Source organism: Salinivibrio sharmensis (genome assembly GCF_001995985.1).
Lineage (GTDB): Bacteria > Pseudomonadota > Gammaproteobacteria > Enterobacterales > Vibrionaceae > Salinivibrio > Salinivibrio sharmensis.
In genome coordinates, this window is record NZ_MUFC01000001.1 from 115,344 (window position 1) to 230,686 (window position 115,343).

Annotated in this window: 105 protein-coding genes, 1 other RNA gene and 1 riboswitch (2 of these 107 cut by a window edge); of the genes, 40 read left to right on the forward strand and 66 right to left on the reverse strand. The window is 50.0% G+C overall.

Annotated elements, in window-relative coordinates; genetic code table 11:
- From cydD to infA, 5 genes are all read left to right on the forward strand, one after another.
- Positions 1 to 827, forward strand: the 3' end of a protein-coding gene (gene cydD / locus BZG74_RS00560) for a heme ABC transporter permease/ATP-binding protein CydD (RefSeq protein ID WP_077770902.1). Its footprint begins 943 nt before the window's first position; only the last 827 of its 1,770 coding nucleotides appear in the window; its start codon lies off the left edge, out of view; it ends in the stop codon at positions 825 to 827.
- Positions 820 to 2,538: a heme ABC transporter ATP-binding protein/permease CydC gene (cydC, locus tag BZG74_RS00565; RefSeq protein ID WP_077770903.1), complete on the forward strand. Its 1,719-nt coding sequence runs from the start codon at positions 820 to 822 to the stop codon at positions 2,536 to 2,538. Before cydD ends, cydC begins: the two co-directional genes overlap by 8 nt.
- Positions 2,539 to 2,552: 14 nt before the next feature.
- Positions 2,553 to 3,266 (forward strand): leucyl/phenylalanyl-tRNA--protein transferase, encoded by a 714-nt coding sequence (aat, locus tag BZG74_RS00570; RefSeq protein WP_077770904.1) that lies wholly within the window; start codon positions 2,553 to 2,555, stop codon positions 3,264 to 3,266.
- Positions 3,263 to 3,988, forward strand: a complete 726-nt coding sequence (locus BZG74_RS00575) for an arginyltransferase (RefSeq protein WP_077770905.1) — start codon at positions 3,263 to 3,265, stop codon at positions 3,986 to 3,988. Before aat ends, BZG74_RS00575 begins: the two co-directional genes overlap by 4 nt.
- 129 nt (positions 3,989 to 4,117) lie before the next feature.
- The gene (infA, locus tag BZG74_RS00580) at positions 4,118 to 4,336 is read left to right on the forward strand and encodes a translation initiation factor IF-1 (protein WP_021022425.1); all 219 of its coding nucleotides are present in this window, start codon (positions 4,118 to 4,120) and stop codon (positions 4,334 to 4,336) included.
- An 85-nt stretch (positions 4,337 to 4,421) separates the two neighbouring features.
- Here infA and clpA read toward each other — a convergent pair whose 3' ends face one another.
- Together clpA and clpS are read right to left on the reverse strand one after the other, a co-directional pair.
- A complete protein-coding gene (clpA, locus tag BZG74_RS00585) occupies positions 4,422 to 6,677 on the reverse strand; it encodes an ATP-dependent Clp protease ATP-binding subunit ClpA (RefSeq protein ID WP_077770906.1) in 2,256 nt (751 codons plus the stop codon).
- 45 nt (positions 6,678 to 6,722) lie between these two features.
- The gene (gene clpS, locus BZG74_RS00590) at positions 6,723 to 7,043 is read right to left on the reverse strand and encodes an ATP-dependent Clp protease adapter ClpS (protein WP_077770907.1); all 321 of its coding nucleotides are present in this window, start codon (positions 7,041 to 7,043) and stop codon (positions 6,723 to 6,725) included.
- An 806-nt stretch (positions 7,044 to 7,849) separates the two neighbouring features.
- Here clpS and cspD point away from each other — a divergent pair.
- Entirely contained in the window at positions 7,850 to 8,071 is a 222-nt protein-coding gene (gene cspD, locus BZG74_RS00595) for a cold shock domain-containing protein CspD (RefSeq protein WP_046073528.1), read from the forward strand.
- A 75-nt stretch (positions 8,072 to 8,146) separates the two neighbouring features.
- On the opposite strand, the gene BZG74_RS00600 is transcribed toward cspD, so the two are convergent.
- On the reverse strand, positions 8,147 to 8,728 hold the full coding sequence (locus BZG74_RS00600; protein ID WP_077770908.1) for a thymidine kinase: 582 nt from the start codon (positions 8,726 to 8,728) through the stop codon (positions 8,147 to 8,149).
- Between the two features lie 107 nt (positions 8,729 to 8,835).
- On the reverse strand, positions 8,836 to 10,419 hold the full coding sequence (locus tag BZG74_RS00605; protein ID WP_077770909.1) for a Na+/H+ antiporter NhaC family protein: 1,584 nt from the start codon (positions 10,417 to 10,419) through the stop codon (positions 8,836 to 8,838).
- An 88-nt stretch (positions 10,420 to 10,507) separates the two neighbouring features.
- Positions 10,508 to 10,689: riboswitch (Lysine riboswitch) on the reverse strand.
- A gap of 273 nt (positions 10,690 to 10,962) precedes the next feature.
- Here BZG74_RS00605 and BZG74_RS00610 point away from each other — a divergent pair.
- Positions 10,963 to 11,388, forward strand: a complete 426-nt coding sequence (locus tag BZG74_RS00610) for an H-NS family histone-like protein (RefSeq protein WP_077770910.1) — start codon at positions 10,963 to 10,965, stop codon at positions 11,386 to 11,388.
- Between the two features lie 51 nt (positions 11,389 to 11,439).
- Here the strand turns inward: BZG74_RS00610 and BZG74_RS00615 are convergent, their stop codons facing one another.
- On the reverse strand, positions 11,440 to 12,411 hold the full coding sequence (locus tag BZG74_RS00615; RefSeq protein WP_077770911.1) for a lytic murein transglycosylase: 972 nt from the start codon (positions 12,409 to 12,411) through the stop codon (positions 11,440 to 11,442).
- Positions 12,412 to 12,421: 10 nt separating this feature from the next.
- Positions 12,422 to 12,697 carry a YcgL domain-containing protein gene (locus BZG74_RS00620; protein WP_077770912.1) on the reverse strand — a complete coding sequence of 92 codons (276 nt, stop codon included), beginning with the start codon at positions 12,695 to 12,697 and terminating at the stop codon, positions 12,422 to 12,424.
- Positions 12,698 to 12,965: 268 nt separating this feature from the next.
- Here BZG74_RS00620 and minC point away from each other — a divergent pair, with 268 nt between their 5' ends.
- From minC to minE, 3 genes are read left to right on the forward strand one after another with little or no spacing between them, the layout of a single operon-like run.
- Positions 12,966 to 13,628: a septum site-determining protein MinC gene (gene minC, locus BZG74_RS00625; protein ID WP_077770913.1), complete on the forward strand. Its 663-nt coding sequence runs from the start codon at positions 12,966 to 12,968 to the stop codon at positions 13,626 to 13,628.
- A gap of 17 nt (positions 13,629 to 13,645) precedes the next feature.
- On the forward strand, positions 13,646 to 14,458 hold the full coding sequence (gene minD, locus BZG74_RS00630) for a septum site-determining protein MinD (RefSeq protein WP_069361429.1): 813 nt from the start codon (positions 13,646 to 13,648) through the stop codon (positions 14,456 to 14,458).
- A 1-nt stretch (position 14,459) separates the two neighbouring features.
- The gene (gene minE / locus BZG74_RS00635) at positions 14,460 to 14,729 is read left to right on the forward strand and encodes a cell division topological specificity factor MinE (protein WP_046073536.1); all 270 of its coding nucleotides are present in this window, start codon (positions 14,460 to 14,462) and stop codon (positions 14,727 to 14,729) included.
- Between the two features lie 73 nt (positions 14,730 to 14,802).
- Here minE and rnd read toward each other — a convergent pair whose 3' ends face one another.
- The 7 genes from rnd to BZG74_RS00670 form a co-directional block, all read right to left on the reverse strand.
- Positions 14,803 to 15,936, reverse strand: coding sequence for a ribonuclease D (gene rnd, locus BZG74_RS00640; protein WP_077771117.1), 1,134 nt, complete (start codon positions 15,934 to 15,936; stop codon positions 14,803 to 14,805).
- A gap of 85 nt (positions 15,937 to 16,021) precedes the next feature.
- Positions 16,022 to 17,713, reverse strand: a complete 1,692-nt coding sequence (gene fadD / locus BZG74_RS00645) for a long-chain-fatty-acid--CoA ligase FadD (RefSeq protein WP_077770914.1) — start codon at positions 17,711 to 17,713, stop codon at positions 16,022 to 16,024.
- Positions 17,714 to 17,834: 121 nt separating this feature from the next.
- Positions 17,835 to 18,794 carry an alpha/beta fold hydrolase gene (locus BZG74_RS00650; protein WP_235605685.1) on the reverse strand — a complete coding sequence of 320 codons (960 nt, stop codon included), beginning with the start codon at positions 18,792 to 18,794 and terminating at the stop codon, positions 17,835 to 17,837.
- Between the two features lie 18 nt (positions 18,795 to 18,812).
- On the reverse strand, positions 18,813 to 19,361 hold the full coding sequence (locus BZG74_RS00655) for a Slp family lipoprotein (RefSeq protein ID WP_077770915.1): 549 nt from the start codon (positions 19,359 to 19,361) through the stop codon (positions 18,813 to 18,815).
- Between the two features lie 22 nt (positions 19,362 to 19,383).
- Positions 19,384 to 19,686 carry a hypothetical protein gene (locus BZG74_RS00660; protein WP_077770916.1) on the reverse strand — a complete coding sequence of 101 codons (303 nt, stop codon included), beginning with the start codon at positions 19,684 to 19,686 and terminating at the stop codon, positions 19,384 to 19,386.
- Between the two features lie 33 nt (positions 19,687 to 19,719).
- Positions 19,720 to 20,415 carry a tRNA (adenosine(37)-N6)-threonylcarbamoyltransferase complex dimerization subunit type 1 TsaB gene (tsaB, locus tag BZG74_RS00665; protein ID WP_077770917.1) on the reverse strand — a complete coding sequence of 232 codons (696 nt, stop codon included), beginning with the start codon at positions 20,413 to 20,415 and terminating at the stop codon, positions 19,720 to 19,722.
- Positions 20,416 to 22,380, reverse strand: coding sequence for an ATP-dependent DNA helicase (locus BZG74_RS00670; RefSeq protein ID WP_077770918.1), 1,965 nt, complete (start codon positions 22,378 to 22,380; stop codon positions 20,416 to 20,418).
- Positions 22,381 to 22,538: 158 nt separating this feature from the next.
- On the opposite strand from BZG74_RS00670, the gene purU reads away from it, so the two are divergent.
- Positions 22,539 to 23,372, forward strand: coding sequence for a formyltetrahydrofolate deformylase (gene purU, locus BZG74_RS00675; RefSeq protein WP_077770919.1), 834 nt, complete (start codon positions 22,539 to 22,541; stop codon positions 23,370 to 23,372).
- Positions 23,373 to 23,415: 43 nt separating this feature from the next.
- Here purU and BZG74_RS00680 read toward each other — a convergent pair whose 3' ends face one another.
- Positions 23,416 to 23,961 (reverse strand): VOC family protein, encoded by a 546-nt coding sequence (locus BZG74_RS00680; protein WP_158020617.1) that lies wholly within the window; start codon positions 23,959 to 23,961, stop codon positions 23,416 to 23,418.
- Positions 23,962 to 24,272: 311 nt separating this feature from the next.
- On the opposite strand from BZG74_RS00680, the gene argS reads away from it, so the two are divergent.
- Positions 24,273 to 26,003 carry an arginine--tRNA ligase gene (gene argS, locus BZG74_RS00685; protein ID WP_077770921.1) on the forward strand — a complete coding sequence of 577 codons (1,731 nt, stop codon included), beginning with the start codon at positions 24,273 to 24,275 and terminating at the stop codon, positions 26,001 to 26,003.
- A 93-nt stretch (positions 26,004 to 26,096) separates the two neighbouring features.
- Here the strand turns inward: argS and BZG74_RS00690 are convergent, their stop codons facing one another.
- Positions 26,097 to 26,702: a DUF924 family protein gene (locus BZG74_RS00690; protein WP_077770922.1), complete on the reverse strand. Its 606-nt coding sequence runs from the start codon at positions 26,700 to 26,702 to the stop codon at positions 26,097 to 26,099.
- A gap of 166 nt (positions 26,703 to 26,868) precedes the next feature.
- Here BZG74_RS00690 and BZG74_RS00695 point away from each other — a divergent pair, with 166 nt between their 5' ends.
- On the forward strand, positions 26,869 to 27,297 hold the full coding sequence (locus BZG74_RS00695; RefSeq protein ID WP_077770923.1) for an HIT family protein: 429 nt from the start codon (positions 26,869 to 26,871) through the stop codon (positions 27,295 to 27,297).
- A 303-nt stretch (positions 27,298 to 27,600) separates the two neighbouring features.
- On the opposite strand, the gene BZG74_RS00700 is transcribed toward BZG74_RS00695, so the two are convergent.
- The 3 genes from BZG74_RS00700 to znuA form a co-directional block, all read right to left on the reverse strand.
- Positions 27,601 to 30,318: an AraC family transcriptional regulator gene (locus tag BZG74_RS00700; protein WP_077770924.1), complete on the reverse strand. Its 2,718-nt coding sequence runs from the start codon at positions 30,316 to 30,318 to the stop codon at positions 27,601 to 27,603.
- Positions 30,319 to 30,431: 113 nt separating this feature from the next.
- Positions 30,432 to 31,769: a murein DD-endopeptidase MepM gene (gene mepM / locus BZG74_RS00705; protein WP_077770925.1), complete on the reverse strand. Its 1,338-nt coding sequence runs from the start codon at positions 31,767 to 31,769 to the stop codon at positions 30,432 to 30,434.
- Positions 31,753 to 32,649 carry a zinc ABC transporter substrate-binding protein ZnuA gene (znuA, locus tag BZG74_RS00710; protein WP_077770926.1) on the reverse strand — a complete coding sequence of 299 codons (897 nt, stop codon included), beginning with the start codon at positions 32,647 to 32,649 and terminating at the stop codon, positions 31,753 to 31,755. Before znuA ends, mepM begins: the two co-directional genes overlap by 17 nt.
- A gap of 80 nt (positions 32,650 to 32,729) precedes the next feature.
- Here znuA and znuC point away from each other — a divergent pair, with 80 nt between their 5' ends.
- Complete coding sequence (gene znuC, locus BZG74_RS00715) at positions 32,730 to 33,494, forward strand: zinc ABC transporter ATP-binding protein ZnuC (protein WP_077770927.1); 765 nt, start codon at positions 32,730 to 32,732, stop codon at positions 33,492 to 33,494.
- Positions 33,487 to 34,275 (forward strand): zinc ABC transporter permease subunit ZnuB, encoded by a 789-nt coding sequence (gene znuB / locus BZG74_RS00720; RefSeq protein WP_077770928.1) that lies wholly within the window; start codon positions 33,487 to 33,489, stop codon positions 34,273 to 34,275. Before znuC ends, znuB begins: the two co-directional genes overlap by 8 nt.
- Before the next feature lie 81 nt (positions 34,276 to 34,356).
- Here the strand turns inward: znuB and sucD are convergent, their stop codons facing one another.
- From sucD to sdhC, 8 genes are all read right to left on the reverse strand, one after another.
- Positions 34,357 to 35,229, reverse strand: a complete 873-nt coding sequence (gene sucD / locus BZG74_RS00725; RefSeq protein WP_077770929.1) for a succinate--CoA ligase subunit alpha — start codon at positions 35,227 to 35,229, stop codon at positions 34,357 to 34,359.
- A gap of 2 nt (positions 35,230 to 35,231) precedes the next feature.
- The gene (gene sucC, locus BZG74_RS00730; protein ID WP_077770930.1) at positions 35,232 to 36,398 is read right to left on the reverse strand and encodes an ADP-forming succinate--CoA ligase subunit beta; all 1,167 of its coding nucleotides are present in this window, start codon (positions 36,396 to 36,398) and stop codon (positions 35,232 to 35,234) included.
- A gap of 106 nt (positions 36,399 to 36,504) precedes the next feature.
- Positions 36,505 to 37,713: a 2-oxoglutarate dehydrogenase complex dihydrolipoyllysine-residue succinyltransferase gene (gene odhB, locus BZG74_RS00735; protein WP_077770931.1), complete on the reverse strand. Its 1,209-nt coding sequence runs from the start codon at positions 37,711 to 37,713 to the stop codon at positions 36,505 to 36,507.
- Between the two features lie 28 nt (positions 37,714 to 37,741).
- Complete coding sequence (gene sucA, locus BZG74_RS00740) at positions 37,742 to 40,552, reverse strand: 2-oxoglutarate dehydrogenase E1 component (protein ID WP_077770932.1); 2,811 nt, start codon at positions 40,550 to 40,552, stop codon at positions 37,742 to 37,744.
- A 115-nt stretch (positions 40,553 to 40,667) separates the two neighbouring features.
- Positions 40,668 to 41,378, reverse strand: coding sequence for a succinate dehydrogenase iron-sulfur subunit (locus BZG74_RS00745; protein ID WP_046073555.1), 711 nt, complete (start codon positions 41,376 to 41,378; stop codon positions 40,668 to 40,670).
- 14 nt (positions 41,379 to 41,392) lie between these two features.
- Complete coding sequence (gene sdhA, locus BZG74_RS00750; RefSeq protein WP_069361411.1) at positions 41,393 to 43,159, reverse strand: succinate dehydrogenase flavoprotein subunit; 1,767 nt, start codon at positions 43,157 to 43,159, stop codon at positions 41,393 to 41,395.
- On the reverse strand, positions 43,160 to 43,510 hold the full coding sequence (gene sdhD / locus BZG74_RS00755) for a succinate dehydrogenase, hydrophobic membrane anchor protein (RefSeq protein WP_077770933.1): 351 nt from the start codon (positions 43,508 to 43,510) through the stop codon (positions 43,160 to 43,162).
- The gene (sdhC, locus tag BZG74_RS00760) at positions 43,504 to 43,896 is read right to left on the reverse strand and encodes a succinate dehydrogenase cytochrome b556 subunit (protein ID WP_069361409.1); all 393 of its coding nucleotides are present in this window, start codon (positions 43,894 to 43,896) and stop codon (positions 43,504 to 43,506) included. Before sdhC ends, sdhD begins: the two co-directional genes overlap by 7 nt.
- A gap of 399 nt (positions 43,897 to 44,295) precedes the next feature.
- On the opposite strand from sdhC, the gene BZG74_RS00765 reads away from it, so the two are divergent.
- On the forward strand, positions 44,296 to 45,585 hold the full coding sequence (locus BZG74_RS00765) for a citrate synthase (protein ID WP_077770934.1): 1,290 nt from the start codon (positions 44,296 to 44,298) through the stop codon (positions 45,583 to 45,585).
- A gap of 113 nt (positions 45,586 to 45,698) precedes the next feature.
- Here BZG74_RS00765 and BZG74_RS00770 read toward each other — a convergent pair whose 3' ends face one another.
- Both BZG74_RS00770 and BZG74_RS00775 read right to left on the reverse strand, forming a co-directional pair.
- Positions 45,699 to 46,457, reverse strand: coding sequence for a Nif3-like dinuclear metal center hexameric protein (locus tag BZG74_RS00770; RefSeq protein WP_077770935.1), 759 nt, complete (start codon positions 46,455 to 46,457; stop codon positions 45,699 to 45,701).
- Between the two features lie 141 nt (positions 46,458 to 46,598).
- On the reverse strand, positions 46,599 to 46,796 hold the full coding sequence (locus BZG74_RS00775; protein ID WP_077770936.1) for a DUF2517 family protein: 198 nt from the start codon (positions 46,794 to 46,796) through the stop codon (positions 46,599 to 46,601).
- A 147-nt stretch (positions 46,797 to 46,943) separates the two neighbouring features.
- Between BZG74_RS00775 and BZG74_RS00780 the strand changes: the two genes are divergently transcribed.
- Positions 46,944 to 47,750: a DUF1853 family protein gene (locus BZG74_RS00780; RefSeq protein ID WP_077770937.1), complete on the forward strand. Its 807-nt coding sequence runs from the start codon at positions 46,944 to 46,946 to the stop codon at positions 47,748 to 47,750.
- Positions 47,751 to 47,806: 56 nt separating this feature from the next.
- On the opposite strand, the gene pgm is transcribed toward BZG74_RS00780, so the two are convergent.
- Both pgm and seqA read right to left on the reverse strand, forming a co-directional pair.
- Entirely contained in the window at positions 47,807 to 49,453 is a 1,647-nt protein-coding gene (gene pgm, locus BZG74_RS00785; RefSeq protein WP_077770938.1) for a phosphoglucomutase (alpha-D-glucose-1,6-bisphosphate-dependent), read from the reverse strand.
- Between the two features lie 28 nt (positions 49,454 to 49,481).
- Positions 49,482 to 50,027 (reverse strand): replication initiation negative regulator SeqA, encoded by a 546-nt coding sequence (gene seqA, locus BZG74_RS00790; RefSeq protein ID WP_077770939.1) that lies wholly within the window; start codon positions 50,025 to 50,027, stop codon positions 49,482 to 49,484.
- Between the two features lie 99 nt (positions 50,028 to 50,126).
- On the opposite strand from seqA, the gene BZG74_RS00795 reads away from it, so the two are divergent.
- From BZG74_RS00795 to fldA, 3 genes are all read left to right on the forward strand, one after another.
- The gene (locus BZG74_RS00795; protein ID WP_077770940.1) at positions 50,127 to 50,900 is read left to right on the forward strand and encodes an alpha/beta fold hydrolase; all 774 of its coding nucleotides are present in this window, start codon (positions 50,127 to 50,129) and stop codon (positions 50,898 to 50,900) included.
- A 60-nt stretch (positions 50,901 to 50,960) separates the two neighbouring features.
- Positions 50,961 to 51,182 (forward strand): DUF2788 domain-containing protein, encoded by a 222-nt coding sequence (locus BZG74_RS00800; protein ID WP_021022467.1) that lies wholly within the window; start codon positions 50,961 to 50,963, stop codon positions 51,180 to 51,182.
- Positions 51,183 to 51,293: 111 nt separating this feature from the next.
- Entirely contained in the window at positions 51,294 to 51,821 is a 528-nt protein-coding gene (fldA, locus tag BZG74_RS00805; protein WP_046073566.1) for a flavodoxin FldA, read from the forward strand.
- Between the two features lie 71 nt (positions 51,822 to 51,892).
- On the opposite strand, the gene BZG74_RS00810 is transcribed toward fldA, so the two are convergent.
- Entirely contained in the window at positions 51,893 to 52,393 is a 501-nt protein-coding gene (locus BZG74_RS00810; RefSeq protein ID WP_046073567.1) for a DUF4442 domain-containing protein, read from the reverse strand.
- 184 nt (positions 52,394 to 52,577) lie between these two features.
- Here BZG74_RS00810 and fcrX point away from each other — a divergent pair, with 184 nt between their 5' ends.
- Positions 52,578 to 53,024: a ferric iron uptake transcriptional regulator FcrX gene (gene fcrX, locus BZG74_RS00815; RefSeq protein ID WP_046073568.1), complete on the forward strand. Its 447-nt coding sequence runs from the start codon at positions 52,578 to 52,580 to the stop codon at positions 53,022 to 53,024.
- A 53-nt stretch (positions 53,025 to 53,077) separates the two neighbouring features.
- Here the strand turns inward: fcrX and glnS are convergent, their stop codons facing one another.
- Together glnS and nagE are read right to left on the reverse strand one after the other, a co-directional pair.
- Entirely contained in the window at positions 53,078 to 54,745 is a 1,668-nt protein-coding gene (gene glnS, locus BZG74_RS00820) for a glutamine--tRNA ligase (RefSeq protein WP_077770941.1), read from the reverse strand.
- Between the two features lie 226 nt (positions 54,746 to 54,971).
- Positions 54,972 to 56,480, reverse strand: a complete 1,509-nt coding sequence (nagE, locus tag BZG74_RS00825) for an N-acetylglucosamine-specific PTS transporter subunit IIBC (RefSeq protein WP_077771119.1) — start codon at positions 56,478 to 56,480, stop codon at positions 54,972 to 54,974.
- Positions 56,481 to 56,803: 323 nt separating this feature from the next.
- Between nagE and nagB the strand changes: the two genes are divergently transcribed.
- From nagB to asnB, 5 genes are all read left to right on the forward strand, one after another.
- Positions 56,804 to 57,604 carry a glucosamine-6-phosphate deaminase gene (gene nagB, locus BZG74_RS00830; protein WP_077770942.1) on the forward strand — a complete coding sequence of 267 codons (801 nt, stop codon included), beginning with the start codon at positions 56,804 to 56,806 and terminating at the stop codon, positions 57,602 to 57,604.
- An 11-nt stretch (positions 57,605 to 57,615) separates the two neighbouring features.
- Complete coding sequence (gene nagA / locus BZG74_RS00835) at positions 57,616 to 58,752, forward strand: N-acetylglucosamine-6-phosphate deacetylase (protein ID WP_077770943.1); 1,137 nt, start codon at positions 57,616 to 57,618, stop codon at positions 58,750 to 58,752.
- Between the two features lie 7 nt (positions 58,753 to 58,759).
- Entirely contained in the window at positions 58,760 to 59,974 is a 1,215-nt protein-coding gene (gene nagC / locus BZG74_RS00840; protein ID WP_077770944.1) for a DNA-binding transcriptional regulator NagC, read from the forward strand.
- Positions 59,975 to 60,256: 282 nt separating this feature from the next.
- Positions 60,257 to 61,837 carry a cation:proton antiporter family protein gene (locus tag BZG74_RS00845; RefSeq protein ID WP_077770945.1) on the forward strand — a complete coding sequence of 527 codons (1,581 nt, stop codon included), beginning with the start codon at positions 60,257 to 60,259 and terminating at the stop codon, positions 61,835 to 61,837.
- Positions 61,838 to 62,104: 267 nt separating this feature from the next.
- Positions 62,105 to 63,772, forward strand: a complete 1,668-nt coding sequence (asnB, locus tag BZG74_RS00850) for an asparagine synthase B (RefSeq protein ID WP_077770946.1) — start codon at positions 62,105 to 62,107, stop codon at positions 63,770 to 63,772.
- Between the two features lie 74 nt (positions 63,773 to 63,846).
- Here asnB and BZG74_RS00855 read toward each other — a convergent pair whose 3' ends face one another.
- The 9 genes from BZG74_RS00855 to BZG74_RS00895 form a co-directional block, all read right to left on the reverse strand.
- A complete protein-coding gene (locus tag BZG74_RS00855) occupies positions 63,847 to 65,148 on the reverse strand; it encodes an inosine/guanosine kinase (protein ID WP_077770947.1) in 1,302 nt (433 codons plus the stop codon).
- A gap of 89 nt (positions 65,149 to 65,237) precedes the next feature.
- Complete coding sequence (gene hemH / locus BZG74_RS00860) at positions 65,238 to 66,212, reverse strand: ferrochelatase (protein WP_077770948.1); 975 nt, start codon at positions 66,210 to 66,212, stop codon at positions 65,238 to 65,240.
- A gap of 210 nt (positions 66,213 to 66,422) precedes the next feature.
- Positions 66,423 to 67,067 (reverse strand): adenylate kinase, encoded by a 645-nt coding sequence (gene adk / locus BZG74_RS00865; RefSeq protein WP_077668774.1) that lies wholly within the window; start codon positions 67,065 to 67,067, stop codon positions 66,423 to 66,425.
- Between the two features lie 157 nt (positions 67,068 to 67,224).
- A complete protein-coding gene (gene htpG, locus BZG74_RS00870) occupies positions 67,225 to 69,120 on the reverse strand; it encodes a molecular chaperone HtpG (RefSeq protein WP_077770949.1) in 1,896 nt (631 codons plus the stop codon).
- 272 nt (positions 69,121 to 69,392) lie between these two features.
- The gene (gene recR / locus BZG74_RS00875; RefSeq protein WP_077770950.1) at positions 69,393 to 70,001 is read right to left on the reverse strand and encodes a recombination mediator RecR; all 609 of its coding nucleotides are present in this window, start codon (positions 69,999 to 70,001) and stop codon (positions 69,393 to 69,395) included.
- A gap of 3 nt (positions 70,002 to 70,004) precedes the next feature.
- Positions 70,005 to 70,334 (reverse strand): YbaB/EbfC family nucleoid-associated protein, encoded by a 330-nt coding sequence (locus BZG74_RS00880; RefSeq protein ID WP_046073581.1) that lies wholly within the window; start codon positions 70,332 to 70,334, stop codon positions 70,005 to 70,007.
- Positions 70,335 to 70,358: 24 nt separating this feature from the next.
- A complete protein-coding gene (gene dnaX, locus BZG74_RS00885; protein ID WP_077770951.1) occupies positions 70,359 to 72,626 on the reverse strand; it encodes a DNA polymerase III subunit gamma/tau in 2,268 nt (755 codons plus the stop codon).
- A 57-nt stretch (positions 72,627 to 72,683) separates the two neighbouring features.
- On the reverse strand, positions 72,684 to 73,229 hold the full coding sequence (gene apt / locus BZG74_RS00890; RefSeq protein ID WP_077770952.1) for an adenine phosphoribosyltransferase: 546 nt from the start codon (positions 73,227 to 73,229) through the stop codon (positions 72,684 to 72,686).
- A 37-nt stretch (positions 73,230 to 73,266) separates the two neighbouring features.
- The gene (locus BZG74_RS00895; RefSeq protein WP_077770953.1) at positions 73,267 to 73,674 is read right to left on the reverse strand and encodes a YbaN family protein; all 408 of its coding nucleotides are present in this window, start codon (positions 73,672 to 73,674) and stop codon (positions 73,267 to 73,269) included.
- Between the two features lie 423 nt (positions 73,675 to 74,097).
- Between BZG74_RS00895 and BZG74_RS00900 the strand changes: the two genes are divergently transcribed.
- Entirely contained in the window at positions 74,098 to 74,484 is a 387-nt protein-coding gene (locus BZG74_RS00900) for a hypothetical protein (RefSeq protein ID WP_077770954.1), read from the forward strand.
- Between the two features lie 134 nt (positions 74,485 to 74,618).
- On the opposite strand, the gene BZG74_RS00905 is transcribed toward BZG74_RS00900, so the two are convergent.
- A complete protein-coding gene (locus BZG74_RS00905) occupies positions 74,619 to 75,266 on the reverse strand; it encodes a YccT family protein (RefSeq protein WP_077770955.1) in 648 nt (215 codons plus the stop codon).
- An 88-nt stretch (positions 75,267 to 75,354) separates the two neighbouring features.
- Positions 75,355 to 76,359, reverse strand: a complete 1,005-nt coding sequence (locus BZG74_RS00910) for a porin (RefSeq protein ID WP_077770956.1) — start codon at positions 76,357 to 76,359, stop codon at positions 75,355 to 75,357.
- 536 nt (positions 76,360 to 76,895) lie between these two features.
- Between BZG74_RS00910 and dinG the strand changes: the two genes are divergently transcribed.
- The 6 genes from dinG (at position 76,896) to BZG74_RS00940 (ending at position 83,465) form a co-directional block, all read left to right on the forward strand.
- On the forward strand, positions 76,896 to 78,968 hold the full coding sequence (gene dinG / locus BZG74_RS00915) for an ATP-dependent DNA helicase DinG (protein WP_077771120.1): 2,073 nt from the start codon (positions 76,896 to 76,898) through the stop codon (positions 78,966 to 78,968).
- Between the two features lie 14 nt (positions 78,969 to 78,982).
- Positions 78,983 to 79,756, forward strand: a complete 774-nt coding sequence (locus BZG74_RS00920; RefSeq protein ID WP_392397579.1) for a sulfite exporter TauE/SafE family protein — start codon at positions 78,983 to 78,985, stop codon at positions 79,754 to 79,756.
- A gap of 24 nt (positions 79,757 to 79,780) precedes the next feature.
- Positions 79,781 to 80,332, forward strand: a complete 552-nt coding sequence (locus tag BZG74_RS00925) for a primosomal replication protein (RefSeq protein ID WP_235605686.1) — start codon at positions 79,781 to 79,783, stop codon at positions 80,330 to 80,332.
- A 14-nt stretch (positions 80,333 to 80,346) separates the two neighbouring features.
- Positions 80,347 to 81,273, forward strand: coding sequence for a histone deacetylase family protein (locus BZG74_RS00930; protein ID WP_077770957.1), 927 nt, complete (start codon positions 80,347 to 80,349; stop codon positions 81,271 to 81,273).
- Positions 81,270 to 81,452: a DUF2496 domain-containing protein gene (locus tag BZG74_RS00935; protein WP_077770958.1), complete on the forward strand. Its 183-nt coding sequence runs from the start codon at positions 81,270 to 81,272 to the stop codon at positions 81,450 to 81,452. Before BZG74_RS00930 ends, BZG74_RS00935 begins: the two co-directional genes overlap by 4 nt.
- 582 nt (positions 81,453 to 82,034) lie before the next feature.
- On the forward strand, positions 82,035 to 83,465 hold the full coding sequence (locus BZG74_RS00940) for an alanine/glycine:cation symporter family protein (protein WP_077578512.1): 1,431 nt from the start codon (positions 82,035 to 82,037) through the stop codon (positions 83,463 to 83,465).
- A gap of 109 nt (positions 83,466 to 83,574) precedes the next feature.
- Here BZG74_RS00940 and BZG74_RS00945 read toward each other — a convergent pair whose 3' ends face one another.
- The 5 genes from BZG74_RS00945 to BZG74_RS00965 all read right to left on the reverse strand — a co-directional run bounded on the left by BZG74_RS00945 (position 83,575) and on the right by BZG74_RS00965 (position 90,357).
- Complete coding sequence (locus tag BZG74_RS00945; RefSeq protein ID WP_131825616.1) at positions 83,575 to 83,814, reverse strand: hypothetical protein; 240 nt, start codon at positions 83,812 to 83,814, stop codon at positions 83,575 to 83,577.
- Between the two features lie 103 nt (positions 83,815 to 83,917).
- Positions 83,918 to 84,649 carry a 3'-5' exonuclease gene (locus BZG74_RS00950; RefSeq protein ID WP_077770960.1) on the reverse strand — a complete coding sequence of 244 codons (732 nt, stop codon included), beginning with the start codon at positions 84,647 to 84,649 and terminating at the stop codon, positions 83,918 to 83,920.
- A gap of 9 nt (positions 84,650 to 84,658) precedes the next feature.
- A complete protein-coding gene (locus BZG74_RS00955; RefSeq protein ID WP_077770961.1) occupies positions 84,659 to 86,536 on the reverse strand; it encodes a DUF294 nucleotidyltransferase-like domain-containing protein in 1,878 nt (625 codons plus the stop codon).
- Between the two features lie 161 nt (positions 86,537 to 86,697).
- Positions 86,698 to 88,314 (reverse strand): BCCT family transporter, encoded by a 1,617-nt coding sequence (locus tag BZG74_RS00960; protein WP_201247345.1) that lies wholly within the window; start codon positions 88,312 to 88,314, stop codon positions 86,698 to 86,700.
- A 426-nt stretch (positions 88,315 to 88,740) separates the two neighbouring features.
- On the reverse strand, positions 88,741 to 90,357 hold the full coding sequence (locus BZG74_RS00965; protein WP_198531468.1) for a BCCT family transporter: 1,617 nt from the start codon (positions 90,355 to 90,357) through the stop codon (positions 88,741 to 88,743).
- A gap of 546 nt (positions 90,358 to 90,903) precedes the next feature.
- On the opposite strand from BZG74_RS00965, the gene BZG74_RS00970 reads away from it, so the two are divergent.
- Both BZG74_RS00970 and yjjG read left to right on the forward strand, forming a co-directional pair.
- A complete protein-coding gene (locus BZG74_RS00970) occupies positions 90,904 to 92,127 on the forward strand; it encodes a NupC/NupG family nucleoside CNT transporter (RefSeq protein ID WP_077770963.1) in 1,224 nt (407 codons plus the stop codon).
- A gap of 132 nt (positions 92,128 to 92,259) precedes the next feature.
- The gene (gene yjjG / locus BZG74_RS00975; protein WP_077770964.1) at positions 92,260 to 92,937 is read left to right on the forward strand and encodes a pyrimidine 5'-nucleotidase; all 678 of its coding nucleotides are present in this window, start codon (positions 92,260 to 92,262) and stop codon (positions 92,935 to 92,937) included.
- 85 nt (positions 92,938 to 93,022) lie between these two features.
- Here the strand turns inward: yjjG and BZG74_RS00980 are convergent, their stop codons facing one another.
- On the reverse strand, positions 93,023 to 93,328 hold the full coding sequence (locus tag BZG74_RS00980) for a hypothetical protein (protein WP_077605900.1): 306 nt from the start codon (positions 93,326 to 93,328) through the stop codon (positions 93,023 to 93,025).
- 413 nt (positions 93,329 to 93,741) lie between these two features.
- Here BZG74_RS00980 and BZG74_RS00985 point away from each other — a divergent pair, with 413 nt between their 5' ends.
- Positions 93,742 to 94,236, forward strand: a complete 495-nt coding sequence (locus BZG74_RS00985; RefSeq protein WP_077770965.1) for a fasciclin domain-containing protein — start codon at positions 93,742 to 93,744, stop codon at positions 94,234 to 94,236.
- Positions 94,237 to 94,388: 152 nt separating this feature from the next.
- Here BZG74_RS00985 and choV read toward each other — a convergent pair whose 3' ends face one another.
- From choV to BZG74_RS01030, 9 genes are all read right to left on the reverse strand, one after another.
- Positions 94,389 to 95,591: a choline ABC transporter ATP-binding protein gene (gene choV, locus BZG74_RS00990; protein WP_077770966.1), complete on the reverse strand. Its 1,203-nt coding sequence runs from the start codon at positions 95,589 to 95,591 to the stop codon at positions 94,389 to 94,391.
- A 10-nt stretch (positions 95,592 to 95,601) separates the two neighbouring features.
- On the reverse strand, positions 95,602 to 96,444 hold the full coding sequence (choW, locus tag BZG74_RS00995) for a choline ABC transporter permease subunit (protein ID WP_046073603.1): 843 nt from the start codon (positions 96,442 to 96,444) through the stop codon (positions 95,602 to 95,604).
- A 54-nt stretch (positions 96,445 to 96,498) separates the two neighbouring features.
- The gene (locus tag BZG74_RS01000; protein ID WP_046073604.1) at positions 96,499 to 97,458 is read right to left on the reverse strand and encodes a choline ABC transporter substrate-binding protein; all 960 of its coding nucleotides are present in this window, start codon (positions 97,456 to 97,458) and stop codon (positions 96,499 to 96,501) included.
- A 19-nt stretch (positions 97,459 to 97,477) separates the two neighbouring features.
- Positions 97,478 to 99,202 (reverse strand): choline dehydrogenase, encoded by a 1,725-nt coding sequence (gene betA, locus BZG74_RS01005; protein WP_077770967.1) that lies wholly within the window; start codon positions 99,200 to 99,202, stop codon positions 97,478 to 97,480.
- Between the two features lie 20 nt (positions 99,203 to 99,222).
- Positions 99,223 to 100,683 carry a betaine-aldehyde dehydrogenase gene (gene betB / locus BZG74_RS01010; RefSeq protein WP_077770968.1) on the reverse strand — a complete coding sequence of 487 codons (1,461 nt, stop codon included), beginning with the start codon at positions 100,681 to 100,683 and terminating at the stop codon, positions 99,223 to 99,225.
- Between the two features lie 54 nt (positions 100,684 to 100,737).
- Positions 100,738 to 101,340 (reverse strand): transcriptional regulator BetI, encoded by a 603-nt coding sequence (betI, locus tag BZG74_RS01015; protein ID WP_077770969.1) that lies wholly within the window; start codon positions 101,338 to 101,340, stop codon positions 100,738 to 100,740.
- Positions 101,341 to 101,989: 649 nt separating this feature from the next.
- Positions 101,990 to 102,988 (reverse strand): cytochrome d ubiquinol oxidase subunit II, encoded by a 999-nt coding sequence (gene cydB / locus BZG74_RS01020; RefSeq protein ID WP_077770970.1) that lies wholly within the window; start codon positions 102,986 to 102,988, stop codon positions 101,990 to 101,992.
- Entirely contained in the window at positions 102,985 to 104,328 is a 1,344-nt protein-coding gene (locus tag BZG74_RS01025) for a cytochrome ubiquinol oxidase subunit I (RefSeq protein ID WP_077770971.1), read from the reverse strand. The genes cydB and BZG74_RS01025 overlap by 4 nt, the downstream gene beginning before the upstream one ends.
- Before the next feature lie 18 nt (positions 104,329 to 104,346).
- Positions 104,347 to 104,910, reverse strand: a complete 564-nt coding sequence (locus BZG74_RS01030) for a GbsR/MarR family transcriptional regulator (RefSeq protein WP_077770972.1) — start codon at positions 104,908 to 104,910, stop codon at positions 104,347 to 104,349.
- A 421-nt stretch (positions 104,911 to 105,331) separates the two neighbouring features.
- Here BZG74_RS01030 and BZG74_RS15920 point away from each other — a divergent pair, with 421 nt between their 5' ends.
- The 3 genes from BZG74_RS15920 to BZG74_RS01045 all read left to right on the forward strand — a co-directional run bounded on the left by BZG74_RS15920 (position 105,332) and on the right by BZG74_RS01045 (position 108,701).
- On the forward strand, positions 105,332 to 106,627 hold the full coding sequence (locus BZG74_RS15920) for a methyl-accepting chemotaxis protein (RefSeq protein ID WP_077770973.1): 1,296 nt from the start codon (positions 105,332 to 105,334) through the stop codon (positions 106,625 to 106,627).
- A gap of 50 nt (positions 106,628 to 106,677) precedes the next feature.
- Positions 106,678 to 108,057, forward strand: coding sequence for an HD-GYP domain-containing protein (locus tag BZG74_RS01040; RefSeq protein ID WP_077770974.1), 1,380 nt, complete (start codon positions 106,678 to 106,680; stop codon positions 108,055 to 108,057).
- 167 nt (positions 108,058 to 108,224) lie between these two features.
- The gene (locus BZG74_RS01045; RefSeq protein ID WP_046073613.1) at positions 108,225 to 108,701 is read left to right on the forward strand and encodes a Dps family protein; all 477 of its coding nucleotides are present in this window, start codon (positions 108,225 to 108,227) and stop codon (positions 108,699 to 108,701) included.
- 56 nt (positions 108,702 to 108,757) lie between these two features.
- Here BZG74_RS01045 and BZG74_RS01050 read toward each other — a convergent pair whose 3' ends face one another.
- The 6 genes from BZG74_RS01050 to BZG74_RS01075 all read right to left on the reverse strand — a co-directional run bounded on the left by BZG74_RS01050 (position 108,758) and on the right by BZG74_RS01075 (position 113,261).
- Positions 108,758 to 109,621 carry a DUF2861 family protein gene (locus BZG74_RS01050; RefSeq protein WP_077770975.1) on the reverse strand — a complete coding sequence of 288 codons (864 nt, stop codon included), beginning with the start codon at positions 109,619 to 109,621 and terminating at the stop codon, positions 108,758 to 108,760.
- The gene (locus BZG74_RS01055; protein WP_077770976.1) at positions 109,618 to 110,262 is read right to left on the reverse strand and encodes a response regulator transcription factor; all 645 of its coding nucleotides are present in this window, start codon (positions 110,260 to 110,262) and stop codon (positions 109,618 to 109,620) included. Before BZG74_RS01055 ends, BZG74_RS01050 begins: the two co-directional genes overlap by 4 nt.
- Complete coding sequence (locus tag BZG74_RS01060) at positions 110,259 to 111,653, reverse strand: ATP-binding protein (protein ID WP_158020618.1); 1,395 nt, start codon at positions 111,651 to 111,653, stop codon at positions 110,259 to 110,261. Before BZG74_RS01060 ends, BZG74_RS01055 begins: the two co-directional genes overlap by 4 nt.
- 196 nt (positions 111,654 to 111,849) lie before the next feature.
- An RNA gene (gene ffs, locus BZG74_RS01065) (signal recognition particle sRNA small type) lies at positions 111,850 to 111,946 on the reverse strand.
- A gap of 124 nt (positions 111,947 to 112,070) precedes the next feature.
- Entirely contained in the window at positions 112,071 to 112,802 is a 732-nt protein-coding gene (locus BZG74_RS01070) for a VP0952 family biofilm-associated protein (RefSeq protein WP_077770978.1), read from the reverse strand.
- Between the two features lie 39 nt (positions 112,803 to 112,841).
- Positions 112,842 to 113,261, reverse strand: a complete 420-nt coding sequence (locus BZG74_RS01075; RefSeq protein ID WP_158020619.1) for a YbaY family lipoprotein — start codon at positions 113,259 to 113,261, stop codon at positions 112,842 to 112,844.
- Positions 113,262 to 113,360: 99 nt separating this feature from the next.
- Between BZG74_RS01075 and tesB the strand changes: the two genes are divergently transcribed.
- The gene (gene tesB, locus BZG74_RS01080; RefSeq protein WP_077771123.1) at positions 113,361 to 114,224 is read left to right on the forward strand and encodes an acyl-CoA thioesterase II; all 864 of its coding nucleotides are present in this window, start codon (positions 113,361 to 113,363) and stop codon (positions 114,222 to 114,224) included.
- An 89-nt stretch (positions 114,225 to 114,313) separates the two neighbouring features.
- Here tesB and BZG74_RS01085 read toward each other — a convergent pair whose 3' ends face one another.
- On the reverse strand, positions 114,314 to 115,343 hold the 3' portion of the coding sequence (locus tag BZG74_RS01085; RefSeq protein ID WP_077770980.1) for an ABC transporter transmembrane domain-containing protein. 731 nt of this gene lie beyond the right edge of the window; 1,030 of the gene's 1,761 nt are visible here — the last part of the coding sequence; the start codon falls outside the window, past its right edge; it ends in the stop codon at positions 114,314 to 114,316.

Here is a 115,343-nt window from a genome sequence, read left to right on the forward strand (position 1 = left end):
CCCAAGCGATTGGGGCTGCCGAATCCATCGTCGAGTTTCTCGATGCGCAACCCGATACCGGCACACAAGGCCAAGAGACACCCGATCTCGAGGCTGTGACCATCACCGCGCGCGATCTCGAAGTGCTCAGCCCTGATGGCCATGTCTTGGCAGGGCCGCTCAACTTTGACGTCAAAGCCGGTGAGCATATTGCACTTGTCGGCGTCAGCGGTGCAGGGAAATCAAGCTTGCTTAATGCGCTACTCGGCTTTTTACCCTACCGTGGCCGTCTTAGCATCAATGGCTGTGAACGCAGTGAACTTGATTTGACGCATTGGCGTCAGTCGATAAGCTGGGTTGGACAAAACCCACAACTTTTCCATGGCAGTATTCGCGACAATATTGCCCTCGCCAACCCAGAAGCGAGCCCTGAGACAATCAATCAGGTGATGACCCAAGCGTACGTAGATGAGTTTGTGATGCGACTGACCGACGGTTTAGCGCACTTTGTCGGCGACCGAAATGGTGGTTTATCGGTGGGCCAAGCGCAACGTATCGCTGTCGCACGGGCGTTGCTACAAAATGGCGCACTGTGGGTGCTGGATGAGCCAACCGCAAGTTTGGATGCACACAGTGAACAACGCGTGCTGGACACCTTGCATGCCGCCACCCAAGGTAGAACCTGTATTCAGGTTTCCCATCGTTTAGATACGCTGGCAACCAGTGACCAAGTTTGGGTCATGATGAACGGCAAGTTAGTACAACAAGGCCCTTATCACACACTGGCAGAAACCGGCCCGCTGGCAGAAATGCTGGCTTCCGCCGATAGGAGAAATCTCGATGCGTGAACTACTGCCTTATCTTCGCCTCTATAAACGTCACTGGTTTGGATTAAGTCTGGGGATGGTGTTGGCGTTTGCCACCTTGTTTGCCGCTATTGGACTGTTAACGCTCTCCGGCTGGTTTATTGCTGCTGCGGCTGTCGCTGGCCTAGCGAGCATCGCCACCTTTAATTACATGCTGCCCGCCGCCGGTGTGCGTGGCTTTTCTATTGGGCGTACATTCGGGCGTTGGGCTGAACGTGTGGTCAGCCACAATGCCACCTTCAAGCTGTTGGCGGATTTGCGGGTATCCTTTTTTCGCAAGCTCGCCCCTTTAGTGCCAGACCAAAGTCTGAACATGCGTGATGGCGATTTACTCAATCGCATGGTTGCCGACGTCGATGCCATGGACCATGTTTATCTTCGACTCATTAGCCCTATGGTTGTCGGCATCCTAGGCATTGTGGCTGTGAGTCTGTTTTTAGGTTGGTTTGATCCAATACTTGGCATGGCGCTTGGGCTGACACTACTGGTGTTATTGGTTGGACTTCCTATCATTTTTTATCGTTTGGGTAATGATCAAGGCCGTGCTCAATTGGAGCAAAACGCAGCCACGCGCATTGCACTGCTCGATTGGTTGCAAGGGCACGCCGAGCTGGCTTTATTTGGCGCACGTGACCGTTATCGCGCCCGTATCGATGACAGCGAGCAAGCGATGCTTCACGCACAAGCCAATATGGCGCGTATCACCGGGCTGGCCAATGCCGTGCTCGTTGCAGCAACAGGTTTAACACTGGTCGGTATGATATGGCTTGCGGCGGACGGGGTTGGTAGTCGTCTACCCGGCCCAATGATCGCCATGGTGGCTTTCACTACCATGGCAAGTTTTGAGTTGATGATGCCGATCACTGCCGCGTTCCAATACCTGGGCAAAACGCTTACCGCCGCGAAACGGCTCAATGCGATCACCGAGCGCACACCGAGTGTCCCTTTCCCCTCACAAGGACATTCTGGCCCCGCCATCGGCACCATTAGCTTTGATAACGTCAGTTACCAATACCCTGGCGCAGCACAAGACGCAGTTTCAAATATCTCGCTCCACGTGACACCGGGACAAACACTGGCACTGTTGGGTAGGACGGGGTGTGGCAAATCAACCTTATTGAACTTGGTCACCCGAGCGTGGGATCCCACCCAAGGTCAAATTACCCTTGATGATGTGCCGCTAACACAATGGCAAGAGCCAGCGCTGCGTGACGCAATGTCCGTGGTAACGCAAAAAGTCGATCTGTTTAATGGCACATTGCGCGATAACCTTGCACTCGCCAATCCTCATGCGTCAGACGATGTTTTAGCATCAACCCTAGAACGTGTTGGCTTGGGTGGGCTGCTAGAGGGTCAAGGGCTAGATGCTTGGTTGGGCGATGGCGGACGACAGCTTTCCGGTGGCGAGCGCCGCCGCTTGGGGATTGCTCGCGGGTTACTGCATCCCGCCCCTATCATGCTACTCGATGAACCCACCGAAGGGCTTGATGTGCAAACCGAGGCGGAGATCCTATCCTTACTACACACACATTGTCAGGATAAAACCGTGGTGATCATCACCCATCGCTTAGTCGGATTAGCACACATGGACAAAATATGCCTAATGGATGCAGGCCAAATTATTGAGCAAGGTACACACTCGTCGTTGCTCGCTCAGAATGGCCGCTATGCGCAACTCATGAACCGCTTGTAACGAGAGCGTGTAATATGACCCTCTTTTTACCGCCTTTAGCGCAAGATGATTTTCGCTTCCCGCCCGTTGACGAGGCACTCTCTCACCCCGATGGCTTGCTTGCCATTGGGGGAGACCTATCGCCCGCGAGACTGATGTCCGCTTATCGCAGTGGCATTTTCCCTTGGTTTGGCGAAGATGACCCTTTGCTATGGTGGTCGCCAAGTGAAAGGGCCGTGATCCAACCCTCTGATTTCCATGCCAGTCGCAGTTTGCGTAAAGCCGCCAAAAAGTCCGCGTATACCATCACGCTCAACCACGCATTCAAAACAGTGATTGCTACCTGTGCAGCCATTCGTGGACCTGAACAGACTTGGATTACCGATGAGATGCAAGCCGCTTACTGCCAGCTTCATACTCAAGGCGATGCGCACAGTGTCGAAGTCTGGCAAAACGATCTCCTTGTCGGTGGACTCTATGGCGTTGCCGTTGGTCAGGTGTTCTGTGGCGAATCAATGTTTTCCAAAGCCACCAATGCCTCTAAATTTGCACTTTGGCAATTCAGTCAATATTTTGCGCAGCTGGGTGGCCGTTATATTGATTGCCAAATGATGACACCACATTTAGCCTCTTTGGGCGCCAAACCCTGGACACGTGATGCGTTTATCACCGCGCTGCAAGCTCATCGCGACCGGCCCATTATCCAGGGCTGCCAACCGCAGCAGATCGCAGATTGGAGACCACAATGAGTGTGGGGATCCAGGTTGGCGTTACACCGACCGCACCTTGCCAATATTTACCCCGTCAGCAAGAGCAGCTGGCGGTGGTAATGTCTGCCGATTATCATACCCCCGAGCGGTATGGCGCGCTCCTGGCGGCAGGTTTCCGTCGTAGTGGCAACCTCATTTATCGACCACATTGCTCACAGTGCCAGGCTTGCCAAGCGCTTCGAGTAGATGTGAACCAATATCAACCCTCAAAAAGCCAAAAACGTCATCGCAGTCAGCTCCAGCGCCTCGACATCAAGGTGAGTGAACAGCTCGATGAAAACTGGTTTAGCCTCTATCAAAAATACATCGCCGCCCGTCATGCTGATGGCAATATGTACCCGGCTAAGCGTCAAGACTTTCTCGATTTTGTCAGCAGTGACTGGCTGTCACCTCGCTTTATTCACTTGTATCAGCGCGATCACGACCAGCCGACCTTGGTAGCTATCGCCGTAACCGATGTTGTCAACGATGGCTTGAGCGCACTCTACACATTTTTCGACCCCGACCACCGCTTCTCGCTTGGACGCGTCAGTATTCAAGCACAGCTTCAGCTAGCGGACTCACTCGGATTACCTTGGCTCTATTTGGGCTATCAAATCGATGCCTGCTCAGCAATGCGCTACAAAGCGGACTATTATCCACATCAACGCTTTATCAACCAGCAGTGGCGGGCGTTTTCCTGGCCGGTTATTCCACAATAGTGGCTATTTTTTCTAGCAAGGAGCGTCCCAACAGGGTAAAATTCGCACCCGAACTTTACAGACTTTCAGAATAGAGGCATTATCTGTCGGTCAAAAAATTGGCTACCAGAAGAGGCCTAAGAGGATTCAATGGCAAAAGAAGACGTAATTGAAATGCAAGGTACCGTACTCGATACGTTGCCTAATACTATGTTCCGTGTAGAACTAGAAAACGGTCACGTGGTGACTGCCCACATTTCAGGCAAGATGCGCAAGCACTACATCCGCATCCTGACCGGCGACAAAGTCACTGTTGAAATGACCCCTTACGATTTGTCCAAAGGTCGCATCGTTTTCCGTTCGCGTTAATCCTCCGAACGCGATCAAAAAACCCGGCATTTCTGCCGGGTTTTGCTTTTTATAATCACGACACCTTTTAATGACTGATAGCCTGTTATGCAGGCTCCATTTGATCGCTAAATTGGAAGTCCAATCGGTTATCTTTCAATACCACACGAACCGTCCCCCCGTTAACCAAGCAGCCAAAAAGTAGCTCGTTGGCCAGTGGCTTCTTGAGGTTATCTTGGATAACACGCCCCATCGGCCGTGCTCCCATTGCCTTGTCATAGCCTTCTTCTGCCAGCCAGCGCTTGGCCTCCGACGTCACCTCAAGCGACACTCCTTTGGCGTCCAGTTGGGCTTGTAGCTCAACAATGAACTTATCCACGACTTGCAAGATAACCTGCTCATCCAAGTGGTTAAACCAAATGATGTTGTCCAAGCGGTTACGGAACTCTGGTGAAAACACCTTCTTAATCTCAGACATCGCGTCATGGCTGTGATCTTGCTGAATCAAGCCAATCGATTTGCGCACCGTCTCAGCCACACCCGCGTTGGTGGTCATCACCAAGATAACGTTACGAAAATCCGCTTTACGTCCATTATTATCCGTCAAGGTGCCATTATCCATCACCTGCAGCAGCAGGTTAAAGACGTCTGGGTGTGCCTTCTCGATTTCATCCAACAACACCACGCTGTAGGGGTGTTTGATCACCGCATCGGTTAACAATCCGCCTTGGTCATACCCGACATAACCTGGAGGCGCACCAATCAAGCGGCTCACTGTGTGACGCTCCATATACTCTGACATATCAAAGCGCTGCAGTTCGATGCCCATGGCACGTGCCAACTGCACCGTGACCTCGGTTTTACCGACCCCGGTAGGCCCGGCGAACAAGAAAGAGCCGACGGGTTTATTTTCATCGCCCAAGCCTGCTCTGCTCAACTTAATCGCTTCAGACAGCGCCGTGATGGCAGTATCTTGGCCGAATACTAGCATTTTGAGCTTGTCATCCAGCGATTGCAGCACGTCCTTATCAGACGACGAAATAGATTTCTCAGGAATACGCGCCATTTTCGCAATCATACTCTCAACATCAGGGACGTTGACCGTTTTCTTGCGCTTGCTGGCTGGCGCCATACGACACCGCGCACCTGCTTCATCAATCACATCAATCGCTTTATCTGGCAGATGACGTTCATTGATGTATTTCGCCGACAGCTCAACCGCGGCACGAATTGCCTTATTGGTATAACGCACTTCGTGGTGAGCCTCATATTTGGGCTTCAAACCCATCAGAATCTTGGTGGTATCGTCAATTGATGGCTCAATCACATCAATTTTCTGGAATCGACGCGCCAAGGCGCGCTCTTTTTCGAAAATAGAGCCGTATTCTTGATAGGTCGTCGAGCCGATACAGCGTAGCTTTCCGCTACTGAGGAGCGGCTTGATGAGATTAGCGGCATCGACCTGACCGCCACTCGCGGCACCAGCGCCAATGATGGTATGGATCTCATCGATAAACAGTACCGCATGATCCTCTTTTTCAAGTTGCTTTAAGATCGATTTAAATCGCTTTTCGAAATCGCCACGGTATTTAGTGCCCGCGAGCAACGAGCCAATGTCTAACGAGTAAATCACGCAGTCTTTAATCACATCAGGTACTTGGCCTTCGACAATGCGCCATGCCAAGCCTTCCGCAATCGCCGTTTTACCAACGCCGGCTTCACCAACCAATAGAGGGTTATTCTTGCGACGGCGACACAATACCTGGATGGTACGTTCAAGCTCTTTATCACGACCGATAAGCGGGTCAATCCCACCCACTCGGGCGAGCTGGTTAAGGTTAGTCGCAAAGTTTTCTAACCGATCTTCTCCCGGTTCTGCCCCGGACTCATCCGCGCTCATGTCGCTGCTTGGTAGATCATCCCCTTCGTCTTTGGTCGTACCGTGCGAGATATAATTCACCACGTCGAGGCGGCTGACATCATTCTTTTTCAGCAGATACGCGGCGTGGGACTCTTGTTCACTGAAAATAGCGACCAATACATTCGCACCGCTCACCTCACTGCGGCCTGAAGACTGCACATGAAAAACAGCGCGTTGGAGTACTCGCTGAAAACTCAGCGTCGGTTGTGTTTCCCGCGACTCGTCATCTGCGGGGATAAGCGGCGTTGTTTGCTCAATAAAGGCATCGAGCTCTTTGCGTAGCGCCTCCAAGTCCGCGCGGCATGCCACGAGCGCGTCGTGCGCAGCCGCATTCTCGATTAACGCGAGAAGCAGGTGCTCCACCGTCATGAATTCGTGGCGTTTCTCACGCGCACGTGCAAACGCGCCATTCAAACTGGCTTCAAGTTCTTTGTTAAGCATAAAGGCACCTCCCTCAAAAACCGCGCTAAAGCGTGATGGAGCCGGCTAAGCTTTCTCCATCGTACACAGGAGAGGATGACCATGCTCTTTGGCATACATCATCACCTGTGCCACTTTCGTTTCAGCAACCTCGGCGGTAAACACGCCACAGACCGCTTTTCCTTCATAGTGCACCGTCAGCATGACTTGTGTCGCTTTGTCCACGTCCATGGCAAAAAACGTTTGGAGCACTTCGATGACAAACTCCATCGGCGTGTAGTCATCGTTGTTTAGCACCACCTTATACATCGATGGTGGTTGCAATTTTGTCTTTTCTGACGTCTCAATGTCTGCGTCAGGCAAACCCCACTGGTTCCAATTACTCATAACTCATTCAATGCATTGTTAGGGTGTCTAGGTAAGTGATGTGGCGGGGCACTACTGCCATCCACGATTCCCGTCCACCTATACTTAAAGTTAAGCCACAGATTGTATTCCAGCAACCTTTTCATTGCGAACATCGTCTGCCTGAGCAATTGTTAATCATCACACTGTCTAATAGTGTTGAATGGCGGATTTCGTTCACCCTGACCGCTAAAAGCCCTTTGTATCGCCCTGCATCGGGATGCATAAAAAACAAGACACAGAAAAACCATGAGGCGTATTCTTTCTTATGCCTCCCTGACGCAAAAGCTAACGTTTCTGCCTTCGCCTTCTCAGGATACAATATTCACTAAATGTTCATCTTTACGCAAAACTGGCATGGGAGCATAGTGGGTTCACCCTCGCTCAGACAAAATAGTTAAGTAATAAAGAGCAGACTCTTAGCATAAAAAGCAATAAACAGCCAGCATTTAGCGTGTCTATCACTTGGTTGGCGTATTATTAGTGATGAAATATGCTGTCGTTACGCTAAATAATCTATGCAATTGAGGTGTCTGTTGCCGGATAAATAATTGCCACTTCCTCACACTTTTTCGATTTGTTATTACATTACTGTTATAAGTTATATCCCACACTTGACTGCCTAAAAGTATCTACTAAAGTGAAACATGTGGTAGGTAAACTGACCATGTCACTTCGGTCAATCCCACGATTGCAGACACACTGGCGTGTCGCGAGTAAGTTTGAAGAAGTGGAATGAGCGCGTTTATCGCAGGTATGCAAAGTTTGATGCAAGAAGGATGTGTCGCATGGAAACTGGTACAGTAAAATGGTTTAACAATGCAAAAGGATTTGGCTTTATTTGTCCGGTAGAGGGAGAAGGAGATGTATTCGCCCACTATTCTACCATCCAAATGGACGGATATAAGACATTAAAGGCAGGTCAAACTGTCAATTACGAGGTTCAGGAAGGACCAAAAGGCTACCATGCCAGCGAGATTGTGCCAGTCGATCAAGAAGCAGCAAAGTAACGCTGCATCCGGTCGGCCAAATGGAAAAGGCGAGCTTGCGGCTCGCCTTTGTTGTTTGTGTCATCGGCAAGTAATTTAAAGCATCCCTAGCATCTGTTTGTAATGCCGACGACAAACCGATACATAACGCTCGTTGCCACCGATGACGACTTGATCACCATCCGCAATGGCGTTGCCTTGGCTATCTTGGCGAATGACGCGGCTCGCTTTTCGCCCACAATGACACACGGTTTTCAGTTCAACGAGCTTATCGGCCCACGCCAGCAAGTATTGTGACCCTTCAAACAGCTCACCACGAAAATCTGTTCTTAATCCGTAGCACAATACGGGGATCCGCAGTTTATCCACTACGTCGGTTAATTCGAGGACTTGTTGTTTGGTTAAAAACTGGCTCTCATCAATCAATAAACAATCAACCTTCTCTTGCGCTAAGATAGTCGCAACATGCTCAAAGAGCGAAGTATGATTATCATAGAGATGCGCATCGGCCTCTAGCCCAATTCGTGAGCTAATTTTCCCTACCCCATAACGATTATCAATCGCTGCTGTGAACAATAGAGGCTGCATACCTCGCTCTTGGTAGTTAAAGGCCGACTGTAAAAGGGTGGTTGATTTACCCGCATTCATTGCCGAGTAATAGAAATATAATTGAGCCATAACCGTCTCTGCACGTAACACCCATTCTGGGCGAGCTGAAATTGATAAACAGGCATGCTACCGCACCAGCAGAAAAAGAAAAGCCCCGCGTGGGCGGGGCTCGGTGTTTAACCAATCAATTTGCAAGGCCGCTTTTTAAGCCACATCAATCCGGCACAAAGAGCAACAAAGGCAAGTACTGTGACGACAAGTGACCAAAGTAAAGAGGCAGTAAAGCCTAATACCAAGAAGCCTACTGTTGAGACAACTGCACCACCTATGGCATACGGTAACTGGGTGGCAACGTGGTCAATGTGGCCGCATCGCGCCCCTGTTGAGGACAAGATGGTGGTATCCGAGATAGGTGAACAATGATCACCAAATACGGCGCCAGCTAATACGGCCGATAACATCGGCAACATCAGTGCGATATCGGTCGCGGCAGCTAGGTCGCCGGCAATCGGTAGCATAATACCAAACGTTCCCCACGATGTGCCTGTCGCAAAGGCCATCACCGCGGCGAGTAAAAAGAGTACAACCGGTAAAAGCTGTGCAGGTAGGTTACCTTCGACTAACGAAGACAGGTACTTGCCGGTTTGTAGATCACCAATAATGTGACCAATCGACCAAGCAAATAGCAAAATGAGGATCGCGCCGAACATTGATTTGGCACCGACCCACAGTGTTTTAGCAACCGCGGATGCAGCGATATTTTGTCTGCCTGTCATCACCAAAGAGATGGCCAAGCCCGCAAGCCCGCCCCACAATAGCGACATACCGACATCGGTATTCTCAAACGCACCAAGGACGGTGAAAGGGAGTTGATCAGACGCCAATGACTGTCCGCCTGTATATAGCATGGCACCGACAGTGGCGACAACCAATACGACGATCGGCGCGACTAAATCGGCCACCGTTCCCGTTTCGCTCTCTTCAATCCCCAAGTCGTCACAGATATCCGCACAGTTTTCGCTTTCATCACCAAGACGACTTCCTTTTTTTGCTTGGTATTCAAATTGGCGCATTGGGCCAATATCCAATTGAAACCACACCACTGCGAATACCAGTAACAAGGCAAAAATCGCGTAGAAATTCATCGGAATCATGGTGACAAACGCGCCTAACGCCGTGTAATCCGTTACCCCATGTGCAACCAAAATCGACCCGATTACCGTAATAATGTAGGCGCCCCAGCTGGATGCAGGCGTAATGACACACATAGGGGCTGCGGTTGAATCAAGGATGTATGCCAGTTTTGCTCGAGAAACGTGGAAGCGATCCGTCACAGGACGGGAAACGGCCCCTACCGCCAAACTATTGAAGTAATCATCGACAAAAATAAATACGCCGAGAAAAGCAGCCAGTAGTTTCGCGCCACGCTTACTTTTAATTCGACTTTGTGCCCAATTAGCAAAAGCACGTGTGCCGCCAGACAAGGATAACAGCGCAGTGATCATCCCCAGCAAAATAAGGAAGCCGAGAATACTCAGATTCCAACTATTTAAGCCACCGTCTGCAAAGAATAGACCGGCTACCACATCAAGCAGATACTGCCCTGCAGGGACAAACGAAAAGTCAGTCAGTAATACGGTACCCAGTACGATCCCCATGCCCAAGGACAATAAAACACGTCGTGTTGCGATCGCGAGGCCTAGCGCCAACAAGGGAGGAAGTAGTGATAAAGCGGATGAAGAAAAATCTGTTAAATTCATGATCTCAGTGTCAACCAAGTGGTTGGAGATCTACTGCAGAAGTGAAGACGGTGAGGCGTGGTATCACACGGCAAACAACTTGCCTCCTACATACAGTAGCGCTCCATAGTGTGTTTCTAAGTACTATGGCAGTGCTGTCCCTATTCGGTAACAGCCCCAGCTCAATCGGTGTGATGACCAGACTGGCTTCGGCGTTGATTCCTTTTATGCGCCCTCTTTGGTATCACCCTCTTGCGCACGACTCATAAACAACGCACCTCTACGTTAAGCGTGGTGCATTCTACACATCGTGCTTACTATCGCAACTGTTTATGGTTGAAAAAACGCCGAACAGCCCCAAACAGCTTTAATGCCAATAAAACACTTCCTTTATTCTATTTTTTTAGACATCACCACCAAAAAGGCACAGATAATTTGATCGACATTTGCAGATAACTTGTAAATATTAAATAATATGACCTATTAATATAGGTAACATTGTATATTTTAATTATAATGCTATCATCTTTTTCGATTAACATATAAAGCAAATAGGAACCAATAATGTCTGATGCAATGAAAGCTCTACTCAATTTGCGTAGCCTACGCGCAGTTGCAAAAGAGATGTCTACTGAACAACTGAACGAAGCCTTAGAAAAACTACAAACGGTTGTTGAAGAGCGCAAAGAAATCGATCGCCAAGCGGAAGCGCAAGAAAAAGAGCGTTTAGAGAAGTTAGAAAAATACCGTGCTATGTTAGAAGCAGACGGTATTGGCCCAGAAGAAATCGTGGCGTTGCTAGGTGGTGCTTCAAAGAGCAAAGCATCGGGTAAACGCGCGACTCGTCCAGCAAAATATCAATATACGGGTGAAGACGGCTCACAAAAGACGTGGACAGGCCAAGGCCGTATGCCTAAGGTTATTCGCGAAGCCACTGAAAGCGGCCAAGCAAAGCTTGAAGATTTTCTTATCCCAGGCCAAGAAGCCTAAGAACTTATCCCAACATAAAAAAAGAGGCGCTCAGCCTCTTTTTTTTATCACTTAATCAAATTTAATTCTATCCGCTAAATGGCTCACTGCTAAGGCAAAATAGTGCGAGCGGTTCCAATTCAATAGACTTTGATAGTTATTATAGACAAGGTACGCTCTACCTTTTTCATCATCAGGCTGAATGAGCCACGCATCAATATCGACTGTGGGTAACGCGTGACCATTCATACGCCGTACCCCACGAGCTTGCCACTCACTTAATGATTGTGCTTTATCACTTTGCGTACCAAGTAATGTACGATCAATCGCTTCAGGTAGCTGAACCTGCCGCCCCCATGTATAGGTATCGTCCCAGCCCGCTTTTCTTAAATAATTGGCCGCAGATGCAAAGACATCAGCTTCTGTTTGCCAAATATCTTTTTTGCCATCTTGGTTTCCATCGACTGCATAGTTAATAAACGAGCTCGGCATGAACTGGCATTGTCCCATTGCGCCTGCCCACGACCCTTTCATTTCTTCGGGAGCAATATGCCCTTGCTGCAGTATTTTCAGTGCAGCCATTGTTTCTTTGCGAAAAAAGGCTTCACGCCGCCCATCAAAAGCTAAGGTTGATAAAGCTTCAATCACGTTATAACTACCCTGGAGCTTGCCAAAATTACTTTCTACTCCCCACAAGGCAACAATAAAACGCGGCTGAACCTGATAGTGTTCACCGATGGTTTTTAGCGCATCGTAATGCTGGCGGTAGAGTTTTTTTGCTTGCGCAACTTTCCAATCCGGCACGGCTCTTGGAATGTACTCATCAAGCGTGAGTCGCCGTTCGGGTTGATTTCGGTCAGAGCTAACCGCGCGCTCGTGGTACGTTATCCCCTTAAAGGCACGTTCGAGTATTGGCTCACTGATGCCAGCTTCCCGGGCCTCGGCTTTCAACGTGGCAACGTATTTATCGAATCCAGGCTTGGCCACTGCAGGAGTTACCAAGAGTGCTGCTGCCATACAGGCTGAAATCATACCTTTGCGCATAGTCTTCCTTTTACAGTTTTTCGTTTTTATTACGAATGGCCTGCAAGGCCGCGTCTGGCGGTGGGGGTAATTGCACAAAAAACCCATCACTTTGCAGGCTTTGCTTAACCTTATTAATGTCAACGGCGGCAAGCTTGTCGCGCTTGTCCAGGTTGATCATCATGGCAAATTCGGGTTGTCCAAAGCTGTTCATTAACGCCTCGGGCACATTATCGAATTTATCTTTCTCTGCTAGATAAAGATAGGTGCCTTCTTTCTTTTTGCTACGATAAATTGCGCAATACATCTCAAAAGTCCTCATGAGCATGCCATAAAACAGGCGATACATTGTCATCTTCGGGTAAAGGTTTGTTAAGCTTTGCAGCAAAGTGTGTCAAAACACGTATCTAGTGCCATTTCTCTCTCAAACACTAAAAAACACTAGTAAGCGGAGAAATAACGCATCAGTGGCAAACCCTGCTTGCCGCATTGGCGCTGTGAATATACCATGCTATCCAACGTCTGATAATGCGCGTCTGACTCGTGTTTAAACGACAAAACCGGGATCGAATAACATGCTCAAACAACCGGAGTTGAAAGGCTCAACATTTACCCTTTCCGTCCTCCACCTCGTTGACGATAATTTTGCTGCCGCGGCAGACATTTTGACAGAAAAAGTCACTCAAGCACCGGCATTTTTTCAAGGGGCGCCTGTTGTTGCTGACATTAGCCGTCTATCACAGCGCCCTGATATTCATGCACTCAAACAGTGCTTACAAGCAACAGGGATGATTCTCGTCGGGCTCACTGGCGTGACTCACAATGATACGCGTCAACTCGCCCTAGAGGCACAATTAGCGGTACTGAAATCGAGTAAACAGTCTCGGGTTGCCGACCCGGTTCAACCGCCGGCAAAAGTCGTGACCACACCGGTGCGTTCCGGCCAACAAATTTATGCGAAAAACGCTGATCTGGTGATCCTCAATCATGTTAGTGCCGGCGCAGAAGTCATTGCCGATGGCAGTATTCATATCTACGGCGTGTTACGGGGTCGAGCGATAGCGGGAGCCAGCGGCCAAAAGCAAGCGCGCATTTATTGTCAGAACCTTCAGTCAGAATTACTGTCAGTAGCAGGAAGCTATTGGCTCAGTGATAAAATTCCATCAGAACATTTAGAGCGCCCCTCAATGGTGTCGCTTAATCAAGAAAGCTTACACATTGACCCCCTCACGCTATAAGAGAATAAGGAAGAGGAATGGCACGAATTATTGTAATCACCTCCGGTAAAGGCGGTGTTGGAAAAACAACGTCGAGTGCAGCATTAGCGACCGGGTTGGCCATGACGGGTAAAAAAACCGCCGTGGTCGATTTTGATATTGGCCTACGCAACCTAGATTTAGTGATGGGTTGTGAGCGCCGCGTGGTCTATGATTTTGTTAACGTCATAAACGGCGAAGCCAATCTCCATCAAGCGTTAATTAAAGACAAACGCGTTGAGAACTTGTTTATTTTACCGGCCTCTCAGACGCGCGATAAAGATGCGTTGACCAAAGAAGGTGTCGAGCGTGTTTTAAAAGACATGGACGAGCTTGGCTTTGAATACATTATTTGCGATTCACCGGCGGGGATTGAAGCTGGCGCGTTGATGGCATTGTATTTTGCAGATGAAGCCATTGTGACCACCAATCCAGAAGTTTCATCCGTACGCGATTCGGATCGAATTCTTGGTATTCTCGATTCTAAATCGCGCCGCGCAGAAAACGGTGAGGATCCGGTCAAACATCACTTGTTACTCACTCGCTATAACCCTGCACGCGTCACCAATGGTGAGATGCTCAGTGTTGAAGATGTAGAAGATATTCTGCGTATTCCACTATTAGGCGTTATCCCGGAGAGCCAGTCGGTGTTGCACGCTTCCAACAAAGGCGAGCCTGTGGTGCTTGACCAAGAGTCAGATGCCGGCCAAGCCTACGAGGATGCAATTGCTCGGTTACTGGGTGAAGAGCGCCCCTTCCGATTTATTGAGGAAGAGCGCAAAGGTTTCCTAAAACGCTTATTTGGAGGCTAATGTGGCACTGCTTGAATTCTTCCGCCCATCAAAGAAAAAATCGGCCAACATTGCCAAAGAGCGTCTGCAAATCATTGTTGCTGAGCGCCGCAGTGCCGATAGCCCAGCTCCCACGTATCTGCCCCAGTTAAAGCAAGATATCTTGGATGTGATTCGCAAATACGTAGATATCGCACCAGACCAAGTGTCTGTTAGCCTCGAGCAAGGGGATGATGACTTGTCTGTGTTGGAGTTAAACGTCACCCTGCCTGAAGAGGGGAAAGAGAGCTAACTCTAACGCGGTTGGGATAATAACAAGAAAGCGGTACCTTTGGGGCACCGCTTTTTTATGCGCGGAATAATCGCTATGTACCAGGGGCGTTAGGGATCATCGCCAGCAAGTCCTTCCCCACAATTCGATAGCGCCAACCCGTGGCGAGATCGGGCCGCTTCTCCTCCTGGCATTGCTCGCGCCATACCCAGGTAATTAACTGGTTCAGCTGTTTCTTTGAACCGATAAACTCAGGCGCAAGGCCCAGTTGGTCCGCCACGGTTTGTACCTGCTCTTTAATATTTTTAATCAACGATTTATAGCCAGGTTCATCCACCAAGCGTGTGATGACAGACGGGCATTTTACTACTGGCGTCTTGTCCGCTTGTGACGCCATTTTTATCAGCGTTTGCGCGTGATAGCGCACTTCATTTTTGTCGAATCCATGTTCATTCATTTGCTCAACGGTACGGATACCGTAGCGTGCCATTTTAAAAAGGTGCTGCTCTTTAACAATGAAGTTGAGTGCCATATTTCGGCGTCGTGCTTCCTTTGCACGCCATTTGGCAAGGGCTTGCAAAACGGCCAGTTGTTGACGATTAAGCTGCCACGCATATTTGATATCGAGGTAAGCGGCCTCATCTGATTTTGCCAGCTGTTTTTTACGGCTCAGCAATGCACACTCTTCCACCATCGCGTCTTGCCACTGAGTCTGCGCCAGTGCTTTGGTCAACGCTTGATAAAGCGGTAGTAAATAGTACACATCGGCGGCTGCATACTGTTTCTGCTTTTCTGTTAGAGGGCGCGCGCACCAATCGGTGCGGGACTCCCCTTTATCCAAGCTGACACCGACATAGCGCTCCACTAAGCTGGCAAAGCCTTCGGAGACGCCATGACCCAAGAAAGCAGCGACAATTTGGGTATCGATCATTGGGGTTGGCAACACCCCAGCATAGTGTTGAAAGACTTCTAAGTCTTCACTGCTTGCGTGCAGTACCTTGGTGACGCGCGTATCACTCAACAACGCCCATAGCGGCGAAAGATCATCGATGGCTAGCGGGTCAATGAGCACAAGGTGCTCGCCATCATAAATCTGAACAAGGCCCAGTTGTGCATAAAAGGTACGCGTGCGGACAAACTCGGTATCAAGCATCACAACAGGTTGTTGACGCAATTGCGCACAGATAGAGGCCAACTGTTGATTTGAGGTGATTTGTTGGTAATTCACAAAAAAGCCCATAAAGAAAATGCCGGCTAGGCCGGCATCTCGTGATTCGTTATCGACAGTTTACCCTTTTCTGGGCCCGTTCGCATTAAGCCGAGGCTTTTTGCTCCGTGGCTTGTGGTTCATCACGTAACTCTCGACGAAGAATTTTACCCACGTTGGTTTTAGGCAGTTCGTCTCTAAACTCCACAACACGTGGCACCTTGTAGCCAGTGAGGTGTTTGCGACAGTGCGCCACAAGGTCATCGCGCGTAAGAGAAGGGTCTTTTTTGACCACACAGATTTTAACCACTTCTCCAGAATTCTCATCCGGCTGACCAATAGCGGCAACTTCTAACACCTTATCATGCAAAGCAACGACATCTTCCACTTCATTAGGATACACATTAAAGCCCGAGACGAGGATCATGTCTTTCTTGCGATCCACGATATGTAAAAAGCCGTCATCGTCAAATTGCACCACATCCCCGGTGGCTAACCAACCATGCTCGTCAATGCTCTCTCGTGTCGCCTCTGGACGATTCCAATACCCTTGCATCACTTGCGGGCCGCGCACTAACAACTCACCCGGTTGATTATCCGCCACATCGTCCCCTTGATCGCCGACGATGCGTACCTCCGTTGATGGCACGGGGAGACCAATGGAGCCGTTATAGTCACGTAAGTCATAAGGGTATGCAGCGACAAGGGGTGAGCACTCTGTTAACCCATAGCCTTCGAGTAGATGCTTGCCCGTTAGCTTTTTCCAACTCTCGGCAACGGCACGTTGTACCGCCATACCACCACCCACTGTCAGGCGCAGATTGGAGAAGTCCAACTCGTGGAAGTCTTCATTGTTAAGCAAGGCATTGAATAACGTGTTAACGCCAGTGATTGCTGTAAACGGATACTTTTGTAGCTCTTTGACAAAGCCTGGAATATCACGTGGATTGGTGATCAATAGGTTTTGTCCACCCATTTCAATAAACAATAGGCAGTTTACCGTGAGGGCGAATACGTGATACAGCGGCAATGCGGTGACCACCAGCTCTTCGCCTGCATTAAGTACCGGCTGATACGTGCCTTTCGCCTGATAGACATTAGCCAGCATATTTCTGTGAGTCAGTACCGCACCTTTCGCCAGCCCCGTGGTGCCACCGGTATATTGTAAAAACGCAATGTCTTCGCCTTTTAAAAAAGGCTTCACGTATTGCATACGTCGGCCACGGCGCAGCGCTTGGCGCATCGAGGTCGCGTGCGGCAAATGATACTTAGGCACCATTTTTTTGACGTACTTGACCACGAAATTAACCAGAGTCCCTTTGGCTCGTGGCAACTGTTCACCCAAGCTGGTCAATACCACATGTTTTACTGGTGTATTATCGACAACCTTCTCTAGCGTGTGAGCAAAGTTACTGACAATCACAATTGCTTTGGCCCCTGCGTCTGTCAACTGGTGCTCAAGCTCGCGGGGGGTATACAGCGGATTAACGTTAACGGCGACACAACCCGCACGCAAAACACCGAACAATGCAATCGGGTATTGCAGCAAGTTCGGCATCATAATGGCAACGCGATCGCCTTTTTTCAGTTTCAGCTCATTTTGTAGATAGGCAGCAAACGCTCGGCTACGCTCTTCCAATTTGCGAAATGTCATGACCTGCCCCATGTTGATGAAGGCAGTTTGGTCTGCGTACTGTTGTACAGAATGTTCAAACATCTCAACGAGAGAGCGATGGGCATCTGGATCTATTTCCGCCGGTACATCCGACGGGTAGCGATTAAGCCATACCTTTTCCACTGGCTTTCTCCTATGTGTTAGCTTGCAGGCCATGTGGCCTACTTCGATCGACGCGAGGCATAATTCAAACAGGTGTTTAACCTACCCACCATAGCGTTAACATTATTGTTACACGAGCATTTTAAGTGCGCGTTTGAATTTTGGTCACAAAATCCGTTATCAACGACACAGTTTGTTGCGGTTGCTGAAGGTGGCAATGATGTGTCCCGGGGAGTTCAACAAGGGTTAGTTGCCGAAACCACCTCGTGCGTTGCTCTGCATCGGCAGCGCGCAGCGCAGGATACCCATCGGTTGCTCGAATCGCGAGTACAGGGCACTCTATCGACTTAATAATCGACTCCCCATGGCCTGGTGCCATCCGATACAATGGCTCATTGCGAAGCTTGGGGTCGTGACGCCAACTGACACCACCATCACATCTCTGGATCCCTCTTGCGACCAACGGCATCAGTTGCTCACTCGCGACCTTGTTGATGGACGCGCGCAATTGTAGCGCCTTGACAGCAGAATCAAAGATGCGCGGACGTTTTTGAGCCGAATTTAAGCGCTGATTAAGACTTTTCGCTATTCGTTCGGTGATTTTGTGCTCAGGTTCAACAATAGGGCCAAGTGCTTCTATCGATATCATGCCATTTATCGATGTAGGAAAGCTGGCCGCATAGCAACTCGCCACTAGCCCTCCCAATGAATGCCCCACCAATATCAAAGGGCCCCTTTCCTCGTTCGGTGACAACAACGCGTGATTGAGCACTTGATGTAAGCTATCGAGATAGTCAAAAAACGGATAATAGTGATCCCCTTTTTTATGCTCAGACAAACCATGCCCGGGCCAATCAAAGAGCAGCACCCCATACTCTTGAGGCAATAACGGGATCAACGGGTGAAAGCTTGCTAGGTTATCTTGCCAACCATGTAAAAAAACCAGTGTCGGCGCTAAGCCGCGTGCCGGGCGTGTTGCCGCAGCCACTGTTACATCGTTAAGTTGTATGGAGGTCGGGGTTAAGCCGGGGGCGACACCAAGCTCTGCAGGGTTAGATGCCAGCAAGGCGTCAAAGGCGCCGGCCAATTGAGAGGTTGTCATTGCGGTCACGTTTAATCGCTAATAAGGTAAGGTAATAACACTTTGCACCCGCCCAGTGCCAACGCCAATGCGCACACGAGAGCAATACAAGCCGTAGCAATACGGCCTATCATCGTCGACAAGGTGCTGCTCTATGTCCCAAAGCTGGTGCCCTTTTACCACGATAACTGGGTAGTCATAGGAGTAATCGCCGACTTTGCCTGATTGACGCTGCTGAAAGTCGCCCAATACCGTAATCGGTCGACCTTTCGCGTAATCTGCCGGTTCGATAAAACCTGGAAAAATCGCTTTGAAACGCCCGAGCGATGAAGCATCGATATCGGGCCGACCCGCATGGGACGTTGGCAAGGCCACAATTTCAACCACAGAGTCGTTTTCACGGTTTTTCACTGCGGCGATAAGCCCGCCTAGACGGACTTCTTCCCCTTGCTGCGCCTTGGTCATCTTTGCGACCACCGGATATTCCGTCACCGGCTGCTCCATTCGACCCTTTAGCGATTCAGGCAAGCTTGTGCAGCCACTCAACACCAAGGCACCCAGTGCAACGACAAACAAATACGGCTTCATTTAAGGCTCCTTCAATGCCACGTCAAACATAAATATCGACGCCAACTAAATTGATCAGTTCCTCGCGCCTTGCTTGATTTAACACCGCGAAATACGATTCCATCGCCTGACGACCGCGACCGTCTGGCAAATCATATTGCACATATGCCTGTTTTGCCTGTTCGGCTTGAGCGATAGAAGCGGGATCCACGCGTTGACGCACCGCCTTAGCAACTTGCGTCGGTTTCGGTGTTTGCTTACGCGTGGCTTGCGGTTTTTTGCCCGTGCGTTGGGGCTGATTCGGCCGGTTAGCTTGTGGGGAGGATACGCCATTAATCGATACCATATTCACTTCCTTATTCCGCCGGCCTCATTCAGGTTATTCGCGCCCTGGCAATTTTTTCCATGTCACTTTATCACGCAGATACGTCGGACTTGCGAGCTCTGCAGCAACCGTTTCTCCCGCGCGGTAGGCGTGCTTGGCAATGTCCAACATATCTTGCGCTTGAGGGTATAACACCTCAGAGGACACAGTCTGCAAAGATAAACGAGCAGCTAGATCAGGATAGGCTGGCCAACCCGTTCCTGCCAATGTCCACGCTCCCTCGGTACACTCAGGGGTGAATGCTTCCGGGGCGACAACCCTCTCTTCACCGACACACTGCCATACGCCAGCGTCAGTCCGCCGATATTGGCCAACATAGAGTTCACCCATACGCGCATCAATCGCCGCTAGTACCTGGGTCGACTCATGTAGCCGATAGCTTTGTGCGGCCATCGCTTCTAGTGTTGAAACACCAATCATGGGCACATCCGCCCCAAACGCTAAACCTTGTGCAATACCGATGCCAATACGCACACCGGTGAAGCTTCCTGGCCCGCGGCCAAACGCCAGAGCATCTAATTGCGCCAGCCCAACACCCGCTTCTGCCAATACCTCATCCACCATGGGTAAGATTTTGTTGGTATGCTCTCGTGGTGCGACTTCACTACGCGCTATGATCTTATTATCACAGCACAATGCCACTGAGCAGTTTTCGGTCGCCGTATCGACGGCAAGTATTCGTAGCGTCATTTAACCCTCTATAGGTTGATCTGATAAATGCGAGTTAATTGGGTTACTCTCGGTGCCACTAACCGACAAAAAATCGTCGATTTGGTGTAAATCCCGCGTGCGCGGGATTGCCGGCAAGCTCCGTAAAAATGTCGCCCCATAGGCGCGGGTCACTAGGCGGTTATCACAAATAACCAGTGCGCCAAAATCTTGTTGGTCTCTAATTAGACGGCCAACCCCTTGCTTTAACGTGATCACTGCCTCGGGGATCTGCACCTGGGCAAAGGGATCCCCACCTTGCAATTTACAGTCCTCAATCCGGGCTTTTAGCAAAGGATCGTCGGGTGAGGCAAAAGGCAGTTTATCGATGATCACGCAACTGAGCGCTTGCCCACGCACATCAATACCCTCCCAAAAGGCGCCCGTCGCCACCAGCAACGCATTGCCCAACGACAAATATTCAGCCAATAGGCGCTGCTTGGGCATCTCACCTTGCATGAGCACCGGCAATGACAGCTGTTCACGAAATAAGGCTGACAGCTCGCGTACCATTTGATGTGACGTACACAGGAAAAAGCAACGGCCTTGGTTACGTTCAATCACTGGCCCCAATAATGCAGCAAGTTTGTTGGCACGACGAAAACTATTGGTTTCCGGTACATGACGAGGCACGCAAAGCCTCGCCTGATTGGGATAGTCAAAGGGGCTTTCCAGTGTCATTTGCTGCTTAGCATCAATTCCTAGGCGGTGGTTAAAATGCGCAAAGTCTCCTTCAACGGCCAAGGTTGCGGAAGTGAAAATCCAAGCACCACCCTGTTCGGCCATTTGCTCACGAAAGCGATCGGCGACCGACAAGGGCGTAATGTTGAGGCTAAAGTGATGCCGCGTACATTCGTACCAATAGGAGTAGCCAGTGATTGAGGTGTCTTTTAAGCGCGCAAGCCGTGCTTTAAATAAGGTAATACGGTCAAACGCAGCGTCAAGTAATTGGCTTCGCCCCAAGGATAACTTCACTACATCATGGGCAAGTTCGAGGGCATCAGCCAATCGTACCAACTCTTTTTCAACCGTGGGCGAAGCCTGAAGTTCACGCCAATTGCCGCGGTAACCGGGCTCGCCCATCACCAAACGCATATCCATTGCCGCTTGTGAGAGACGTTCGGCCACTTTTTCTAATTGGCGAGTATCTCGCAGCTCAGTGCGATAAGCGATATGAATGTCTTTGGCAACATCTTGCAATTGCCGACTGGATAGCGATTGACCAAAATACTGACTGGCGATATCGGGCAACTGGTGCGCTTCATCAAACACCATCACGTCCGCTTCTGGGATCAGCTCGCCAAACCCCGTTTCTTTGATGGCAACATCAGCCAAAAACAAATGATGGTTAACCACCACCACGTCGGCATCCATCGCACGACGTCGGGCTTTGACCACGTAGCAATCTTCGTAGCTCGGGCAATCTTTACCAAGGCAATTGTCATTGGTGGACGTCACAACGGGAATTAGCGGGCTGTCTTCTGCCAGTGCCTCACATTCACTTAGATCCCCCGACTCGGTATACGACGACCACTCGCGAATCTTCACCAGCTGACTCAATTGCCCAGGCTCGCTATCGGGACGATGGCACTCACTAATTTGGCGCTCGAGTCGCTCTGGACACAAGTAATTGACGCGACCTTTCAACAAGGCGGTGGTTCCTGTGTAGCCCAAGGCTGACTTCATCAGCGGTAAATCACGGTGGTAAAGCTGCTCTTGCAGATTTTTCGACCCGGTGCTGATGATCGCCTTTTTACCGCTCAATAAAACCGGGGCGAGATAGGCATAGGTTTTCCCTGTCCCTGTGCCCGCTTCTACCACAAGCTGGCCTTGGTCACGAATTGTTGCATCAACAGCAATCGCCATATCTGTTTGCGGCTGACGAGGTACAAAACCATCAATCGCTTTAGCCAGCGCGCCAGTGTCTGAGAAAACCTTACGGATCATTGTATAAATACACAGGGGGAAAGCCGCCATTATGCCAAACCCCTCTACCGGATGAAACCACTGCCCTGAGAAACCGATGGCGCATCGTAAAATCACTTTGACCTCGCGGCTGAGACAGGGTACAACCGAGGGTTTAGTCATCAGCAGTACACAACAACATGGAACGAAAAACACTTCTCACGGACTGTCCTGACGCCCAAGGGCTTATCGCGACCATCACCAACATTTGCTACAAACATCAACTCAACATTATTCACAATCGTGAGTACGTCGATAATGTCACTGGGCAGTTTTATATGCGTACTGAGCTGGAGGGGATTTTTAATGATCACACCCTGCTTCTCGACCTTGACCATGCCCTGCCACCAGGTAGCCAGCGCCAACTGATTAGCTCGCGCCGCAAACGAGTGGTCATCATGGTCACCAAAGAATCCCACTGCCTGGGCGACATTTTAATGAAAGCCTACGACGGCTCGCTCGAGATTGATATTGCAGCGGTGGTCGGTAACTACGATAAGCTCCAGCCCCTGACAGAGCGCTTTGATATTCCTTTTCATTACGTGAGTCATGAAGGCCTAAGCCGCGAAGAGCATGAACAGGCGATGCTGAAAGCTATTCAAGGCCATCAACCTGATTACATTGTGTTGGCAAAATACATGCGAGTACTGACACCGGACTTTGTCGCCCAGTATCCACATCGCATCATCAATATCCATCACAGCTTTTTGCCTGCTTTTATTGGGGCCCGTCCATACCACCAAGCGTTCGAGCGCGGCGTTAAAATCATTGGCGCGACGGCGCACTTTGTCACCAATGACTTAGATGAGGGACCGATTATTGGCCAAGACGTGATTCATGTTGATCACAGCTTTAGCGCACAAGACATGGCCAAAGCAGGTCGAGATGTAGAAAAGAGCGTACTGAGTCAAGCCATCGAGTCTGTCACCGAGGACCGTGTTTTTGTCCATGGCAACAAAACCGTGATCCTATAGCACGTGACCTTGTGACAAAGTACGCTGACCGTGAAGCCTGTGATTAAAAATGGGTTTCACTGGCAATGATTTCCGCCAGTGAATACGGGTGAAACTTCACGCTAACACCGCGGTGTTTAAAGGCAATGGTTGGGTTAGCTAGGCGCTCTCCCACCACCTGCGGCTCACTGCGCTTGACCGTTACCGCCTCCATGCTAGCCGCGCGCGTCAATAAGCCCGGGAAACGTGATGCTAGCGCGGCTTCAAGCGCTGTCATGGTTGCCGTTTGGCACGGCACCACAAACTCTACGTGTTCCCAGCTTTGAAACGGGTATGTTTTGTGATTGGGAAAGGGCAACTCGACCAAATCAGTTTGCCAGTGCCCAATGTGCATTGGCGTTTCTAGCTGGTAAATATGAATGGGGCGCGCATTCACGGTGGCTTGCGAGAGTAATTGCCCCCGTTCACCCAAATGTTCGGCCAGCGAATCAGTGAGCGCGTGATCATTGGTACGAATCGCGACGTGATCAAGCACGAGTTCACGACAGTCGATCGCCAACACTTCCAGCAACTGATTGATTTTATCTGTAAAAGCTGCTTGATCTCGCATCAGGGATGTCCAATTGCTGGCATCATGCATAATGACCTCTCAAGGTTTTAAGGTGCTCGTTGTCTTCCAGTCGCGAAAGATATCAAGGATGGCGTTGAATAACTATTGCCAATGCCTGCTGTTTTATGGGTATCATTAGGGTCATCCACGTCGGTGGACGTCATGGTTCGCAACAATACAGCATCCCGCCAACACTGTGTTTGCATGCTTTTATGTGGCAGTGCAGTGTTGGCGGATTCTTGTATTAATAAGCTGGAAGCCCACATAACGGGTCGTTCATAATCAGCCCGGCTAGTAGTAAAGGTAAGCAAGTGAATATTCAAAGTCTTCTTAACGAAAAAGTGTCTGCCGCGATGGTTGCGGCGGGTGCCCCAGAGGGCACACCAGCGGCAGTGCGTCAGTCTGCGAAGCCACAATTTGGTGACTATCAAGCCAATGGTGTGATGGGCGCAGCCAAAAAGCTCGGCACTAACCCCCGTGAATTTGCCCAGAAAGTGTTGGACGCCCTCGATTTAGGTGATGTGGCGAGTAAAACAGAAATCGCCGGCCCCGGCTTTATCAATATTTTTTTGAATGATCAGTGGCTGGCAAAGCAGGCTGATGCCGCGCTATCAGACGAGCGCCTCGGTGTCGAAAAGCAAGACACACAAAACATTGTGGTAGATTACTCCGCCCCTAACGTGGCGAAAGAAATGCACGTTGGCCACCTTCGCTCCACCATTATTGGTGATGCCGTCGTACGCACTCTGGAGTTTTTGGGTCACAATGTCACCCGCGCCAACCACCTAGGTGACTGGGGAACCCAGTTCGGCATGCTCATTGCCAACCTCGAGCTACACGAGTCACGCGGTGACGATATTTCCATGGAGCTTGGCGATATCGAAAACTTCTATCGTGAGTCAAAGGCGCGTTACGATGAAGACGAAGCCTTTGCTGCGACAGCGCGAGACTACGTGGTCCGCCTACAGCGCGGTGACGCCTACTGTAAAGAAAAGTGGGAAAAGTTGGTAAAAGTGACGTTGGAGCAAAACCAACGTAACTACGATCGGCTAAACGTCTCATTAAGCGATAAAGACGTCATGGGCGAAAGCCTCTACAACGACATGCTGCCCGGTATTGTTGCAGACCTAAAAGCCAAAGGCATTGCCGTAGAAGATGATGGCGCGCAAGTTGTCTTCCTGGACGAATACAAAAATAAAGACGGCGAGCCGATGGGGGTTATCATCCAAAAACGTGATGGTGGCTATTTGTACACCACCACGGATATTGCTTGTGCCAAATATCGTTACGAGCAGTTCAATGCCGACCGTGTGCTCTACTTCATTGATTCCCGTCAGCATCAGCACTTAATGCAAGCGTGGACGATTGTGCGTAAAGCAGGCTATGTGCCCGACTCGGTCAGCCTTGAGCACCACGCTTTTGGCATGATGCTCGGCAAAGACGGTAAACCCTTTAAGACACGTTCAGGGGGAACTGTTCGTCTTGCCGACTTGCTTGATGAAGCAGAAACACGTGCCAAAGCGCTTATCGCTGAGAAAAACCCTGATATGGATGCAGAGACACAACGCGATATCGCCACCACAGTGGCGATGGCCGCGGTGAAGTATGCTGATCTGTCAAAGCATCGTACCACGGACTATATCTTCGACTGGGATCATATGCTGGCCTTCGAGGGTAACACCGCCCCTTACATGCAGTATGCCTACACCCGTGTGGCGTCAGTCTTTGCCAAGTCAGGAGTTGACCGTGATGCACTCGACGGTGAAATGCTGATCGAGCATGAGAAAGAAAAAGCGCTGGTTGCCAAATTGCTTCAGTTTGAGGAAGCGGTTAAATCTGTGGCGCGCGAGGGTCAACCACACCTGATGTGTAGTTACCTGTTTGAATTAGCTGGCTTGTTCTCTAGCTTCTACGAGGCTTGCCCTATCCTGCTTTCTGAAGGAAATACCCGACAGAGCCGCCTGAGAATGGCAGCCTTGACCGCCAAAACGATCAAGCAAGGTCTGGGTCTTCTCGGTATCAATACGCTTGAGCGCATGTAATCCCCCTTACCTATCCAGCTAAAATAGGTAGCAACTAAAAACGAGCGCCCGCCGGAATCAAAGGTGGGCGCTTTTTTTTATCCATCACGACTTTTAGCCTTGACCAAAGTGCTGTTCGGTTTCGCTGAGCCATAACCGCTCCTCAGGAGTGGATAACCGCCCCATTACCGCATTACGATGCGGAAAACGACCAAAGGTGGCAATAATGTCATAGTGCTGGCGTGCGTAATCAAAGCATTGCTCGTACCAGGCTTTGACTTCGCCATGCATTTGTTGATGTAATTGGTCGAACCGAAACAACGCCTCTTCTTGTTCGGCTTCGTCCTCCGCGTGCTCGAGGGGAAGATAGAAAAACACCCGCTGAAGCGGGGTTAGAGCTTGGTCGTCACCTTTGGCGAGCCCTGCCTTACATAGCGCCAATGCCAAGGCATCGTATCGGTATGCGGCCGCTAAACCGCGGTATAAGTTTCGCGGGAATTGGTCGAGCAGAATAATCAATGCCAACCGTCCCTCTGCGGTCTGGGCCCAGTTATTTAATGCGCCCGCACCAGCGGCACTGACCCAAGATTGAAACTGCGCGCGAATGGCCTCGTCAACCTCCTGGCTACCACCAAACCATCGTGCTTGCGACGTCGACGAAGGAATCTGATAACTACTCTCGTCGCCGAACCAAAAAGTCAGAACGTCTTGGTAATACATGCCACCTCCTCTCGCTCTCGCCGATAAGTTCAAACAGCCATTGCTCGTTTAAGCGTACTTGCTTTTTGTATACCATGAAGCAAAGCTCGGTTTTCAGTCAGGCGTTTGTGACCCACAAGCAAGTTATGATGTAAGCTAAACACTCGCATTACAATCAGGAGCCTATATGTCTTTTACCCTTCACCCACGCCTGGCCGATGACAGTGCTTATGTTGGCGACTTTCCCTTGTGTCAGTTACGCCTTGCGCATGCCGATATTGGCCCATGGTTACTACTGGTTCCACGTAAGCATGCGGTACAAGAAATTCATCACCTTGACGACAGCGAGCAACAGTCGCTTTGGCAAGAATCGGCCATGGTGGCGCGCTGTCTTGAGCGTTTATTTTCTCCAGACAAACTCAATATTGCCGCGATTGGAAACCTGGTACCACAACTCCATGTCCATCATGTCGCTCGGTTTCAAACCGATCCTGTCTGGCCAAACCCCATTTGGGGTCACTTACAAGTCGGTCAACGAACAAATCAGCAAGAGGGGGGTATTGTCCTGCAGATAAGAGAAGAGCTTGCCCCTAAAGGCTTAAAGGTCGAGGCGTGAATACGTTTCGTTATTTTCGTCAAAATCGCCATCAAGAAAATAAGTCGATAATTATCATGAGGTTATGATAGAAACCCAGCCGGACAAGTTGGCGGTTTAGTCATAACTACGCGATCTAAGGTTGCGATATAATATCGTCAATCGTTGGGCAACAAACGCCCTCGAAAGCAGTTTTTACCAGGGCGGGTCACCCCGCCCCCGGCAGCAAGCGAAGGTGTCTTTGACACCCGTGGCATGGCTCCCCGGCTATGCCACGTTTTCTTTTCTTTCCTATCTAGTAGACGACTTTCACCGACATCAGCACTAGTCGAGCATATCAGCCATGGTCACTTCGGTTCTTGCTTGCCGATAATGCGAGGGGCTTACACCATAATAGCTTTTAAAGCGCTGACTAAAATATGCTGGGTCACGATAACCACATATCTCCGCCACATCGGCAACGGCATTACCATGTTGTAAAAGTGCAGCGGCATCGCTAAGTCGCTTTTGTGTGACATACGCTGTGACTGTGACACCAAAAAGCTGACGACATTTGCGTTGCAAGTTACGCTCAGACATAGCTAAAGCGTTCGCTAAATCCGCTGTTGAAAAGTCAGGCTCTTTGTACCTGACTGCAACCGCTTGCTCAAATTTTGCTGCCCACTGCTGGGCCTCATTATTGTGCGCCAGGCCAAACGATGGCGGATACCCGATATCGTTTGCCGCTCCCCTTCGCGTAGCTGGGTTAGTTTTTGCAACCATGGAAGCAAAGGTTGGCGCGTTGGCTGTAGCTGCATCCGCTATCGACATCCGACGTTGCCGTAGCGCCAATAACACCGCGGCAAGGACTAAGCTCGCAAAGCCAGCTAACACAATACCGTTAATAAAATGAGGTAACATGGGCAGCGACACTGAAAGATCTAACACGGTGTGGGACGCACCGTCACGTGGTATCGCAATCCGCAATTGATAATGCCCACCGACCATATTGGCCAAGGAGATGGTATCGTTTCCTGTCTGCTGCCACGCCGCCAGTTTATCTACCATAGGCTGTCCGGATTGCTGATAAGGCACGAGCTGATAATGGACGCGTGTCACTTGTCGCTCTGGTGGCCAACTCCCCCACGCCAAGTGAGCGGGGCTTCGTTCTAGCAAGGTCACCGCGGTCTGTTGGCGAGGGCCAATCCGCCAGCGTTTGTTTTGTTGCCATACCGCTCCCACCACGACGTTTGGCGGCTTACGTAAAGAGAACGCCAATTGGTCAGTGTCAATCTGGTAGGTATTGTCACCAGCTAATAGCGTAAGCCGGTGAGGTTGGTTGGCGTAGCAAGCGATATCGCTCGCATCAGACGGTAGGCGGAACGTGCGTACAAAGCCTCGCGGCGCAATATGCACCAGCGCTTGATTGCTATAAGCCCACACGCCGTCTCGATTCCCAGTGACACACTGAAATTGCTCATCCGACATCGATAAATAGGCCGCGGACACAGCGTCCGGCACACTGGGATCGTACTGGTAAACGCCTTGCGCACTGGCTAACCAAAGGCGCCCACGCTCATCTGAGTACATACTCAGCACAGGCAGCAGCGCCTCTGTCAACGGTACGGGCTGAAAACGTCCATCGCGATAGCGTGTTAAGCCATTTTGGTCACGGATCCAAACATTGCCGTACCCATCATCGTAAAAACCCAACACCTTACCCGCCTCATGCGTCTGCCAACGTGTACCATAGCTGACTAACGTCTGCGTATCGGGCCAATAGCGCATCACCTGGTTATTCACCGACAACCAAAGCACCCCTTCAGCATCAATATATAAGTGCTCGGCAGGGAGTTGGGCTAACCGTGCTGGTAACGGGATCGTATTCCCCGTTTGAATATCAACCCCGGTTATTCCGGACACACTTGACCACCAAAGGTGTTTGTCGTCTCGGGTAGCACTGATTGCATCTGTGGCGTCCCATTGTCCCTGTAATGGCCGAGTTCCACTTAAATCTCGCCAGCCATTAGTGTCATACGCCCAAGGGTTGTTCGCCGCCATAAATCCCTGGGTGAACAGTTTAGGAAAAACGCGGTGCTGGTGAGTTATCCACCGCTGTCCCGGGGCGCGATATCGGGTGGCACGATCGGTGGAAAACCATATGCCCCCCTCAAAATCCGCCCACAAAAACGTCACGCTTTGTCCTGGGATAGCACGGTCATCTGGGGCCCAAACAGGGGTTGCAACCCCATCCAGCGATAGGCGAAATAGCCCATTCTCATTCGCTGCCCATAGCCCACCAGATCCCATAGTTAGCCGTTGATAACCGCCCCGCGTGTTCAACAAGTGTCGTGCTTTCACTTGATGGCTTGATAGTGCCAGTAAATACACCGCGTTTTGGGTACTCACCCACGCTCGGTCTTGTTTACCGGTGATCGCTGTGATTGGCGACGAAAAACGAGTCAGTTGACGCACACCCTGCTCATCAAATTGATATAAGGTTTTCCCGACCGCAAACAGTCGGTGTTCCTCTGTCAACCACACTCTATCAGCTCGCCACCGCCCAGCACGCCATATATCAAAGGCTCCATCTTTCGCCCGATAGATACTCAGCTGGCCGTCTTGAATATGCCAGAGTGTATTGTTCACCGTCGCAAGTCGCGGACCACCTGAGGAAGACACCGGCGCGCGAGGTGTCGGCCCCGATTTAGGCAGTGGGTACGAGGTAAGCTGATTGGTACTCGGTTGAAAGCGATATACTTGCTCTTTACCCGCCATCCAGAGTGCCTGATGGGCGTAAGCAATGGTAAGAATTTTTTCATCGGGTAATGTTAAGGCGTCGCGGAGTGGGTGACGCTGGTGGCCATCAAAAAAATCAATCTGTCCTTGATTATCCAACAACCACATGCCGCCCGAGGCTTGCACCGCCACATCTTTAACGTTACCCACCCCATTCAGACCACCATAAGACTGAAATGAAGTTTGCAGCGCATCATGCGCCTGCAACGGTAGGCAAGGAAAGACAAGAACCAGCCATAACAAACAAAGACATTGGCGTTTCATGTACGGGAAGCGAGACAGGTTGCAGGGTTTAGCGGCATAGTGTCCTGCGACCTGCCTTTAAATGAAACCCTGCAACCCTAAATGTGAGCTAGGCCTCACATTATTGATTTAATTTATCCATTCAGTCGCTGCGCTAACGCCTGGTGGGCACGCTTTGCTTGGCGCTGGAATGACCCGCGCTCGTCAGTGGGGACAGGATGCGCTTCGGGGAGTGGTACCTTCATCGCATTAACTGGGTGCCCGTATTTCAGGAGTTCAAAGTGAAGGTGAGGGCCGGTCGAACGACCTGTATTACCACTCAAACCAATTCTCTGCCCCATCGACACATGATCGCCCGGCTTAACCAAAATCCGGTTTAAATGTAAGTATCGGGTTGAATACTCGCGTCCGTGCTTTATTACCACGTAGTTACCCGCTAGACGGTGATGGCGGGCTTTAACCACAACGCCCTCTCCCGCCGCCAGTACCGAGGTACCAATTGGCGTCGCGAAATCAGTACCATTATGTGGCGAAATGCGTCCTGTAATGGGATGCTTGCGGTGTGGATTAAACGATGAGCTAATACGATAGCGCTTTGCGGTAGGATAACGGCGAAGCGCACGATCCAAGCTCTGCCCTTGCTCATCGTAAAAACGCCCGTCATGGTGACGGTAGACAAAAATGTCTCGACCTCCCGCCTTGTAGAGCATGGCCGTGACCTTACCCGATGACACGGGTTTATTGTCAATGAACTCCCTGTTCACTTGTACCGCAAACTGGTCGCCTCGGTGAGACTGGCGCCCGAAATCAAAACGCCATTGCAAAGCCGAAACCAGGTTCTGAATTTGATTAGGTGTTAATCCCGCTTGGCGCGCTTGCTGATAAAAACTACTGTTAACTCGTCCAATTAACGTAACTTTCTCAAACTTACCCTTAGTTTCCAGGCGCTGGTAATCGACCTGCCCTTGATTAAATTGGTAGTGGTCACGATATTTAATCGACTGATAAGCAGTGAAAGTCAGTAAATGCCCTTGTCCGTCGACTTGCCATTCCATTTTTTGGCCCCGACGGATATCACCAGCGTTATCGTTCACCTCCAAGATTTGATACAACTGGCTCATTGGCAGCCCATACTGAGAGAAAATCTCGCCCAGGGTATCGCCAGCGGCAACCGTGTGTTGGTGAACACGCGGCGCTTCAGATGTGATGTCTTGCTCAAGCGCATCTTCCGGTACACGCAAAGCAGGATCATCAGCATCCAACCCTTGTTCAATCGGCTCACTATGCTCAGACGCCGCCGGGTGTTGACGCTCGTTGGCGACGGGAGCAGGCTGACGTTCCTTGGAAGGCGCAAAAGGAGAAGGCTGCCACATCAGGGCAGCGCCGACTAAAAGAGACAGTGAAGCAAGGGCCAGCTTATGCTGGCGGGGTAGTCTGGCTGTTAAAGCGAGCCAGTTAGTCAGTAGTTTCATGCTTTAAACAACGTGTGAAACGATTTCCCATATCTTGTAAAAACACCTGATAGCCATCAGGTGCTACCTGAATTGATGTCGCCAATGGATCCAAGGCAAAAACATTGACGTCATTGTGTCGCGTCACAGCATCAATCAGTGCGGGATTAAACTGCGGCTCCGTGAAGATACAGGTCGCATCGTGATTAAGCAAACCTCGGCGAATTGTGACTAAGGTTTTCGCGCCCGGCTTTTGACTTGGGTCAACCGTAAAGTGGCCTGTTTTTTCCAAGCCAAATGCATCTTCGAAGTAACCGTAGGCATCATGAAAGACAAAATAACCCGATTGAACTTTGGTGGAGAGATCGTGCTCAATATTGGCAACAGTTTTATCTAGCTGGGCATTAAAGCGGGCTAAGTTGGCCTGATATTGCTCTTTTTTATTGGGCGCCGCTTTAATCAGCGCCTCAGTAATGGCTTGCGCCGCCACGCGGGTTGGTTTCGGCCCCAGCCAAAAGTGCGGATCAATATTGTGCTCGCCATGATCGTGACCGTGATCGTGGTGATGCCCACCATCAAAATGGCGTAAAGGCATATTATCTGCCTGTGTTAGGGTAAGCACCGACGGTTTATCCGCCAGTAGTTTGGAAAGAAATAGTTCGAGTTCAGGCCCCACCCAAATCGTCACATCCGCTTGGTTTAACGCACGGATATCTGAAGGCTTCAATGCATAGCTGTGAGGGGAGGCACCTGGGGGCAGTAGGACATCCAAACTATCCTCCTCCGTGATTAAACCCGCGGCGATCAGCTGCAAAGGTTTAATCGATGTCATTACTGACGTGGCTTGTGCAGGCAGTGCAAGCAATAGCGCAATAAATACCCCAACGATACGAGCTATCATCTTTCCTCTCATTCTTGTGTTTCTACAACGGCAAGAAATGTTATAATATAACAATTCCAATTCACAATGTTTTTTTCACTATGACTGACTCGCTAGTCTCGCTCGACGCGGTGACGGTCACCTTTAACGGCCGTAACGTGCTGGATAAGGTATCGATGCAATTAAGACGCGGGCAAATCACCACGCTAATCGGCCCGAATGGTGCAGGTAAATCCACGTTGGTTAAAGCGCTGATCGGTTTGGTTAAGCCCAACGCCGGTATCGTACAGATAACTAAAGGCGCGAAAATCGGTTACGTGCCACAAAAGTTACAGCTTAATCAAACGCTACCGCTAACGGTGGATCGCTTCATTCGCTTAGGCACTCGCTATACCAACGCGCAAATTAGCCATGCGCTGCAAACAGTGAATGCCAAAGCCCTGCAATACGCGAATATGCACACACTGTCTGGTGGCGAAACGCAACGGGTGTTACTCGCAAGGGCTATTTTAAAGCACCCAGATGTCCTGGTACTGGATGAGCCAGTGCAAGGTGTCGATGTCAGTGGTCAGCTAGAAATGTATAGCCTGATTAGTCAACTACGTGACAGCCTAGGTTGCGCAGTGCTCATGGTCTCACATGATTTGCATTTAGTGATGGCGAAAACTGATGAAGTGATTTGTTTGCAGCATCATGTCTGCTGCTCGGGTGAGCCCGATGCCATCTCGCAACACCCTTCTTATGTCGCGATGTTTGGTCGCCAAACCAGTGAGCAACTGGCGCTTTACCATCATCACCATCATCATAAACACGACCTTGCGGGGCAACCTGTAAGCTGCGAACACCAAGAGCATCATCATGATTGAGTTCTTATTGGCCCCTATTATGGGCGGCTTGTTGATCGCCGCCATTGCCGGCCCTTTGGGCTCATTTGTGGTCTGGCGACGTATGGCCTATTTTGGCGATACACTGGCTCACGCCTCACTACTCGGTTTAGCGTTAGGATTTCTGTTGCAAATCGATTTGAACCTCGCACTTGTGATCACCTGCTTACTCTTGGCGGTGTTATTGGTTGGACTACAGCGTCAGCACTTGGTCTCAACCGATACCCTGTTAGGCATATTGGCTCACAGTGCCCTATCTTTGGGGCTAGTGTCGGTGAGCTTTTTAGATAATATGCGCGTCGACCTGATGGCCTATTTGTTTGGCGATCTGTTGGCGGTCTCGTTTGCTGATCTTACATGGTTAGCGGTCGGTGCCTGCCTAACACTTGGTGTGTTGGCGTACTACTGGGAACAACTGCTATCGATGACCGTCAGCGAAGAGCTTGCCAAGGTGGAAGGCATTGCAGTAGAAAAACTGCGGCTGTTATTGATGCTACTGATTGGTTTGGTCATTGCGCTGGCAATGAAATTTGTCGGGGCATTAATTATTACCTCTATGCTAATCATTCCCGCGGCAACGGCAAGGCGTATCGCCTCTACCCCAGAGCAAATGGCTTCGTTTGCCAGCCTCATCGGCATGGGCGCCGTTGTGCTTGGCATGGCAGGCTCATGGTTTTATGACACGCCAGCAGGCCCATCTGTTGTGGTGGCAGCAGCCAGTGTCTTTATGTTGGCGCAGTTATTGCCGAATCGCTCGCACTAAGCCCTAACCACTTATAATGTTTTCTATATCAAAAAGCCGCTCATATGAGCGGCTTTTGTTTATGCGATTACTTTGTCTGGCTTACCAGCTTGTTTTCTCGCGCAATGCTTTACCAATATCAGCCAGGCTTTTAACCGTCGTGACACCCGCCGCTTCAAGGGCAGCAAATTTATCGTCTGCGGTTCCTTTACCACCAGAAATAATTGCCCCCGCATGACCCATGCGCTTACCTGGAGGTGCCGTTACCCCGGCAATATATGCCACTACAGGCTTGGTCACATTGGCTTTGATGTAAGCCGCCGCTTCCTCTTCAGCAGTCCCGCCAATCTCGCCAATCATCACGATCGCCTCGGTCGCCGGATCCTTTTCGAACATTTCTAAAATGTCGATAAAGTTAGACCCTGGAATAGGATCGCCACCAATACCAACACAAGTCGATTGGCCAAAGCCTTCGTCTGTGGTTTGTTTGACCGCTTCATAGGTCAATGTACCTGAACGTGACACAATACCCACTTTACCAGACTGGTGAATATGGCCTGGCATAATGCCAATTTTAGACTCATCCGGGGTGATCACACCTGGGCAGTTAGGGCCAATCATCCGCACGCCCGCTTGCTCCAGCTTCACTTTTACTTCCAGCATATCCAGCGTTGGGATACCTTCGGTAATACATACAATCAGCTCGATACCCGCATCGATCGCTTCTAAGATAGCGTCTTTACAGAAAGGAGCCGGAACATAAATGACTGATGCTGTCGCACCCGTCGCCTCGACCGCATCGGCCACCGTGTTGAATACAGGCAAACCAAGGTGCGTCGTACCGCCCTTACCCGGTGATACACCGCCGACCATTTGTGTTCCATACTCGATAGCTTGTTCTGAGTGGAAAGTACCTTGTCCACCCGTAAAACCTTGGCAGATCACTTTGGTATCTTTATTAATCAGCACTGACATTGTTATTTACCCTCCGCTGCAGCAACGACTTTTTGAGCGGCTTCGGTTAGCGATGTTGCCGCAATGATGTTCAAACCACTATCGGCGAGTTTCTTGGCGCCGACATCAGCGTTATTACCCTCAAGGCGGACGACCACAGGGACTTTAACGCCAACTTCTTCAACCGCACCTATGATGCCATCTGCGATCAAGTCACAGCGCACGATACCGCCGAAGATATTCACCAAGACTGCCTTCACGTTACTGTCAGACAGAATAATTTTAAACGCTTCCGTTACACGCTCTTTGGTCGCACCGCCCCCTACATCGAGGAAGTTGGCCGGGCTGCCACCGTGTAAATTAACAATGTCCATGGTGCCCATCGCTAGGCCCGCACCATTGACCATACAGCCAATGTTGCCGTCGAGAGCAACATAGTTAAGCTCCCACTGTGCGGCATGCGCTTCACGCTCATCTTCTTGGCTTGGGTCGTGCATTGCTCGAACTTTTGGCTGGCGATAAACAGCGTTGCTATCAATCGCCAATTTAGCGTCCAAACAGTGCAGGTTGCCTTGGTCAGTGATCACTAACGGGTTGACTTCGACTAGAGCAACATCTTTGTCCAAAAACAACTGGCCGATGCCAACAAAGATCTTAGTGAACTGCTTGATTTGTTCGCCTTCTAGACCCAGTTTAAACGCCAGTTGACGGCCTTGGTATGGCTGAGGGCCAACGAGCGGATCAATCGAGGCTTTATGGATAAGCTCAGGGGTTTCTTCCGCCACCTTCTCAATTTCAACGCCACCTTCAGTCGATGCCATGAAGACAACACGACGAGAGCCGCGATCGACGACGGCACCCAAATACAGCTCTTTGGCAATATCTGTGCATGACTCAACCAAAATTTTGCTTACGGGTTGACCGTTTTCGTCGGTTTGAAAGGTAACCAGGTTTTTACCTAGCCATTGTTGCGCAAACTCGCGGATTTCTTCTTTGGAGTTGGCCAGTTTTACGCCACCCGCTTTACCACGGCCACCTGCGTGGACTTGGCATTTTACTACCCATTTGTTTCCGCCAATTTTATCGGCTGCTTCAGCAGCTTCTTGTGGAGTATCGCAAGCATAGCCCTCTGAAACTGGTAGACCATATTCAGCGAACAGCTGCTTTGACTGATATTCGTGCAGATTCATGATGTTCTATCCGTGTTAGTGTCCATTATTGTGTATTTGTGCTTTCCAAATGAGGGGACCTCCGTCCCCTCAAAATGACTGCCCCCGCCAACACGAGGGAAAGCCATTAAACGTCCAGAAGCAGACGTGTTGGGTCTTCTAGAAGTTCTTTGATGGTCACCAAGAAGCCTACTGACTCACGACCGTCAATCAAACGGTGATCATAAGAAAGCGCCAGGTACATCATCGGCAAGATTTCTACCTTGCCATCCACCGCCATCGGGCGGTCTTGGATCTTATGCATGCCGAGAATGGCCGCTTGAGGTGGGTTAATGATCGGTGTTGACATCAATGAGCCAAATACACCGCCATTGGTTAGGGTAAAGTTACCGCCAGTCAGTTCATCAACAGTAAGCTTACCATCACGACCTTTGATCGCCAGATCGCGAATACCCTTTTCAATATCCGCAAAGCCCAGTTTGTCGCAGTCACGAAGCACAGGAGTCACCAGACCACGCGGTGTAGATACGGCCATGCTGACATCGAAATAGTTGTGATAAACGATGTCATCACCGTCGATGGACGCATTGACTTCTGGATAACGCTTCAAGGCCTCTACGACCGCCTTAACATAGAAAGACATAAAGCCAAGGCGGATGTCATGACGCTCTTCAAAGCTGTCACGATATTGCTTGCGCAGATCCATGATGGGCTTCATGTTCACTTCGTTGAAGGTGGTGAGCATCGCTGTGCTGTTTTTCGCCTCCAACAAGCGCTCAGCCACTCGCTTACGTAAGCGCGTCATCGGCACACGCTTTTCGCCGCGCTCGGCGACGGGTGGCACGTCTTGCGTTTGCGTTTTAGCCTCACCTGACTCAGATTGGGTTTTAAGATGCGCTTCTACGTCTTCACGCGTGATGCGTCCACCCACACCGGTGCCTTTCACTGCGTCTGGCGAGAGATCATGTTCCGCGAGCAAACGACGCACGGCAGGGCTTAACGCATCATTCGTCTCCTCCTCGAGAGACGCCGTATGGCGCTTGTCCGGTGAGGACTCTGATTGTGCAGGGACATCTTTGGTTGGCTCGCCTGCGACGGCACCTTCTTTAATTTTCGCAATAGCTTGTTTCGCTAATACGGTTGACCCTTCATCTTCAATGATGGACTCCAACACCCCATCAGCGGGGGCAGGCACTTCCAGCACGACCTTATCTGTTTCAATATCAACCAGTACTTCGTCACGGGTTACCGAGTCACCTGGCTGTTTGTGCCATGTGGCAATGGTTGCGTCAGCCACAGATTCGGGTAAATCGGGAACCAGAATTTCGATTGTCATATCGTATTTATCCTTAATGTTCTAGTTCTTACTTGAGGGTCAGAGCGTCTTGAACTAACGCTTTTTGTTGTTTCTGGTGTACAGACATATAACCTACCGCTGGTGATGCCGATGCCGAACGTCCGGCATAGGTCAATGTGGCATCTTTGGGTAAGGCTGCACGGAAGTTGTGCTGGCTGCTGTACCAAGCCCCTTGGTTTTGTGGCTCTTCTTGGCACCAAACAAAGTCTTTCGCATTGCTATAAGGCGCAATCGCGTCTTTAACCGCATCCAGAGGGAATGGATAAAGCTGCTCAATACGAATAATGGCAACATCATCAATTTCTTGCTCTCGGCGTGCTTGTAGCAAATCATAATAGACTTTGCCCGAGCACATCACGACGCGCTTCACTTTGCTTGGTTCAAGGTCATCCATTTCGCCAATGGCAGGCATGAAGTCACCATCGGTCAGATCTTCCAAGTTAGACACACACAGCGGGTGACGTAACAGCGATTTTGGTGACATGACGATCAAAGGACGACGCATGGGGCGCACCACTTGGCGGCGAAGCATGTGGTAAACCTGCGCGGGGCTTGATGGCACCACAACTTGCATGTTTTGCTCGGCACATAGTTGCAAGTAACGCTCCAAACGTGCTGAGGAGTGCTCAGGTCCTTGACCTTCATAACCATGCGGTAACAGCATCGTCAAGCCGCACATCCGGCGCCACTTTTGTTCACCAGAACTGATGAACTGGTCAATCACCACTTGCGCACCATTACCAAAGTCACCAAACTGCGCTTCCCAAACGGTTAAACCGCCTGGCTCTGCCGTCGCATAACCATATTCAAATGCCAGTACCGCTTCTTCCGATAATACGGAGTCGTAGATCTCGAATGGCCCTTGTTTGTCATGGATATTGGCAAGTGGCAAATACGTGCTGCCATCTTCTTGGTTATGAAGCACCGCATGACGGTGGAAGAAAGTCCCACGGCCTGAGTCTTGGCCGGTAATGCGGATACGTTTGCCATCATCAACCAAGGTGGCATACGCCAAGGTTTCTGCCATCCCCCAATCAACCATCTTTTCGCCTTCTACCATCGCTTTGCGATCTTTGTAGAGCTTGGCGACTCGGCTGTGGAGTTTATGGCTGTCCGGCAACTGGCAAATGCGATGGCCAAGCTCTTTCAGGCGCTTAGCATCGAACTTATTTGCCCACTCTACCGTCCAGTCGTGGCCTAGATAGGGCGTCCAGTCGACAGAATGCAACACCATGGGTCGCCACTCTTTCACCACACACTCACCACTGTCGAGGAGATCACGATACTCATTGATCATCTCCGTGGCTTTTTCGAGGTTAGCGACACCTTGTTGATCCAATACATCGGCATACAGCTTACGCGGGGTTGGATGCTTTTTGATCTTTTGGTACATCATCGGCTGAGTCGCGTTGGGCTCATCCGCTTCGTTGTGTCCGTGGCGACGGTAACAAACCAAGTCAATGACCACATCACGCTTAAACTCATTGCGAAAATCGAGCGCCAAGCGAGATACAAAAGCAACCGCCTCAGGATCGTCCGCATTCACATGGAAAATCGGTGCCTGCACCATCTTGGCGATGTCAGTGCAGTATTGCGTCGAGCGTGAGTCTGCTGGGTTTGAGGTGGTAAAACCAATTTGGTTATTGACCACGATGCGCACGGTGCCGCCGACTTGGAAGCCTCGCGCCTGCGACATATTGAAGGTCTCTTGTACCACCCCTTGACCCGCAATAGAGGCATCACCATGGATGGTGATCGGCAGCACACTTGATCCTGTATTGTCTTCCAAACGGTCTTGGCGAGCACGCACTGACCCCATCACCACTGGATTGACAATTTCAAGGTGCGATGGATTAAACGCCAAGGCAAGATGCACATCACCGCCCGGTGTCGCGAAGTCAGATGAAAAGCCCTGGTGATACTTCACATCGCCAGTGCCCCAGGTATCGTCTTGCTTACCCGCAAACTCATCGAACAGCTCAGAAGGCTTTTTACCCAGCACATTCACCAGCACATTGAGGCGGCCTCGGTGAGCCATACCGACAACCACTTCTCGTGCGCCTTCGCTACCTGCATGACGAATCAGTTCTTTCAGCATCGGGATCAGAGAGTCGCCGCCTTCAAGAGAGAATCGCTTGGCTCCTGGGAATTTGGCACCCAGATAGCGTTCAAGACCTTCAGCTGCAGTGAGCTCTTCCAAAAAGGTCAGCTTCTCTTGCTCGGTAAACTGCGGCTGTCCAACCACAGACTCCAAGCGTCCTTGAATCCAACGCTTCTCTTCGGTATCGGTGATGTGCATGTACTCTGCACCGATCGACCCACAGTAGGTCTTCTCAAGTGCATCATACAGCTCACCCAGTTGCATACTGTCTTTGCCAATCGCAAATGAGCCGACATTGAAGGTTTCGTTGAAGTCCTGCTCATTGAGAGAGTGAAAAGCAGGCGACAGATCAGGTACAGGTTTACGTTTCCATAATCCGAGAGGATCTAGGCTGGCCTGTTGGTGGCCGCGAAAACGGAAAGCATTGATAAGTTGGAGAACTTTAACTTGTTTCGCGTCTACGTCTGGATCATTGACTGAAGCACTTGCACGCGATGTATCGGTAGCTAAGCGTCGAAAGTAATCACGAACACGAGAGTGAGGTTGTTCCACCGCGGTGTCACTCACCACTGGTAGCTGGTCGAAAACCGCTCTCCATTCTTGATCAACTAACTCCGGGTCACTGAGGTACATTTCGTAGAGATCTTCTACGTACGTTGCATTGGCGCCAGCCAAATGAGAAGACTCTATCCAAGCCTTCATCACGCCATTTTGCATTGTTATCCCTTAACCACTAGTTATTTATCCAAACACCGGTCTGAGGCCGGGTTACCTGTTATTAAGCCCCGTCCGAGGACGGGGCATTTTTTATCTACGTTATTGGTTGTGCGTTTTAAACGCCGCGCTGAATCAGCATAGACTTGATATGCCCAATTGCCTTAGTTGGGTTAAGCCCCTTTGGACATACACTGACACAGTTCATGATCCCGTGGCAACGGAAGACACTAAAAGCGTCGTCTAGATCAGATAACCGCTCTTCGGTCGCTGTATCACGGCTATCCGCCAACCAGCGATATGCGGCAAGCAAGCCCGCTGGGCCGACAAATTTGTCTGGATTCCACCAAAATGAAGGACATGCGGTACTACAGCATGCACACATGATGCACTCATACAAACCGTCTAATTCAGCACGATCTTCCGGCGCTTGCAGGTTCTCGCGAGAAGGTGGCGTTTCATCGTTCATCAGGTAAGGTTTGACACGCTCATAGTTCTCATAGAACTGCCCCATATCGATAATGAGGTCGCGCACAACCGGTAAGCCTGGTAATGGACGAATCACAATTTCCGACTTGTCCATCAGCGAGGACAGCGGCGTGATACACGCGAGGCCATTTTTACCGTTCATATTGACGCCGTCAGAGCCACAGACACCTTCTCGGCACGAGCGGCGGAAAGCCAACGTAGGATCTTGCTCTTTCAGCTGGATGAGCGCATCCAGCAGCATCATGTCAGACCCTTCAGGCACATCCAGCGTGTAGTCTTTCATGTATGGCGCATTGTCCACATCTGGGTTGTAGCGATAGATAGAAAACTTAACATTCATCGTTCTCGACCCCCTTAGTAACTGCGGACTTTCGGTGGGAAAGCCTCACGGTGCACTGGCGCCATATTGACGTCGCGCTTCGACATAGCTTCGGTTTCTGGGTTATAGATGGAGTGGCATAGCCAGTTCTCATCATCGCGATCTTGATAGTCGAAACGCGCATGTGCGCCACGGCTTTCAGTACGATAATGGGCTGACACCGCTGTTGAGTACGCGGTTTCCATCAAATTCTCCAGCTCCAAACATTCGACGCGCTGGGTGTTGAACTCGGTTGACGTGTCATCAAGACGCGCCGACTTGAGTCGCTCACGAATTTCCTTCAGCTCTTTCAGCCCTTTTTCCATGGCCTCGCCTTCTCGGAACACGGAGAAGTTTTCTTGCATACAAGCTTGCAAGTCTTTGCGGATCTCAACCGGATCTTCACCCTGTTGAGTGCTATTCCAACGATTAACACGCGCCAGGGACGCCTCGATGTCTGACTCACTCGCATCGCGCGCTTCTACTTGTGCGGCGAGTGTCTCCCCGAGATGAAGGCCAGTCGCGCGGCCAAAGACAACCAAGTCGAGCAGTGAGTTGCCGCCCAAGCGGTTCGCACCATGCACAGACACGCTGGCAATCTCGCCACAGGCAAACAAACCTTGTACTTCAATGTCATTGCCGAGCGGGTCTTGCTTGATTGCTTGGCCAGACACTTGTGTTGGAATGCCTCCCATCATGTAGTGACAGGTTGGGATTACCGGAATCGGCTCTTTGATAGGATCAACATGCGCAAAGGTGCGAGACAAGTCGAGAATGCCGGGAAGACGAGACTCAAGCACGTCTTTACCCAAGTGATCCAGCTTGAGCTTCAGGTGCGGTCCCCATGGCCCATCACAACCACGCCCTTCTCGAATTTCGATCATCATCGAGCGCGCCACAACGTCACGACCTGCGAGGTCTTTAACATTAGGCGCATAACGTTCCATAAAACGCTCGCCATCTTTATTGAGCAAGTAACCGCCTTCACCGCGGCAACCTTCTGTCACCAATACACCCGCGCCTGCAATGCCGGTTGGGTGAAATTGCCACATTTCCATGTCTTGCATGGGCACGCCCGCGCGCAGCGCCATACCCACGCCATCACCGGTATTGATGTGCGCATTGGTGGTTGACTGATAGATACGACCTGCTCCCCCTGTCGCCAACACGGTTGCTTTGGATTTGAAGTAGCAAATCTCGCCCGTTTCCATACACATGGCAGTCGCACCAACAATCACACCGTCTTGGTTTTTCACCAAATCAAGCGCATACCATTCAGAGAAGATGGTGGTCTTATTTTTAATGTTTTGCTGATACAAGGTGTGCAGCAGTGCGTGCCCGGTTCGGTCAGCTGCCGCCGCGGTGCGTGCAGCTTGCTCGCCACCAAACTCTTTAGACTGGCCACCAAACGGACGCTGATAAATGGACCCATTCTCAAACCGAGAAAAAGGTAACCCCATCTTCTCTAGCTCAATCACTGATTGCGGGCCCGTCTTACACATGTACTCAATGGCGTCTTGGTCACCAATGTAGTCTGACCCTTTTACCGTGTCATACATGTGCCATTGCCAATTGTCTTTGTGCGAGTTACCCAGTGCTACCGTAATCCCGCCCTGCGCCGACACGGTGTGAGAGCGGGTAGGAAACACTTTCGATAACAGTGCACAGGTTAGTCCCTGCTCTGATATTTGCAGCGCGGCACGCATACCTGCACCGCCTGCGCCAATTACAATTGCGTCAAATTCGCGAACTGGAATACTCACTTACACACCCCACAATACAAAGATACCGGCAAAAACGTAGATCAGTAGCACGGCCACAACGCCAAGTTGCAACATGCCACGCAGCAAGGCTGGCTTAATATAGTCAGTCAATACTTGCCACATTCCGATCCAGCCGTGAATCAGCACGGAGACCAGGGCTAACATGGTAAAGACTTTGGTACTGGTCTGGCCGAAAAACGCTGTCCATGAGGAATACGTAATCTCAGGGCCAAAAACGGCAAAACCGACCATATAAAGTGTGTAAAGTGTGATAAGAATCGCAGTGGCGCGAATCAGCACATAGTCGTGCACGCCATTGCGCCCGACCGATGAGATGTTTTTCGTTACCATACTAAAACCCCCGCCAACACAGACAACACGCCAGTGATAACAAATGCAACCTGCGCACTTTGCACGCCAGACTCCAGTTCTTCAAAATAACCCATGTCTTGGATTAAGTGACGGATGCCACCGACAATGTGATAAGCAAGCGCGGTCAAAATGCCCCAAAGGATCAGTTTGACGAAAAAGCTATCGACAATCGCAGCAGCGGATTGGAATCCATCAGGGGAAGAGAGAGAAAGGCTAAGCAGCCATAGGAGGATGGCGATCGAGACAAAGGTGATGACACCTGCCACTCGATGCAATATAGACGCAATCGCTGTTATCGGAAAACGAATCGTCTGGAGGTCGAGGTTTACGGGTCTTGACTTTCTTTCTTTCACGATATTGCCCACTCAGCTCCATTGAGCATTTATAGTTATTACACTCTCTGAACCTCAGTACTCAAAGCGTAGAACCTGCAACATCTGCGTAACGCGCTTCATGTACCTTATTGCTTATAACTGCAATTCTTGGCGAATGGATCACGTCAGTTAGGAAAGGTGTTTGAGCCCCTAAACGCCCTAGGATACTGATTTGCCCAGAGACCTCGGAAAAGTATACGTGGCGTAACAGACAATTACAAACGCACAAAATTGACCGGAATCTCACAACAGATATTTAACGCGCATTGCAAATAAGTTATTAACTGACGCACACATCGATAGGTTAAAAATTGACATCATTAGGGTCGATCGGTACAACGGTCGAGTCCGTATCCTGGATGGGATTATAAAATAACAAAGGAGATTGTTATGGCAGAGAAGAAAGCTACCCTACACATTGAAGGGAAAGCACCAATCGAACTGCCGATTATCGAGGGCACCGTCGGTCCAGAAGTCATTGATGTGCGCCAGCTGGTGAACGAAGGGTATTTCACCTTCGATCCCGGTTTTGTCGCAACGGGTTCATGCAATTCGCAAATCACCTACATCGATGGCGCAGCTGGCGTATTGCTGCACCGAGGTTACCCGATAGATCAACTTGCCAATAACGCTGATTATTTAGAAGTCTGTTATATCCTGCTCTACGGTGAAGTCCCGACGACGAAGCAATATGATGAGTTTCGCTCAATGATCGTGCGCCACACCATGGTGCATGAGCAAATTGCGAGTTTCTTCCACGGCTTCCGTCGTGACGCTCACCCAATGGCTGTTATGGTTGGGGTTGTAGGTGCCTTGGCCGCGTTTTATCACGATTCTCTCGACATCAACAACGACCAGCACCGTGAAATCACGGCGTTCCGTCTGTTATCGAAAATGCCGACACTGGCTGCAATGTGTTACAAATACTCGATCGGACAGCCATTTATCTACCCTCGTAATGATCTTGATTACGCGGAAAACTTCCTTCATATGATGTTCGCCACCCCGTGTGAAGAATATGAAGTGAACCCCGTGGTCGCGCGCGCAATGGATAAGATCTTTACCCTGCATGCAGACCATGAACAAAACGCATCGACATCAACGGTACGTCTGGCGGGCTCTTCAGGTGCTAACCCATTTGCTTGTATTGCGGCAGGGATCGCCTCGTTATGGGGACCTGCACACGGTGGTGCGAACGAAGCGTGCTTGCGCATGTTTGAGCAAATTGGGCATGTGGATAACATCCCTGAGTATATTGCTCGCGCCAAAGACAAAGACGATCCGTTCCGTCTGATGGGCTTTGGTCATCGTGTCTACAAGAACTATGACCCTCGTGCGACAGTAATGCGTGAAGCCTGCCATGAAGTGCTTAACGAGTTACAAATCCAAGACCCATTACTTGATGTGGCGATGGAGCTGGAGCGCATCGCATTGTCAGACGATTACTTTATCGATAAGAAACTTTATCCGAACGTTGATTTCTATTCAGGCATTATCCTGAAAGCGATCGGGATTCCTACGTCGATGTTTACAGTGATCTTCGCGATGTCTCGTACCATTGGTTGGATAGCTCACTGGAATGAGATGCATACCGACCCACACAAGCGTATTGGGCGTCCGCGTCAGCTTTACACCGGGTATACACAACGCGAATTTACCCCAATGGACAAGCGCAGTTAAGCCGCAAATGTCATACAACAAAGCCGCCAACAGGCGGCTTTTTGTTTATCATCGGCAGTTTATCAGATTGCTGCGCCTGTATTTCTATCGCACTTAGCCTCAACGCCTAGGCGTCATGCTGGATTGTCGATATCAATAAAGTGCACATTCAAACCATGCTGCTGAGCAAGCCACTCCCCTAGCGCTTCCACGCCATAACGCTCTGTAGCGTGATGCCCTGCCGCGATATAATGCACACCCTGCTCGCGCGCCGAAAAGGTCGTGCGCTCAGAAATCTCACCCGACAGATACGCATCCATCCCTTGTGAAGCGGCCAAGTCGATAAAATCTTGCGCGCCACCGGTACACAGACCGACGGTTTCAATCCGCTTTTGTTGCCCACCGTCAATCACAAGGGGCGCCCGGTTAAGCACCGTAGCCACTTGTTGCTCAAACTGTGCCAACGTCATGGGTGTTGAAAGCTTTCCATAAACAGGAATCGAGACAGGGTTGTCAGGCTCCAGTCCTCCTAGCAGCTCAATGCCTAAACGTTTGGCAAGCTGCGCGTTGTTACCCAGCGTCGGGTGAATATCCAAAGGCAAGTGATAACCGTATAGATTGATGCCATGTTCAATCAACATCTTGATACGTTGGTACTTCATGCCGCGAATTTGCTGTGGTTCGCCGCGCCAGAAGTAACCATGGTGCACCAAGATGGCATCCGCGTTCTGCTCAATCGCTGCATCAATCAAATCTTGACAGGCCGTCACCCCGGTGACGATCGTTTTTATCTCATCACGTCCTTGCACCTGTAGACCATTCGGACTGTAGTCTTTGATGCTATCCGGTTTTAGTTCGGCGTTGAGCAATGCTTCCAGTTCAAAGTTATTCATAGCATTCACATTCACTTGCGAGACAATGGCAACAGTGTAACCTGACAAGCAAACATAAAAAAAGCGGTGAGACCGAGTCTCACCGCTTACTGAATATCACGTATTTTTCTACGGACGTGTGGGTCACTAACCGGTTACGAATTAGAAAAACCCGCCGGCTTTTTCAGATTCAGCCAACCAGACTGGCTTGGTGCTGTCTTTAAGCCAGACTTGATGTAAGTGGCTATATACACGCGAGGCCATGGGCGGCACAATCAGTGTTGGCAGGCAAGTGATGCCCGCGATCACAACCGCGCAGCGGCGCAACACAACACGGGTTCTATCGAACGGAGTATACATAATCAACCTCACTCATCTGACCAGTTTGCTAGTATGAGCGTAGTGTATCATCTGTTTTGTTTTTTTACTACATTATTGGTGATTTTTTACTCAAAAACCACCAATGGCAGCCTTAACAAGCCTTTAACAAGGTAATAAAATTACATCATGAATGACGCCTATCCGCTATTTAGCAACCAAGCTCAAATCACTGCCGACTTTAGCTGGTTGCAAAATCAGTTCTCACTACTCAGCGATAAGCATTTCCCGATTGTGCCTCATCATCTTTGGCAACCCACATTACTGCCATCTCCCACGCCCTATACAGGACCGAAGCGTATCGGCTTTTACTATCAGTGGCTGCTCACTCAGCTCATTGATTGTCACCCGCATTTGGCGCTGGAAGCTGAGGAAATCCAGATTAATGAAGGCGGCAAAACGCGAGGCGCCATCGACTTTTTAGTCAGTTATCAGGGGCAACTAGAACACTGGGAGGTGGCGGTAAAATTCTACCTCGCCTTTGACAACCGCTGGTTAGGCCCAAACGCTAAGGATGCGCTTGATATCAAAGTGGCGCGGATGCTTAACCACCAATTGGCGCTATCCAGCCACCCAAGCTTTTGTCAGCAATACCCGCACTGGCAACCGAATAAGAAACGTCTGATGGTGCAAGGAAGATTGTACCGCCATTATCACAGCGAGCGGCTCCTACCAGAGTGGCCACCCGTCAATCATGACAGCATTGGGGGATGGTGGTGTTGGCCAGATGCATTACCAACAGACAGGGAGTTTGCCGTATTGGCACGCGACCAGTGGTTGTCACTGCCCGCTTTCGCTGACTTGCCCAAGCTAGAACGCGCATCACTCGAGGGGCTATCTCGGACCTGTCACTTGTTAGATGACTCACTCACCCCTTGGTTCGTGGTACCCAGCGACTGGCCAGAGACGATACCCGCCTTACCCGCTTTGAAATAAAAAAACGCGCACATTGTCTGTACGCGTTTTTAACTACAGCGTCACGACGAAACGCGCTAAACGCCTTGAGCGTTGAACACGCGGTCAACAATTTGTTGCGCTTCTTGTTCAATCAAACGCAAGTGCTCATCACCTTTAAAGCTTTCACAGTAGATTTTATAGATATCTTCTGTCCCGGAGGGGCGCGCCGCGAACCAGCCAAATTCAGTGACCACTTTCAAACCGCCGATGGCAGCGCCGTTACCCGGTGCGTGGGTCAGTTTGGCGGTGATGGTATCGCCCGCCAAGCTCTCTGCCGTCACCATCTCGGGGCTGAGCTGGCTCAATACCTTCTTTTGCGCTGCATTGGCAACCGCTTGTAATCGGTTATACGACGGATCACCATGCTTGTGGGCAAGCTTTTGATAGTACGCCTGCGGCGTCAGCCCCGTTACTGCCAAGATCTCAGCCGCCAATAAGCAAAGAATGATGCCATCTTTGTCAGTTGACCAAGGTTTACCATCAAATGTTAAAAATGAAGCACCGGCACTTTCTTCCCCGCCAAAGCCAAGAGTGCCCTCACTCAAGCCGGGCACAAACCATTTAAAACCGACGGGCACTTCAACCAGTGGGCGAGCGAGGTCGCCAACCACCTTATCAATGATCGCACTGGACACCAGTGTCTTACCCACGCCTAAATCGGCTGACCATTGCGGACGGTGACGGAATAAATAATCAATGCACACTGCTAAATAGTGATTCGGGTTCATCAAGCCAGCCGGGGTCACTATGCCGTGGCGATCAAAATCTGGATCATTACCAAATGCCAAATCATATTCATCTTTGTACGCCAGTAGTCCAGCCATTGCGTATGCTGACGAGCAATCCATACGAATCACGCCATCACCATCGCGAGGCATAAAGCCAAAGGTTGGGTCGACATGGTCATTAATCAGGGTAATATCGAGTTGATAATGCGCGGCAATTTGCTGCCAATAGCGGATCCCTGCGCCCCCCAAAGGGTCGACGGCAAGTTTTAAACCCGCTTTTTGAATAGCGTCGATATCAACAACCTTGGCCAGCCCAGAGACATATGGCGTCACAAGATCTTGCTCTTGGTAATAGTCACTGTGCATTGCCGCATCAATCTCCACGCGTTTAACGCCGACGAGATGGGTTTCAATATAGTGATTCGCTCGCGTTTCTATTGCTTTTGTGATTTCGCCTTCGGCGGGTCCACCATGGGGCGGGTTGTATTTGATGCCTCCATCTTGCGGTGGGTTGTGCGAGGGAGTAATGACAATCCCGTCCGCTTGCTCAGCATGATCACGGTTATAAGCCAGTATTTGTTGGGAAATACCCGGCGTTGGCGTATAACCCTGATCGACTTGCGCAACAACCTGTACCTGATTGGCCGTCAATACTTCAACCACGGCACCGAAGGCGGGTTCGGAAAGCGCATGAGTGTCTTTTCCCACAAAGACAGGGCCCGAAATACCGCGCGCGCTGCGCTCATCACAAATTGCTTGTGCAATGGCCAGAATATGATCGCGGTTAAACGTGGTGTTCAACGCGCTTCCACGATGGCCTGACGTCCCAAACGCAACGCGTTGCGAGGCCTGACCTGGACGTGGTTGAGTCTGGAAAAAACGCGTCACAAGCGCCGGAATATCACACAAGTCTTGCGGATGCGCGCGCTGTCCGGCTTGAGGATGCACTGCCATAATTCTCTTCTCCCATGAGTGGCATAGATTAAATCGCGTTCACAACCTTCTCAGTCAAATCACTCGGGAACTGCATTTTTTCCATAAGCTGTTCCACCATCTGACGCTTACGGCCAGTATTCGTGTTGGTGATGACCCAAAAAGGAGTGTCTGGTATCTGCTTGGGTTTGGTGGTTTTGCCGCTTTCTAATAAGGTTTGTGGATTATCGGCAAAATACAGACGGGTACGCCCTTTTAGCGCCATCCCATCCGCGAATCCTTGTTGGTCAACACGGTATAAGGAGGTGAGGATCAGCATAAAACGACCAATCGCTCGCTCTTGAGCCGCAAACTCATCTGAAATCAATAACGTTCGCATCGCTTTGACACGATCAACGGACGCACTGCGCCCAGCGTCTTTACTGACAACAATACCGCTAGAACGAGAGGGCGTCGTCGGCGCAGCCTGAGTTGGCTGCGGTGCCGAGTCCGACAGCAGTAAGCGACGCAAGATGTCTGATGCGCTTTCGCCAATATGCTGAGTTTGGCTGGCAATATACCGGTATAGATCGTCGTCAACCTCTATCGTCTTCATTGTTTTTCATCGCGTCCTGTTTATCGTTTAACGGGGCGATTATACAGAGATAGATCGGTATACTCTACGTTAAAGCCAGTAATCTGAGAGAAAAGCAACGTGTTGTTCAACGGAAAGTCTCGCGGTGAGGGCTCACCGCTCGTATTGATCCACGGTTTATTCGGTGATCTCGACAATTTAGGCGGGCTAGCAAAGACACTGGCCGATCATTTTTGTGTCTATCAAATTGATCTACCTAACCATGGTCGCTCCTATCATACAGAGAGCACAGATTATCAAAGCCAGTCCGATGCCGTGGTCGCATGGATGGATGGACAACAGCTTGAGTCAGCCATCATCGTCGGTCACTCAATGGGCGGCAAAGTGGCCATGGCCGTCGCTCAACGTTTCCCTGAGCGTGTGGAACAATTAGTGGTGATGGATATTGCCCCAGTCGATTATCAAGTTAGTCGCCACGACAATGTTTTCAAGGCATTACATCAAACGCAAAGGGTAACACTGAAAAGCCGTCAGCAAGCGCAAACCATCATGAATGAATCGATCGAAAATCCAGGCGTGAGCCAATTTTTATTGAAATCACTCTATAAAACCGATCACGGTCACTACGCCTGGCGCTTCAATATTGATAATCTTTATCACGGCTATCGTGACATCATGGGATGGACAGAGTTTGGCCAGTATTCGGGCCCAACTCTGTTTGTCAAAGGGCAGAATTCTGAATACATTCTGCCAGACCACCGCGAGGCCATTGTCGCTCAGTTTCCTCATTCAAAAGCGCATATGGTGGCAGGCACGGGTCATTGGCTACATGCTGAAAAACCGGCGGTGGTTGCCAGCGTCATAGAACGTTTTTTAATGCCGAGCGAGCGTTAACAGTTAAGTGACCCTTGTGATATATTGCGCCGCATAAGTCGGTGCTCAATGGAGGCACGCATGCTTTACGAGCACTTTCAATTGCTCGAGAAAATAGGTCTAGATCTCGTCTTCGCCGCGATTTTCTTTTTTATCGGCATGGCAATTAAAGACGTGTTACGTGAGGGCAATGTGCCAGTATTCGGCCGACGGATCGTCTGGTTTGTGCTCACACTAGGCTGTGTCGGCTTTATCGTAAAAGGTGTGATTCAGTTAGTTTGGGAAGGGGTCGGCATCGGCTAACCCTAGCACTGAAGTCACTGGTTAATCATATAGGTTTGAAAAAGCGACGCTTTTTCTTTAATTCGAGTTAGTTGCAAACAGCAACCCACTGACAAAACGGGTGTTTTTTATATGGCGAGTGTAGGTCTCTTCTTTGGTAGTGACACGGGAAACACGGAAGCAATTGCAAAAACCATTCAAAAGCAGTTAGGCAAGCAAATGGTTCACGTGCAGGATATCGCGAAGAGCAGCAAAGAAGATATTGATAACTTCGATTTGCTGCTGATCGGTATTCCGACATGGTATTACGGTGAAGCGCAGTGCGACTGGGATGACTTTTTCCCAGAGTTAGAGCAAATTGACTTTTCAACAAAACTCGTGGCTATTTTCGGCTGTGGCGACCAGGAAGATTACGCAGAATACTTCTGTGATGCCATGGGCACCGTCCGCGACATCATTGAAGCGAAAGGCGCTACCATCATTGGTCATTGGCCAACTGAAGGGTATGAGTTTGAAGCCTCACAAGCATTGGTTGATGATAACCACTTTGTTGGCTTATGTGTGGATGAAGACCGCCAGCCTGAACTGACCGACGAGCGAGTGAGCAAGTGGGTGAAACAAGTCTACGAAGAAATGTGTCTAGCAGAGCTTGAAGACTAAGTCTGGCTTATCAAACGCCAAGGATACTCAACCTTGGCGTTTTTTTATCTAATCGGTGCACAACGGGCTGATCATGCGGCTTGTTTGCTGGCTGTATCCCGATACTGGCGTTTTTTTCTCACATAAAGAGTACGCCTTACTTCAGCAACCACCTCGCCATGCGCGTCTTTGACGTGGACAACAAACTCGGGTAATACCTTATCGCCTCGTCCTGCTTGTTGTTGGATATCGGTTAACACCGCATCACTGATCACAAAATCTGCGTATAAGTCCGTGGTTCCCGGCTTGATAAAATTGATATCTGCTTGTTTGTCCCAAACATGGTACTGAGGGCCGAGAATACCCATTAACATGAGCGCATAGACAGGATCAGTTAAGGAGAAGATGCTACCGCCATACTGGGTACGATTGGCATTTTTGTTCCACCAGCGGAGTTTCAAGCGCATGTTGACGCGTTTAAAATCCTGGCTAATGGCATCAATATGGATCCCTGCGCCCCAAAAAGGTGGCCAGCTGTTAAGTGCCCACTTAACAATTCGTGGTTTGTAGAAGCGATACATGTAAGTTGACATCCTTATCTGGTCTAACCAGATAATATTCACATCTAGTAAACATTGATGCAACCACAAATGATCAAATTTCGCCCTAAGAACGCATGTCGAGAGTAGCGAGAGCAGTGCAATTTTGATAGGCTTATAAAATATTTTCCTTGCTAATCCAACTGTCTTAACTCAGGCAGAAAACAGGTAGATACACATGTCAGACAATAACCAGGCGTTGAAGCAAGCTGGGCTCAAAGTCACCCTCCCACGGCTCAAGATCCTAGAAGTGCTGCAACAGCCAGATTGCCAGCACATCAGTGCCGAAGACCTGTATAAGAAATTAATCGACCTAGGTGAAGAAATTGGCCTAGCAACCGTGTACCGCGTACTGAACCAATTTGATGATGCAGGCATTGTCACGCGTCACCACTTTGAAGGCGGAAAGTCCGTATTTGAATTGGCGACACAGCATCATCATGACCATTTAGTCTGTCTTGACTGCGGTAAAGTGATTGAATTTTCTGATGATTTGATTGAAGAGCGTCAGAAAGAAATCGCCGCTCGCTTTAATGTGCAACTAACAAACCATAGTTTGTATTTGTATGGTCACTGTAAGGAAGGCGATTGCAAAGCTGACCCATCCATTCATAACGCTGATTGATTCAGTGTGAACGGTTTAAAAAAGCCGGCGTGATCATCACGCCGGCTTTTTATTTATTTACCTTCTATCTTCGCCCAGGTATCACGCAAGCTCACCGTCCGGTTGAAGACCAGTGACTCAGCACCACTGTCTTTGCTATCCGCACAAAAATAGCCTGTACGCTCAAATTGATAGCCCTTTTCTACCGGTGCATGCTGCATACTTGGCTCGACAAAGCCATGTTGTACCTGTAAAGACTCAGGATTGATGGTTTCCGCGAAGTTGTCCGCGCTGGCCGGATTTGGCACCGTAAATAAGCGGTCATACAAACGGAATTCAGCGGGTAGCGCCTCAGCAGCAGAGACCCAATGGATCACGCCTTTGACTTTACGCCCATCGGCAGGGTCTTTACCGAGGGTGTCTGGATCATAGCTGCAATACACAGTGGTAATATTGCCCTCATCGTCTTTCTCGCAACGCTCTGCTTTTACCACATAGGCATTGCGCAAACGCACTTCCTTCTCCAGTACCAGTCGCTTGTACTTCTTGTTAGCAGATTCACGGAAATCTTCACGCTCAATCCAGATCTCGCGCGAAAATGGCACCTGACGCGTGCCCATCTCTGGCTGATTGGGATGGTTTGGCGCATCAAGCCATTCGACATCATCGGCTTTGTTTTCAATCACCAGTTTAATCGGATCGAGTACCGCCATGGCGCGTGGTGCATTTTCGTTCAAATCATCGCGTACACAAGACTCAAGCGCACTCATTTCAATGGTATTATCTTGCTTGGTCACACCAATGCGCTGGCAAAATTCACGGATGGAGGCGGGCGTGTAACCACGACGACGCAAGCCGGAGATAGTCAGCATACGCGGGTCATCCCAACCACTCACAAGCTGCTCTTCCACCAGTTGGTTCAGCTTACGCTTGGACATCACGGTATACTCGAGATTTAAGCGGCTGAACTCGTATTGACGTGGCGTACAGTCGATGGTGATATTTTCCAACACCCAATCGTATAGGCGTCGGTTGTCTTGAAATTCAAGGGTGCAAAGAGAATGGGTAATCCCTTCTAGTGCATCCGAGATGCAGTGGGTAAAGTCATACATTGGGTAAATACACCACTTATCCCCAGTCTGGTGATGATGCGCAAAACGCACGCGATATAACACCGGATCACGCATTACCATAAAGGGCGACGCCATATCGATTTTGGCACGCAAACAGGCTTTACCTTCGGCAAACTCACCAGCACGCATCTTTTCAAATAGCGCCAAGTTCTCTTCAACAGACCGTTCGCGATAAGGGCTGTGCTTGCCAGGCTCAGTCAATGTGCCGCGATACTCACGAATCTCATCAGGCGTTAATTCTTCAACGTACGCTAACCCTTTTTCAATCAGTTCAACCGCGTAACCATAAAGCTTATCAAAGTAGTTTGAGGAATAACGCACCTCTCCTGCCCAATCAAAGCCTAACCATTGCACGTCACGCTTGATAGACTCAACGTATTCCACGTTTTCTTTTTCTGGGTTGGTATCATCAAAACGCAGGTTACATTCACCCTGATAGTCTTGTGCGATCCCGAAGTTCAAACAAATTGATTTTGCATGGCCGATGTGCAAATAGCCATTCGGCTCAGGTGGGAAACGTGTCACGATCGCGGTGTGTTTCCCTTCCGCCAAGTCTTTATCAATGATTTGGCGAATAAAGTTAGTGGGACGAGCTTCAGCATCACTCATCAAGGTTACCTCGTATCAAAAATGCGAATTTTAAAGCTACATAGATACTATGATCTCCTATTCCGCGCTGCGACTCAACCCGTTGTTGTCATTGTCATCGCGGTGCAGGCCTATTTGTTACTTTTTTGCGCGAAAGCAGGGGGAAACAACCAATAAAAACGCCCAGCGGCAAACTGGGCGTTTCGTGTCAAGTTAGTGTCACGTTATCAAAGTTCGGATGCCTCGTTTAAGGCAGCGCCACTTTCGATAAATCTTCATCTTCTGGGATTTGTTTCAGCTCACCCGCAATAATTTCTGCTAATGGTCCGAGAATAACTTGCAAGTTATTCTCGCCAAGCTTGACAACTCCCATCGCACCAATGGCTTTCAATTTAGCTTCATCAACCACCTCGCGGTCGGCAACCGACAGACGCAGACGAGTGATACACGCATCAATCGATGTTAGGTTTTGATGACCACCAAGGGCTTTAAGGTACTTACGTGCTAGCTCGCGATTATCGCTCGCCTCACCGGTATTGGCGCTGGCAGGAGCACTCTCTACTGCATCATCTTCACGACCTGGTGTTTTCAGGTTCAAGGTTGAAATAGCCGCTCGGAAAGACACATAATAAAGTGCGAAGAACACAAGGCCCATAATAGGCAGCATGTACCATTGGTTAGCCACAGGGTTTTTCGACGACAACACCAAGTCAACTAACCCGGCTGAGAAACCGAAGCCTGCCGTCCAGTCGAAGGTTGCGGCGATAAACAATGAAACACCGGTTAATAATGCGTGCAACACGAACAACAAAGGTGCGACAAACAAGAATGAGAACTCGAGTGGCTCAGTCACCCCAGTAAAGAAAGAGGCAAAGCCGGCAGCAATCATGATAGACGCAACACGCGCTTTGTTCTCAGGACGCGCTGTGTGATAAATCGCAAGCGCTGCACCTGGAAGACCAAACATCATGACGGGGAAGAAGCCTGCCATGTACATGCCTGTAGTCCCTTTAATCGCTTCGCCTGTTTCAAGGCCTTGTGCTCCCATCCAGAAGCGGCCCAAGTCGTTAATACCGACGGTATCGAACCAGAACACGGCGTTAAGCGCGTGGTGCAGACCAACAGGGATAAGTAGGCGGTTAAAGAAGCCATACACACCGGCACCCGCCGCACCCAGATTGGTGATGCTTTCGCCAAAGTGAACCAAGCCACCAAAAAGAACAGGCCAGACAAACATCAATACAAATGAGATGATGATCGCCACCACTGAGACCAAGATCGGCACCAAACGCTTGCCGCTAAAGAACGCCAACGCTTTTGGCAATTCAACCCCGCTGTAGCGGTTATACAGCTCAGCGGACACCACGCCGATCAAGATACCGATAAACTGGTTGTTGATTTTGCTAAAAGCAAGCTCATTGTTACCGACTGAAATATCGACCAAGCCAATTTGGCTTACCGCACCCGGCGCACACAGCGTGGTGATCACCATAAAGCCAACAAAGCCTGCCAGAGCGGCGGCGCCGTCTTTATCTTTTGACATGCCATACGCCACACCAATGGCAAATAACACTGACATATTATCGATAATCGCTGCCCCTGATTTAATCAAGAAAGCAGCTAAGGCGTTGTTTCCACCCCATCCAGTTGGGTCAAGCCAGTAGCCGACCCCCATCAAGATCGCAGCCGCTGGCAGTACCGCAACTGGTACCATCAGCGCACGACCTATACGTTGCGCATAACCAAGAATATTCACCGTCGTTCCCCCTTTATATTTTTCTGTGTCCACTACGCTAGCGTTCGCTCCGTGGTTAGACATCTAACTTGGACGCTTGCCCAAGGACTAAGGACTTTTGTTAAATCACTTCTTTTGTAAAGCAATGTTAGTCAATTGCAGTTTATGTCAATAAATTCGCCTCGCAAATTAAACCCGCGCTATTTGTGAGAATCATCACCAAACCACTCCATATACAGAGAAAATTGTTAGCCTGATCATAAAACTTATTTTATGATGCAAATAAATGAGCATATCCGTTATGCTATGGCCATGAATTGAGCATTGATAGAACGAGGTGACCGATGCGACTCATTCCTTTACAAACCAGCCAGCAAGTCGGCCTTTGGTCGGCACGTTACATCGTCGATACCATCAACAAATTTGCCCCAAGCGCTGAGCATCCCTTTGTTCTGGGATTACCCACGGGTGGGACGCCTCTCAACACCTATAAGCAATTGATCAAGCTCCATCAGCAAGGTGAAGTCAGCTTTGAGCACGTGGTCACTTTCAACATGGATGAATACTGTGGGATCCCAGCTGATCATCCACAAGCCTATCGTACCTTTATGTACGAAAACTTTTTTAACCATATTGATATTCAAGAAAAAAACATCAACTTGCTTGATGGAAATGCGACCGATGTCGATGACGAGTGCCAACGCTATGAAGAAAAAATCAAGGCATACGGCAAAATCCATCTCTTTATGGGGGGGGTAGGTAACGATGGTCATATTGCGTTTAACGAACCCGCGTCATCATTGGCATCACGCACTCGGATCAAAACCTTGACCGAGGATACCCGTGTGGCAAACTCTCGCTTCTTTGATAATGATATCAATCAAGTACCCAAGCACGCGCTTACCATTGGTGTCGGTACCTTGTTAGATGCAGAGGAAATCATGATCTTGGTGACAGGACACAATAAAGCCCAGGCACTTGAGGCTGCAGTAGAAGGGTCTGTTAACCATTTATGGACAGTATCAGCGCTACAACTGCACCCAAAAGCGATGATTGTGTGCGATGCGCCTTCAACAGCAGAACTAAAAGTAAAAACTGTGAAGTATTTTCAAGAGCTTGAAGCCCAAAATATACACCATTTATAAGGAATTGAAGCATGTATGCGTTAACCCACTGCCGGATTTTTACTGGCCATGAGGTGTTGGATGATCATGCCATCGTGATTCGAGAAGGCCTGATTGACGCCGTCTGTCGACAAGACGCCCTGCCCAATGATATTGCCACGCGCGCGCTCGACGGTGCATTAGTCAGCCCAGGCTTCATTGACCTTCAGCTTAATGGCTGTGGCGGCGTGATGTTTAATGATGCCATTACCCCTGAGACCATCGCGACCATGCATCAGGCTAACCTTAAATCAGGTTGCACCAACTTTCTCCCCACCCTGATCACCAGCTCTGATGCCGATATGCAAGCCGCCATCAACGCCATGCGTGCGTACCAAAAACAGCAGCCCCATCAGGCGCTGGGGTTGCACCTCGAAGGCCCCTATTTAAATACCGAAAAAAAGGGGATACACAGTGCTGACTATATTCGCCCCAGCAACGATGAGATGATCAACTACTTGTGCGAAAACGCCGATGTGGTGACCAAAGTCACCCTCGCGCCTGAACTGGCACCCGCGTCGCATATTCAAGCCCTGAAGCAAGCTGGTATCGTGGTCTCTGCTGGCCATACCAATGCCACTTACGCACAAGCTAAGCAAGGCTTTACCCACGGCATTTCCTTTGCCACGCACCTGTTTAACGCAATGACCTCTATTTCAGGCCGTGAGCCAGGTGTCGTCGGTGCCATCTACGATACACCGGATGTTTACACTGGCGTGATTGCTGACGGCTTTCACGTCTCATACCCTAATATTCGTCTCGCACATAAAGTAAAAGGTGAGAAATTAGTGTTGGTTACGGATGCTGTTGCACCAGCAGGAGCCGACATGGATCACTTTATTTTTGTAGGTAAGAAAGTATATTACCGTGACGGTAAGTGTGTTGATGAAAATGGCACACTTGGCGGCTCAGCACTGACGATGGATCAGGCGATTTATAACAGTGTTGAGCATGTAGGGATCGCCTTGGATGAAGCTTTGCGGATGGCTACGCTCTATCCCGCTCGCGCAATCGGTATCGAACAACACTATGGCAGCATTCGCCCGGGGAAAATTGCGAATCTTGCCATTTTCGACCGTGCAATCAATGTTCAAGCGACGATCGTAAACGGACAATATCTACAAAGCTAGGACACCTATGACTGGCGGAAAAATCGGGAATGTCGATCTTGTAAAGCAACTTAACGGAGCTGCCGTTTATCGATTAATTGATCAACAAGGGCCTATTTCACGCATACAAATTGCCGATGTAAGCCGATTGGCACCGGCAAGCGTAACCAAAATTACCCGCCAACTGCTTGAAAGAGGCCTGATTAAAGAGGTGGCGCAACAAGCGTCGACAGGTGGACGTCGTGCCATTTCTCTCACCACCGAGTGTGCGCCCTTTCATACCCTTGCGGTACGACTGGGTCGCCATTTTATTGAGTTGTCTTTGTATGACTTGAGTGGTGCCTCTTTGGCCGAACACGGCGAAACCTTCCATTACCATGATCAGGACGAGCTTGTTCAAGGCTTGATTCATATCGTTAGCCAGTTTTTGGAAACGCACCAACACGTGCTCAGAGAGTTGATTGCCATATCCGTGGTGATGCCTGGCTTGGTTGACCCTGATTCAGGGGTGGTCGAATACATGCCCAACATCAATATCAAACAACTTGCGCTTGCTGATACCCTGCGCGAAGAGTTTGGTGTGCAGGCTTTCGTTGGCAACGATATCCGCGGGCAAGCATTGGCGGAGCACTACTTTGGGGCGAGCCAAGACTATTATGACTCTATGCTGGTCAGTGTACATCATGGTACTGGTGCGGGGATCATCGTCAATGGGCAAATTTTTCTTGGCCATAACCGCAATGTCGGTGAGCTCGGCCATGTACAGATCGATCCACTGGGTAAAAAATGTCAGTGTGGCAACTTTGGCTGCTTAGAAACCGTGGCGTCAAACGAAGCCATCATTGAGCACGCTCAACAACTGCTTGCGCAAGGACACCCCAGTAGCCTCAGTTATGATCAAAGTCTGACCATCGAAGCGATTTGCCAAGCCGCAGAGCAAGGTGATGAGTTGGCCCGCCAGGTGTTGGTGAAAGTCGGCAATCATCTGGGTAAAGCAATCGCGATGACCGTTAACCTGTTCAATCCACAACTGGTGGTCATTGCAGGCAAGATCACTGCGGCAAAAAGCGTGGTCTTTCCCGCTATTGAGCGTTGTGTCGAGAATCAATCTCTACCAAGTTTCCATGAAAAGCTGTCGATTGTGAGCGCCAACCTCGAGGCTCAGCCTACAATGGCTGCGTTTTCCTTAGTCAAGCGGGCGATGCTTAATGGTGAGCTCCTACAAGAACTGTTGGAGGAGTAGTTTTCACTACTTGGATTGACATGTTGAGTGATTAAAACATGTCAGTTAAACCCAGCCGAGACGTTAATCCCTAACCGTTGGTCAGCCAGCGGTTAGGAGAGCGGGCATCTTCTCTAGCAACGTTAGTCTTCTCTGCAAATGTCTCCTTGCCTCATCTTATCTTCACCGGCCTTTTCTCACGCTTCCTTATTTTACATTCACATACTGACCACAAAACGTGTACATTATAGCCACGTTACCGACAATGCCTTGTCTCACTCAACTTTAGAATAAGTACAAGATATGGAACTGGTTTTTATTTCTGCCGCCTTTATCAGTGGCTATGCATTAATGCGCTGCCACCTCCCGCCACTGGTTGGCTTTCTTATCGCTGGCTTTGTTCTCCATGCCATGGGCTACCAGTCGACACCGGTGATCACGCAGCTGGCCGATCTGGGTGTCACATTGCTGCTGTTTACTATCGGCTTAAAGCTTGATGTCAAAACCTTGCTTACCAAAGAAATATGGTTTGGCGCCACTGCCCATAACGTCCTGACAACCGCGTTTTTTACTCTCGCGCTAATGGGCCTTAAAGCACTGAGCATTCCTATGCTGTCAGGCATGAGTATGTCTGAAATGCTGCTGCTTGGCTTCGCCCTGTCTTTTTCCAGTACCGTCTTTGCCATCAAAGCGCTGCAAGAAAAAGGTGAGCTTAATGCCACCTATGGCACCTTGGCGATTGGCATGCTGATCATGCAAGACATCTTTGCGGTGATTTTCCTTACCGCCACATCGGGCAAAACCCCCGAGCTCACCGCCCTCCTCCTCTTTGGTTTACCGCTTCTGAAGCCCCTGCTGGGTAAGCTGTTGGACAAAGCAGGCCACGGTGAAATGTTGGTTCTTTATGCCGTGTTCCTCGCCCTGGTAGCTGGCGCTGGATTGTTTGAGGCGGTGGGGATTAAACCTGACTTAGGCGCACTTATTCTCGGTATGCTGCTTGCCAGTCACCCACGTGCATCTGAAATGGCCAAGTCACTGTTTAACATGAAAGAGCTTTTTCTGGTTTGCTTTTTCCTCAACATTGGCTTATCCGAACAGCCTACTTGGCAAAGTTTCAGTTTTGCGCTGATCTTGATGTTATTACTGCCTATCAAGGGCGTACTCTACTATTGGATCGTCAACGGCTTTCGATATCGAGTTCGTACGGCCCTATTCACCACACTCACCTTATTCAACTTCAGTGAATTTGGACTCATTGTCGGTGGCTTGGCGTATAAAACAGGATTGATGCCTGGCCCGATCTTGGTTTCCATCGCCATTGCGGTATCACTCAGTTTTGCCTTTTCCGCACCACTCAATACCTTTAGTAATCAGCTGTATAGTTGGGCATCACGCTGGCTGCCTGAGCGTGCACCCGACGAGCTTCACCCCAGCGACCAACAAATCAATCTGGGGGATGCCAGCATCTTGGTGTTGGGGATGGGACGTATTGGCTCAGGCGCCTACGACGAACTCGCCACCACACACCACCAACCGATTGTGGGGATTGATACACGAGAAGACTCTGTCTCTCGTCATCAGCAAGAAGGACGACGTGTTATTTTAGGCGATGCGACTGATCCCGACTTTTGGTCGCGGGCGGTGTCTGATGGCAATATCTCGCTCATTTTACTGGCCATGCCTCACAGTCATGCCAATACGTTGGCACTCGAGCAAATTCGACAAACACAATTCAGTGGTAAAGTCGCCGCCATTGCCAAATATCAAGATGAGCTTGATCAACTCAAAGCACTCGGTGTGGATGAAGCCTTTAATATCTATCAAGAGGCAGGTAGCGGCTTTGCGCGCCACGTAAGAGACCGCTTCTCTCACCCAGATAGCTAGCCCCCGCTACAACACAACTAACGCACAAGCCCCGTCGCTTGTGCTTTTTTGTATAAAAACTGCACCATTTTTAAATTTAATTCGTTTTTGGTGATTTTTATTAAATTTTATTCACCATAAGGCAAGTTTGGATAACGGATTTGTTTTATCTCCTTGTGTCTTTCTCTGCCACAGGGCAAAGTGTGGTTAACACGTCGCCGCCAGAGGCTCTTTCTCGCGGGCATGATACGGCGACAAAGACCGGATAACACAACAGAGAGGAAGATTATGTGTTCAATTTTTGGAGCGCTTGACATAAAAACCGACTCGCAACAATTGCGGGAAGTCGCGTTAAAAATGTCGAAGACCATGCGTCACCGTGGCCCGGACTGGTCAGGGATTTATTCGTCTGAAAAAGCCATTCTCGTTCATGAGCGCCTTGCGATTGTCGATCTTAACAGTGGGGCCCAGCCACTTTATAACCAAAACCAAACCCAAGCCCTCGCAGTTAACGGTGAGATCTACAATCACAAAGAGCTCCGCGCTGAGTTTGCTCCCGACTACCCGTTTCAAACCGAGTCTGACTGCGAAATCATTCTCGCGCTGTATCAAGAAAAAGGACCAGAGCTGCTCGACTACCTCAACGGTATCTTTGCCTTTATTTTGTATGATGAGGAGCAAGATGCGTATTTAATTGGTCGCGATCATATTGGCATTATCCCGCTTTACCATGGCCACGATGAGCACGGCAACTATTACGTCGCCTCTGAGATGAAAGCGCTAGCCCCTATTTGTAAAACCATTAGTGAATTTCCTCCTGGCCACTTTTTATGGAGTAAGCAAGGCGAGCCTGTTCGCTACTACAAACGCGAATGGATGGAATACGATGGGGTGAAAGACAGCACCACGGATAAAGCGGCACTCAAAGAAGCCCTAGAGAAAGCGGTTCACCGTCAACTTATGACCGATGTCCCTTATGGCGTTCTACTATCTGGCGGGTTGGATTCATCGGTGATTTCTGCGGTCACCAAGCAATTTGCGGCTAACCGCATTGAGGATGACGACCAAAGCCAAGCATGGTGGCCACGTCTGCACTCGTTCGCTATTGGCCTAGAAGGCGCACCGGATTTGAAAGCCGCCAAAGAAGTCGCTGACCACCTTGGTACCGTGCACCACGAGTTTACCTATAGTATCCAAGAAGGCTTGGATGCTATCCGCGACGTGGTGTACCACATCGAAACCTATGATGTGACTACTATCCGAGCATCAACCCCGATGTATCTGATGTCACGTAAGATTCGTGCGATGGGGATTAAAATGGTGCTCTCAGGAGAAGGCGCAGACGAGGTGTTTGGCGGCTATCTGTATTTTCACAAAGCGCCTAACGCACAAGAGTTCCACGAGGAAACGGTTCGCAAGCTGCTCGCGCTCAACATGTTTGATTGTGCCCGCGCGAACAAGTCGATGGCCGCTTGGGGCGTTGAGGCACGTGTCCCCTTCTTGGATAAAGAGTTTTTGGAAGTGGCGATGCAAATTAAGCCAGACGACAAAATGTGCGGCGATGGCAAAATGGAAAAGCACATTATTCGTGAGTGCTTTGGGGATCTGTTGCCAGAGTCGGTGGCATGGCGTCAGAAAGAGCAGTTTAGCGATGGCGTCGGTTACGGCTGGATTGACACATTAAAGGCCATTGCCGATGAAAAAGTCAGCGACCAACAATTGGCAACCGCCGCGTTCCGCTTCCCATACAACACGCCGACCACCAAAGAAGCGTATATGTATCGTGAGATTTTCGCCGAACTCTTCCCTCTGGAAGATGCCGCGAAGTGTGTCCCTGGCGGCCCATCAATTGCTTGCTCCAGTGCCAAAGCAATTGAATGGGATGAATCGTTCAAAAACCAAGCCGACCCATCAGGTCGCGCGGTCCGCAACGTACACGAAAAAGCGTACCAATAAGCCCGCCCCTCACGACCGGTAATAAAAAACCGCCAACATCAATTGGCGGTTTTTTATCGTTTAAGGCAATGAGATTAACGTTCCCAATAAGCCTCTTCCAAACTATCTTCGCGCTCCGGCAAGCCACGTGACAAACGCGGAGAGTGCTGCGCCAGCACCTCGTAGCTAACACGGTTAGCGTATTTACACACCTGAGAAAACGATGAGTAAGTCAAAAATGGGTACTGGTGTTTGCTTGAGTTTGGCACGTTATCACGGTGATAGCGGTTAGCTGACATATCGTGCAGCAACGCAGACAGGGCGCCGTCACCCGCACCATTGGTGTTTTTGATCCGTTCCGGTCCACCCATGTATGGCGCAATGTGCGAATAAATCTTAATCGGATTTTCGCAATCGGCTTTGATCATTGGGCGGCTAAACTCATACATATTGAACTCGGGAATGGCCCCGGGTAACAAAGGCAGTGAGGTTTCGCGTTTGGCTTTATCTTCACTGTAACCCGCCATGTATAGGCCAATCGGGCCAGCGGTGCAAAGCACCATATCTACCCATTGCAACGCAGCGTCAGCCGCGAGCAGTGGATCACTTTCGCCCGTGAGCGCTTCGCCCTCATCTTCGTTCATCGCCACCACACTGACGTGCTCAGCCAGAAAATCACGCCACCATTGTGGATTTTGTTCAATCACATACTTGGTGCCCAGCGTCATCACCACAGGCACATTGTGCTTTTTGGCATATTCGATGGCGCGCATGGTCGCGTCCGGCATCGGGTCGCCGTCTTTACAGCGAACCAAATAGGCCGTCAGGACTAAAGCAGATGCGTGTTCAAAGATGTGTTCTGGAATCGACTCAGGATGCAGCTGGTTCATTAAACCTTCGTTGATGGCAAAAGTACGCTCACCGCAATCGCCAATCAGTGCGTAGCAACGGCCAATCGGGCCTTGGACAGGTTGCAGATAGTTGAGATCCATGCGGCTGGAGGTGTTGCATAAGTAGCGATAAGAGTAGCTACCAATGCGGATATCCTGACTCATCACCCCAAGTAGAATCGATTGGTCATCCGCTAAGGCGGAGTAGTTGTGCAAGGTGTTGCCAATGGTGCCGCCAGCAAATTCATGCGTCACCAAATTGTTGTCCTTAAGCTCTTGATACAAGGCTTCAGCGCGCTCATCGTCAATTACTAACGAATGGCCTTTGCTCAAACCATAGCGCTCCAGGAAGTCATCACTCACTTTTGCTTCTATATCCACCAAGGTTTGGTCAATGCCAATCACATGGGGGCGTTTAAAACCACGCTCACTGGCAGGGTTAAGCAAAGGGTCCCGGGCGTGAACCGGAAAGTAGTGTTTAGACTTACGTTGTCCTGGAAATTTCATGGTTCGTGTAACTAGCTAATGGAAGGGAGGCGCGAATTCTACCACAGAATTTGCGCCTGCATAGCGTCTGGTGGACGAATTTTATCGCCCTACCACCCTTGCGTATGCTCTGCCACCAGCGTCGCCATTAACTCAATATGCGCCTCGTCATCGTTTAAGCATGGGATAAACCGAAAGGCTTCGCCACCTGCTTCTAAAAAGATATCCCGGCACTCACCGGCAATTTCTTCCAAGGTTTCTAAACAGTCAGAAGAAAAGGCCGGCGTCATAATATCGAGAGTTTTTACCCCTTTCGCGGGTAGCGATTCTAACGTTTTATCCGTGTAAGGCTTAAGCCACTCTTCACGTCCAAACCGCGATTGGTAGCTCATCATGATCGCTTGATCGGGGAGCCCGAGTTCCGCCTGCAACAATGCCGTGGTTTGTTCGCAATGTTGCGGATACGGGTCGCCATTATCGGCAAAGCGTTGTGGGATCCCATGGTATGAACACAGTAAGAGATCGCCCTTGCCGTGTTTATCCCAGTGACGTCTCACGGAGTCTGCCAATGCCGATTGGTACGCCGGATGATCGTGATAGTGATGCACAAAGCGAAGCTCAGGCAGCAAGGGGCGTCCTTTGAGGGATTTGGCGACTTTGTCAAATACCGCGGCGGTGGTGGTCGCAGAGTACTGCGGGTACAAGGGCAAAACCATGACCTTTTCACAGCCTTGTTGCTGCAGTTGCTCAATACCATCCGTAATCGATGGTGAACCATAGGTCATTCCTAGGGCAACGGGTAATCCCGACTTGTTAGCTAAGGCATCACGCTGGCGTGTAGCATACACCATCAGCGGTGAGCCCTCGTCCATCCAAACACTTTGATAGAGCTTAGCCACCTTGGGAGAGCGTACCGGCAGAATCACACCATGAAGCAGTGGGCACCACAACCAACGCGTTAAATCGACCACCCGATGGTCATGAAGAAACTCAGATAAAAAGCGCTTTACAGCAGAAGAGGTAGGCGCATCTGGGGTTCCCAGGTTAACCAGAAGTACGCCAACTTGGTTATGCTTTTCGGTCATGTGTGTTGTCCTTGGCTTTGGCTCGGCCGCGAGCCCAGTATTTTTGTTGTACCTTTCCAATTTAACGTATCTGATTAAATTGTTTGGAGAATGGCGCTTAGCTTGCCATAAAAAAACCGGAGCGACTAATCGTCAGCTCCGGTTTCTACTATCAGCAATACCGATGACAACCTGTGTCAGCACGTAAACGCGCGACACATTGAGCCTGGTTTAGCCGAGTACCTTTTGGATCTCTGCGCTCACCTGCTCAACCGCTTGTGTACCATCGAAGGTCACAAACTGAGTGTTGCCGGCATCGGCTTCTTTTTTGTAGTAAGCAATCAGTGGTGCGGTTTGATTATGATACACATTCAACCGTGCGCGCACTGTCTCTTCTTTATCATCATCACGTACCACTAGCTCCTCGCCAGTCACGTCGTCTTTTCCTTCCACTTTCGGTGGGTTGTAAACAACGTGATAAGTACGGCCTGAAGCAAGGTGAGCACGGCGACCACTCATACGCTCAACAATTACGTCATCCGGAACGTCGAATTCGAGTACGTAATCGATCGCAACACCGATCTCTTTCAGTCCATCAGCTTGAGGAATGGTGCGTGGGAACCCATCTAGCAAGAAGCCGTTGGCACAATCATCTTGCGAGATACGCTCTTTAACCAAGCCAAGAATGATGTCATCAGACACCAATTCGCCAGCATCAATAACCGCTTTGGCTTGTTTGCCAAGCTCAGTGCCCGCTTTAATCGCGGCGCGCAACATGTCACCCGTAGAAATCTGCGGAATCCCGTATTTTTCCATGATGAACTGCGCTTGCGTCCCTTTACCCGCGCCCGGTGCACCCAACAGAATGATGCGCATAGTGATCCCCTTTATGATTATTTAGGTTTCGTTAAACTGCGTCTATATTCGCAAAGACACGAAACATACACGCTTAACTAAACGCTATCAAGCCCGGCAATCCGGCCGGGCTTGTTCGATAGTCATTCAGTATGTGGTCTCGACAATCGCCTGTCGATTATACCTTAGTCAGAAGCTGGTTGACCGAAGCCAAGAAGTCTGACGGATCGTCCATGCTGCCTTTCTCTGCCAGCATCGCTTGACCCAGCAGCATTTCTACCCAGGTACCGAATTTCTGCTCATCGCTTTCATCCGCCATGCGTTTGACCAGGTTATGCTCTGGGTTCAGCTCAAAGATGTACTTCACATCAGGCGCTTGCTGACCAGCTGCCTCAAGAAGCTTCGCCATTTGCGTGCCCATCTCAAACTGATCAGTCACCACCACGGCCGGCGTGTCTGAGAGTTTAAAGGTGGTACGTACATCTTTAACGCGATCCCCCAAGTGCGATTTTACTCGCTCAATCACAGACTCAAAGGCTTTTTCGGTTTCTTCACGCTCTGCTTTTGCCTCTTCATCATCGAATTGGCTCAGGTCGAGATCCGCCTTGGTAATTGCTTGGAACTGCTTACCATCGAACTCGGTCAGGTAGCTCATCAACCACTCATCAATGCGGTCATACATCAAGATAACTTCGATGCCTTTGGCTTTAAACTGCTCCAAGTGCGGGCTGTGTTTGGCCGCATTGTAGCTATCCGCGGTGATGTAGTAGATTTTGTCTTGCTCTTCTTTCATGCGCGACACGTAGTCGGCCAAGGAGACGGTTTGCTCAGCGCTGTCTTCATGCGTTGAGGCAAAGCGCAGCAAGCCAGCAATTTTTTCTTTATTGCTGAAATCTTCCGCCGGCCCTTCTTTCATTACCAAGCCAAACTCACGCCAAAACGTCTGATACTTCTCCGCATCGTTTTTAGCCAGTTTTTCTAGCATCGACAACACGCGCTTGGTACACGCACCGCGCAGTGACTGCGTGATCTTGTTGTCTTGCAGGATTTCACGCGAGACGTTAAGCGGTAAATCGTTAGAGTCAATCAAACCACGGACAAAGCGCAAGTAACTTGGCATGAATTGTGACGCATCATCCATGATAAAGACGCGTTGTACATAGAGTTTCAGTCCATGTTTGTGCTCGCGGTTGTAAAGATCCCAAGGGGCTTTTGACGGGATATACAACAAGCTAGTGTAGTCGTTCTTACCTTCAACGCGGTTATGGCTCCACGTCAGCGGTTCGGCAAAGTCGTGCGAGACATGCTTATAGAACTCTTTGTATTCGTCTGCCGAGATATCTGACTTAGCGCGGGTCCAAAGCGCTTGCGCTTTGTTGACTTGTTCCCACTTACCTTCGCCAGTCTCGTTACCTTCCTCGTCTTTCTCTTGCGTCCACATTTCTACCGGAATACCGATATGGTCAGAGTATTTACCGATCACCTCACGTAGGCGCCAATCATTGAGGAACTCTTTCTCGTCGTCTTTAAGGTGCAGAGTAATCTCGGTGCCACGGTCAGCTTTGCTGATAGGCTCTAGGGTATACTCACCTTCACCAGTTGACTCCCACTGCACTGCCTCGTCGGCAGCAAGACCCGCTGCACGAGTGCGCACGGTTACCTTGTCAGCGACAATAAAGGCAGAGTAAAAGCCGACCCCGAATTGGCCAATGAGGTTCGAGTCCTTGCTTTGATCTTCGTTAAGCTGTTTAAGAAACTCTTCCGTGCCCGATTTGGCAATGGTACCGAGGTTGGCGATGACATCATCACGGCTCATACCAATACCATTATCAGAGACAGTTAACGTACCGGCGTCACTATCAAAGGAAAGGCGAACGCGCAGGTCACCGTCATTTTCATACAGCTCAGGGGCGGACAACGCTTTAAAACGCAGCTTATCAGCGGCATCTGACGCGTTTGACACTAGCTCTCGCAGGAAAATCTCTTTGTTTGAGTAGAGAGAGTGGATCATCAACTGCAGCAATTTGGACGTATCTGAACCAAACTGATGTTTTTCTGGGGTTTTCACGCTCATGTCAATCTACCTAACACTATGAGGATTAATGGCGACGTGGACTCAATGCCCACGTTACAATGAATTCGTATTCAGTCCTCTTGGATATAGGGATCCTGTTACACGCTTTCAAGGCCTAGGTGGTCAAGTTAAAGCCAGTTAGTGTTAAGGCGATAGGCAATAGGAAAAGAAAAGCCTAACCAGAGGCTAGGCTTTTGAGGGTCAATCACACTGTTAGCGCTGTATCGCCACGTAAACAGGCTCACCCACCGTTGAGGGCTACGTCAAACAATTTAGCGATACTTCAACTGCTGGCGACCGATAATTGAGTGAGACAACGTGGTGCCGTCGACCAATTCAAGCTCGCCTCCCATCGGCACGCCATGTGCGATACGGCTGGCACCCACTTGGTGCTCTTGGCAAAGCTCAGCGATGTATTGCGCCGTGGCCTCGCCTTCCACCGTCGGGTTAGTCGCCAAAATAAGCTCTTGAATGGGTTCGTGTTGCAAACGCCTTTCCAACACATCAAGGCCGATGTCTGCCGGGCCAATGCCATCAAGGGGGGACAAATGCCCCATCAAGACAAAGTACCGCCCAGAGTACTGGCCAGTAGCCTCGACGGCCGCAATGTCTGCCGGGCTTTCAACCACACAAATCAACCCGGTTTCTTGGCGCTTCGGGTTATCGCAAATGGCGCACACGTCTTGCTCGGTAAAGGTTCGACATTGGCTGCAGTGGCCAATGTCTGTCATTGCCGTGCTCAGTGCTTGCGCGAGAGCCAATCCACCTTGGCGGTTTCGTTGCAATAGGTGGTAGGCCATCCGCTGCGCTGATTTAGGGCCAACGCCTGGCAAACAACGCAGCGAGTCCATCAGTTGTTCAAGTAACTGGCTGGTGCGCATAGATTAAAATGGCATTTTCATGCCCGGTGGTAACTGCATACCACCTGTCACTTCCGCCATTTTCTCTTTTTGTTGCTCCTCAACACGACGGGCAGCATCGTTGAATGCGGCCGCAATCAAGTCTTCCAGCATGTCTTTATCATCTTCCATCAAGCTATCGTCGATATCGACACGACGGATGCTGTGGCTGCCTGTCATGGTCACTTTCACCATGCCGGCGCCCGCTTCGCCTGTCACTTCCATGCTGGCGATTTCTTCTTGTACTTTCTGCATGCGCTCTTGCATTTGCTGCGCCTGCTTCATCATGTTACCCATGCCGCCTTTACCAAACATAATTCTCTCTCTTGGTTAGGTGTCTTAAATTGGTCGAATGCTGTCTTCTTCTAACTCCGCCGCAAAGCGTTGAAGAATAAAAGTCACATTCGGATCATTATGCAGGCTGTGTGTCGCCTGCGCTAATTTTTGTTGATAGAGCTGTTCTCGCCGCTCTAACGGTGTGATGCCTGACTCCCCGAGCTGCACCTCCAAGGTTATGGGGGCACCTAGCGCTGTCGTCAAGGCCTCAGTCAATTGCTGCTGGGCTTTTTCGGTATTAAGGTGCGATTGATCTGGGCGTAAGATAAGTTGTACCCGCTCACCTTGCTGGGACATGGCCGCATTGAGCGCCATTTGCTTGACCAATCGCTCCACCTCTAAGCTGTCTGCCAGCGCACACCAAGGGTCTTGCGCATTGGTTTCCTCCACCAGTTTGTCACGCATAGCAGGCGTTTTTTCATGCTCTAACGCCTGCTTTATCGAATTAGGGGTCAAGGTTGGTGTAACCTCAGGCGATTGTTGCACGGGCTGAGTAGGACGCCATTGATAAGGCTCTGACGATACCTTACTTCCATGCGATGTCTGCTTTGGTGCTGACGTCGAATTGCCCGTTTGATGCGCCGGGGCGGACACAGGCGATGCACTCTCTGCCGCTGTCGCTACGCGATCGAGCACAGATAACGCATCAGTCTTGGCCGGTGTCCGTCCCGCCTTTTTTACACTGCTCCCCGTTTGATCAGTTTGACGCTTCATACGACTACGCAACTGATTGCGCGCCTGAATAAGGCTAGAGGCAGGCGACTGACTCGCCGGGGTTGGCGCTGGATCAGGCACCGAATCATCGACCACCGGTTGGCTTTGCTTGGCGACACTCACTTGACGTGCCCCACTGCCGGACGCATCTACGATAGGCACCTCCTCGCCAGTCTTTGCCATCGGCTGCTGAGGCGCTGGCGCGTGTGGATCATTGACGTTTTGGGAGCTTTCCGGCGTATCTCGGTCATTGTTCACCGGAGTATCGCCCATGGGCCGGTTCTGTTGTGCCTCATGCGCCTGGGGCGCATCGCTTGGTGGCGACTGGTTTGGCGACGCCACACTGGCCGATGAGACCTGTGCTTTTAATGCATTTAGCGCTTGCGAGGGATCTTTTTTGACCGGCGGCTGTGGCGCAGAAGCAGGATCGTGTGTCGGCACCGCTATAGTAGCCGGTTCATACGGCACGGTTTTCACCGGCTGAAACGCCAACATACGCAGCAAGACCATTTCTAGACCGGCCCGCCCATCAGGAGCATAAGGCAGGTCTTGTCGCCCTTGCAGTGCCATTTGATAACACAGCTGCACATCTTGTGGCGAAAGCCGAGCGGCCAAGGCGTGAATTCTTGCTTGCTCGCCACTGTCATCATCATGCGTCTGAGGCAGAGCTTGAGCCAACGCGACATGGTGAAGCTGACTGGCTAACTCTTTAAGTAAGCCATCCCATTCCACCCCGACGTGCGCAATTTGCGCCAGCATGTTCATCAACTCGACCGCATCATGGTTCGCCAAGGCTTCAAGGAGTAAGAGTGCGTTATCGGTACTCAGGGTCCCAAGCATCTCTGCCACTGCTTGGGTGCTAATTTGTCCATTTCCGAGCGCAATCGCCTGATCGGTTAAGCTCAAGGCATCGCGCATACTGCCTTCCGCAGCCCGTGACAACAGCATTAAAGCACGTGATTCTGCCTCGACCCCTTCTTGGCCAAGGATATGCTCTAGCTGCGTCTGAATCTGGCTGGCGTCAAAGTGCTTTAAATGAAACTGTAGGCAACGCGATAAAATGGTAACCGGTAGCTTTTGTGGATCCGTGGTCGCCAATAAAAACTTGACGTACTCAGGCGGCTCTTCCAACGTTTTTAGCAACGCATTGAAGCTGTGGCGTGACAGCATGTGTACTTCATCGATTAGGTACACTTTGTAGCGGCCACGTGCAGGCTTGTATTGGACGTTATCGAGCAGCTCTCGCGTGTCCTCTACCTTGGTACGAGAAGCGGCATCAATCTCCAGCAAGTCAACGTACCGGCCCTCATCGATTTCACGGCAGGTTGAACACTGACCACAAGGCGATGACGACACGCCCTGCTCACAATTAAGCCCTTTGGCAAAAATACGTGCAATGGTGGTTTTACCCACACCGCGAGTACCACTGAACAAGTATGCGTGGTGCAAGCGGTCATGGTCCAGTGCATTGGCCAAGGCCGTCAGCACGTGACTTTGACCAGCCACAGACTCAAAATTATGGGGTCGCCACTTGCGAGCGAGGACTTGGTAACTCATGTCAATTCGCTTCCTGTATGCTGATTGCTAACGCGGGACCCTGCATATAGCCTGGCATTAGTGGCCTGCAAACTCGCACAAGCTATAAACACTGATCCCAAGCGCGGCCAGTTTTTCTTCCCCGCCGATCTCCGGCAAGCTTATCACAAAGCCAGCGTGTTCTACGGTGCCGCCTAAACGGCGCACCAGCTTAACGGTGGCTTCTATTGTGCCACCTGTCGCCAGCAGATCGTCAATGACGAGCACTTTATCGCCCTCGTCGATCGCATCGCGATGGATTTCTAGGGTATCTTCACCGTATTCCAGCTGGTAGTTTTCGCTGATCACCGCACGTGGTAATTTGCCAGGTTTGCGAACCGGCACAAATGGCAGCCCTAACGCCAGCGCCAGTGGCGCGCCAAATAGAAAGCCGCGCGACTCGGTGCCAATCACCTTGGTAAACCCATGATCACGGTATTGTGCCACCAAGGCATCAATCGTCGTTTGGTAGGCAACAGGGTCTTCCATCAAGCTGGTGACATCGCGAAATAAGATGCCTGGTTTGGGGTAATCTGGAATGGTTTGAATACTTTGTTTGATGACATTCAAGCTGTCGGTGCTCATGGCCAATTCTCGCCGATTAAAAACGCAAACCGCAATGTTATGAATTTTCGGCCGAGCCAGCAACAGATTCCGTTTCAGGTAGGCGGAGAAACCAGCACAAGAGCACAATTAAACACATGACGAGTAGCCCTTTAAGCCACATCGCGCCGACGATATAAATGGAGAAACTGAAACTTGCCACAATCATGACCGTCGCGCGCCGCTTAACTTTGCGACTAATTGCGCGCTTTTGGTACCAATCGGTCAATATCGGTCCAAACGTGGGGTGGGCATGGAGCCAGTTGGCGATGCGGGGAGAGCCACGCATAAAGCAGCCACTGGCGAGCAGCAAAAACGGCGTGGTAGGGAGTACAGGCAAAAAGGCGCCTGCCGCACCCAGCGCGACCCATAACCACCCTAATCCGTTCCATAACCAACGCCAAGGGGCTGTCGGTGCTTGCTGCATAGTGACCAATGACCTTTTGTTGAGCTTTCGTTGCTCTCTTTCACTCTCACTAGTGTAGTGGCTGAGTTAAGACAGGTACAGGGTGGCGAATAAGGAATGCCGCACGGTGAGTGAATAAGGCGGTGATTAGCCGCCAAAAATGATGCCAAGCCATGTGAGGCTGGCAGGTAAGGTCGGGATCAGTAAGACCAGCAGAAAGCCGATGAAATACTTAACGTTATAAGGCTCTTTAAAATCGTGTTCCATTTTGTTACTTCACTCACAACAGCATAACAACAGTGAACGGTTACTATAGCTCAGGTGAGCACCGCTAAAAACGGACGCTTTGTAAGGTTTTAGCTGGATCCTTGATTTACATCAGGGTAACAACTTGTGCAAATAGGTCATGATAAAAGTCATTTTAGCCAATCAAGCGAACTGACCATGGATACAACAACCCTTGCCCAGCTTGGGCGCGAGCTTAGCCGCGAGCGCACTGAACTGGTAGCAACATTAACCACGCGATTGCGTGAAGACTGGGACAAGCATTGCGAGAAGCTCACCATTTCGGATCTGATTAAAGAAAGCCAAGGGGTACCACCTGGTGCCATCCGATGCCTCGGTGAACGTTTAGAAAAAGTCGATGCGGCTTTATGTGCCATGGATTTGGAGATTTATGGCTTGTGTGCCGATTGTGAAAGTGAAATTCCACTGGATGATTTAATGGAAGACGCCGCCGAGCAGCGCTGCCCGCAGTGCCGTGCGTCGAATTATTATCATCACGATCCAGCCACTCGCCGAACCACTGCGGGAGCACGTAAAACCGTGTGATCGCGAGGTTGACTTTCGCTTGTCTCATCGTGGCTTAAACGGAACGCGCCCAGCATGAGCTGGGCGCGTTTTTTTATTGACTGCTTAAAGCTATCAAGCAAGTGGTACTAACGACCACCCATCACACTAGGCGCTTAATCTTGGTCAATAATCCAACGACGGAACGACTTACGCTCTTGGTCACTGGCTTTGGTATACCAAAGCTTCAACTGAGAAAGTGCATCACCCTTAATTGAGGCTTGGCCTTGATCGTCCACCTCGACCAATACATCGTTAAGGTTCTTACTTCCACCTTGGTCGATAATGATGCCATTCTCACGGTTATACTCCGCCACCAGCGCTTCCATATCGGCATAGGCAGCAAAGCCATCACCTTTTAACTCGACAGCGTCTAAAGGCATCACATCACCGTTATCAAACTCGGCTTGCCATTGCGGGTTGCCGTCAAAATAACTGGTCGCCTGGTTTTTTACCCGTAGATTAGTATCTATGTTGATGGTGGCATCGCGGCCATCAACGTCCAGCTCAAACAGATACGGGCGCGAGGTAAAAATCACCTCTTTACTGCCGCGTTGCACTTCGCCGTCAAAGCGCATCACTAATTGGTGGGTACCGTTATCTAGTTCAATCGTTTGCTGCGGTGCCCAGTTATCAAAAGTCACCTCTTTACCATCCACGACCAAGAACTCAATATTACGTGCTGAAGTAATTTCTGCCGCATTAACCACACTCGATGCTATGAGAGTGCTGAGCACCAAGCTCATACCTACTACTTTTTTCATCTCTACTCCAAACCGTGATAATAAAAAAGCCGCCCGAGGGCGGCTTTTGCAATCAGTGCTACGTTTAGCAGTGATGGTGTAAGCTCAATTAGAACTTAACTTCTACACCAGCAACATAGCCTAGCTCGTGATCTTCACCGTTCGCAACTTCGCCGTTGCTGTCACCAAGCTCTGCGTAAACTTTAGCGTTGCTATGCAGCGCGTAAGCTACGTTTGCATAGTAACCATTCACTGCGTCATCAGAGCCGTCTGTGTCTTGACGGTCCCAACCTGCAGAAAAGGTTGTTTTATCCATGGTGTAAGCAGCAGCCAGAGAGAAGTAATCGGTATCTACGTCTGCTTTCCCTGTCTCTTCTTTAGTCAACTGACCGAAAGATGCTGCTAGTGCAACGTTTTCGATACCTGCATACTCAGCTTCAAACTGATAGCCTTTGGTGTCTTTAGTGTTTGACTCATCGTAGTCATAGTAGTAACCACGAACGTCAAAGTCGTTTACGCGATAGCCTAGACGAAAATCAACGACAGATTTGTCGTATTCGCCATCTTGGTCTTCTTTAACACCATTACCATTTTGCAGAGTTGACGCAGCACCATAGAATGTGCCGTTATCGTACACATATTTTGCAACTTGGTCGCCGTCAGATACTGGCACACCGAAGCTGTTGATAGACATTTCGAAGTCTTTAGTGATACCGATGTCGTCTGATACTAGTAGTTGACGACCGAAAGTGATGGTACCCCAGTTGTCGCCTTGGAAACCGACATAAAGTTCATCATTTTTAGTGTCGCCATCTTCAAATGCGAACGCCATGTGACCCAAAACAGAAAGGTCATCTGACACTGCCACTTCGGTGTTTACTGCAAAATCACCGTCATCCAAGCGCCATTTACCTTCGATGTCGCTACCAGCATGGGTGGTGGTATCACCATTTTTATCTGTAAAATCTTCAGTAATGCCATGGTAGTACTGTACTTCCATCGCACCAGATGCGTCTACTTTAACGCCTTCTGCGTCATACAGGTTGATGCTTGCTGATGCTGAGCCAGCAGCCAGCAGAGCTGGTACTGCCATTGCTAGAATAGTCTTTTTCATGGTTAATCCACTGCCTTTTCTATTTAGTCATTATGAGTTCCTTCTTGGAACTCTGTTTTGTTGTGACTGTCACTCTATTACCAGCAGCTAATGCTGCGAAGAACAAAATGCCAGTTCACTGAAACTTCGTGGCTAATCGTGCAGAACATTTGTGGTTCTGTCAACTCGCTGGAAGCGTATTACAATCTAGACAAAAACCACTTAAAAACAACAATATAGCCATATTTGCTGAACTGAGATCACAGTTTATCTCGCTGCTAGCGCTCCTTTTGATGAAAATAAACAACAAACAGAAACAACATAAAACCCTAAAAATATCACTTAAAATCATAAATATTAGAATAAAATACTAATCAATAGCTTAAATCAGGCGTTTTGTTAATCAAACGGCAGATCAGCAAGATAGCTAAGAATGGTTCAAATTAAATTCGTGACCAAGATCTCATATCTGTAAGGAAATCTTGCAGTTCGCGATCGTTTTCACGTTTTTGCCTCGTGCTATACTGGCCGCCAACCTTTGCAACTCGGACCTGTTGATGCTCAGCCCTGCCGTAAAATCAGACATTCGCGCGTGCTACCAAACGCTACAAGATCAACTTCCCCACTTTATTCCCCGTAAAGCCCAGAACTATTTAGTGGCAGAGCTTGCGAAAACCCTAGCCGGTGATTACGAGCCGAAACGCCGATTATTGGTGGCAGAAGCAGGCACTGGGGTCGGCAAGTCGATGGCCTATCTGATGGGGGCGATCCCATTTGCACTCAACAACAATAAAAAAGTGGTCATTTCCACCGCGACAGTGGCGTTGCAAGAGCAGCTTGCCAATAAAGATATCCCGTTTTTTCATCGCATTTGTCCAAAGCCGTTTGATTTTATCTTGGCCAAAGGGCGTCAACGCTATTGTTGTGCACATAAACTCAGCGCGGTGGCGGATACGGAAAGCATTCAAGGCGCGCTATTTACCCAAAAACCCAAGCGTAGCGAACAATTGTTACTCAACGATCTCTACGCTACGCTGAGTCAAGGCAAGTGGGATGGTGATAGAGACAGTTGGCCAAAACCCATTGCTGATCATCTTTGGCAAGCCATCGCCTCTGATAAACACACTTGCCATGCCGGTTTACCCGCCCACCGTGGTTGCCCGTTTGCTAAAGCACGCGAAGCGATGGATAAAGCGGATGTGGTGGTGGTGAATCATAGCCTACTGCTGGCCGATTTAGAGCTCGGTGGCGGGGTGATCTTGCCCGAGCCAGAACAATGCCTGTATATGATTGACGAAGCTCATCACTTGCCCACTGTCGCGCGAGATTTTTCTGCCGCCAGCGCTAGCCTGTTGGGTGTGATCAGCTGGTTAGAAAAGCTCAATCAAGCGACGACCAAGTTGGGCAATACCGCGGATATTAAGCGTGCGCATCGGTTTGTCGATAGCTTGCTCGAGGCGATTCAAACCTTAATCCCAGGCTTACGCGAGATTAAACAACAGCTCAGTCAATTGCCGCTCAACGAGGATGGTTGCTACCGCTTTGCCGATGGCGAGCTCCCCGATGCGCTTATCTCGCCCAGTGAACAACTCAAAACCGCGAGCAAAAAAGCCCATCAAGCATTGGGAAAAATCCATGATTTGATCAATGAGCGTCTGAAAGAAAATGACATTTCGGCAAAACTGGCGGATCCGGCGCTCGCGGAAACGGCTTTTTTCCTGCAACGGTTAGAAAACCTAGAAAAGGTGTGGGCATTGATGGCTCAACCCAATTCTGATAAAGGGGCCCCCTTGGCACGTTGGGTACAAGCGTGTCGCGAGCGCGAAGGCGATCTTTGGGTGCATGTTTCTCCTTTGGAAGTCGGCTGGCGCCTAGATCAAATGCTCTGGTCTCGCGCAGCTGGCGTGGGCCTTTTTTCCGCCACTTTGCGTGCACTAAATCGGTTCAGTTATTTCTGTCGTCAGGTTGGTTTGAGCGAAACCGACGGCTCGCGTTATTTAGCCTTACCCTCGCCATTTGATTACGCCAACAAAGCGCGCTTGGTGATCCCCACTATGCCTTGTGAACCTCAAGCGAGCGACTTTACAGATGCATTAAACGAGAAAATACTTGAACACCTCGAAGGCGAACGTGCCTCTTTGGTGCTCTTTGCCTCCTACTGGCAAATGAAACAAGTGACACAAGCAATTGAAAGCACCTGCAAGCAACGGGGCTGGCAACTGCTTTGCCAAGGGAGCCAGTCGCGTACCGCGTTACTCAAAGCGCATCAGCAAGCGGTTAACGCTGATAAAACCAGTATCATTTTTGGCACCGGCAGCTTTTCCGAAGGCTTAGATTTACCAGGTAAATTATTGACTAACCTCATTATTACCAAGATCCCCTTTGCGGTGCCAACCTCACCGGTTGAAGAAGCGCACGCTGAATATATCGAGCGCTGTGGTGGCAACCCGTTTTTACAAATTGCCGTGCCAGAAGCAAGTAAAAAGCTGGTGCAATCAGTGGGGCGGCTACTGCGCAAAGAAGAGGACTCTGGTAAAGTAGTACTTCTTGACCGGCGAATTATCACCCGTAGATATGGCCAATCCTTACTCGACTCGCTACCTCCCTTTGAACGCGTGATCGAACCTTAAACTGACGAGTTAACATGCTGGAACTGATTGACCTCTCTACTTTAATTATTCTGGGGCTGACCGCGTTTGTCGCTGGATTTATTGATGCGGTTGCTGGCGGTGGCGGCATGCTCACGGTGCCTGCTCTATTATCACTCGGCCTGCCGCCGCATGTTGCGTTAGGTACCAATAAGTTGGCCGCGACCTTTGCCTCAAGCACCGCCGCGTTCACTTATTATAAAAAGCGCCTATTTTCTCCCTTATTTTGGCAACATGCGTTTTGGGGGACCTTAATTGGCGCCACGGCCGGCACCCTGCTGGTGGATGTTTTGAGTACCGAATGGCTCGAAAAGGCGATACCGATCGTCGTATTAGTGGCCGCGGTGTATACCATCTGGCACCCGCACCCAAAGGGCGATAACAACCAGCTACCCACACGATGCCCGAAGTTGCCAATAAAACAATGGAGTCAAGGTTTATCTCTTGGCTTTTACGACGGGGTGGCAGGTCCAGGAACCGGCGCATTTTGGACGGTTTCCACCATGTCGCTCTATCGGATGAATATCTTGCTATCCTCTGGGTTAGCAAAGGCGATGAACTTTACCAGTAACTTCACCTCTCTGGTGGCGTTCGCGCTGTTAGGCCATGTGAGCTGGGCGCTGGGCTTAACCATGGGCGCGTGTCTTATGCTGGGCGCCTTTATTGGCGCACACTCAGCAATCCGCTTTGGTAGCCGTTTTATTCGCCCTATTTTTATCACCGCGGTGGTTATTCTAGCGGGCAAGCTTGCCGTTGATGCTTGGTTCTAGCCCTCAACAAAAGAGAACGACACCATGAAAGCGCAAATCGATGCAATGGCTCAACATTTAGACCAACTTGCTGTTCAGGCGGCAGAGGTCGATCGGCGTCGCGGCGAAGCCAAAGCACCTTTATTTGCTACGCCACTTTTTCATTGCAAAGGCAAGCTGTTAACGCCTTGTGTTAATGAAGCGCAAGGCTTATTGGAGGTGATGCGCCGCGACCACCAGCAAGGGGTGCTAACGGATGCGCGTGCGACCCATATTTGCGAAACCTTGTTGGCACAAATCACCGCACTGCAACGTGAGCTTGCAACCCAACCTTTACGTAAGCAAGAACAAGCGCGGCGTGGGCCACGGCGACAGTCGATCGGTGAGCTTTATCAAGACTTGGCCAAACACCAAGACTGGGAAAAGCGTCTCGCCGACAAACTCCGTGATGCCAACGCCAGTGTTGAGATGGCCTCCAGTCCGGCTGTACGGCAACAGCATCAAAAGCAAGTTCTCGCACTTGAGCAACGCCTTGCACGGTGCACCAAAGCCCGAGAACGTATTGAAACCACTATTACTTACCGGGAAAAGCGATAACGTAAGGAGCGAATGTGCTACCACTGATATACCATCCCATTTACTCTGATTTCCCGCTTCCCGAGGGTCACCGTTATCCACTGCAAAAGTACCGGCTGCTGTTCGAACGATTGCAAGCGCTTGCATTGCCGGTTGAGTTTTACCAGCCCACCGCCGCACAAAGAGAGGTCATTGACGCGATTCATGACCCCGCCTATGTGAGTCAATTACTCGAGGGCAACTTGCCTTTGGTAAAAATGCGTCGTATTGGTTTTCCTTGGAGTGAGTCGCTCATAAAACGCAGTTTAACCTCTCTGGGCGGCACCACCTTAACGGTGGATCAGGCATTGCGCACGGGTCTGGCTATTCATCTCACTGGCGGTTACCACCATGCCCACTATGATTTTGGCAGTGGATTTTGCTTATTTAACGATTTGATGATTGCCGCCCGTCATGCGCTTACTCAACCAGGTATAGAGACGGTAATGATCGTCGATTGTGATGTTCACCACGGCGATGGCACTGCCGCGCTGGCCTCCTCACATCCAGATATTGTGACCTTTTCCGTCCACTGTGAGAAAAATTTCCCCTCGCGCAAACCAGCATCAACGCTTGATTTACCCCTCCCGATTGGCACCCAAGATAGCGACTACCTTGATGCCTTTTTGCCTTTACTCGACCTTGCACTGGCTCAGCACCGCCCCGACATGGTGATCTATGATGCGGGTGTCGACGTGCATAAAGACGATGCGTTGGGGTATTTGTCGCTTAGCTCTGAGGGCATTTTTCAACGTGACACAGGCGTGCTATCACGGTGTGCCGCCCACCAGATCCCGGTCGCTGCGGTCATTGGAGGAGGTTATCATGACACCCACGACCAGCTGATCCCGCTGCACGAACAACTCATCCAAGCCGCTATCACTCACTTTCCCGACTTTTCCGCCAGCCTGGAGGCATCATGACTGACTCACATTCTTCCTCATCAAAAGCACTCGAAGAGGCGCCCGACGACGTCAAGCTCGCCGTTGATCTTATCTATTTACTTGAAAGCCATGAGATTGATACCGACACAGCGCTCTCCGCGATCGATATCGTTAAGCATGATTTGCTGACCAAAAAAGCGGCGTCATCCAGTGAATAAGTCATCTTTATCTACTCACTCGGGCAGTGTAGCTGGGGAATAAGTCAGAGCGTGCAGCGGAAATATGAGGCATTGATCACATTTCGTTCAGCGCGTGTCATGCCGATATTTAGTCACTCAATTCGCTAAAGTATGCGTAGATTATTAAAGTGACTGCTTTAACATCAAGTAATTAGCGTGCAACCCATTACATTCTAGTTACAGTTTTTAGTGCTGTTATTAACACTGGCAAACGTTCAAAAAACCAACAGATCAATAATCATCTAGTGTTTTGTCTCATAAATGTCGGTATTATCCGGCGTGCTCCACTCAGTGTATTGATGTGCTAAGACATCGCTATCACTGGCAACGGCGCACTCTGGCAACAGCCGAGCATGGATTCAAAATGCTGTTGCAGATCCAACATCGCGCGTCATAGCGAGCCAGACGTTTTGGTGCTAGCGCGCGTTTCGTTGCTCACCTGCATGGACGGCAGAGATCTCACATGGACAGTGGTTGTCGACCCTCGCTCTTTCACGATGAACCTGAGTTCACGTGTTTATCGAGTTAGGCGTCTCCCAACAGACAAAACAGAGTTTAATGATGGAACAACTTAAAAATCTATTTGTGTCCATAGTCGATACAGGTAACGGCCTCCTTTGGGGCAGCGTACTCATTTATCTTTTGATTGGCTTAGGTTTGTACTTCACCGTACGATCTGGCTTTATTCAATTCCGTAACTTTGGCCACATGTTCAAACTCATGGCCAACAGCCGCGATGGCGCGTCAGGTGGTATCTCTTCTTTCCAAGCCTTTAGTACCAGTCTGGCAGCGCGCGTCGGTACCGGAAACATGGCCGGTGTGGCCGTCGCACTCTATCTGGGTGGCCCTGGTGCTATCTTCTGGATGTGGCTGACGGCATTGGTCGGCATGGCAACCAGTTTCGTCGAGTCCACCTTGGCGCAGGCGTACAAAGTTAACCACAACGACAAAACCTTTCGCGGTGGTCCAGCTTACTACATCGAGAAAGGCTTAGGTCAGCGCTGGTTAGGTATTGCGTTCGCTATCTGTCTGATTATCGCCTTTGGTCTGGCGTTTAACGGTGTCCAGTCCAACTCCATTGCTGCAGCAATGAATACCGCGTTTGGCTTTGATGCCTTAGCGGTTGGCATCGGCCTTGCCGTAGTGACCGCGCCCGTGATTTTTGGCGGTATGCGTTCGGTTGCGCGTGTGGCGGAGCTGATCGTGCCGTTTATGGCACTGGCGTATTTGCTGGTTGCCCTTGTCGTGGTTGGCATGAATATCGAGCAGCTACCTGCTGTGATCTCCACCATTGTTAAAAGCGCGCTCGGGCTTGAACAAGCGGCGGGTGGTGCTATGGGTTATGCGATCGCGCAAGCGATGATGCACGGTATTAAGCGCGGTTTATTCTCCAACGAAGCAGGTATGGGTTCAGCACCGAATGCCGCTGCTACCGCAACCACCAAGCCGAATCACCCAGCGGCGCAAGGCTATGTTCAGATGCTGGGGGTTTTTGTCGACACTATCGTTATCTGTACCGCGACAGCATCGATCATCTTAATCTCCGGTATGCTTGAGCCAAATAGCGGCCTAACGGGTATTGCGCTTACCCAAGAAGCATTGGTTAGCCAAGTGGGTGACTGGGGTGCGGCGTTTATTGCTATCGCAATCCTCTTATTCGCTTTCACCTCTATCATTGCCAACTATTCTTATGGTGAGTCAAACATCGAGTATATTTTCCGCTCGAAAAACGCGATTCTGCTCTACCGTATTGCCGTGTTAGCCATGGTATTGGTGGGGTCGATTACCGACTTACCGTTAATCTGGAGCTTTGCTGACTTGTCAATGGGCATGATGGCCGTGATCAACTTGGTGGCGATTGCGCTCTTGTCGGGTGTCGCGTTTGCGCTGATGAAAGATTATGAAGATCAGCGCCGTGCGGGCAAAAACCCAACCTTTGACCGCACCAAGTTCCCGAAACTGGATAAGCAAATCGATAAAGACGTTTGGTAATCCCCTACGGGTCATACGAAAAAACCACCGAGCAATCGGTGGTTTTTTTTACCCTCACTTTTAAGCCTTAGGCGCGTGCACTGTCGCCGTTGCGTCGGTGTCTCTCACACTACACGCTCAACCAATAGCCAATGAGTAGGGCGAAAACAAGGCAAGCGCCAGCATAAAAACCCAACTCAATTTTACGTGCGGTCATATCTTCAGCCTCTTCAGGCTGTAACGTAATCCCCCAATAAGCAAAGCCAATGGACGCTGACAGCAATAGCACACCGAGACCGAACGCTAACCCTTCAACCGCATGGATCAATGTCATTTTTCCTCTCACTTCCGTCACTGACTTATAGCACATCGATTATACGCCTTGTCAGTCATTACGAAAACCATCAGTCAAGGGTTCATTCATGCTCTCGTCCTAAGATCAGCTGCTTTAGCAGCGAGGATTGTTCCCGCGGCTAGCGCCACAGTTCACTGATGGGTGTGTCCGGTGAAAAGTCATGGGCAATTTGCGCTTGCAGTAGTTCAGCGGTGGCCATCGCATCCGTCAGTGCATGGTGACTCTGGTAAAAGGGCAAGTGATAACGATGACGACTATCGGCTAAACGAATCGACTCAGGCGGGCGACGTGCAATCCAATCCATAAAGCTGCGTTTACCGCTTCTGTGTTTGCGTGCTTCTAACTCCATGGTATCGACCATTGGGAAAATGATCCCCTCGCCTAAGCGCTGCTTGATCGCACGGTCCAGAAACTCCCGCTCAATACGGCGATAATGAACCACAACCACGGAGCCGGCCAACGCGCTCAGTAAAGGTTCAATCACATGCGAAAAGTCAGGGGCATTCACGATATCCGAGTGGGTGATCCCATGAATCACAATCGACGACTCTGCCAACGGCCGATTAGGGTTAACTATCCAGTGCTGCGCCTGCTGGCAGCGAATGCGGTTCAGGGTAAAGGGCACCAAACCAATACTGACGATGGCATCTTGCTGGCTATCGAGCCCTGTGGTTTCAAAATCCAACGCGACAAAAGACACTTGTGAGACAGGTGTCTCGGGCGACACCCAGCCTTGTTGATAAAACGCTTGTAATGTTTCGTGCTGCACCGTCTCACGTTTGGTTTCTAACATAGCACGCCAGTCCACGTGGTCGGCATCCTCTTTTTTTCTTAAATCGAAATGAAGCATACCCTCCCCTTAAGACCGATTCGGCTGGTAACGGAATTTCAAGAACTTCTGTGCGTTGCTTAAGATCTGAAACGCATCTTTTAGGTTTCGACGCTCAAAATCAGACAGGTTCTCTGGCTCGATGTTATTGTCCGGCTCGCGACCCGCTTCGATGTCTAACGCTTGATGACGAATGCGCACCATAGAAATAAATTCCATCGCATCGCGTAAGTCTGGGCCGCGACCTTTAGGCAAGATCCCCGATTCAATAATATCGTCCAAGCGCTCAAAGGAGTTTTGCGAGCGTGAATCGATCGCCAATGAATGTACCCGAATCAGATCGGCCAAAGGTGCCGTGCCACGACGTTTTAAGTTAATGGAATTGTTATGGCGCCCGTCCTGCTCCATGACAAAGTCTTTGAAAAAGCCCAGTGGCGGTGTGCGATTGAGCGCATTGCGTGCCATCGCCGCCAAGAAGCGGTTGTTGCGGCGCGCACGACGACCAATAAAGGCTTTGAGTTGCTCTGCCCAGTTAGTGCGGCCATGCACGCCATCAAGGTCAAAAAAGATATTACTGTCAAGCAGTGAGCGCGGGCTGGGATTATCAATCCAATCCGCAAAGCATTGCTCCCACTCTTTGAGCGTTTTTCGCCACTCAGGGTTAGTCGCCATAATATTGCCGGTGCAATACGTATACCCACACGCATTCAATCCATCAGAGACACGTTTAGACAAGGCTTCAAAATACGCATTGTGCTGACTGTGATCATAACTATCGTCCAAAATAATCGCATTATCTTGGTCGGTGACAATTAACTGCTCGTCACGTGCCATCGAGCCCATGGCTAAAAAGCAATACGGTACTGGTGGCTCACCGAGCTCTTCCTCAGCAAGCTCAAGCAAACGCTGTTTAAAACTACGGCCAATCACCGACAATGCGGAACCTATCATGTGTGAATTCGCGTCTTCGTTGACCATACGGACAAAGCAATCTTTCACCTGTTTAGACAGGATCACCAAATCATCCACGGATTGTTGACGGAAAATACTCGCCACCAAGAAAAGGCTGTTTTGTGACTCATAGCGCGCGATATCAGACAGTGCGACCACCCCAATCGGCTTACCGTGTTGGATCACGGGCACATGATGAAGGTTTGAGCGCAAGATGGTCAGCATTGCCTCAAAAATATACGCGTTATGGTCAAGCGTGATCAGCTGTGGTGACATGATTTCTTGCACTGGCGTCTCATAAGGTAAGCCTTCCGCTAAGACGCGATTACGTAAGTCACGATCCGTAATGATCCCCAGTACCGGCTTTATACCTGTATCAGGGTCTGGCTCATCGCCCATTACTAAGATAGAAGATACGGTTTCCTGGGACATGACCTGCGCAGCGTGCTGAACTGAATCGGTACTCGAAATCATTACCGGGTCACGGATGATCAGTTTTTTGACCTTGGAGGTGGTTAAGTCGTTGGCTTCATTGTGACTCGATACCGCTTGACGCAGTCGCGTTCGGTCTTCTACCTCTACAAAGTCAGCAAAGTGCTCAAAGTCGTCAAACAAACGGTTGAACATCGCTTCAGGGATGAAATAGATCAATGTATCTTCGATCGCTTTGGCGGGCATCCGGACGCGGTTGTTCATCAAAAGCCCCATCTGACCAAAGATATCGCCTTCTGAGATACGGTTGTATAAGGTGCCATTACGGCGGAATAGCTCTACGGCGCCGCTACGCAAAATGGCCAAATCGTGAATTTCATCACCATATGCAAAAATATCGGTGCCTGCGCGGTAGTAACTGATTTCAATGCTGGTTGCCACCTCAGCGACCACCTCTTCCGGCATCGCGTCAAACGGCGCGTATTGCGCTAGAAATGTCGCGATTTCAATCTGTTCAGCTTCCATAATGTCACCTAAACCTGCATTTTATTGAAGGGCTCCCTCTTTTGGGACACCGGTCCTTTCGCGAGCGGCACAGCTCAATCGCTGGCCGGGTAATAAAAAAGGCAGCCCCAAAGGCCTGCCTTTCCTATCTTAGCTAACAATCAAACAGTTAGCACACCTGTTTATTTCGCACGTGGCTCAGAAGCCAAGCCTTTAAACAAGGAGACGGTTGCCACCAGCAGCACCACCGCGAATGGGAAGCCGGTGGAGACAGCCATCGCTTGTAACGCTACTAGGCCGCCACCAAGGATCAGTGCCACCGCAACCAAGCCCTCGAACGATGCCCAGAACACCCGTTGTGAGACTGGCACGTCCATCTTTCCGCCCGCTGAGATGGTATCAAGCACCAAAGAGCCCGAGTCTGACGACGTGACGAAGAACACGATCACCAGAATAATACCAATGAACGAGGTGATCGTCGCAAGCGGCAGGCCTTCAAGCATTGCAAACAGTGTCAGAGACAGCTCGGCATCGACAACGGCGGTATACCCCTCGTTGACAAACTGGTCAATCGCCGTGCCCCCGAATGACGTCATCCAAAGCACACTCGCCGCCGATGGGATCAACAACACACAGGTAATGAACTCGCGTACCGTTCGACCACGCGATACCCGCGCGATAAACATCCCGACAAATGGTGACCAAGAGATCCACCACGCCCAATAGAAGGACGTCCAACCTTGAGTAAAGTTGGCATCTTCACGGCCAAATGGCATCGCCAATGCTGGCAAGTTTTCTAAATAGGCGCCAAGATTACCGAAGAAGCCGGTCAGAATCGCGAGCGTCGGGCCGACCGCAATCACAAACAGCAGCAATAAGAACGCAAGGATGAGGTTAATCTCGGATAAGCGCTTCACACCTTTATCAACACCAGCGACAACCGAGAAGATCGCCATTGCGGTGATCACCACCACCAAAATGACCTCAGTCGTTACCCCTAAAGGCGTATCAAACAAGTAATGTAAACCACCTGATGCCTGCGACGCGCCGATCCCCAAAGAAGTCGCAAGGCCAAACAACGTAGCAACAATCGCGAGCACATCAATAATATGACCCGTCCAACCCCAAACACGTTCACCGAACAAGGGGTAGAACACCGAGCGGATAGTCAGGGGCAATCCTTTATTGTACGCAAACAGGGCAAGACCAAGCGCCAGCACCGCATAGATGGCCCACGGGTGAAGCCCCCAATGGAAAATGGTCGCTGACATACCTAAACGACGTGCCGCTTCAGTAGCCCCCTCTGCGCCCCCTAAAGGCGACCAGTCAGTCCGGATGCCATTGGCGTTCGTCGCCGTGCCATCGAGCGCGGTTTGAAAATGCGTCAGCGGCTCTGACACACCATAAAACATTAAGCCGATACCCATACCTGCAGCGAACAGCATCGCGAACCAGCCACCATAGCCGAAATCCGGCTTGGCTTCTGTGCCGCCGAGGCGCACTTTTCCGAGTGGTGAAGCAATTAATACTAAACAAGCAATAACGAAAACGTTACCGGCTGAAAGGAAAAACCAATCAAGATTCGAGGTCAACCAGGCACGTAAATCGCTAAAAACCGGCCCCATTTTGTCTTGAAAGGCCAAGGTCACAAAGACAAAGGCCATAATCGCCAGTCCTGAGACCATAAATACTCGGTTGTGAATATCAAAACCAAACGGGCCCACTTTTAGGGCGACGTTATCCTGACCAACCTGGTAATCAGTGTCGATCGGATTAACTTTTCCGTCTGGCGTCATCATATCTTCATGGCTTTTATCGCTCACGCGTTAACTCCTTAGTTCGTCGATTCACAAGCCTTATATGCTGCCGAACACTGCCGAAGGTTGCTTGGTATTTAAGCGTGATAAAAACACCAAAAAGGGTGGCAATGACAACACGGTCAACAAGAATATCATAGAGCGCACGCGCTTTAATTAGGCCCCTAACCGCTTGGTCACTTTGTCATCAAGGTTGTTACACACATACCTTGCCAACACAGCATATTTACAACGAAGCAGATCCTTTGAACTCATTCTTTAACAGTTATAACGATTGGATAAAGGTGCTAGCTTTTGGCGCAATCAGGGAAGAGAAACAAACAATAGGCAGGAAAAACGTAACCGATAAAAAAGCAGCCCACTTGGGGGCTGCTTTTAAAACCTTAACGCAATGTTAAGCGTTTTGGCTTAAGAAGCACGAGGCTCTGAGGCCAAACCTTTAAACAGTGACACGGTAGCAACCAGCAACACAATCGTGAATGGGAAGCCTGTCGAGACCGCCATTGCTTGCAGGGCGACCAAGCCACCGCCAAGGATCAGCGCAACGGCCACCAAGCCCTCGAAAGAGGCCCAGAATACACGCTGTGGCACAGGAACATTCACTTTACCGCCGGCAGAAATGGTGTCGATAACCAATGACCCTGAGTCTGACGAGGTAATAAAGAACACCATGACCAGGATAATGCCGATAAACGAGGTGATCGCTGCCAGTGGCAGATCATCTAGCATCGCAAACAGTTTCAGTGATAGCTCTGCGTCCACAACCGCGGTATAGCCTTCATTGACGAACTGACCAATTGCGGTGCCACCAAAGGCAGTCATCCACAACACACAGGCTGCTGATGGGATGATCAACACACAAGTGATGAATTCACGCACGGTACGGCCACGCGATACGCGAGCAATAAACATACCGACGAATGGAGACCAAGAAATCCACCATGCCCAGTAGAAGGATGTCCAACCTTGGGTAAAGTTGGCATCTTCACGGCCAAATGGCATTGACAGCGCAGGCAGGTTTTGCAGATATGCGCCCAAGTTACCAAAGAAACCGGTCAGGATAGCGATGGTTGGACCCACTGCAATCACAAAGATTAGCAGCAATAGCGCAAGCATCATGTTGATTTCAGATAGGCGCTTGACCCCTTTATCAACACCAGCCACAACCGAAAGAATCGCGGCCCCTGTGATACCCATTACCAGCAACACTTCTGTGGTATCACCTAGCGGTGTATCAAACAGATAGTGAAGGCCGGCTGATGCCTGTGAGGCACCCAAGCCGAGCGATGTTGCAAGGCCAAACAAGGTCGCGATGATTGCCAAAATGTCAATCACGTGGCCTGTCCAGCCCCAAACGCGCTCACCAAACAGTGGGTAGAACACAGAACGCATGGTCAAAGGCAAGCCTTTGTTATACGCAAACAGTGCCAAGCCTAACGCCAATACCGCATAGATTGCCCATGGGTGTAAGCCCCAGTGGAAAATCGTGGCAGACATACCCAAGCGGCGCGCCGCCTCTGTATCACCGGCTGCCGCACCCAAAGGTGCCCAGTCAGTGCGAAGACCATCAGCGCCCACGGATGTTCCGCCTAACGCCGTTTGGAAATGCGTCAATGGCTCTGAAACCCCGTAGAACATCAGACCAATACCCATACCGGCTGCGAAAAGCATCGCAAACCAGCCGCCGTAGCTGTAATCAGGCTTAGCTTCGGTACCACCGAGTCTCACTTTACCCAGTGGAGACGCAATCAGCACTAGACAGGCAATAACAAAAATGTTTCCTGCTGAAAGGAAGAACCAGTCTAGGTTTGAAGTTAGCCATCCACGTAGATCCCCAAAAACAGGACCAATTTGGTTTTGAAAGGCCAGGGTGACAAAAATGAAGGCCAAAATAGCCAGCCCTGAGACCATAAATACTCGGTTGTGAATATCAAAACCAAACGGGCCGAGTTTCAGTGCCACGTTATCCTGACCGACCTGATAATCAGTATCGATCGGGTTAACCTTCCCGTCTGGTGTCATCATATCTTCATGGCTTTTATCGCTCACGAGTTAACTCCTTAGTCCGTTTATTCGGAAGCCTGTGAGTGTTGGTGGTGCGCCCATTATTCATTGCTGTTCAAGCCATCTTTACCAGCAATAAAAGACCAGCTGTCACCACACAATCGACTACATTACCACATCTGAGAAAAAAATTAATTAGGCCCCTAACCAAATGTATACTTTCTAACCAGGAACTCAACACTAACTTCCCTCTATGCCCCGATTTTACTGGCTTTCCCGGTTATTTGAACTCTTTATTTCAGAACAATAAACAATTTGGTTAATAGCGTTTTAGAACCCTAGACCCTTTTAAAATCATAGTCGTATTTTCCACCATTGCTTAGCAAACATAATGATCGTGAAAGTCATCACGCTTGGCCAACTCGCTTTCTCATATCAAAGACCCCTTCACTGCAACAAAATGCAAACAAAACGCATACAAAGTGATACTTGTCACACAAATAAAACCACGTACAATACCGCCGCAATCGTTTTCCATCTCAAGTTTAACGTTTGCGGAGCAACATCATGCAGTTTGGCATTGGCTTTTTGGGGATCAGCGTCCTCTTTCTTGTCGCGATGGTTTTTTCTGAAAATCGATCCGCGATTAACTGGCGCACCGTTGGCGGTGCATTCCTGATACAAATCGTCTTTGCTGGATTTATCATCTCAGTTCCCCTTGGCCAGCGTATTTTGGCCAATGCGTCTGAAACCGTCTCTGCTGTCATCAGCTTTGGTGACATAGGCGCAGAGTTCCTCTTTGGCGATCTCGCTAAATTCAAACTCGGTTTTATCTTCGCCTTTAATGTATTGCCCACCATCGTTTTTTTCTCTGCGCTGATCGCTGTGCTGTACCACATTGGGCTAATGACATGGGTCATTAGCCTGATTGGTGGACTACTACGACGTGTCCTCAGCACATCGCGTACAGAATCAATGTCTGCTACCGCCAATATTTTTGTTGGCTCTGTTGAAGCGCCGCTGGTTGTTCGGCCTTTTCTTGCTGCCATGACACGCTCAGAGCTGTTTGCTGTCATGGTGGGCGGGCTCGCCTCAGTGGCCGGCGGCACCATGGTGGGCTATGCAGGGCTCGGTGTGGAAATGAAGTACCTTATTGCGGCGGCGTTTATGTCAGCACCGGCAGGACTCATGATGGCCAAAATCATCGTGCCTCAAACCGAAACACCGATGACCCCGACGCAACATCAATCAGTGCAAGACACACAGGACAAACCAGTAAACCTGATTGATGCCGGCACGCAAGGCGCCTTAAGTGGCTTACAAATCGCCATGGCGGTGGGTGCCAGTTTATTGGCCGTGATCAGTATGATTGCGCTAATTAACGGAGGATTGGGTAAGCTTGGTCCTCTTTTGAACCTACCTCAGCTAAGCCTTGAATGGCTGTTTGGCTACCTGTTTGCGCCCGTGGCTTGGTTAATAGGCATTCCTTGGCATGAAGCCATGACGGCAGGCACCTTGATTGGTAAAAAAATCGCTGTGAACGAGTTTGTTGCTTTTGCCGATTTTATGAACTTAAAAGGCCAATTATCCGCCCACAGTCAAGCTATTGTGACCTTTGCGCTGTGTGGTTTTGCCAACTTGACCTCCATTGCCATGCTAATGGGTGGGCTGGGTGGTATTGTGCCCGAACGCCGTGGCGATATTGCGACACTCGGTATGCGAGCCATTCTCGCGGCGACACTCGCCAACCTGATGAGTGCGACGCTAGCAGGCCTCTACCTTTCTCTATAATTCCCCAATGTACTCAATCACCGCCACTCACGCTGTTTCTCACCATGGACGGTGAGTAAACCAACATGGACTCGAAAATCGCACTGGCACTCTGTTACACTTAGTTAACTTTACGTAAAGAAATGTAATAACATGCGATACCCATGGGTTTTATTCGATGCCGACGAGACCTTGTTTCACTTTGATGCCTTCTCTGGCCTACAACGTCTATTCTCACATTATGATGTCGATTTTGATCAGCAGGCGTTTTCCGAGTACTCCGCACGCAACAAACCACTGTGGGTACAGTATCAAAATGGGGAAATTGACGCCCAGACTCTACAGACCAAACGCTTTACTTATTGGGGAAAGCGCTTAAACGTCGCTCCTTCCACCTTAAACCAAGGCTTTTTAGATGCCATGGCAGACATCTGTGAACCATTACCAGGGGCTCTAGAACTCATCGACGCCATTTCCCCGCATGCCCATATTGGCATCATCACTAACGGATTTACGGCGTTACAAGATATTCGTTTAGAAAAAACAGGATTGAAAGCGGCGATTTCTACGTTGGTTATTTCCGAGCAGGTCGGTGTCGCTAAGCCTGACCCACGTATCTTTGAACATGCGTTTGAAAAAATGGGACATCCGCCAAAAGAAAAAATCTTGATGGTGGGTGATAACCCACATTCTGATGTTCTCGGCGGCATGCAAGCCGGCATCGATACGTGTTGGCTAAATGTCGATAATACCCCAGTCCCTGAAGATATTGCGCCGACACACCAAGTTGACTCCCTACATCAATTAAAAAATTGGTTACTGCCGACCTAAATCTTGATCAAAAAAAGAGAGCAAACATGCTCTCTTTTTATCGGCTCCGCCGTTGTTAATGGCGGCTTGAACTCAATCGCGTCTTTTAGCTGTGGTCGCCTTTGATGAACGCCGCTTGCTCAACGCGCTCACCTTGGTCAGTGCTCGCCACAAAGTTGATCGAGCGGCTGTTTTGGTTCTGAGCGTGGATAAATACACGACCAGATTCATCTGTTACCTTCGCATCAAGACCCGATTCATTAGCGACTTTAGCGCCTTTTACCGCTTGGCCTTGTTCAGTAACCGTTACCCAAGCGCCCCCTTCTGCAGGGTCTACATCGAGGTTCAGACCACCAGCCATTACAGACGTTGAAGCGAACGTTAGGGCAAAGATTGCAGCAAGTTTTTTCATGGTTTGTTTCCTCTTTCTTAATGGGTTGACAGCTATTAAACGCAAATTGTGCCGGTGATTTGTCACCTCAATGTCTCCATTTCTAAAATCTATCTTTAGAGACTCATCAAGGCGCTATCACGGTTCAACATCGCCATTGCGTTATTGCCGTGGAACGAGAATGAGGTTACGCCTGACAGACCGTGACAACAATCACAATAATATGAATGACTCGTTCGAAAATTTTCACAAGACGCGAGCAGTTAATCGGCGTAGAAAGAAGGAAGATGCGGAATATTCTCCTTACCAGTGATCGACTTCTCCCCTACTCTCGTTTTCACCCTTGCAACAAGTTGATACTTTCCAAGTCGTCACCAAGGGTTGTAATAAGGCACTTATTGGGTGGGGAAACGAACGCAAAAGGGAGAACAATGATGTTAACACGCACGATCACGAAATTAGCCATTACTGCGACATTGCTGGTTGGGATGGGAACCGCCGTCGCTGCCCACCACAAAGGTGAGCATGACATTGTTGATACAGCAATGAAAAATGACGACTTTTCAACATTGGTGGCAGCCGTTAAAGCCGCGGACCTTGTTGATACATTGAAAGGAAAGGGCCCGTTTACCGTCTTTGCCCCCACGAACGCGGCTTTCGATAAGTTACCTGATGGCACGGTGGAAAACCTACTCAAGCCAGAAAACAAAGACAAACTCACCGATATCCTGACCTACCATGTCGTCCCTGGAAAAGTAACGGCAGAGCAAGTAATGGGGATGTCTTCCGCGACCACAGTGCAAGGCAGTGACGTGATGATCAAAACATCGTACGGGGATGTGAAAATCGATAAGGCTACCGTCGTCAAGCCCGATATCATGACCTCCAACGGCGTAATCCATGTGATTGATACCGTGATAATGCCCTAGTACTTTGTCCGTCTCGCTCAACAAGGTCACTCGTGAGGCGATATGAGTGAGGCACCAAGCCTCGATACACACATAGATATGTAAAAAAACAGCCTGCTCCAAGAGCAGGCTGTTTTTTTACATATGTCTATAGACGACTCATATACCGAATCTCACGCCGCTTTATCCGTACACTTTTGTTGAAACTTACCTAACAGCGCGTGGTAGAAGTCATGGTCAGATAAGGTACCAACCAATTTCCCTTCTTCCATGAGCAACACCGGCTTAACAGTGTGATAGCGAATTTCAATCGCATCACGCATTTCAATGTCAGGCGAGGCAACCACAATGGTGTCGTCTCCAACTTGTGACAGATCTTGAACATCTTTTTGCCATTCAACAACTCGTAAGGGTTGTGAGCCTGCTACGGCTGACAAGCGACCGCCCTGCTCTGCGGTGACCCAAATATCACGCTGCTCACACACTTTCCAACGGTTGTCGACATGTGGCAAATCGTCAACAGACTTCATCATCGAACGCCCTTTCAGCACGTTCAGTGGATTAGTATGAGCAACAAAGTCACGTACGTAATCCGTCTCAGGACGCAGCACAATGTCTTCAGGCTTACCATGTTGAATAAGCTGACCTGATTCCATGATGGCAATGTTATTACCAATTTTCAGGGCTTCGTCCAAATCATGGCTCACAAACAAAATCGTTTTATTGAGCTTTTTCTGCAGCTCTAGCAACTCATCTTGTAGCTGCGCACGGATCAGTGGATCCAATGCCGAGAAAGGCTCATCCATCAGTAGAATATCACTGTCCATCGCGAACGCCCGGGCCAAGCCAACGCGCTGCTGCATACCACCAGACAGCTCATGCGGGTATTGATAAGCCCAATCATCCAACCCGACCATTTCTAGCTTTTCCAGCGCTTGTCGACGACGTTCTTTCTTGCTAATACCTTTCATTTCCAGGCCAAAGGCGACGTTATCAACCACTGTCATCCAAGGCATAAGCGCAAACTTTTGAAACACCATAGACGCACGGTTAGTACGGAGGTGGCGAAGTGTTTGCGAATCAACTGTTGCCATGTCGACCATTCTGTTGCCATCACGGACTTCAAGACTACCGCGGCTGATGGGGTTCAATCCATTCACGGCGCGCAGTAGGCTCGATTTACCTGAGCCTGACAAACCCATCAAGACGCAGATTTCACCTTCTTTCACATTGAGTGAAACATTGTCCACGCCCACGACTTGACCGGTTTTCTCGATGATCTCTGAGCGGCTTAATCCGTCATCAAGCAGATCCAGTGCTGGCTTAACATTGTCGCCAAACACCACGTCTAAATTTTTAATTGCGATTGCGTCCATGGTTTCCCCCTTATTCGTTGCCTTGGTTTGGTGCTTTACACAGGCGGTCAAGAATGATGGCTACCAGTACAATCGCCAGACCCGCTTCAAAACCTTGAGAAATGTTGACGGTATTCAGTGCTCGAACCACTGGTTTACCGAGGCCGTCAGCACCCACCAACGCCGCGATAACAACCATTGACAGTGACAACATAATACACTGGGTCACACCCGTCATAATGCTAGGCAGTGCCGCAGGAAGTTCCACTTTAAATAGTAGTTTCATACGGTTAGCACCAAATGCGCGTCCTGCCTCTACCAACTCTTCCGGTACGCGGGTGATGCCGAGATAGGTCAAACGAATCGGCGCCGCGATGGCAAAAATGATGGTTGAAATCAGACCCGGGACAATGCCCAAGCCGAACAGCACCAAGGTTGGGATCAAGTACACAAATGGTGGCACCGTCTGCATTAAATCAAGCAGCGGCCGCATGATGGTATACACCAATGGCCGATGTGCTGCCATTATCCCAAGCGGTATGCCAATTAATACGGAAATCGTTGTCGCGGCAAACACCAGAACAAAGGTTTCCAGCATCTCTTGCCAGTAGCCCAGGTTGAGGATCAACAAGAGCGCACTCACAACAAAGATCACGATGGAAATTCGACGCTGTAGGTACCACGCTAAGGCGGCTGTCATGATGATCGGCCCTGCCGCTGGCATCCATTTAAAAATGTCGACTAATAGTGTGATGGTCGTATCTAGGCCAATCGAGATTGCATCAAAAAAGCCGGCAGCGTTCATGGTTAGCCAGTCAACACCATTTTCCATCCATTGACCGAGTGGGATCTTGTTATCTGTAATAATATTCACAATAAAACCTTAGGGGCGGCGTTAACACCGCCCTCTCCTTCTACACTTTTTTATTTACGCTTCAGTCTTTTTCAGGTACTCAGTGACCGCTTCAACCGCGTTCTCACCATCAACGGTGGTCACGCCGTCCAGCCACTTGTTCAGCACACTTGGGTTATTACGCAACCACTCGCGTGCCGCGGCCTGAGGCTTTTCTCCGTCATTAAGGATCTTGCCCATCATTTCGTTTTCCATCTTGAGGCTGAACTCAAGTTGCTCAAGCATTTGACCCACGTTCGCACATTGCTCGACATAGCCGCTACGTACGTTGGTATGAACCGTGGCACCGCCATAGTTAGGACCAAAGTACTCATCCGCACCAGATAGGTATTTCATATCAAAGTTGCTGTTCATTGGGTGCGGTGCCCAACCGAGGAAGGCAACCCATTTGTCACGACGAACGGCACGAGACACCTGAGACACCATGCCCGCTTCACTGGATTCGATAAGACGGAAGTCACCCAGGTTGAAATCATCGGTATCGATCATTTTCTGAATCTGGCGGTTACCGTCGTTACCTGGCTCAATGCCATAAATGCGTGAGTCGAACTTGTCAGCGTATTTCGCGATATCTGCGACGCTAGTAACACCCGCATCGTAAACATACTTAGGCACGGCGAGGGTATATTTGGCACCTGTCAGGTTGGCGCGAACGCTGTCGATCGAGCCTTCATCAAGATACTTTTTGATATCGCCTGTTTGCGTAGGCATCCAGTTACCGAGGAATACGTCGATGTCGCCCGACGCAAGTGATGAGAAGGTTACCGGCAAAGACAATAGATCGGTTTGTGTCTCGTAACCCATGCCTTTCAGCACTTCAGTAGTGATGGCAGTCGTTGAGGTCACGTCTGTCCAACCGATATCCGAAAAGCGGACTGTCTCACACTGATTAGCGGCAGCGCTAAAAGCGACCATTGAGCTCAAACCGACTGCGGTCATCAGAGTTTTGCTGGTTTTACGTTTATTCATTGACATCTTAGTTTCCTTGTAATGCTTACTGATTAGTTTCTAGTGTGTGCTCACCGGCGGTGGCATCATCACTCTGCGCGTTTTGATTGCGTTGCTTATGCTGCCACTCAGCCGCAATCCATACTGGCACCTGCTCGGCAGGCAAGAGTGGCTTTTCAAGGATCATGTCAGCGGCGCGCTCCGCTACCATGATGGTTGGGGCATTTAGGTTGCCGTTAGGGATGGTTGGGAAGACAGACGAGTCCACCACTCGCAACCCTTGAATTCCACGCACGCGGCACTGCTCATCAAGCACGGCCAATGCGTCATCGTCGGCACCCATTTTGCAAGTACACGAGGGGTGATACGCGCTTTCCACGTTGTCTTTCACCCAACGGTCAATCGCTTCATCAGACTGAACATCATTGCCCGGCTGAATTTCATCGCCGCGGAAGGCATCCATCGCGTTTTGTGCCATGATTTCACGGGTCAAACGGATGGTGTCACGCCAGTCTTGGCGATCTTGCTCGGTGGTAATGTAGTTAAATAAGATTGACGGTTTATCGTGCGGATCGGCTGATTTGATCCGAACGTGGCCACGGCTCTCTGGTTTGTTCGGGCCGACGTGCACCTGGAAACCATGGCCATCAAACGCGGCTTTGCCGTCATAGCGCATCGCTGCAGGCAAGAAGTGATACTGAACGTTAGGCCACTTCAATCCTTCGCGAGAGCGGATAAAGGCGCATGATTCAAAATGGTTGGTGGCACCCAGCCCCTTACGGGTCAAGATCCACTCAGTGCCAATCATGCCTTTGCTGATAAGACCCAGCTTGCTGTTAAGCGTAATAGGCTGTTTGCAGTGGAACTGGAAGTAGACTTCGAGGTGATCTTGCAGGTTTTCACCCACACCCGGCAGTTCATGCTTAACGTCTACGCCAGCTTTCTCGAGCACGTCGCGTGACCCAATCCCTGATAGCTGCAGCAGCTGTGGGGAGCCCACTGAACCGGCACTGGAGATCACTTCTTTATCGGCCATCACATGCTCAATGTTGCCGCCTTTTTCAAACTCCACGCCCACCGCGCGCTTGCCTTCCAGCAAAATACGGCGTGTGACCACACCTTTTTTCAAGGTCAGATTGCTACGCTTCAGTGCGCGGCGCAGATAAGCGTTCGACGTTGAGGCACGCACGCCTTTATCGACGGTCATGTGCATCGGGCCAAAGCCTTCTTGCTGATAACCGTTGTAATCCTTGGTTTCTGGGTAGCCCGCTTCGACACCTGCATCAATAAAGGCTTGATACAGCGGGTTTAATTTCATGTCGTTACCGTTGCACGTGCCCACAGGACCCTGACCGCCACGGTAGGTATCAGCACCACCAGACCAGGTTTCTGCACGCTTAAAGTACGGTAGACAGCTTGCGTAATCCCAACCATTAGCACCGTGTTCAACCCACTCTTCAAAGTCACAAGCGTGACCACGGACATAGACCATGCCATTAATCGATGAGCTTCCACCCAGTACCTTGCCGCGAGGACAATGCAGTTGGCGGCCATCAAGGCCCGGCTCAGGCAAAGATTCAAACTGCCACGCGTAGCGTTTGGTATTCATCGGAATCGATAGCGCCGTTGGCATCTGAATAAAAATGCTCTTATCGGTACCACCAGCTTCAAGCAATAACACTTGGTGTTGGCCTGACTCGGTCAGCCGATCAGCCAATGCACAGCCGGCCGAACCCGCGCCGACGATAATATAATCGTAGCGTTGTGACATATTGGTCGCTCCGTTAGAAATTAGGCGTAAGGGCTGGCGAAATCGCCAAGCTCGATTAACACACTCTTGGTTTGGGTATAATGCGTGAGGGTTTCGACACCATTTTCACGCCCCACCCCTGAGTGCTTATAACCACCAACAGGCATTTCAGCCGGTGAGTCGCCCCAGGTATTAACCCAACAAATACCCGCTTCGAGTTGATGAATAATACGATGCGCACGCGATAGGTTTTGGGTAAACACGCCAGCCGCCAGGCCGTAGTGCGTGTTGTTGGCTCGTGCCACAACTTCTTCCTCGTCAGAGAAACGCAGCACTGACATCACAGGGCCGAAGATTTCGTCACGGACATGCGCCATGCTGTCATCACAGTCAGTGAAAATGGTGGGAGCCACAAAGTTACCTTTATCGAGGCCGTTCTCAGTGACGCGGTAACCACCGGTCAGCAAGGTCGCGCCGCTTTGTTTCGCGGTCTCAATCGCCGTCATCACTTTATTAAGGTGTTCGGTCGAGATCAGCGCACCGACCTGGGTGTTCATATCGGTTGGGTCACCGATAACAAGCTTTTCAGTGCGGTGTTTAAGCTGTTCAATAAAGCGGTCATAAATGCTGTCATGAACAAAAACGCGAGTACCGTGTGTACACACTTCGCCTTGGGTATAGAAGTTCGCGACCATGGCTGCGGATACCGCGTTATCCAGATCGGCATCATCAAACACGATACATGGCGATTTACCGCCCAGCTCCATAGTGACTGATTTCAGGGTCTTCGCGGCATCGCCCATCACGGTTTTGCCCGTGCCCACTTCACCGGTGAAAGAGACTTTGGCAATCTCAGGGTGTGCCGTCAGCATTTGACCCACACGATAATCACCTTGCACCACATTAAATACGCCGGCAGGCATACCCGCTTCGGCAAAGATCTCTGCCAGTTTCAGTGCGGTCAGCGGCGTTTCTTCAGACGGTTTGAAAACCATGGCATTACCCGCGGCCAAGGCAGGTGCTGACTTCCACATCGCAATTTGAATCGGATAGTTCCAGGCACCAATGCCTGCACACACACCTAGTGGCTCACGACGCGTGTAGAAGAATTGATTGTCAGAAAGCGGCTGCTGCTCACCCTGCATTGACGGTACCAAGTTAGCGAAATACTCAATCGCATCCGCACCGGTCACCACGTCAACCTCTACCGCTTCTTGCATCGGCTTACCGGTATCGAGTACTTCCAGTTTGGCCAGCTCATCATTGCGCTCACGTAATAACGCAACCGCTTTTAATAAAATACGGCTACGCTCCATAGCTGTCATGCGTGACCAGACCGCAAAACCTTGCTTAGCGGCATCAACCGCAGCTTGCACATCGTCTGCCGAGGCTTGGTCAATTTGTGCCAGTGTCTCGCCCGTTGCTGGGTTTACCGTTGCAAACTGCTCGCCGCTTGTTGCGGAAGTAAGCTGACCATTAATAAAAAGCGTTTTCGCATTCATGATTAATCCTGAATTCTTTTCTTTTCGAGTATGCATGTAAGGCTCTGTTGAGGCTTAGCTCTGAGGACGACCATAAAAGGTCAGTTGCTTATCCAAATAGTCATTGATGATGGTACGTGCGTTATTGGCATCAATACCTTTAGGGTTCAATGCACCACGCAACCAGATACCATCAATCAATGCGGCAATCCCCTGAGCCACCATCGCAGCCTGCTCTTCTGGCAATAGTGCGCGAAGTTCAATGCGCAAATGTGACAGCAAGCGCTTCTCGTTCACACGTTGTAAACGATGTAACTCATTGTCATGCATGGCATAAGACCAGAACGCCAACCAGGTTTTAACCACATCAGATTTGGCCTGAAAACCTTCAAAGTTAGCATTAATAATCGCGTTAATACGCGCCTGGTGGTGATGACGCGGGATTTCTTTCAATGCGCCGATCACAGTGACTGAAAGCTCGCGCAATACCACGCGCATCGTTTCTTCCAGCAAGCCATGCTTACCACCGAAGTAGTGGTTGATAATGCCTGTCGATACGCCGGCTTCCTTACTAATCAGAGAAATACTTGCCGCATGTAGCCCCACTCGACCAATCACCGTCATGGTGGCTCTAACAAGTTGCGGTTTTCGTACTTCCGGCATCCCTACCTTAGGCATTTCGTCTCCCATTCGTTTTTAATTGAACGATTAGTTAAAGATAATCTTACACGCTAATCTTTAGATCTCAAACATTATTTTTAACCAATTTGCCACACCCACCCCCACCAAAAAACAGACAGATAGCGACAAAACAATGATTTAGGTCAATTTTAACCTGACTGATTCCAGACCTAATATTTTGTGCTGATAGCACTATTTGTGAGCAATCCGGGCAAAAAACCGCCTAGCTAAACACTAAACGCTGGTTTTAGTAAGGGGCATAAAGAAGAAAAACGCCTCATTGTCTCGACGACGGAGGCGTGTCTCCCAGTTGATAATAAGAAAATAACGGCATGATGATGCACATTAGAAGAAAATAGCCATCATTTAGCTACGAAAATCGATTAGACACGGATCGTCACAACAAGATAAAGAGAGGAAAGCATCGTACTAAACATACGACAAATAAATGAGATGTAATGGTTAACCCCATAAATGTTTAGGGTGACAACTTTTATAGCGTCGCAGCGTGATGCATGAAGCGACAACAGGCAACCTTGACATCGCTTAATAGAAGCGCGTTTAAGGCCAGCCACAAGGAGGGCATAAAAAAGCGCTCAGGCCTGTCAAAAAGCCTGAGCGCCTCATCGATGATGTTAACGTCGCCTTACTCGTAGTTAAGCTCTGTCGCTTTCCCCGAGAAGACACGATAAACAAACAGGGTATACAAGAAGATCATCGGCAAGACAAACATGGCACCATAGCCCACAATCAATAAGGTACCCGGCGCACTGGCCGCTTCTTTCGCTGTCATCACCCCAGGAATAATATCGGGGAAAAAGCTATACGCGAGACCAAAGAAACTCAATGCAAATAGGAAAATTGCACCAATGAACGGGAACTGGTACCCCACATCATTTTCGACCGGCACGTGGCGCAGGTAGCGATCTACAAGCAGCATGATCGCAAGACAGACCAATGGGACGGGCGCGAGTAGCAAAATTTCAGGGAAGCCAAACCAACGCTCGGCGACTGTCTCACTGACCAGAGGATTAACGATACTGATGGCTAACACCCCCAGTGCCGCCAGCCAACCGCCACGACGTGACCATTTAGCCGCACGTTTTTGTAAATCCCCCTCGGTTTTCATTACCAGCCAGGTACCGCCGATATAGATGTACGCTGCAGTCACACAAAGGCCGCTTAGTAGCGCAAACAAATAGGATCCTGTGCTGTCATCAAAGGCCAACACATAGCGACCAATCATGTAGCCTTGCGTCATCGACGCGATAAAAGACCCAGCTTTAAAACAACGGTCCCAGAGATCTTTACGCTCCGGCTTCACCTTGGCACGAAAATCAAAAGAGACGCCACGCAAGATAAGGCCTGCGAGCATCACAGATGTTGGCAAGTACAACTCAGTCAAAATCATGCTGTGCGCCGCAGGGAAGGCAATCAGCAACAAGCCCACCGCCAACACCAGCCAAGTTTCATTGGCATCCCAAAAAGGGCCAATCGACGCAATCATACGGTCACGCTGCGCTTGGTTACAGCTTGGTAACAGCATACCGACGCCTAGGTCATAGCCATCAAGCACGGCGTACATGAAGACCGAAAAGCCAAACAACAGGAGATAAATTTCAGGCAGATAAGGAGTTATGCTCATGCGTTCACCTCTTTATTCGGCTGAGCGTGATTGTCTGATTGGTATTCAGGCAGGCGTTTTTTCGCCAAAAAGAACAAGGTGCGGATATACGCCACCATTAGCACCGCGTAGAGCGTCAGATAAATGGTTAAGGTAATCCCCACGTGCGAGCTCGCGACTGGGGTAACCGCATCGGCGGTTTTAAGCACGCCCTGAACCAGCCAAGGCTGACGGCCAATCTCCGTCACATACCAGCCAGACAGCGTAGCGACCCAGCCTGAGAACGTCATCGCCACCAAGCCGATTAAGTGCCATTTGGGCATCGGCTGGTTACGCCATACGCGATAAGCCGTGAACCAGCTAACCGCCAACATCAGAACGCCAACGCCCACCATGATTCGGAAACCAAAGAACAGCGGTTTCACCGGCGGATGATAGTCAAAGCTTTCCAAGCCCTTGATTTCACCGTCGAGCTGGTGGGTCAAAATCAAGCTCGCTAGATTCGGGATCCCAATTTCAAAGTCGTTAGAACGGGTCTCTTCATTCGGTACCGCAAACAGCAGCAAAGGCGCACCCTGCTCCGTTTCCCAAACCCCTTCCATGGCCGCAATTTTCTGCGGCTGATGCTCAAGCGTGTTAAGGCCGTGCATATCACCGACAAAAATTTGTAGCGGAATAAGGATAGCGGCAGCCGTGACCCCCACTTTTAGAGGTTTATCTGCCACACCTGATTTAGGCGACTTCAACTTCTGGTAGGCGGAAATACCGGCGATCAAGAAAGAAGCCGTCAGGCCAGACGCCAGCAGCATATGGCTGAGACGATACGGCATAGACGGGTTGAAAATCACCTCAAACCAACTAGTTGGGTGCACCACACCATCAATGATTTCAAAACCAGTTGGCGTATGCATCCAGCTGTTCAGCACCAAAATCCAGAACGCAGAAATGGTGGTACCAATCGCCACCAGCAGCGTCGCTAATGTGTGCACCCAGTTAGGGACGCGATTTTTACCAAACAGCATAATGCCAAGGAAGGTCGCCTCCATGAAAAAGGCGGTCATCACCTCATAGCCCAACAGTGGACCGGCAATATTACCGACCTTTTCCATAAAGCCAGGCCAATTGGTGCCGAACTGGAAACTCATGGTGATCCCAGACACCACCCCTAGCGCAAACGTGAGCGCGAACACTTTTACCCAGAAATAGTAGGTATCCAACCAGATTTGCTCACCGGTACGGTTGTGCCGGAACTTGAAAAACACCAGCATCCACCCAAGTGCTATTGTGATGGTGGGAAACAGGATGTGGAAACTGATGTTGGCCGCAAACTGGATCCGCGACAACATTAATGTATCTAACATGACATTACCCTCAGGAGGTTAACTACCCGATTCTTCGTTGGATTTGCTGTGAAACAGCTTGCCGGACAGCTCAAGAAGCTTGCCGACACTGCTACCCAGCTTCATCAAGTTTTTTAGATGTTCAGGTTTCATTTGCTGCACATCGTCAAACCAGTGGTTAAACAGCTCTAGGAGATCGTGGATTTCGTGCAACTGTTTAACCGAGTGACTCTCTGCGTCGTCTTCACTCCGCATAAAGTGTGAGCGCAGCATAGATAAGGTAGGGTCGACTTCTCGCTTCTTCCTTTCGGCGAGAACTTGCTGCGCCAATTCCCAGATAGTGCCATTCGGCACAAAGTAGTCCTTTCTATCTCCAGRGGTGCGCTGCGAACGGATCAAGTGCCAGCCTTGCAGTTCTTTGGTTGCCATACTGACATTGCCACGAGAAATGTTGAGTGCCGACACAATGTCGTCTGCGCTCAGCGGATGCTCACTCAAAACAATCAGTGCCAGCATTTCGCCCACCGAACGGTTAAAGCCCCAACGACTTCCCATTTCACCAAAGTGCATCACCACATTACGTAGTTCTTGTGACAGCTCCATCTTGATCTCCCTCGCAGTGCCTTTGAGAAATAATACGGAGTTTCTTTGCGGGGGATCAATGAAAATTTGGAAATTTCAGAAATTATTGAAAATAGAAAAGCGAAGTTGTAAGCAAACGTAAGGAGAGGTTATTGATGTGTTACATGCGCACGTCGTCTAATATGATCTAAGTCACATAGCGTACGTGTTGTTGGCAGGAAAAAAAAGCTGTAAAACACACACAGACACACAATTGCGGTGTTTGAAAACATTGAGGCTCTCAACAGAACTGGTTATTTATACTGGCAACCACAGTATATTTGGGGACAATATCACATCAGGAGTGTAATGATCTCCTACACTTATAACAGCGCACCTCCTTATAACGATTAGACATGATGCGCCCTCACATAGTCACCTGAACAAAAGGAAGTTTGCTGTCATGTTCAAGAAAACGCAGCGAGAGCTAGATACCTGTCGCGCAGAAAAAGCCTCGCTCCAAGCAGAACTCAATGCTATCCAAGCACATATTGCGACCATCACCTTCACACCCGATGGCATTATTACCGATGTGAATGACAAATTGCTAAATATCATCGGCTACACCTACGATGAAGTGATCGGACAGCATCATCGCACGGTCTGTTTCGAGGAAACCAGCCAAGCATCAAGCTATCGGCAGTTTTGGCAATCACTCGCGCAAGGAAAGTCACAGAAAGGGGTATTTCGTCGTCGCCATCAGACCGGCGCCGAGATTTGGATGGAAGCGACGTATGTCCCCATTAAAGATGCCAGAGGCAAAGTGATCAGCATTCGCAAATTAGCCGCTGATGTGACTAAACAACATCAAGATGCCCGACGACAAGAAGCCATATTGACGGCGATTAACCGCTCACTGGCGGTGATTGAATTTGAGCCCGATGGCACCATAATTCGTGCCAATGACAACTTTCTCGCAGCAGTGGGCTATCAAGATAACGAGATTAAAGGTCAACATCACCGTATGTTCTGTGATCAGGAATTTTATGATGAGAATCCTGATTTTTGGGCGAATTTAGCTCAAGGGCAATTCACGTCTGGGCAATATTTGCGCCGCGATAAATATGGCAACGAAGTTTGGTTAGAAGCGACCTACAATCCAGTTTTTGATGCCGCAGGAAAGGTTCATCGGGTGATCAAGTTCGCTACCGCCATCACCGATACGGTGAAACAAAACCAAGCAGTCAACCAGGCCGCAGAGCTCGCGCAAGCCTCCTCCGAACAAACACTCAGTCATAGTGAAAATGGTAGTGCCTTGTTACAAGAGGCCGTCAAGCTGTCGCAAAGCGTGACTGATCAAGCCGTCGAAGCCACCAACCAAGTTGCGCAATTGAGTGAGCACGCACAAAGCATCGAAAACATCGTCACTACAATTAAACAAATCGCAGAGCAAACAAACCTTCTGGCGCTGAATGCGGCGATAGAGGCCGCTCGTGCGGGCGATCAAGGGAGAGGTTTTGCAGTGGTCGCCGATGAAGTACGCGGTTTGTCGCAACGTACCAGTCAATCGACCACCGAAATTGCCGATGTTGTCGATGAAAACCTACAACTGATCAAAGGAGTGAGCGAGGCGATGGGAAAAGTCACTGAACAATCTTCGCTCGGACAGGAAAAGGTAACCGCCGCCGATACCGTAATGACCGATATTCATGCCGGCGCAGAAGAGGTCTCCGCTACCGTTCGTCGTCTGACACAATAACTGTCGGTCATTGCCACCGGTCGCCATGAGCACAAAGGATAAGGAATAGCATGCACACCCAAGCCAGCAGCGCCACACAGTTGAAATTATCGGAGCTCATTTTGGCGTTAAGTACCGCGTTGGACATGACGGAGGGGCAGCCTCCCGAGCACTGTATGCGCTGCACGTGGTTAGGAATGAAACTCGCTGACGCCTTAGCGCTCGACGAGCAACAACGTCATGATCTTTTCTATACGTTGCTGCTAAAAGATGCGGGCTGCAGCAGCAATGCGGCACGGATCTGTGAGCTTTACCTCACTAACGACTTGGCCTTTAAACAAAGCTACAAAGTTGTCGATGGTAGCTTGTCCAGCGTACTCAACTTTGTACTTAAAAATACCGGCGTCAAGCGCGGCTTTATGCAAAAACTCTCGACCACACTAGATATCATCCGCAACGGTGATATGTATGCGCAGGAGCTGATTGAAACACGATGTACCCGCGGTGCCGATGTCGCACGCGATTTGCGTTTTAGTGAAACCGTTGCTGAAGCCATCTATGCGCTGGATGAACACTATGATGGCGGTGGGCGTCCTGACCAGCTAAAGGCCGAACAGATCCCCTTGTTTTCGCGCATCGCATTGATGACACAGGTCATTGATGTCTTCCGAACCGAGTCCGGTGTCGACGCCGCACTCAGCGAACTAACAAACCGCCGCGGTACTTGGTTTGACCCGGTGCTCGTGGACACCTTTTTACAGATAGCGCGCGATCCACAGTTTTGGCAGCAGCTGGACAGCCCCGCACTAAAAGAAGACGTGCTGTCGATGACGCCGGCAGACACATGTATCTGGGTCGATGATGACTATCTGGATGACATTGCGGCGGCTTTCGGACGCATTGTTGATGCCAAAAGCCCTTTCACCTCCGGGCACAGCGAGCGCGTGGCCGTTTACGCCAGCTTAATTGCTGATGAGCTTGGCATCAGTGAACAGGATAAAAAATGGCTAAAGCGTGGCGCGTTACTGCACGATATTGGCAAACTCGGCGTAAGCAATGATGTGCTCGATAAACCGGGAAAATTGGATGACGACGAATGGGAGCACGTTAAACGCCATGCAGCACTGAGCAAAACCATTTTATCGAAAATCCACCAATTCGATCACCTCGCTAAGTTCGCCAGCGCCCACCACGAAAAGCTTGATGGTACTGGGTACCCTGAAGGCATCAAAAGCGATGACATCTCTTTGCTCACTCGCATTATCACCACCGCGGATATTTTCGATGCGATCACTGCCGAACGCCCCTATCGTGGCCCTATTCCGATGAACAAAGCCCTCTCCATCATGAAAGAGGAGACAGGGACAGCCATTGACGCCCAGTGTTTACAGGCGCTAATGGCTGGCCTCAAGCGACTGCCTGACCATTTTATTGTTCATGACGATACCTAGATCACATCATAGATATTACCTATCGCGTATATAGGTTAACTCCATTTTCTTTTTTTATATCGGGTAGTTACTCTATTTACATCGTTTGGAACGAACCGTTTCCAGTGCTTGGCACTCGCGATAAGCGAAGGGTCGAACACATTGATTTGCCACTAAGGAGGCATTAAATGAGTAAGCAAGCAGCATTGATTGGACTAGACAGCAGCAAAGCCGCCGATCTAGGCGCGCGTTTGGATACGCTATTGGCTAACTACCAAGTGCTATATACCAATGTGCGTGGTTTTCACTGGAACATCAAAGGCAACGACTTTTTCGAGTTGCATACCAAATTTGAAGAAATTTATACCGATCTTCAAACCAAGATTGATGAAGTGGCTGAGCGCATTCTTACCATCGGTGGCACCGCCGAGCATCGCTTCAGCGAGTACCTGAAGGTCAGTGAAATTAAAGAGCACGCACCCGAAGCGAATGGTCAAGCCGGTGTCCGTGCGCTGGTCGAAGGCTTTAGCGTCCTGATTGGCCTACAACGCGATATCATGAACCTTGCCGGTGATGCAGGTGACGAAGGGACGTCTGCACTAATGAGCGACTACATCCGCGAACAAGAAAAACTGATGTGGATGCTTAACGCTTATCTCAACTAATCATGAACCAGTAAGATTTAATACAAAGCCCGCGTTCTCGCGGGCTTTTTTATGGTTCATTCTTTATTCACAGTTTGAGGCAGCGGCAACGCCAGCCACTCAACATAGTTCACTTTTATCGCGCCTTGATACTCAAAGTGACTAACAGTGACGCTTAAATGCTCCGCATTAACAAGCGATGAGGTGGGCAGTTTTATCATACTTGGCGCGTGGGAGTTGTCTGAGCGACCGGACAAGTAAATCGGCGTTTGCTCGATCCAGCGGTAGGCGTCATCAAGCCACAACCAGTGTGCGACGGCCGGCAAGCAACTCAAAGGCGTTTCGGGCAAATCAATGGCGAGCTGTTGATCAGGATGGCCACTCAGTTTGACCCAAGGTCGACGTGGCAAACCGTATACCACCAGGCTGTAGTGCTGGCCTCCCATTTTTAACTCATAAATACCCGGGATAATTTGAGTAAACAAAGTCCCTGACTCGACTTCTTGATAACCACGCTTCTCATTCAAGATCCCGTTTACCACCGTTTGCCCAGTAGGATCAGTGAGGGTGAGTAAGGTATCACGCTCCACCTCCTCTGCAGAGAGTCTTATTTCATAGCCAAGACTTGACCCACCTACCCAGCGCACAAAATCGATTGTCAGCCCTTGAGGAACCCCTTTTCCGTTCGGCTCGGTTAACTGTTGGCCACAATCGCTTTGATTGATGATCGCGTACTTTATCTTCGCCCAACGCTCAGTCGGTATTTGCTGCTGAGATAGCGCAAAAATAAGCTCTTGCCACGCCACCTTGGGCCTATCTGCGAGTAGTGCCTGATAGGTTTCCTGCATCGGTGTTTTTGGGAACCAAGCTTGCTCCGCGCGGACGCTAAAGCTGCATACCATGCACCCTATCAATAGTAAGTGGTAGCCAAACCCGTTCATAGCACCACCAACCGATATCCGACACCGCGATGCGTCTCTATCGCTAAACCGGGCAACTTTTGTCGTAGCCGCAACACATGATTGTCAACCGTGCGCGTGGTAGGAAACGCCTGATATCCCCATATTTTGTTGAGCAATTCTTCGCGGTGAAAAACCCGCCCTTGGTTTTGTAACAGCAGTAGCAATAAATCAAACTCTTTAGGCTTGAGCGTCACATCCTGGTCTTGCCAATACACATGACGGGATCCAGGTTCAACCTTGATCTGCCCGTATACGAGTTGGCTTTCTCCCAAGGGCCGCAATTGGGCATAGATGCGCGCCAAGAGCTCCTGGTGTGAAAAGGGTTTAACCACATAATCTTTGGCGCCAGCCATCAGCCCCTCAACACGTTGCTCAACCTCAATCTTGGCCGTCAACACAATCACAGGAAGTGCTTTTAGCGAAAGCCAATGAGGCAAATGCGCCAAACTGTCTCCATCGGCAAGCTGACGATCTAAAATCACCAAGTCAGCGTGAAACCAATGCTTATCCACCTTGTTACTTTCGGTCAGCCAGGTGCATTCAAATCCTTGCTGCACCAGAAACTGGCGCAAGCCCTCCCCCAGTAGCATGTCATCTTCAATCAACAATAAGTGGCTCATTGCGGTAACTCCAGAATACAGCAGGTAGGATGACGCTTGATCACTAGCTTCCCCCCCATTTGACGCATTAAACGCGCCACTAAAAACAACCCAATCCCCATGTTTCTTTCTGACGGTGACGACTGATATCGCCGCCACAGCCTTTGCCCCCAGGAAGGAAAAATTCCGTTATCATAGACACAAACACGCACGCGCTTATCCACGCATACACGAATCCAAATTTGATCACCGCCATGATGATGCGCATTTTGAATCAGGTTTTTCAAGCAGATGGATAACCAGTAGAAAGGCAACGTCAGTGTTTTATCTTGCTCAAGGGTGTAATCAACCTCTAAGCAATCGCAAATATTATCCAGCCACTCTGATAAGGACGCAGTTTGTAACTTAAACTGCTCACGTTTATCGGTACTTAAATAGCCCTTACTGGTCTCTGTCAGCTGACTTAAGCGTTGATGATCCGCCAATAATCGCCAAAGCACATCTTGTGTTCCCGGCTCAAGAGAGTCGAACTGGCTGCGAAGCATCTCCACCGTCATGCCTAGGCTTGCAATCGGTGTTCTTAGCTCATGGGTCAGCAACTGCAGGATAAATTGGCGTTCGCGGCGCTGCTGGTATCGATCGTATAGGCTACGCGCTAAACCAACTATTAGTGCACAAAAAACCGCTATCAACACCGCAATCATCACGCCACGATAGGCAGGATGAAGTTGATTGCAAATGTTCCCATAGCGGTAATCACATCCCGTGGTATTCGTCGATAAACTCAAACGATATTGCTCAGCAATTGGCGCCCATTGTTCATGAGATAGCGCCTTCCACCCTTCTTCGCCGTTGAGCCACAGGCGCCCGCCATCTAAATACGCACGGTAACCACTGAGTAACGCATCTTGGCCAGCCTGACTAAGGACATTCAGTGCAGCATGTAGGGGATGTTTTTCATTGGCTAAGGTAAAACGTTGTATCAGTTCAGGTGACGGCGTGGCGATACCACGTGCTGACACATAGCGCTCCGCATAACTGCCACCAGCAGGATGGAGTAGCGGGTTTTGCTCAAACCACTCAATGGCTATAGGCTCATCACGGCACAAAGCCAATTCAAAACGCTGGGCGGCTAACAAGAGGGGGGACACGATACTGGGGGTCGGCTCGCACGTTTGCACCACTTGATGTAACGCGTCTAAGTCCTGCCAATTAACATTCTCGAAATCAGGGTACTGCGACTGACTGACCAACAAAGCCTGCGGATACGCATTTAGTGCGGGTTGTGCAACCATCAAGGTGCCCGTTTGCCAGGCCTTATCATAAAATCCTTTCAGTTGCGTGTGCAGCTCACTGGCCACCGTTTGGCTGCTGAGTAAAGCCAACAATAACGCTGCTAACGCTCGAAACACCACTTTGCCACCCTTATGGATCCTTACACTTACGCTACCAGCGCTAATGATTAAATCATAGCTAAGCGGTAAGGGGCTGTGTCACCCGAGTGTCAACATTGTGGGGAAGGACAAGACGCTATATGGTCATACGAACAACGAGAGGGGTCGGCAGTTGATGAGTAACGTGGTTTTCATGGCGCAGAAAGGGCGGAGACCTCCCCAGCTGCATCCCGGCACACACGTCCCAAGCGCGGGCTGCTTCCTTCCGGACCTGACCCAGTACACAAGATAGTGTTGCGGGAGAACCAAGGAGGCCTCCATCGATATGTCGTTAAGCTTGCTTAACTGCGGGGCATTATGTGGCAAGGCTGGATGCAATGCAAGGAGGATTCACGTCCTTGACGGTTAACTGTTTATCTTCTGGACAGTTACTTACTATTCGTCGTTCGGCTCTTCCAATAACAAATACTCACCGACCCAAATCGCCGCAAGCATGGTAGCCCACGCGACCAATAGCGACAGCGTGAGTTGCCCAGGGGTAATCCACGTAATCACCAAAAACGGAATACTCGGGATTAAATGTACGGCAAGGTGACGTGAGCGAGCAAATTGTGGTGTGAACCCGATCCATTGCAAAAGCCAAACAACCATCACTACAGCCGCAGTCCATAGCGCCGCAGGCCAACCACTCAACGCCACTAATACAGGCAGTAATAACCAAGCGCCGCGATGAGGCGGCTGATAACCTGGCCAATACCGGATTGCAAGCCATAACCCCACAAGTGCTAGCGTTTGCAGCGCGAGGGGACTCGGTGATCCACCCAATTTAGCTTCCGATTGCAAAGCCATCATCCCCGCGAACATGGCAACCATCACTGCCCCGAGTAATAGCTTGACGTGTGGGTGTCGGTCGGGATTGAACCAAAGAGACAAAGCCGGTAAAAGCAATAGCGTGCTTGCGGCTAACAGCGCAGGTAACTGTGGCAAGGTAAAAGCAAAAATCGCCATCGCGAGTGCCAAGCACCAACTCGCGAATTTATCTGGATAGAAAAAGAATAAAGCAGACGCGCCAATCGCCAGACTATTAAGGGAAAACGTGGCGCTTATCCCCGCGACAGCGATAACCGATAGCACCAACACCGGCCAGAGAAACAGTGAGATTCGCATGCACACTCCTTGTGCGGATATCTCTTACCAGTGTAGCGATCAATGCCCCGCACGCACCAGTGTTAGCGTCGGATCATAGGTATGATTCGTATCCGTGATCACTTTATTGACGGTATTAGTAATAAACAGAGGCCGATCACTAACATCAATTTGAGCGGTGATCACATAATCATGTGTGGTCGTGATTTGCCCCGGGTCATAATTGAGTGAAAAGTGCAGAGGTGTTTGTTGCCCTTCAGTCACGAAGGACTGGCGACTGATTACTTTACCAGGAGCATCCATATTTTTGATTTCTACTAGTCGCACGGTCACGCTAGCATTTTCAGGTAACGCAAGGCGTTCACGATACACCAAACTACCAGAAACATTGGCTAAATCATTAGGTTGGGTATTTCCAGAACAAGCAGTAAACACCAAAGCAGTGAATAAGGCGAACAATAGAAACGTTAGTTTCTTCATTAAAGAATCCTCACTGAAGCGCATTCAAATGCGGCAAAAACACTAAGGTTATGATAGCTTGAACAATAACAATGGAAGCATAGCATGAATCAAGGACTTATGAGCCAACCACTAAAAGAACTCTTACAGCTGCTAGAGCTTGAGCGACTAGACACTGGCCTGTACCGCGGTCAAAGTGAGAACCTTGGACTCCCCCAAGTGTATGGTGGGCAAGTGATTGGACAGGCCTTATCGGCCTCCAAAACTTCGGTTGACCCTGATCGCTTTTTGCATTCATTCCATAGTTATTTTCTGCGCCCAGGCGACCCTGAGCAGCCGATCATCTATGATGTTGAGATACTCAGAGACGGAAAAAGTTTCAGCACACGGCGAATAAAAGCCGTGCAGTACGGAAAACCGATATTTTATCTCACCGCCTCTTATCAAGAGGAGGAAGAAAGCTTTGAGCATCAAAACACCATGCCAGCAGACGTGCCAGCGCCCGAGACCTTGCGCTCTGAGCAGTCACTTGTCAATGATATCGCTCACAAGCTTCCCCCTAATGTGGTCAAAGCCTTTGGGGGCGACAAGCCGATCGAAGTGCGACCTGCCACGGTGATCAACCCACTGAAGCCCCATGCGGCACCGGCTAAGCAATATTTATGGATCCGCGCTAATGGCGAAGTAGGAGACGATTTTCATGTCCACCAGTATTTACTTGGCTATGCCGCCGATTGGGGCTTTTTGGTCACGGCCTTGCAGCCTCACGCAGTGACGCTGCTTACGCCGGGCATGAAAGTAGCCACCATTGATCACTCCATGTGGTTCCACCGCCCGTTTAGAATGGATGAGTGGCTGTTGTTTGCGATTGAAAGCCCCTCCGCCAGTGGCGCGCGTGGCTTTGTACGCGGCGAACTTTTCAATCAGCAAGGCGATCTTATCGCCTCAGCCACCCAAGAAGGCTTGATGCGTAAGCTCTCCTAACCGTCAACGTTTCGAGCGTGAGCGAATCTGAGCGACACAAAAAAGGGGCATTGCGCCCCTTTTTGATTGCTTCACTCATGACTGAGCCGCTACACCTGCGCCTCTTCCTCTAGTGCGGCTAAATGCGCGCTGGCTTGCTGGAGTTGATACATCTGCCAATAGCGACCTTGCTGACGCAGCAGGCTTTGATGACGCCCTTGCTCTATCACGCGGCCACGATGCAAGACGAGGATGTTATCGGCCTCGGCAATGGTCGATAAGCGGTGCGCAATGACCACCACTGTCATCTGTTGGCGTAACCTGTTCAGCGCCTGTTGCACAAGCTCTTCGGTGCCAGAGTCGATATTGGCGGTGGCTTCATCAAGGATCAGAATTTTAGGCTGACGCACTAACACCCGCGCCAGAGCTAACAGCTGGCGCTGACCGGCAGAAAAGGTCATTCCGCCCTCACCAAGTAAGGTATCCAGCCCCGCTGGCAATCCTTTCACGTAATCTGCCAACGCCACTTGCTCGAGTGCATGCCAAATTTTTTCATCGTCCAGCGTCTGTCCCAGCGCGATGTTTTCTCGCAAACTCCCCGTCAACATGTGCGGGTCTTGTTGCACCATGGCAACGCCTTCACGCAAGCTTTGATGACTCAAGCTTTCGATCGGTAACCCCCCCAGCGTCAGCGTCCCCTCGCCTGCGCGATAAAACCCCATCAGTAACGACGCTAAGGTTGATTTACCACTGCCCGTATGACCGACTAACGCCAGAAAGCCGCCCGCAGGGACGTCTACATCCACGTCTGACAACACCGGTGTTTCACCATCATAGGAAAACGACACATTCTGCAGTGCAATGGCACCATCAGGGATTGGCTTGGTGTCATGACCATATTGCTCAGGCGGCGTGTCCATCATTTCGAAAAGCCGCTCACCGGCCGAAATAGCCTGCTGAAGCAGTGACAGTTGCTGCATCATTTCGATCAATGGCTCGGTGATCCGCCCCAAGTAGCTTAAAAAGGCGTACAGCACCCCGACCCCAATCACTGCCGTGCCGCTAAAACCGAAGATAGCCACCAAAGACAGCAACGCGGCCCCCGCGAGCAAATCAATCAAAGGACGAAGATAGATCCCG

Excerpts from the sequence above, each read along its gene's own strand:
- cydC (WP_077770903.1), top strand. The coding sequence starts at position 820 with ATGCGTGAACTACTGCCTTATCTTCGCCTCTATAAACGTCACTGGTTT.
- aat (WP_077770904.1), top strand. The coding sequence starts at position 2,553 with ATGACCCTCTTTTTACCGCCTTTAGCGCAAGATGATTTTCGCTTCCCG.
- BZG74_RS00575 (WP_077770905.1), top strand. The coding sequence starts at position 3,263 with ATGAGTGTGGGGATCCAGGTTGGCGTTACACCGACCGCACCTTGCCAA.
- infA (WP_021022425.1), top strand. The coding sequence starts at position 4,118 with ATGGCAAAAGAAGACGTAATTGAAATGCAAGGTACCGTACTCGATACG.
- clpA (WP_077770906.1), bottom strand. The coding sequence starts at position 6,677 with ATGCTTAACAAAGAACTTGAAGCCAGTTTGAATGGCGCGTTTGCACGT.
- clpS (WP_077770907.1), bottom strand. The coding sequence starts at position 7,043 with ATGAGTAATTGGAACCAGTGGGGTTTGCCTGACGCAGACATTGAGACG.
- cspD (WP_046073528.1), top strand. The coding sequence starts at position 7,850 with ATGGAAACTGGTACAGTAAAATGGTTTAACAATGCAAAAGGATTTGGC.
- BZG74_RS00600 (WP_077770908.1), bottom strand. The coding sequence starts at position 8,728 with ATGGCTCAATTATATTTCTATTACTCGGCAATGAATGCGGGTAAATCA.
- BZG74_RS00605 (WP_077770909.1), bottom strand. The coding sequence starts at position 10,419 with ATGAATTTAACAGATTTTTCTTCATCCGCTTTATCACTACTTCCTCCC.
- BZG74_RS00610 (WP_077770910.1), top strand. The coding sequence starts at position 10,963 with ATGTCTGATGCAATGAAAGCTCTACTCAATTTGCGTAGCCTACGCGCA.
- BZG74_RS00615 (WP_077770911.1), bottom strand. The coding sequence starts at position 12,411 with ATGCGCAAAGGTATGATTTCAGCCTGTATGGCAGCAGCACTCTTGGTA.
- BZG74_RS00620 (WP_077770912.1), bottom strand. The coding sequence starts at position 12,697 with ATGTATTGCGCAATTTATCGTAGCAAAAAGAAAGAAGGCACCTATCTT.
- minC (WP_077770913.1), top strand. The coding sequence starts at position 12,966 with ATGCTCAAACAACCGGAGTTGAAAGGCTCAACATTTACCCTTTCCGTC.
- minD (WP_069361429.1), top strand. The coding sequence starts at position 13,646 with ATGGCACGAATTATTGTAATCACCTCCGGTAAAGGCGGTGTTGGAAAA.
- BZG74_RS00650 (WP_235605685.1), bottom strand. The coding sequence starts at position 18,794 with ATGACAACCTCTCAATTGGCCGGCGCCTTTGACGCCTTGCTGGCATCT.
- BZG74_RS00655 (WP_077770915.1), bottom strand. The coding sequence starts at position 19,361 with ATGAAGCCGTATTTGTTTGTCGTTGCACTGGGTGCCTTGGTGTTGAGT.
- BZG74_RS00660 (WP_077770916.1), bottom strand. The coding sequence starts at position 19,686 with ATGGTATCGATTAATGGCGTATCCTCCCCACAAGCTAACCGGCCGAAT.
- tsaB (WP_077770917.1), bottom strand. The coding sequence starts at position 20,415 with ATGACGCTACGAATACTTGCCGTCGATACGGCGACCGAAAACTGCTCA.
- BZG74_RS00670 (WP_077770918.1), bottom strand. The coding sequence starts at position 22,380 with ATGATCCGTAAGGTTTTCTCAGACACTGGCGCGCTGGCTAAAGCGATT.
- purU (WP_077770919.1), top strand. The coding sequence starts at position 22,539 with ATGGAACGAAAAACACTTCTCACGGACTGTCCTGACGCCCAAGGGCTT.
- BZG74_RS00680 (WP_158020617.1), bottom strand. The coding sequence starts at position 23,961 with ATGCGAGATCAAGCAGCTTTTACAGATAAAATCAATCAGTTGCTGGAA.
- BZG74_RS00690 (WP_077770922.1), bottom strand. The coding sequence starts at position 26,702 with ATGTATTACCAAGACGTTCTGACTTTTTGGTTCGGCGACGAGAGTAGT.
- BZG74_RS00695 (WP_077770923.1), top strand. The coding sequence starts at position 26,869 with ATGTCTTTTACCCTTCACCCACGCCTGGCCGATGACAGTGCTTATGTT.
- BZG74_RS00700 (WP_077770924.1), bottom strand. The coding sequence starts at position 30,318 with ATGAAACGCCAATGTCTTTGTTTGTTATGGCTGGTTCTTGTCTTTCCT.
- mepM (WP_077770925.1), bottom strand. The coding sequence starts at position 31,769 with ATGAAACTACTGACTAACTGGCTCGCTTTAACAGCCAGACTACCCCGC.
- znuA (WP_077770926.1), bottom strand. The coding sequence starts at position 32,649 with ATGATAGCTCGTATCGTTGGGGTATTTATTGCGCTATTGCTTGCACTG.
- znuC (WP_077770927.1), top strand. The coding sequence starts at position 32,730 with ATGACTGACTCGCTAGTCTCGCTCGACGCGGTGACGGTCACCTTTAAC.
- znuB (WP_077770928.1), top strand. The coding sequence starts at position 33,487 with ATGATTGAGTTCTTATTGGCCCCTATTATGGGCGGCTTGTTGATCGCC.
- sucD (WP_077770929.1), bottom strand. The coding sequence starts at position 35,229 with ATGTCAGTGCTGATTAATAAAGATACCAAAGTGATCTGCCAAGGTTTT.
- sucC (WP_077770930.1), bottom strand. The coding sequence starts at position 36,398 with ATGAATCTGCACGAATATCAGTCAAAGCAGCTGTTCGCTGAATATGGT.
- odhB (WP_077770931.1), bottom strand. The coding sequence starts at position 37,713 with ATGACAATCGAAATTCTGGTTCCCGATTTACCCGAATCTGTGGCTGAC.
- sucA (WP_077770932.1), bottom strand. The coding sequence starts at position 40,552 with ATGCAAAATGGCGTGATGAAGGCTTGGATAGAGTCTTCTCATTTGGCT.
- BZG74_RS00745 (WP_046073555.1), bottom strand. The coding sequence starts at position 41,378 with ATGAATGTTAAGTTTTCTATCTATCGCTACAACCCAGATGTGGACAAT.
- sdhD (WP_077770933.1), bottom strand. The coding sequence starts at position 43,510 with ATGGTAACGAAAAACATCTCATCGGTCGGGCGCAATGGCGTGCACGAC.
- BZG74_RS00765 (WP_077770934.1), top strand. The coding sequence starts at position 44,296 with ATGGCAGAGAAGAAAGCTACCCTACACATTGAAGGGAAAGCACCAATC.
- BZG74_RS00770 (WP_077770935.1), bottom strand. The coding sequence starts at position 46,457 with ATGAATAACTTTGAACTGGAAGCATTGCTCAACGCCGAACTAAAACCG.
- BZG74_RS00775 (WP_077770936.1), bottom strand. The coding sequence starts at position 46,796 with ATGTATACTCCGTTCGATAGAACCCGTGTTGTGTTGCGCCGCTGCGCG.
- BZG74_RS00780 (WP_077770937.1), top strand. The coding sequence starts at position 46,944 with ATGAATGACGCCTATCCGCTATTTAGCAACCAAGCTCAAATCACTGCC.
- pgm (WP_077770938.1), bottom strand. The coding sequence starts at position 49,453 with ATGGCAGTGCATCCTCAAGCCGGACAGCGCGCGCATCCGCAAGACTTG.
- seqA (WP_077770939.1), bottom strand. The coding sequence starts at position 50,027 with ATGAAGACGATAGAGGTTGACGACGATCTATACCGGTATATTGCCAGC.
- BZG74_RS00800 (WP_021022467.1), top strand. The coding sequence starts at position 50,961 with ATGCTTTACGAGCACTTTCAATTGCTCGAGAAAATAGGTCTAGATCTC.
- fldA (WP_046073566.1), top strand. The coding sequence starts at position 51,294 with ATGGCGAGTGTAGGTCTCTTCTTTGGTAGTGACACGGGAAACACGGAA.
- BZG74_RS00810 (WP_046073567.1), bottom strand. The coding sequence starts at position 52,393 with ATGTCAACTTACATGTATCGCTTCTACAAACCACGAATTGTTAAGTGG.
- fcrX (WP_046073568.1), top strand. The coding sequence starts at position 52,578 with ATGTCAGACAATAACCAGGCGTTGAAGCAAGCTGGGCTCAAAGTCACC.
- glnS (WP_077770941.1), bottom strand. The coding sequence starts at position 54,745 with ATGAGTGATGCTGAAGCTCGTCCCACTAACTTTATTCGCCAAATCATT.
- nagB (WP_077770942.1), top strand. The coding sequence starts at position 56,804 with ATGCGACTCATTCCTTTACAAACCAGCCAGCAAGTCGGCCTTTGGTCG.
- nagA (WP_077770943.1), top strand. The coding sequence starts at position 57,616 with ATGTATGCGTTAACCCACTGCCGGATTTTTACTGGCCATGAGGTGTTG.
- nagC (WP_077770944.1), top strand. The coding sequence starts at position 58,760 with ATGACTGGCGGAAAAATCGGGAATGTCGATCTTGTAAAGCAACTTAAC.
- BZG74_RS00845 (WP_077770945.1), top strand. The coding sequence starts at position 60,257 with ATGGAACTGGTTTTTATTTCTGCCGCCTTTATCAGTGGCTATGCATTA.
- asnB (WP_077770946.1), top strand. The coding sequence starts at position 62,105 with ATGTGTTCAATTTTTGGAGCGCTTGACATAAAAACCGACTCGCAACAA.
- BZG74_RS00855 (WP_077770947.1), bottom strand. The coding sequence starts at position 65,148 with ATGAAATTTCCAGGACAACGTAAGTCTAAACACTACTTTCCGGTTCAC.
- hemH (WP_077770948.1), bottom strand. The coding sequence starts at position 66,212 with ATGACCGAAAAGCATAACCAAGTTGGCGTACTTCTGGTTAACCTGGGA.
- adk (WP_077668774.1), bottom strand. The coding sequence starts at position 67,067 with ATGCGCATCATTCTGTTGGGTGCACCGGGCGCGGGTAAAGGGACGCAA.
- htpG (WP_077770949.1), bottom strand. The coding sequence starts at position 69,120 with ATGAGCGTGAAAACCCCAGAAAAACATCAGTTTGGTTCAGATACGTCC.
- recR (WP_077770950.1), bottom strand. The coding sequence starts at position 70,001 with ATGCGCACCAGCCAGTTACTTGAACAACTGATGGACTCGCTGCGTTGT.
- BZG74_RS00880 (WP_046073581.1), bottom strand. The coding sequence starts at position 70,334 with ATGTTTGGTAAAGGCGGCATGGGTAACATGATGAAGCAGGCGCAGCAA.
- dnaX (WP_077770951.1), bottom strand. The coding sequence starts at position 72,626 with ATGAGTTACCAAGTCCTCGCTCGCAAGTGGCGACCCCATAATTTTGAG.
- apt (WP_077770952.1), bottom strand. The coding sequence starts at position 73,229 with ATGAGCACCGACAGCTTGAATGTCATCAAACAAAGTATTCAAACCATT.
- BZG74_RS00895 (WP_077770953.1), bottom strand. The coding sequence starts at position 73,674 with ATGCAGCAAGCACCGACAGCCCCTTGGCGTTGGTTATGGAACGGATTA.
- BZG74_RS00900 (WP_077770954.1), top strand. The coding sequence starts at position 74,098 with ATGGATACAACAACCCTTGCCCAGCTTGGGCGCGAGCTTAGCCGCGAG.
- BZG74_RS00905 (WP_077770955.1), bottom strand. The coding sequence starts at position 75,266 with ATGAAAAAAGTAGTAGGTATGAGCTTGGTGCTCAGCACTCTCATAGCA.
- BZG74_RS00910 (WP_077770956.1), bottom strand. The coding sequence starts at position 76,359 with ATGAAAAAGACTATTCTAGCAATGGCAGTACCAGCTCTGCTGGCTGCT.
- dinG (WP_077771120.1), top strand. The coding sequence starts at position 76,896 with ATGCTCAGCCCTGCCGTAAAATCAGACATTCGCGCGTGCTACCAAACG.
- BZG74_RS00920 (WP_392397579.1), top strand. The coding sequence starts at position 78,983 with ATGCTGGAACTGATTGACCTCTCTACTTTAATTATTCTGGGGCTGACC.
- BZG74_RS00925 (WP_235605686.1), top strand. The coding sequence starts at position 79,781 with ATGAAAGCGCAAATCGATGCAATGGCTCAACATTTAGACCAACTTGCT.
- BZG74_RS00935 (WP_077770958.1), top strand. The coding sequence starts at position 81,270 with ATGACTGACTCACATTCTTCCTCATCAAAAGCACTCGAAGAGGCGCCC.
- BZG74_RS00940 (WP_077578512.1), top strand. The coding sequence starts at position 82,035 with ATGGAACAACTTAAAAATCTATTTGTGTCCATAGTCGATACAGGTAAC.
- BZG74_RS00945 (WP_131825616.1), bottom strand. The coding sequence starts at position 83,814 with ATGTGCTATAAGTCAGTGACGGAAGTGAGAGGAAAAATGACATTGATC.
- BZG74_RS00950 (WP_077770960.1), bottom strand. The coding sequence starts at position 84,649 with ATGCTTCATTTCGATTTAAGAAAAAAAGAGGATGCCGACCACGTGGAC.
- BZG74_RS00955 (WP_077770961.1), bottom strand. The coding sequence starts at position 86,536 with ATGGAAGCTGAACAGATTGAAATCGCGACATTTCTAGCGCAATACGCG.
- BZG74_RS00960 (WP_201247345.1), bottom strand. The coding sequence starts at position 88,314 with ATGATGACGCCAGACGGAAAAGTTAATCCGATCGACACTGATTACCAG.
- BZG74_RS00965 (WP_198531468.1), bottom strand. The coding sequence starts at position 90,357 with ATGATGACACCAGACGGGAAGGTTAACCCGATCGATACTGATTATCAG.
- BZG74_RS00970 (WP_077770963.1), top strand. The coding sequence starts at position 90,904 with ATGCAGTTTGGCATTGGCTTTTTGGGGATCAGCGTCCTCTTTCTTGTC.
- yjjG (WP_077770964.1), top strand. The coding sequence starts at position 92,260 with ATGCGATACCCATGGGTTTTATTCGATGCCGACGAGACCTTGTTTCAC.
- BZG74_RS00980 (WP_077605900.1), bottom strand. The coding sequence starts at position 93,328 with ATGAAAAAACTTGCTGCAATCTTTGCCCTAACGTTCGCTTCAACGTCT.
- BZG74_RS00985 (WP_077770965.1), top strand. The coding sequence starts at position 93,742 with ATGTTAACACGCACGATCACGAAATTAGCCATTACTGCGACATTGCTG.
- choV (WP_077770966.1), bottom strand. The coding sequence starts at position 95,591 with ATGGACGCAATCGCAATTAAAAATTTAGACGTGGTGTTTGGCGACAAT.
- BZG74_RS01000 (WP_046073604.1), bottom strand. The coding sequence starts at position 97,458 with ATGTCAATGAATAAACGTAAAACCAGCAAAACTCTGATGACCGCAGTC.
- betA (WP_077770967.1), bottom strand. The coding sequence starts at position 99,202 with ATGTCACAACGCTACGATTATATTATCGTCGGCGCGGGTTCGGCCGGC.
- betB (WP_077770968.1), bottom strand. The coding sequence starts at position 100,683 with ATGAATGCGAAAACGCTTTTTATTAATGGTCAGCTTACTTCCGCAACA.
- betI (WP_077770969.1), bottom strand. The coding sequence starts at position 101,340 with ATGCCTAAGGTAGGGATGCCGGAAGTACGAAAACCGCAACTTGTTAGA.
- cydB (WP_077770970.1), bottom strand. The coding sequence starts at position 102,988 with ATGAGCATAACTCCTTATCTGCCTGAAATTTATCTCCTGTTGTTTGGC.
- BZG74_RS01025 (WP_077770971.1), bottom strand. The coding sequence starts at position 104,328 with ATGTTAGATACATTAATGTTGTCGCGGATCCAGTTTGCGGCCAACATC.
- BZG74_RS15920 (WP_077770973.1), top strand. The coding sequence starts at position 105,332 with ATGTTCAAGAAAACGCAGCGAGAGCTAGATACCTGTCGCGCAGAAAAA.
- BZG74_RS01040 (WP_077770974.1), top strand. The coding sequence starts at position 106,678 with ATGCACACCCAAGCCAGCAGCGCCACACAGTTGAAATTATCGGAGCTC.
- BZG74_RS01045 (WP_046073613.1), top strand. The coding sequence starts at position 108,225 with ATGAGTAAGCAAGCAGCATTGATTGGACTAGACAGCAGCAAAGCCGCC.
- BZG74_RS01050 (WP_077770975.1), bottom strand. The coding sequence starts at position 109,621 with ATGAACGGGTTTGGCTACCACTTACTATTGATAGGGTGCATGGTATGC.
- BZG74_RS01055 (WP_077770976.1), bottom strand. The coding sequence starts at position 110,262 with ATGAGCCACTTATTGTTGATTGAAGATGACATGCTACTGGGGGAGGGC.
- BZG74_RS01070 (WP_077770978.1), bottom strand. The coding sequence starts at position 112,802 with ATGCGAATCTCACTGTTTCTCTGGCCGGTGTTGGTGCTATCGGTTATC.
- BZG74_RS01075 (WP_158020619.1), bottom strand. The coding sequence starts at position 113,261 with ATGAAGAAACTAACGTTTCTATTGTTCGCCTTATTCACTGCTTTGGTG.
- tesB (WP_077771123.1), top strand. The coding sequence starts at position 113,361 with ATGAGCCAACCACTAAAAGAACTCTTACAGCTGCTAGAGCTTGAGCGA.